Consider the following 110,315-nt stretch of genomic DNA (forward strand, 5'->3'; position numbering starts at 1 on the left):
CCCCAACCCCTCGCGCGGCCATCGGCCATCCTGCCAGCCCGGCGGTGCGGCTGCCAACGCATGTGATCGATATCCCCCGCGACGGCTGAGGTCACCGATGTGCAACGACTTGGCCGCGTCTTGGCAACATCGGTGTTGCCGCAGCTCAGGATGCGAATAAGCCGAACGCCTACACAGGCGGCTGCGGTATCCTCGCCTGCACGCGTCGCGTGAGAAGACCGGGGAGCCCAACATCCAGCAGTACATGATGCGCGTCAGCCGCAGCCTGCGCAGATACCGCTGGGTCGTGTTCGCGGGCTGGCTGCTGGCGCTGGTACCGGCGATCTACCTGGCGTTGACGCAGTCGGGCAACCTCACCGGCGGTGGTTTCGAGGTGGCCGGCTCCCAGTCGCTGCTGGTCCACGACCAGCTGCAGGATCAGTACCGCGACCTGGGGGCGTCGTCGCTGGCGCTGGTGGCCGCACCCCGCCCGGACGCCACCTACCAGGACATGAGCGACGCGGTCGCGGAGCTGCGCGGGATCGTCGGGCAGTTCCCCGGCGTGGCCGAGGCACCCAGTCCGCGGCAGCGGCCGCCGCAACCCGACCGGCCCTACGTGTTGTCGCTGCGGCTGGACGCCCACAACTCCGGCACCAGCGACGTCGCCAAACAGCTGCGCACCAGGATCGGCGTCCAGGGCGATCACCCGGGTCACACCGCCAACGGCCGGGTGCGGCTCTACGTCATCGGCCAGGGCGCGCTCAGCGCCGCGGCGGCGGCCAACACCAAGCACGACATCGCGGCCGCCGAACGCTGGAACCTGCCGATCATCCTGATCGTCCTGCTGGCGGTGTTCGGGTCCCTGGCGGCCGCCGCGATCCCGCTCGCCCTGGGTATCTGCACCGTCGTGGTCACCATGGGGTTGGTCTACCTGCTGTCCGACTACACGACCATGTCGGTGTTCGCGGCGCCGACGGTGTCGATGTTCGGCATCGCGCTGGCCGTCGACTATTCGCTGTTCATCCTGATGCGCTTCCGCGAGGAACTGCGCTCCGGCCGGCAGCCCCGCGAGGCCGTCGACGCCGCGATGGCCACCTCCGGGCTGGCCGTGGTGTTGTCCGGGCTGACCGTCATCGCCTCCATGACCGCCATCTACCTGATCAACACCCCGGCGCTGAAGTCGATGGCCACCGGGGCGATCCTGGCCGTGGCGGTGGCGATGCTGACCTCGACCACCCTGACACCGGCGGTGCTGGCGACGTTCGGCCGCGCGGCGGCGCGGCGGTCGGCGCTGCTGCGCTGGTCGCGCCAGCCGGACTGCACCCAGTCCCGGTTCTGGAACCGCTGGATCGGCGGGGTGATGCACCGCCCGTGGATCTCGGCGCTGGCCGCCTCAGCCCTGCTGCTGGTCATGGCGGTACCCGTCTCGTCGATGGTGCTGGGCAACAGCCTGCTGCGCCAGTTCGACTCCTCGCACGAGATCCGCGCCGGCGTGGCCGCGGCGGCCCAGGCGCTCGGCCCCGGCACGCTGGGCCCGATCCAGGTGCTCGTCACCTTCCCCGACGGCGGGGCGTCCGCACCCGAGCACAGCCAGCTGCTCGGCGCGATCCGGCAGCGGATGGCGCAGGCTCCCGACGTCACCTCGGTCTCGCCCCCGCAGTTCGCCGACGACAACGGCAGCGCCCTGCTGTCCGCGGTGCTCTCGGTCGACCCCGACGACCTGAGCGCCCGGCAGACCGTCGGCTGGCTGCGCGCGCAGCTGCCCAAGGTCCCCGGCGCGGGAACGGCCCGCGTCGACGTCGGCGGGCCGACCGCGCTGATCAAGGACTTCGACGACCGGGTGTCGCAGACCGAGCCGCTGGTGCTGCTCGTCGTCGCCCTCATCGCGTTCGCGATGCTGCTGCTGTCCATCCACTCGGTGTTCCTGGCGCTCAAGGGCGTGGTGATGACGCTGCTGTCGGTGGCGGCCGCCTACGGCAGCCTGGTGATGGTGTTCCAGTGGGGCTGGCTGTCCGACCTGGGGTTTCCCCGGATCGACTCGATCGACAGCACCGTGCCCCCGCTGGTGCTCGCGATGACCTTCGGGCTGTCGATGGACTACGAGATCTTTCTGCTCACCCGCATCCGGGAACGGTTCCTGCACACCGGGAACACCCGCGACGCCGTAGCGTGCGGCGTAAGCACCAGCGCCCGCACGATCACCAGCGCCGCCCTGATCATGATCGCGGTGTTCATCGGGTTCGCGTTCGCCGGCATGCCCCTAGTCGCCGAGATCGGCGTGGCCTGCGCGGTCGCGATCGCGGTGGACGCCACCGTGGTGCGGCTGGTCCTGGTGCCGGCGCTGATGGCGATGTTCGCGCAGTGGAACTGGTGGATCCCGCCCTGGCTGTCGCGGGTCCTGCCGTCGGTCGACTTCGACCGGCCGCTGCCCGAGGTCGACCTCGGCGACGTCGTGGTCATCCCCGACGACATCTCCGCCCTGGTCGCCCCCAGCGCCGACCTGCGGGTGGTGCTCAAGTCGGCCGCGAAGCTCAAGCACCTGGCTCCCGACGCGATCTGCGTGGCCGACCCCCTGGCGTTCACCGGCTGTGCCCGCAACGGCGCGAAAGCCGCCGGCGGGCGGGGACTGGGTCCGGGCCAGATCCCGCACCGGGTCGACCTCGGCGAGCAACGGGAGCTGGTCGCGGCGGGCCGCGCCGGCAACGGCGAGGCGAACCCCGCCGCCAAACCGGCCGGGGGCCGCGCCGCCCGCAACGGCATCGCCCGCGCGATCACCGGAAACGGCCGTCCGGTGCACCCGGTCACGCTGTGGCGGGGCCGGCTGTCGGTGGCCCTCGATGCGCTGCAGACCAGCGGGGACGTCAGCGAGGAGTCGCGGTTCGAGCGGCGCAGCCCGGTGGAGACCGCCAACGTCCAGCTGCCCACCGGGGACCGCCTGTTGGTCCCGACCGGCGCCGAGGCGCTGCGCCTCAAGGGCTACCTGATCATGTGCCGTAACACCAGCCGCGACTACGCCGAATTCGCGGATATGGTCGGCACGGTGGAACCTGAAACCGCCGCTCTCGTTCTGGGCACAATGGACAAGTACTACTGTTGTGGGTCATCGGGGCGGGAATGGATCGCCACCCAGTTGGTCCGTCGGCTCGCAGACCCACATCCTTGCGATTTCACCGAAGAGCAGTGGTCCGGACCGGACGCCAAGGCGGACTGGGACGAGGTGAGACACCGCTGCCTGTCGGTGGCCGTGGCGATGCTGGAGGAGGCGAGGTGACGTTGGCATCCGACCGACGCCCCGCGTCGCCGTCGCCGCGGTCCGGCGGCGAAATTCTGCCCGATCCCGACCAGCCCGTCGAATTCTGGTCGACCGCCGCCATCCGCTCGGCGCTGCAGGGCGGGGACATCGCGACCTGGAAGCGCATTGCGGCCGCCCTGAAACGCGACCCGTACGGGCGCACGGCCCGCCAGTTCGAGGAAGTCCTGGACGGCGCCCGGCCATACGGCGTCACAGCCATCACGGGCATCTCTCGGGCCCTGTGTGAGGTGCTGGAACGGGCCCGCGCCCATCTGGACGCCAACGAACGCGCCGAGGTGGCCCGCCATGTGCGGGTGCTGATCGACCGGTCCGGCCTGGCCGAACACGAGTTCGCCTCCCGCATCGGGGTGGACCCCGAAGACCTGGCCACCTACCTCGCCGGCGGCGCCAGCCCGTCGGCCTCGCTGATGATCCGGATGCGCCGGTTGTCGGACCGGTTCGTCAAGGTCAAGTCCGCGCGCGCCGCGGAATCCAACTGATCGCTCAGCGGGAGTTCACCGGCACCACGTCGGACACCAGCCACGCGCTGCCGCGCTTGACCAGCCCCACCCGCAACGCCGGCGCCGCGCGGCCGGGCGGCTGGCCGGGCGCGCTCTGGGTCACCCGCAGGATCACCGCCACGCTGGCCACCGCGGGGCCGATGGCCTCAACCCCGGCCGCCAGCGCGGTGGCCTGCGCCGTGACGTTCTGGCGGGCGAGTTCGGCGCTGGACTTGGTGTACTGCTCCTTGAACGCCCCCGACCGTTCCGGCACCGTCAGCGCCGCGGCCTTGTCGATGGAACTCGTCGGCGCCCGGGGTGAACGACGCCATCGCCTCGGCCATCCTCGTGGCGATCTGCACCACCTCGCGCGAGTCCCGGTCGAAGGCGCGGTCGGCCCGGGTCCAGTGCGTGTAGCCGGTCAGCACCGCCGCCGCCAGGGCGGCCGTGCACAGGAAGACCACGGCCAGCCGCAGCCCCGGCGCCTCGTCGTCGGTGCCGACGCTGACCGAGTCGCGGCGCAGCAGCCAGAAGTTGACGCCCACCCCCTCCACGATCAGCAGCACCAGCGCCGAGCACGCCGCCACCCACCACAGCGGCCAGGCGAGCACCACCCCGACCGCCAGCAGCGCGGCGATCGCGGCCAGCGGGGCCACGACGTCGAAGGCCAGCAGCCGCCAGACGTTCCTCATCGGATCGATTCCAGCTTGGAGATCATCAGCTTGCCGTCCACGTCGGAGACGTCGAGCCGCAGGTTCCAGTGCACCGTCTGCGGCTTGGCGCCGGCGTTCTCGCTGACCGACGTCGCGACCAGCAGCACCGAGTCCGTGCGGCTGGCAAACGCCGGCAACTTGGTGGTGACGGTGGATCTAGGGGGCCTCTCGGCGCCGGGCCGGGTGTCCAGGTCGCGGTGCAGCGTGTCGATCGCCACCGCCTCGATGCGGCCGCTGCTGCGCGACTGTAGCTTGGCCACCACCTGCCGGTAGGGCTGCACGGCCGCGTCGAAGTCGGCGTTGAGCTCCCCGACGGTCCCGTCGTGCAGCCGCTGCAGGCTGGCGTCGATGTTGCCGCTGTTCATGTTGATCAGCACGCCCGACCAGTCGGCGGCGGTCTGCATGACGCGGGTCAGGTAGGTGCGCTCGGCGACCGCGTCGCGGTGGCCGGACCAGACGAGGGCACCGAGCACGACGGCGGCCACCGACAGCGCGCCCAGAACAGCCGAGGCGACGCCGTAATGGGAGAAGATCCGGTCGTCGGCGGGCGCGGTGTCCGGCGGGGCGGAGTCGTCGGCCCCTTCGCGGGCCGGTGACTCGGTTTGCTCGCCGTCGGACATGGCCCGATCGTCGCACCCCCGCGCGGATGGAAGGATGGCAGGGTGACAGTTGAGGCCATCCGCTCGGGCATCGACCTGAGCCATGTCGACCCGAACACCCGCCCCCAGGACGACCTGTTCGGTCATGTCAACGGCCGCTGGCTGGCCGAAGCCGTCATCCCCGCCGACCGGGCGACCGACGGCGCGTTCCGCCAGTTGTTCGACCGCGCCGAGGAGCAGGTGCGCGACCTGATCATCGAGGCCAGCGGCAGCGGTGCCGAAGCGGGCACCGACCAGCAGCGCATCGGCGACCTCTACGCGAGCTTCCTCGACGAGGAGGCCGTCGAACGCCGGGGCCTGCAGCCGCTGCGCGACGAACTGGCGACGATCGACGGGGCCGCCGACCCGGCCGCGCTGGCCACGGCGCTGGGCGCCCTGCAGCGCACCGGGGTCGGCGGGGGTGTGGGGCTGTATGTGGACACCGACTCGAAGAACTCGGCCCGCTACCTGGTGCACCTCACGCAGTCGGGCATCGGGTTGCCCGACGAGTCGTACTTTCGCGAGGAGCGGCACGCCGCGGTGCTAGCCGCCTATCCGCGACACATCGCGCGGATGTTTTCGCTGGTGTTCGGCGGCGAACCCGACCACCACGCCGAGACCGCGGCCCGCATCGTGGCGCTGGAGACGAAAATGGCGGCCGCGCACTGGGATGTGGTCAAGCGCCGCGACGCCGACCTCACCTACAACCTGCGCACCTTCGCCGAGGTGCGCTCCGAAGGGGCCGGCTTCGACTGGGACGGCTGGGTCGGCGCGCTGGGCGCCGCCCCCGCGGCGGTCGCCGAAGTCGTGGTGCGCCAACCCGATTACCTCACCGCCTTCGCCGCCCTGTGGCAAAGCGAGGACTTCGAGGACTGGAAGCGCTGGGCGCGCTGGCGGGTGATCCGGGCGCGCGCCGCCTGGTTGACCGACGACGTCGTCGCCGCCGACTTCGACTTCTACGGGCGGCTGCTGACCGGCGCCGAGCAGATCCGCGACCGCTGGAAGCGGGGCGTCTCGCTGGTGGAGAGCCTGATGGGCGATGCCGTCGGAAAGCTCTACGTGCAAAGGCATTTCCCGCCCGACGCCAAGGCCCGCATCGACGCGCTGGTGGAGAACCTGGAGGCGGCCTATCGGGTCAGCATCAACGATCTGGAGTGGATGACGCCGCAGACCCGGGAGCGTGCGCTGGCCAAGCTGGCCAAGTTCACCGCCAAGGTCGGCTACCCGGCGAAGTGGCGCGACTACTCGGCGCTGGTGATCGACCGCGACGACCTGTACGGCAATTACCAGCGCGGGTATGCCGTCGACCACGACCGCGAGCTGGCCAAGCTCGGCGGGCCGGTCGACCGCGACGAGTGGTTCATGACGCCGCAGACCGTCAACGCCTACTACAACCCGGGGATGAACGAGATCGTCTTTCCCGCGGCGATCCTGCAGCCGCCGTTCTTCGACGCGCAGGCCGACGATGCGGCCAACTACGGCGGGATCGGCGCGGTGATCGGGCACGAGATCGGGCACGGCTTCGACGATCAGGGCGCCAAGTACGACGGCGACGGCAACCTGGTCGACTGGTGGACCGACGACGACCGCACCGAGTTCGGCGCCCGCACCAAGGCGTTGATCGAGCAGTACGAGGGGTACACGCCCCGGGCGCTGAGCAACGGCCACCACGTGAACGGCGCGTTCACCGTCGGGGAGAACATCGGCGACCTGGGCGGGCTGTCCATCGCGCTGCTGGCCTACGAGCTGTCGCTGGGCGGCAAACCCGCCCCCGTCATCGACGGCCTGACCGGCGTGCAGCGCGTGTTCTACGGCTGGGCCCAGGTGTGGCGCACCAAATCCCGTGACGCCGAGGCGATCCGGCGGCTGGCCGTCGACCCGCACTCGCCGCCGGAGTTCCGCTGCAACGGGGTCGTGCGCAACATCGACTCGTTCTACGCGGCGTTCGGCGTCGGCGAGGGCGACGCGCTGTTCCTGGAGCCGGCGCGGCGCGTCCGCATCTGGAACTGACCCCGGGCGAGGAGGCTAGTTCTGCCAGTCGTTGGAGCCGTCGTTCTTCTTGTAGGTGCCGACGGAGTTCTTCACGACGATCGGGTCGCCGGGGCCGAAGTTGTCGTAGAACCACTTCGCGTTGGAGGGGCTGATGTTGATGCAACCGTGGCTGACGTCGCGCTTGCCCTGGTCGCTCACCGACCACGGCGCGCTGTGCACATAGTCACCGACGTTGTCGAAGCGGACCGCGTCGGTCACCGTCACCTTGTAGCCATAGGCGGAGTTGACGGGCACCCCGTAGGTCGAGGAGTCCATCACCACCGACGCCTTCTTGTCCTGGACCCAGTAGGTGCCGTTGGGCGTCTGGTGACCTCCGGCGGCCATCCCCATCGACATCGGGAAGGTCTTCTCCACCACCCCGTTGCGGGTGATGGTCAGCTGGTGCGTGGCGTCGTCGGCCGTCGCCACCAGCGCGTCCCCGGTCATGAAGTTGGAGACGGTGCCGCCGGCGTCGACGGTCACTGCGGTGTGGGCCGGCCAGAAGCTCAGGGGGCGCCACCGCAGCTGCGTCGGGGTCATCCAGTAGAACTTGCCCGGCACCGCGGGAACCGACGAGACGTGCACCGCGTCCACGGCGGCGCCGGCGTCGTCGACGCGGCCGGGGAAGTTGATGATGATCGGCTGGGCCACCCCGACGGTCGAGCCCGTCGCCGGGACGAAGCTGGGCGGACCGAACGGCGCGACGCCGGTGAACGGCGCCGGGTTCTGCCCGGCCGCGGGACCCGTGTAGGCCTGCTGCGCCACGGGCGCCGGGGCCTGCGGCCCGGGCGCCAGCGGCCCGGGTGCGGGGTCGGCCGGGGGCACGCCCCACGGCGGCGGGGCGGGCGGGTCGACGGGGCCGGCCACCAGCCCCGGATCGCCGGGGGCCTGATCCGGATCGGCCATGGCGGGCCCCGCGGTCAGCACCAGCAGCGGCGCCACGACCACGGCCAGTCCGGCTGCCCTCGTCCAGCGCGACATGTGCATCCCTCCCGTCACCTTCCTGAAACAGTGTGGCACAACGCGGTGACCAGCTACCTTCCCCGCGGCCGCCGCGGAACCGGAAAATGGCCGCAAAACCCCACGCGAGCTGCGGACTTATGAATCGCGTGAGCTTGTCGGCGTGACGTCCAGCATCTTCCTGTTGGCGGCCACGCCGATCAGTGCGACGCCCATCAGGCCCGCCGACGCGGTCAGCATCAGGGCGACGCTGTGCTCGTACAACAGCCCGCCCGCCAGCGAACCCGCCATGATGCCCACCTGGAACGCCGTCACGTACAGGCCCGACGCGCCGTCGGGGTCGTCGGCCCCGTTGCGCATGGCCGCGGACTGCATCATCGGCGACACGGCGGTCGCCATGGCCCCCCACAGCACGATCGCGCCCGTACCGATCAGCACGGTCGCCGCATTGAGCCGGCCGCCGAACGCCAGCGCCGTCAGCACCGCGAACGCGGCCGTCAGCCCCGCCATGCAGCAGATGATGGCGCCCCGGGGGCGGCGGTCCAGTGGCCGTGCCACCAGCGGCATCGCCAGCAGGCCCGCGACGCCGTAGGCCGCCAGCAGCCAGGCCAGGTTCGGCCCGTGCACGCCGACGACATTGCGGATGATCACCACGATGAACGTGTAGGACACGAAGTGGCCGGTCACCGCGACCATCGCCAGCAGGCTCACCGTGATCAGCGCGCCGTTGCGGTGGTGCCGCGACCGCGGGCCGACGTGGGCGAGCTGGTCCTCGGTGAGCACCATCTCCGGCAGCACCAGCCGGGCCGCCACCGTGACGACGGCCGCCGCGACGGTGATGCACACGACCGCCAGGCGCCATCCCCACATCAGGCTCAGGGCGGCCGTGAGCGGGCTGCCGACGACCAGCGCCAGGCTGGTCCCGACGTAGATCGACGTCGTCGCCCGGCCGGCGTGGCTGGGCGGCACCAGCCGGGTCGCGATCGGGGCGATCACCGACCACAGCAGGCCGTGGGTGAGCGCGCACAGCACCCGCCCGGCGGCCAGTACCGCGAAGTTGGGCGCCAGCGCGGAGATCACCTGCGAGGCGGTCAGGCAGGTCAGGCTGAGCATCAGCGCCCGCCGGCGCGGCAGGTGCGCGGTCCAGCGCACGAGCGGGACCGTCGTCAGTGCGGCGACCAACGCGTACCAGGTCAGCAGTGTGCCCACCGCGACCAGGCTGACGTGCAGGTTGCGTGCGATCGCCGGGAGGGCGCCGACAGGCAGGATCTCGGCGGTGACGTAGGTGAAGGCGGCCGCGGCCAGCACGGCGAACTGCGCGGCGACCCGTGGCGTCCACGTTCGCGCGGCAACGGTGGCGGTTTCGGCAGTCATGGCAGTGATCGCTTCGGAGCGCGCAACCTTCTCGGGCGAGGTGCCCGCGAGATCACGCTGTCCCTACCGTACGCACCGCAACGACGGGTTCCCCCGCCTTTGCGTTTCAACACGCCTGCGTTATCAGGAACGTACCAAACGCGCGATCGCGGCCGATGCCTCGGCCAGTTTGTCCTCGGCGTCGTTGCCGCCCTCGGCCACGGCGCGGGTGACGCAGTGGTTGAGATGCTCGTCGAGCAGGTTCAGCGCCACCGAACGCAGGGCGCTGTTGACCGCGCTGATCTGGGTGAGGACGTCGATGCAGTACTTGTCCTCCTCGATCATGCGCGCGATGCCGCGCACCTGACCCTCGATACGCCGCAGCCGCTTGGCGTAGTTGTCTTTCTGCTGCGAGTACCCGTGCGCGGTCGTCATCGTTTTTCTCACCCCTGCCACTACGTGCCTGCCGTGGGACCGGCCCACGGCCCGAATTCTACCTCATACCCCATCGGGGTATGACCCGCGCATTTGCCGCGCGGCGGGCTCGCGCATACTTGCACGATGGCCACACCAACCGATTCGACGCCCGGCACGGACATCAAACCACGTAGTCGTGACGTCACCGACGGCCTCGAAAAGGCCGCAGCCCGTGGCATGTTACGGGCGGTCGGCATGGGCGACGAGGACTTCGCCAAGCCGCAGATCGGGGTCGCCTCGTCCTGGAACGAGATCACGCCCTGCAACCTGTCCCTGCAGCGCCTCGCCGTGGCGGTCAAGGAAGGGGTGTTCGCCGCGGGTGGCTACCCGCTGGAGTTCGGCACCATCTCGGTGTCCGACGGCATCTCGATGGGGCACGAGGGCATGCACTTCTCGCTGCCGTCGCGCGAGCTGATCGCCGACAGCGTCGAAACCGTGATGCAGGCCGAGCGGCTCGACGGCTCGGTGCTGCTCGCCGGGTGCGACAAGTCGCTGCCCGGGATGCTTATGGCCGCGGCGCGCCTGGACCTGGCGTCGGTGTTCCTCTACGCCGGCACCATCCTGCCGGGGGTGGCCAAGCTCTCCGACGGCAGCGAACACCAGGTCACGATCATCGACGCCTTCGAGGCGGTGGGCGCCTGCGCCCGCGGGTTGATGCCGCGGGAGGACGTCGACGCGATCGAGCGCGCGATCTGCCCCGGCGAGGGCGCCTGCGGCGGCATGTACACCGCCAACACGATGGCCAGCGCCGCCGAGGCGCTGGGCATGTCGCTGCCCGGCAGCGCGGCCCCGCCGGCCACTGACCGCCGCCGCGACGGGTTCGCCCGCCGCAGCGGCGAGGCCGTCGTCGGCCTGCTGCGCCGCGGCATCACCGCCCGCGACATCCTCACCAAGGAGGCGTTCGAGAACGCCATCGCGGTGGTGATGGCTTTCGGCGGTTCGACCAACGCGGTGCTGCACCTGTTGGCGATCGCCCACGAGGCCGGGGTCGCGTTGGCACTCGACGACTTCAACCGGATCGGGTCGAAGGTGCCGCACCTGGCCGACGTCAAGCCGTTCGGCCGCCACGTCATGTCCGACGTCGACCACATCGGGGGCATCCCGGTGGCGATGAAGGCGCTACTGGACGCGGGCCTGCTGCACGGCGACTGTCTGACCGTGACGGGCCGGACCGTTGCCGAGAACCTGGCCGCCATCGCCCCGCCGGACCCGGACGGCAAGGTGCTGCGCGCCCTGAGCCACCCGCTGCACCCGACCGGCGGCATCACGATCCTGCGCGGATCGCTGGCACCCGACGGCGCGGTGGTCAAGACCGCCGGCCTCGACTCCGACGTGTTCGAGGGCACCGCAAGGGTTTTCGACGGCGAGCGGGCGGCGCTGGACGCTCTCGAGGACGGCACCGTCACCAAGGGCGATGCCGTGGTGATCCGCTACGAGGGGCCCAAGGGCGGCCCGGGAATGCGCGAGATGCTCGCCATCACCGGCGCGATCAAGGGCGCCGGCCTGGGCAAGGACGTGCTGCTGCTCACCGACGGCCGGTTCTCCGGCGGGACGACGGGTTTCTGCGTCGGCCACATCGCGCCGGAGGCGGTCGACGGGGGGCCGATCGCGCTCCTGCGCGACGGCGACCGGATCCGACTCGACGCGGGCGCCCGCACGCTCGACGTGCTGGCCGACCCCGACGAGTTCGCAGCGCGGCGCGACGGCGTGACGCCGCCGGCACCGCGCTACACCTCCGGCGTACTGGCCAAATACGTCAGGCTGGTCGGCTCGGCCGCCGGCGGTGCGGTCTGCGGCTAGGCCCGCCCGATCGCCTTGTGACTCAACGGACCTCGTGGCTGTGCGCCGACCTCGAAGGTCCCGCGACGCGCGTCCGCGTGCGCAGGTAGGTGGCGGCCAGGCCCAGGCGGTCAGCGAACCAACGCGAACGCGAAGCCGTCCCAGTACTTGGCCCCGACCGTCTGGATCACCGCCGTGTCGAGGCGGGGGTGCTCACCCATCAGCTGCAATGCCTGGCGGGTCGCCCGCGCCGCGGCGTCCGCGCAGTGCGGGTCGAGGATCTTGCCCTCGCGAATCACGTTGTCCAACAGGACAACCGAGCCGGGACGGGCCAGCTTGACCGCCCACTCCAGGTAGGCGACGTTGTTCTCCTTGTCGGCGTCGATGAACACCAGGTCGAACGGGTCGCCGGTCAGCGTCGGCAGCGTGTCCAGCGCGGCTCCGACCAGCACCTCCACCCGGTCGGCGACGCCGGCGCGCTGCAGGTTGGCCCGCGCGACCTCGGCGTGCCGGGGCTCGTATTCCAGGGTGACCACCCGCCCCTGGGGGCCGGCACCGCGCGCCAGCCAGATGGCACTGAACCCGCCCAAGGTGCCGATCTCGAGGATCCGCCGGGCCCGCACCGCGCCGGCCAGCAGGCTCAGGAATTTGCCCTGCTGCGCGGAGACGGCGATGGGCGGCAGGCCGGCCGCGTTGCTGGCCTCCAGCGCCGCGGCGAGGGCCGGGTCATCGCCGACCATTGCGGCGTCGAGGAATTCGTCGACATCGTGGGGAGTGGGTTTCGGGCTCATGAGGTCAACGCTAGCCGGGCCGATTCCGTCGGGGCCGTTTCCCTATACCCTTATGGGGTATATAGTGGGACGTACGCAAGTTCATGACATCGAAGGGGTGATTCAGCATGGCAAACTACGAAGCGGGAACCCTGTTGACCTGCGGGCACGAGGGCTGCGGCTGCCGCGTCCGCATCGATGCTCCCTGCAACTGCTCGGGCGCCGGCGAGGCGTACCGCTGCACCTGCGGCGACGAAATGGTCCCCGTCAAGTAGATCCGGCACCGCCGGTCGTACGTTCGGGCCCCGGTGCCGGTCATCGCCCGAACGTGCGGCCGGCGAGTTCGACGGTGGCGGCCAGTCGCAGCTCGGCGGCCGACGCGCCCACCGCCACCGCATACTCCCCCGCACCGATGCGCCAGCTTCCGGCCGCACCGTCGTAGCGGGCAAGCAGGCGCGGGTCCACCTCCACGAACACCCGGCTGGTCGCGCCGGGGTCGAGTTCGACCCGGCGAAATCCCAGCAACCGCAGGCTCGGCTCGCCGGCGGCGGCGGTCAGATACAGCTGCGGGGTGTCGGCCCCGGCTCGCTCGCCCACGTTGACGACGTCGAAACCGGCGGTGATGCCGTCCCCGCCGCCGTCGACCACCAGGTCGCGGTACTCGAAATCGGTGTAGGACAGGCCGTGGCCGAACGCGAACATCGGGGTCTGGCCCGTCCGGGCGAACCAGCGGTAGCCGACGTCGGCGCCCTCGGTGTACTCGATGGTGGTGGGTGTCCCCCACCCGGCGCCGGGTCCGGGCAGCTGCGGGCGCGGTGTCTGGCCCAGCCCGGCCGGGAACGTGATCGGCAACCGCCCCGACGGATTGACCTGCCCGGCAAGGATTTCCGCGATGGCCCGGCCACCCGCCTGGCCCGGATACCAGGCCTGCACGATCGCGTTCACCGACTCCCGCCAGGGCATGGCCACCGGGTTGCCGGTCTGCAGCACCACCACGGTGTTCGGGTTGGCCGCCGACACGGCGGCGATCAGCGCGTCCTGCCCCCACGGCAGCGACAGGTCGGCGCCGTCGAAGCCCTCCCCCTCGGCGCGGACCGCGAACACGATCGCGACGTCGGCCCGCCGCGCAACCGGGACCGCCTCCGCGGGGCTGGCCCCGGGGTCGAACTCGATGCGCGCGGCAGGGAATTGGTTGCGGAGCTCCTCGAGCGGGCTCGACGGGTGCAGGTGGAGGTTGCGGATGCCGGCCATGAGGCCCGTTCCCCCGATCGGGATCACGCCCGCGTAGCCGCCCGGCGGGACGACGGCGCTCGACCCGTAACCGGCCGCCACACCCGCCTGCGCGTAGCCGCCGATCACGGCGATGACGGCGCCCGGCTCGGGCGCCAGGGGCAGCGCCCCGCGGTTGGCCAGCAGCACGATCCCCTGCCGCGCGATGCGCAGCGCGATCTCGTTGTGCGCGACCATATCCGGTGCGGGGGTCGCGGCCCGGTCGTCGATTCCGACGGCGAACATCGAACGCAGGATGCGCCGCACCATGTCGGACAGGCGGTCGCGGGGCAGCGCACCGGCGGCCAGCGCGGCCCGCAGCCGGTCGCCGAACGCCTCGGACTGCCAGAACAGGCCATCGAGTTGCGCACCGCTCTCCTGGTCCAGCCCGGCCAGCGCGCATTCCCAGCCCGGGGTGCCGCCCCAGTCGGACATGACCCAACCCCGGTATCCCCAGGCGTCTTTCAGCACGCGGTTGAGCAGCGTGTCGTTGGCGGCGGCGTACTCGCCGTTGACCTTGTTGTAGGCCGTCATCACCGCCCCCGGCTGCGAGCGCTCGATGGCGATCTCGAAGGCCAGCAGGTCGGACTCGCGGTGGGCGGCGGGATCGATGACCGCGTCGAGCCAGTGCCGGTTGGTCTCGTTGCAGTTCAGGCAGAAGTGCTTGACCGTCGAGATGACGCCCTGCTGCTGGATCCCGTTGACCGCCTCCGCGGCCATCGTCGCGGTCAGCAGCGGGTCCTCGGAAAAGTATTCGAAGTTGCGGCCGTTGCGCGGGTCGCGGGCGAGGTTCATCGCGCCGGCCAGCTGCACGTTGAACCCGCGGCTGCGCGCCTCGCGCCCGATCACCTCGCCGGACGCGCGGGCGAGCGCCGGGTCGAAACCGGCGGCCAGCGCCAGGCCCGCCGGCAGTGCGGTGGCGGTGTCGCCCGGACGGTAGCCGGGGTTGGTCACGCCGAGGCCGGCGTCGCTCATCAGCAGCGCCGGGACGCCGAGGCGGGGCACGCCCGGCACGTAACCGGCGCTCATCGGGACGCCCTGCGGGATGCGCTCGTCGCGCAGCGGCCACATCTCCCCGGCGCCCATCACGCCGACCAGCAGCGAGAACCGCTCGTCGTCGGTCATCTGGGCTTCGACCTCGCGGGCGCGCAGGTCCGGGTCGCTCACCGCACGCCCTCTTTGGCGTAGACGACGCGCAGCACGTGCCCCGCTTCGGGGCCCATCACCAGCTCGGCCAGGGCGCAGCTGGTCGCGACGAACTCCGGGCCGTGCGACGGCTGCGCCCCGCACAGGTGGTGGGCCACCTCGTGGAGCACCACCAGCTCGCGCAGCGCCCAGTCGGCGGTGTCGCGGTCGGGAACCGCGATGACCCCCGCGCCGTCGCGGCTCTCGTAGTGCGCCGCGGTGGCCGCCCGGCGCGCCCGCACGGACAGCGGCGCCACGTCCGGCCACTGCCGCCGCACCGCCGGTAACGCAAGCACCTCGTCAACGTAGCGCTGCACGGAGCCCACCGAGCCGAATCGGGCTTCCGGGGGAAGCGTCAACTGGGTGCCGAAGAACTCCACCGCCGGCGACCCGTGCTCGGCGGCACGGTCGAACAACGTGCGGACGAACTCCTCGGCGGCATATACCTTGGCGCGCTGGGAATCCCGCGGGGCACCCGCCGGCGTCACCGGCCCAGCGCGGTCCGCGCCCCGGGAAGCTCGGGGCTGTCCCCCAGCCGCGCCCGGCGCCCCGCGTGGTCACCGGCCCGCCGGGCCGCCGAGGAGTATCCGGCCGACGCGCTGGTGGCCCGCCACGTGCCGCGCGCCTTCGATGCGCTGCGGTAGTGATCGCGCAGCTCGATCTCCTTGTCCCGGAGCGCGACGGCGGTGCCCGGGGCGCGCCCGCGGTCCTCGGTGGCCTCCCGGCGGGCCTGTTCGCGGGCCTCGGCCAGGCGCTGGCCGACCCGGGCCCCGAAGGCCAGCTGGAAGTTGAGCCGGGCGGTGATGGTCGGGGTGGGCCGGTGCGCGCCCGAGGCCAGGTAGGCGTCCGAGGCCCGCACCATCTGGACGACCAGGCTGGCGTAGAGGGCATGCGTGGCGTCGATGTCCTCGGCGAAGCCGTACGCGTAGAGGAACGTCGAATTCGACGCCACGTCACAGCGCACGTCGTTGGCCGCCGCGATCCCCACGAACAGCTGCACGTAGGTCCGCAGGCCCCGGGTGCCTGCCGTCCCGATGGTGATGGTCCGCTGCGTCGGGGCCTGCGCCGGCGAGCGGTCGGCCGCGTGCGAGCGCGCCACCGCCAGGTCGATCGACGCGGCCGTCGCCAGCCGTTGCGCGGCGCCCATGAACGCCTCGGCCTCGTGCGGGTTGTCGGTGCCTTCGGCCTGGCGCAGCAGGGCGGCGATGCGGGCCAGCATCTTGTCGTCACTCATGGGCGCCACTCCTCCTCATCGCTACGCTCTGCATCGTCGCCGGCGCGACTCATGGGCGCCACTCCTTTTCATCGCTACGCTCTGCATCGTCGCCGGCGCGACTCATGGGCGCCGCTCCTTTTCATCGCTACGCTCTGCATCGTCGCCGGCGCGACTCATGGGCGCCAAACTACGGCAGCGGTATGACATTCCGCGTCCGGCCACTCACAGCCGCTGCAGAACCCAGGAGACCACGTCACCGAGGACGCTGTCGCGCTCCGGTTCGTTGAACACTTCGTGGTAGAGCCCCGGATAGACCTTCAACTCGACGTCGGCGGAGCCCGCACATTCGACCAGTCGCCGGCTGCCGGCGACGGGGATCAGCCGGTCGTCGGAACCGTGCACCACCAGCAGCGGCGCGGTCAGCGCGGGCGCTCGCTGCGGCATGGTCTCGCCGACCTGCACCAGCACCCGGCCGATCCCGGCCGGGACCTTTCCGTGGTACACCAGCGGGTCGTCCCGGTAGGCCGCCACCACCGCCGGGTCGCGCGAGATGGCCTCGACGTCGAGTTCCTGCACCGGCAGGCCGGGCACGAGGACGCCGAGCACCTTGGCGGCCAGCACCAGCAGCGGCGACAGCTGATCCTGGGCCGCGACTGCCGGACCCGACAGGACCATCAGGTCGTAGTCGTCCGGGCGTTCCACCCCGTAGGTGAACACGATCGCGCCGCCCATGCTGTGCCCGAGCACGACGCAGGCGAGGCCGGGGTGCTCCCGGGTCGCGATGCGGACCAGCGTGTCGAAGTCGCCGGTGTACTCGGACATGTCGCGCACCAGCACCCGCTTGCCGCCGGAGCGGCCGTGGCCGCGGTGGTCGAGGGCGTAGGTGGCCAGGCCGGCGTCGCCGAAACACTGCGCGACGTGGTCGTAGCGGCGGGCGTGCTCGCCGAGGCCGTGCGACAGCACGACCACCGCTCGGGGCGAAGCGTCCGGCGTCCACACGTCGTAGACGATGCGGACGCCCCCGACGCCGTCGAAATCTCGTTCGGTGCGGGTGGTAGCCATTACGGGCAGCGTAACGGCTCGGCGGGCAGACCTCTCGTCATCGCGCCGGTGCGCTGCGGGCGGCCGGTTCAGTCGGTGGGTGACGGTTCGATGGCGCGGAGCAGTCGCTGCAGGCGGGGCGCGTCGTCGCTGTGCGCATAGGCGTCGAGCCAGTCGGCGAGTTTGGCGATGAGCTCCGGCGGCAGGGACAGACCGCGCTGGGCAACGGTCTGCACCACGATGCCGATCGCGGTGTCCGACTCGCCGGGACCGACGATGGCATAGATGCGGGCGCGGTCGCCCTCGGCGAGCAGGGGGGCGATCGCATCGGCCAGTGCCCACGCGAGGTCGGATGCGTCCCAGTCGTTCATGGTCCTCGGGTGCGTTGTCGGGCAGTGGGCGTCCAGCAGGGACCACGCTAACCCGGACCCGGGTGCCGCTGAAGGGACCAAAGCCCCGAAAGCCATTGGCTTGCTTGTTTGTAACGCGGACTTCACGAACACCCGGCCCCGGCCGGGCCGCGCCCCCGGACCGCCGTTTAGGCTCGTGCGCGTGCGGTCGCTCACCGATTCCCCCCGCGTCACGCCCTCGCCCGGCAAGCCGCTGCTGCTGTTGGGGGCCTTCGACATCGCCGAGCTGGGCTGTGTGGCGGAGGAGTTCTTCGTCTCCGGAACGGCCTCGGCCTACCTTCCCACCGCTCCGCTGGGCCCGGACGGCCAATGGAGCGTAACCCCTAGTGAAACAGCCGATTACACGACCCGTGTGGTGGTCGTGACACCCGCCGACCGGGCGCGGTTCAACGGGACGGTCCTGGTCGAATGGCTCAACGTGAGCGGTGGCATCGACGCGCCGGCCGTGTGGATGATGGCGCACCGCGAAATAGCCCGCGCGGGCTACGGTTACGTCGCGGTGTCGGCCCAGCGGGTGGGGGTCGAGGGGGGCGGCGGCCTGCTGGGCGCGGACATGTCCCTGAAAAGCCAGGACCTTACCCGGTACGCGTCCCTGCACCACCCTGGCGACGCCTTCTCCTACGACATCTTCTCCCAAGTCGCCGGGCTCCTGGGCGGCGACGGCGACGACGATGTGCTGCGCGGGCTCGGCGCCCGGCACGTGATCGCCATCGGCGAGTCCCAGTCGGCCATGTTCCTGACGACCTATGTCAACGCCGTGGACCCGCTGGCCCGTGCCTACGACGGTTTCCTGGTGCACTCGCGCTTCGGGCCCGCCGCGCCGCTGGACGGCGGCTCGATCTTCGAGGACGCCGGCGGGTTGGCGGCGTCCCGGTTCCGCGCCGACCTGCGGGTCCCGCTCGTCGCCATCATCACCGAGACCGACCTGTTCGGCGGCGTCCGGCACGGCTACTACTTCGCGCGCCAGCCCGACAACGAACGGCTGCGGGTCTGGGAGATCCCCGGCGCCGCCCACGCCGACAACTACACGATCCAGGTGGCGCCGATCGATGACGGCAGCGCACCGCTCGACGACCTGGTGGCGGCCTACGCCCCGACCCGCACGCTGATGGGCCAGCAACTGGAGCACTACATCAACTTCGGGCCGCAACACCACTACGTCGCGCAGGCGGCGCTGGAAGCGTTGCACACCTGGGTGCGGACCGGCCGGCCCGCGGCGGCGGCCCCGCCCATCGAGGTGGTCGAAACCGACCCTCCCGCACCGGCTCTGGACGACAACGGGCTCGCGCGCGGCGGCGTCCGGACCCCCTGGGTGGACGTGCCCACCGCGCGGACCTCCGGCGTCGGCTCTCAGGAGAGCGTCATGGCCGCGCTCTTCGGTTCGGGTGAGCCCTTCGACGCCGCCACGCTGCGGCGGCTCTACCCGGGTGGGGCCGGCCAGTACCTCGAGAGTTTCACCGCGGCGCTCGACGGTGCGATCACCAAGGGGTTCGTCCTGGCCGCCGACCGCGACGAGATCCTGCGGTTGGCCGCCGCGACGTATCCGGGTTAGAACAGCCGGCTGTCCGGCGGCGGCCCCGGCACCGGGCGGACCAGGCCGGCGCCGGTGACCTGCGGCAGGTCCAGCGCAGACAGCAGCCCCGGGGCGGCCGCGCACACCGCGGGGATCGCGTTGACCATCCGGGAGGCGCCGGCGATGCGCGCGCCCAGGTCGTGGTCGTGGTCCTCGGCCATCTCGAACTCGCACCGCATGCTCGGGGAACCTTCGATCTCGACGCGGTAGAGACCGCGCCCGGAGGCCAGCCCGTAGCCCAGGTCCTTCGGGGGGATGGTGATGTGCGGCTGCGGCCAGTCGGGCGCGATGTCGTCGCGCATCCGGGTGACGTGGTCGAGGACGAAAGTCGGCCTGCCGGAGACGTATCCGGTCAGCGTCGAGCGCATCGCCGCGATCGTCCCGGCCGCGACGTGGCCGGTGGGGGTGTCGAAGGACTCGGTGGCGGCGACGCGTTCGTTGTCCTCCTCGACGGTGTCGATCGTGACGCCGAGCCCGGCGGCGAGCTGGTGCAGGACGGCGCCCCAGCCGAAGGTGAAGATGCCGGGCTGGGCCGCGAAGGCACGGTACTCCGGCGGCTTGCCGAACCCGAGGATCTCGTAGACAGCGGAGCGGTCCGGGTAGGTGGCGTAGTTGAAGATCTCGGTCACCCGGACCGACTCGATGGCCCTCGACACGCCGGTGAGCACCAGCGGCAGAACGTCATTGGCGAATCCCGAGTCGATGCCGGTGGTGAGGAACGACGCGCCGCCCTGCAGCGCCGCCTCCCGCAGCGGACCGGTGAACGCCTCGTCGACGGCGTCGGGGTACACCAGCGGCACCACCGAGCACGACACCACGTTCTTGCCGGCCCGCAGGATCGACACCATGTCCGCCACGGCCTCGAGCGGTCGCAGGTTGGCCCCGGCGGCGTAGACCACCACGTCGGCGTCGCCGGCGAGCATCGGCCCGGGGTCCCGGGTGGCGGTCACCCCGACCGGCGCGCCGCCGCACAGCTCACCCGCGTCGCGGCCCGCCTTGGCCTCGCTGTGCACGACGAGGTCGACCAATCGCAGCTGCGGGTGGTCGATGACACCCCGCAGGGCGATCACCCCCATCGAGCCCGGACCCCAGACACCCACGTTGTACACGGTCGTTCTCCTATTATTAGGAAGTAGTCACTTATAATTTGGCCGGATGCTAGAAAGCCACGCATGGATACGTCAACCGCCAAGTCACCGCCCACCGGGCGCGTGGTCGACGTGCTTGCCACGCTGGCGGATTCGCCCGACGGGCGGACGTCCGCCGGAATAGCGAAGATCTGCGGGATCAGCACCTCGACCTGTGCGCTCGTCCTCGCCGAGCTGGAACGGCGCGCCTGGGTGACGCGCCGGGAGGATCGCCGCTACACCCTGGGCAGCGGCCTGTTCGGGCTGGTGCACGGCCTGCGCAGGCAGTTCCCGTTGCTGGACCGCGGCCGTGCGGCGCTGACGCTCCTGCACGACACCCTCGGTGCGGGGTGCTCGATGTCGAAAATCGGCGAGAAGCACCTGATTATCGTCGACGCCGTCGGCCACGGCACCGACGGTGAGCACGCCGTCGGCCAGCGCTTCCCCATCGACCCACCGTTCGGTCTGGTAGCGATGGCCTGGCGGGACGACGCGTTCGTCCGGGCCTGGCTGCACCGGGTCATGCCGCGGCTCGGCCGCGCCGAAATAGACCAGCAGCAGCGGGTACTCGCCGACATCCGCGCCCGCGGCTACGGGGCGTGGCGCTTCGACGACGCCCACCAGTCACTGCACCACCGGCTGGCCGACGTGTTGGCGTCGCTGGAGCCGACGGCGCGGGTCACCCGGCAACTCACCACCCTGATGACGATGGTGACACTGCAATCGATCACCCACTCGCTGGAAACCGACTTGGCCGTAGCCGAATTCGTCGTTCTGCCGATCTTCGGGCAGCACGGCCAGCCGGAGTATCAGATCGAGATCCACCTCGGCCACCCCGTCGGCCTGACCCTGGACGCGCTCAACGACGCACTGCGCCAGGCGCAGCGACTGCTCAGCGCCGGGGGGCCCTGACCTAGAGTGGGCAGGACGGACGGGAGCCCACATGTCTCAATCGCAGGCCAAGCACGCGGCGCCGAACCCTGATCGGAACATCAAGGCGCTTCGGACCGTACGGTTCTGGCTGGCACCGCTGCTGATCACACTGGCGCTGATGTCGGCGCTGTGCGCGCTCTACCTCGGCGGCATCCTGAATCCGACGACCAACCTGCGGCACTTCCCCATCGCGGTGGTCAACGAGGACGCCGGCCCGACGGGCGCCAAGATCGCCGCCGGTCTAGGGCGTGTCTCCCAATTGGTTGTTTCCGACGCGGGAATGGATTACGGCGCAGGCCAATAGGACACCGCCGAGGTAGGTCAGGGCGTATTTGTCGTAGCGGGTCGCGATACCGCGCCATTGCTTGAGCCGGTTGTAGCCTCGTTCGACGGTGTTGCGCAGACCGTAGAGCTCGGCGTCGAACGCCGGTGGGCGACCCCCGGCCGATCCCTTGGCCTTGCGCCGGGCGATCTGGTCTTTGCGTTCGGGAATCGTGTGCTTGATTCTTCGGGAACGTAATTCGGTGCGCGTGCTCGGGTGTGAATACGCCTTGTCGGCGAGCAATCGGAAGTCGCCACCGGTCACACCGTGCTCAGCGCAGGCGTGGTCGTAGTCGTCGAGCAAAGGCAGCAACTGCGGATTGTCGCCGGCCTGGCCAGCGGTCAACCGGACCGCGACAACAGCTTCGCGCTGATCGGTCAGGGTGTGGATCTTGGTGGTCAGCCCGCCTCGCGAACGCCCAATTGCATGGTCGTCGGGTTCATCGGCGGATTTCTTGTAATTCGACAGGGCCCCCTTTTGCCAGCGTGTCCGACCGGGCACCCGCCGAATGTTGATGCGCCCGTACGTTCGTCGAATCCACCGACAACAGCTTCTCGATATCGCCGGCCATCTCGGCGTCGAACCCGAAGGCGTGCGCCACCTGAGCAAACATCACGTCATAGGTGCCATCCAGCGACCATCGGTGATGACGCTTCCACACCGTTTTCCATGGCCCGAAATCAGCGGGCAGGTCCCGCCACGGGCATCCCGTGCGAAACCGCCAGGCAATCCCCTCCAAAATCAACCGGTGATCACCAAACCTCCGGCCCCGCTTGCCCTCATGCGAAGGCATCAACGGCTCAACCACCGCCCAGAACTCGTCAGAAATCACACCAATCCGCGTCACCAGCCAATCCTGGCTGGTCAACAGTCGAAAAATTGGGAGACACGCCCTAGTCGCAGGGCTGGACAAGCAGAAGTTCGAGGTCCGGATCCTGTCCAAGCAGGAGGCCACCCAGCGGCTGGACCGGGCCCAGGTGTACGGCGAAGTTCTGATACCGCCGACCTTCTCCTCGAGCCTGCGCGAGTACGGCGCGAGCGCGATCACGCCCACCCACGCGACCCGGCCGGTGATCACCGTCTCGACCAACCCGCGGGCGGGCACGCTGGGCGCCAGCATCGCCAACCAGACCCTGACCATGGCGATGGGGGTCGTGGAAGGCCAAGTGGGCCAACAGCTTACGGCCGATGTCGCGGCCCAGGCCGAGGGAGCGCCGCTCTCCGGCGCCTCGGCGGTGGGCCTCGCGAGCCCCATCGACGTCAAGTCGGTGGTGTACCACCCGCTGCCCAATGGCACCGGAAACGGGTTGTCGGCCTTCTACTATTCGCTGTTGCTGCTGCTGGCCGGCTTCACCGGGAGCATCGTGGTCAACACCCTGGTGGACGCGCTGCTCGGCTACGTGCCGGCCGAGTTCGGGCCGGTGTATCGCTTCGCCGAGCAGGTCAAGATCTCGCGGCTCCAGACGCTGCTGATCAAGTGGGGCATCATGGTGCTGCTGGCACTGCTCACGTCGGCGGCGTATCTGGGGATCGCCCACGGGCTCGGTATGCCCATCGACCTCGGCTGGCAACTGTGGGCGTATGGAGCGTTCGCGATCGCCGCCGTGGGCATCACGTCGACGTCGCTGCTGTCGGTGCTCGGGACGATCGGCCTGCTGGTCGGCCTGTTGATCTTCGTGTTCCTGGGGCTGCCGTCGGCCGGCGCCACGGTCCCACTGGAGGCGGTGCCGCCGTTCTTCCGCTGGCTGGCCGGGTTCGAGCCGATGCACCAGGTGTTCCTGGGCACGCGCTCGCTGCTGTACCTCGGCGGCGACGGCGCAGCCGGGCTGTCCCAGGCGCTGTTGATGACCGCCGTCGGCCTGGGCATCGGCCTGTTGCTGGGCGGGATCGTCACCCACCTCTACGACCGCAAGGGTTTTCACCGGATCCACGGGGCGGCCGAGATGGCGATCGCCAGGGAACACCAGGCGCGGCAACGACCCCGTGCGGACAAGCACGCGGCCGCGCTAGCCACCGAAGACCAGGATGGCCCCGAAAGCCCAAGCGACCAAGCGTAATTCCTGCGCGACCCAACCGTCATGCGCGTGTGACTTAAGTTGACAGTGCGGCTGGTGTGACTGATGCTGTCAGTGCTGACCTAGATTCAGGGCCGAAAGGGCTACCGTGCTGACATCGACCGGCGGCCTGCGCCGACTGGCGGTCTTGGGCGCCGCCGCGGTCGCGTGCACCGTCGCGGCCGCGACCACGGGACAGCCCGTCGCGCACGCCGCCGACGGGCGCGACCAGCTGGCCAACGCGATCAACGCCACCAAGGGCACCTACCTGGTCTACAACTTCGGCGCCGGCCACCCCGCGCCGATGCTCAACGCCGCCGGCAACTGGTACGAGATGAACAACGGCGGGCACCTGATGATCATCAAGAACGCCTCCGCCCGGCTCACCCCGCACCTGCTGGTCGACACCCATCGGGGCGTCCAGGCATTGTGCGAACACAAACCGGGTGCCCGCGCCAGTGACGGATCGTGGGAGGCGTCCGAGCTGTACACGCCGCTGAACGCCTGGCAGCGCATGGGGCAGCCGACGATCGCGATCAACGCCAACTTCTTCGACATACGCTCTCAGCAGGCGGGGTCGTGGCGCCAGACCGGCTGCAGTTCACCGCTGGGTGCTTTCGTGGACAACACCCATGGGCTGGGCCGCGCCAACCAGCCGATCACCGGTAACGCGGCCTACCCCGGTAAGCCGGGCCTGTCGAACGGCGACGGGGTGTGGACCGCGCTGACGACGATGGTCCTGCCCGCCGGCGCTGCACCGTTTGTGGTACCACCCCGCAGCAAGCAGGATTACGACGCCGCTTCCCCGGTGGTCAACGATCTGCTCAACAAGAACGAGAGGTTCGTCGCGGTGTCCGGGCTCGGGCTGCTCGCCCCGGGAGACACCGGCCAGTTGCACGATCCCGGTCCCAGCGCGGCGCGGACCGCCCTTGCCTATGCGCGACAGAAGGACGAGATGTACGTCTTCGAGGGGGGCAACTACACACCGGACAACATGCAGGACCTGTTCCGCGGCCTGGGCAGCGATACGGCGATCCTGCTCGACGGCGGCGGGTCGTCGGCCATCGTGCTGCGCCGCGACACCGGGGGCATGTGGGCCGGTGCGGGATCGCCGCGGGGTTCCTGCGACACCCGGCAGGTGCTGTGCGACTCCCACGAACGGGCGTTGCCGAGCTGGCTGGCGTTCAATTAGCCGGCGCCGCGCTACACGTGCGGTGTCAGGTCCAGCGAGGTGACGGTCGTCATCCTGGTGACCAGCCAGCGCCCATCGATGCGCTTCATGAACACCCGGTAGGACAGGTACTTCAGCGCCGGGATGTTCTTGGTCAGCGGGCTGGTCGACGAGGTGTTGGTGTAGACGATGACGACGGCGTTGGGACCATCGAGCGATTCGACCGCCGCGCCGGTGACCTCGGTGCTGTTGGTCACCTTGGCCTGCTTGTTGGGAGCCACGATCGCGTCGACGAACTTGCGGTACTGGGCCTCGAAATCGCCGCTGAGGTAGCGCGACGCGCGATCGGCGAGGGTGTTCATGTTCTCCGGCGTGTAGGTCCACAGCGTGGTGATCGCGTTGGCCGCCGTCCGCGCCACCTCGATCTTGGTGGCGGCGGCCGCGCGGTCGGTCAGGTAGGGCTGCACCGCCGCCCCGGCGAACGCGGCGGACCCGACGAACAGCAGCGCCGCGACCGCGACGACCGCGGCGAGGCGCCTGCCGGCCGGGCGCCTGGTCCGGACGGGGCCGTCTTCGGGAACCGTCGCGTCCTCGGCGGCGGGCTCGGCGGACTCCTCGGCGGCGGGCTCGGCGGACTCCTCGGCGGCGGACTCGGCGGGCTCGTCGGGCTCGACAGCGTCCGCCTCGGCGGTCAGATCGCCTGAGCCAGGTTGCTGATCTTCCACTGATTTCCTTCCTGCGTCGCGGTTGCCGCCCACCGGTTCGTGTTCTCGATCACTTGCTTTTCGTCCGGGCTCTTGGAGGTCACCGCGGTGGCCACCATCACGTTGACGCTGCCGTCGTCGTTCCAGCGTTCCACGCCGGCGTCCAGCACGGTGCCGGTGGCCGGTTCGGCGCGGGCCACCTGCAAAAGAATGTTGTTTGCGTGCGTTTTGTACTGCTCGGCGAATTGCCCGGTCGCCTGGGCCAGTATCCGCGACACGTAGTCGTTGGCATGAAAGGGGTCGATGGAGGTGAACTGCGTCATGAAGCCGGTCACGTAGCCGAGCACCGCCCGTTCCCTGGACGCGGTGCGCTCGTGGCGTTCGTGGGAGACCAGCATCAGGGTGCACGCCGCGATGGCGGCCGCCGTCAGCAGCGCGGCGATCGCGGCGGCGACCGGCAGGCCCCAGGGCCGCGGCCCCGGCGCCGGTCTCCCGACCAGCAGCGGTGCCTCGCCGGGCTGAAACTTCTTGCGTGGGCTCATTTTTGGCCACCAGGCGGTTTGGGTTTGGTCAGCACGGTGAGGTCGTCGACGCGCCAGTCGTCCCCGCCCTTGGCTTTGGCGAAACTCACCCGCACGGTCGCGGTGATGTACCGCTCGTTGGGGCTCGCGCCGCGGCGGCCCTGCATGAAGAGCAGCATCGTCGCCCGATCCGGGCTCGCGGACTGGATCGAGCTGTCGGTCACCCAGTATTCGTTGATGACGGGGTGGCCCTTCTCCACGACCTCCTGCTGCTTGGCGAGCTTGTCCCGGTAGCCCTCGGTGGCCAGCGAACGGGCGCGCGCGAAGTCGTCGTGCAGCGACTTGGGGTCGTAGGTCAGCATCTGTGCGACGATCTTCGGCCCCTGGATCGCGAGCTGGGCGACGGTCCGATCGGTCGCGCGTTCGCGGGAGTACACCAGCGCATAGCCGGCCGCCGCTCCGGCCAGGCAGACCGCCGCCGCGGCGAGCACCACCACCGCAGTCCGCCGCCGCAGCGCGCGCCGATCCGTCTCGACCTGCCGCACTTCGGTGCGCAGCAACACGTCGGCGAATGTGCGGCGCCGGGCGTCCCACAGCGGCCACAGCCATCCCACCACCGAGGCCGCGTCGAGCAGGTGGGCCAGGTCCCGCAGCATCAGCCCCCACGCCGTCGGCGCACCGCCGTCCCGGCGTGCCACGGCGATCCCGCACACGCCTCGGCCCAGGCTCCAGCCGGTGACGGCCGGCAGCACCCACCGGTTGACCGCCGTCGCCAGGATCGCCAGCCCGCCGACCGACAGCCACAGCCACCACCACACGGGGTGGTCACGCACGGTGAAGGCCACCAGCGCCGACGTCGTCGTCACCGCGGCGCCCGGAACGACGTCCACCGCGATCGCGCACACGCGAATGTGCCACGGCGCCAACGGGTTCGCCGGAGACATCGCCGTGGTGGGAGTTTCCTCGACCACCACCGTCACTTGGTCACCTGGTCGAGCTTGGAGATCTTGTACTGGCCCTCGGCCAGCGCCATCCTCACCCGCAGCCGGTAGCCGGTCTCGTTCTGCGCCTGGTCGGTGGCGACCTTGACGCGCATGGCGACCAGCACGTCGACCGAGCCGTCGTTGTTGTTGCGCTCGACGGCCGCCCGCATGTCCGAGACCTGCACGTGGACGTTGGCGGCCTGATACGCCTGCACCAGCATGCTGGTGTACAGCAGGGCCTGCGACCGGAACGCGTCGGTGCCGCAGTCGATGATCTTCTGCCCGCTCGCCGCCATGGTGTTGGGGTCCGGCGCCTGCGTCGCCGACACGCACTCCACCGCCGCCTTGAGCGCGGCCGCGTCCTCGCGGGCGGTGGCCAGGGCCTCCCGGTGGGAGCGCAACGCGAAATAGCCACCGGCCCCGACGGCGCCGGCACACACGAGCAGCACCGCGACGATGCCGGCCACCCAGCGCCGGCCCAGCCGCGACGGGCCGCGCGGCACCTGGGCATCGGCGGGCGCCGCCGGGTCCTCGGGGGCGTCCTGATCGGCCACGGAAGCCTCGGAGTCCGGGAGAGCCCCGGATTCCGGGGCGTCGTCGGTCATGTCCTGGGTGCGCGACGAATCGTCCGCGTCGGTGGGGTTCAGCCGGCTGGTGCCAGCATCTCCTTCCATCCGTCGTCTCCTGTTTTGGTCGAGTTTTCGACGGAATACTTGACTCCGTCGGGCCCTAGCAGTTCACCGCTCTGGGGACTGTAGACGGCCGTGGGTGGCCCGTCCGGAGTGTAGACGCACGGGTTGGGTTGCTGCCCATTGCACTCGACGGTACCGGTGCCCGGCCGCGTCAGCGGGTCGCTGGTGGGCGGCGGCGTGCCCGCCACCCGGTCCGAGGGCGCCGGGTTGAGCCCCGTGTTGATCGACGGGGCCTGGATCACCTGGCCCGGCTTGACCGGCTGGTCGCAGCGGGCCGAGGGTGCGGGGCAGGTCAGGATCTGGTTGGGATCGCCGTACCAGGGGTTGGTTCCGGCGGGGACGTAGGGCTTGGGGTCACGGCACTCCCGCGGCGTCGCGGCCCGCTTGCCCGGGACGTCGACACAGGGCATGTTGCGCGACCCGCGCACGCTGTTGGCCGGCGTGTCCATCGGGATCTTGCAGTACGTGCCCGACGGCAGCGGCTGCAGGCTGGTGTCGGCCGGAGACCGCCACTGCGAGGCCGGGATGAAGCCGCTCAGGCACGGGGGTGGCTGGTTGATCGACAACGCCAGGTCCAGGTCGGCAAGGTTGGGGTTCGGCGCGGCCACCGCCTGCGCGATCGAGGCGCCCTGCGGCAGGAACACCAACACCTGCTCCACGCCGGCGTGGTAGCGCTTGAGCAGGTCGAAGACGACCTCGAGGTTGGCCAGCGTCTGCGGCAGCGAATCCCGGACGTCGCTGAAGACCTCGTTGACCTGGTCGGCGGTCGGCGCCGCCTGGCGCAACACGCTGCGCACGCTCTGATCCTGCTGGGCGGTCTGCGCGGCCAGCTTGTTCAGGTTGTGCGCCCAGCGCTCGATGGCGTCCCCGGACTTGACCTGGCTGTCGATCAGCGGCCCGGAGTTCTGGATGATGTCATTGACATCGGTGACATTGGTCTTGAAGTCCCCGACGATCGCCTGGGTGGAGTCGACCAGCCGTTGCAGGGCCGGGCCCAGGCCCCCGACCGACTGCGCCGTCTCGTCGAGCAGCTGGCTGATCTTGTCCTTGGGCAGCGCGGCCAGGCCCTTGTAGGCGGTGTCCAACGCCGGCCCGATCGCGGCCGGCACCGTGCCCCTGGTGATCGTCTGCCCGGGCGAGAGGAACTTGCCGGGATGTCCGGTCGACACGAGGTCCAGGTACTGCTCGCCGACCGCCGACACCGAGTGCACGTTGGCGACGGCGTCGACCGGGATCTTGTAGCGACTGTCGATGCTCATCGTCGCGTGGGCGCCCCGCTCGGTGGGCTCGACGTCGGTGACCTTGCCGATCGTGATGCCGCGATAGGTCACGTTGGCCGTAGGGTACAACCCGCCCGAGGCGGGCAGGTCGGCTTGCAGCGTGTACCTACCGATGCCGACCAGGCTCGGGATCTGCAGGTAGTAGACGCCCAGCACCAGCAGGGAGATCACCGTCATGATCCCGAATGCGACCAGTTGACGTTTGACGAAGGGGGTCAGCAATTCCGGTCCCCCCTCTCCACCAGAGGCCCACCCGGCGCGTCGTTCGGGTTCGGGGTGTAGCGCACGTCGGGGATCATCGTCTCCGGGTCGCGGCCGAACGACTGCTCGAGAGCACGCAGCGATCCCGACAGTCCGGTGCCGGTGAGGAACGCGTTGTCGATGGCGCTGTAGGTCAGGTCCAGCGTCAGCGAAATGTTGAGGTAGTCCCCGCGAAATATCTTCGGCACCGTGTCGATGTCGAACGGCAGGGTCAGCATCAGCTTCAGCGCGCCGATCAGGTACGGCGAGGCCCGTCCCAGCTCCTTGAGCGGGCACTGCAGCGCCTGCAGGTCCTGGTGCAGCGGCCCGCGCGCCTCCGACAGGTACTGGTTGGCGGACTGGCTGAGCCGTCCCACCGCGTCGGTGGCGTTGATCAGCAGGTTCTTGGTGTCGGCGAAGTGCTTGAGCAGCGGCGGGACGTCGGTCAGCACCCGGTCGAGGACGTCGGCGCGCCCGCCCGCGTAGGCCAGCAGCCGGTTCGTCGAATCGATCGCGTGGGTGATGTCGTGACGCTGTTCGTCGAGCTGGGTGGTGAAGGTGTCCAATTTGCCCAGGAACGAGCGGATCTGGTCACCGCGCCCGTTGAGGATGTTGTAGACCTCGTTCTGCAGCACCTCCAGGTTGGGGATGCCGCCCCCGCGCAGGATCAGCGCAAGGCTGGCCAGCGTCTGCTCGGTGGTGGGAAACGCCGACGAGTGCTTGAGCGGGATGGTGTCGCCGTCCTCGAGCAGCTGCGGCGACGGGTTGTGCGGTGCCGCCAACTCCACGTGCTGGGAGCCCAGCAGGGAGGTCTGCCCGATCTTGGCGGTGGCGTTCTTGGGCAGCTTGACGCTCTTGTCGATGCCGAGCGTCAGCGTGGCCACCCAGTTCTTCAGCTGGATCGCCCGGATGGACCCGACGTAGACGTCGGCGACCATCACCTTGCTGTTGCCGTTGATGGCCAGCGTGTCGGGCATCTGCACGTAGACGGTGTAGGAGTTCGCCCCCGTGCCCGGCCCGCCCGGGATCGCGACGTTGGCGATCCCCTTCCAGCCACAGGAGCTGAGCACCAGCGCGGCCACGCTCAGCGCGAGGGCCTGCCAGCAGCGGTGCCGGATCGCGCGTCCCGCGCTCATCACGGCCCTCACCGGCCCATCCCCGCGTCAAGAGGCGACGGTGTCGGAGCGACGGGTCCCGGAATCACGCCGGGGCCCGGCGGCGGAGGCGGAATCGGCACCTGCGGCGCGTTCAGTCCTATCGGGGGCAAGATCGGGTTCTCGTCGTAGGCGTTCGGCGGCCCCGGCGGGGTCTGCAGGTCGGACTGGACCGGCGCGATGTCGGGCCCGCCCATGAGTTCGGCCAGCGAGTCCGGGGTCAACAGCCCGGCGGTGACCGGTCCCACCTGTTGCCCCTGCATCCCGGGGGCCACGATCCAGCCCGGCTGGGTGTTGCGGTGCGAGGTCGGCGTATCGGGCACCCAGATGCCCGGGACGGTGGTGTCCTTGTATCCGTTGGGCGGCTGCAGCCGCGGCTCGGAGTAGGCGACCTCCTTGGGCAGCGCCTCGGCGGTGCTGAACAGGTTCAACCCGAACGGTGGGTAGTTGAACTTGATCGCGTCCAGGATCGGCGCCAGGTACTCCGCGCACAGCTCGGCCGACTCCTGATAGCCCAGCCGGCTGCCGGCCTGGATCGAACTGCAGATGAACTGCATCGGGTTGGCGAAGTTGGCGATCGCGGTGATGGCGACGACCGATCCGTGCGACGGGTGATAGACCTGGTTGACGTTCGACACTGCGGTCGGACCGACGTGCAGGAAGGTCTCCAGCCCGTTGAGGGACTCCGGTTGCAGCAGCGTGTTCGTGACGGTCTCCAGGTTGTCGATGTCCTTGGTGAGCACCTGCCGGTTCTGCTTCAGGTAAGGGCGCACCGTGGACAGCAGGCCGTCGAACTGCTGCACCGCGTTGGCCAGGGCGCCGTCGGAGCTCGCGAGCCGGGTGGTGACGTCCGCCAGGTTCTGGTTGAGCGCGACGAACTGCTGGTCGTCGGCGTGCAGCGCGTTGACGAACAGCGCCAGGCTGCGCACCACCGCGAAGAAGTCTCCGCGCCCCTCGTTGAGCGCGGTCAACGCCTGAGACAGGCTGTTGAGCGTGGTGTTGAGCTGCTTGCCCTTGCCGGCCAGCCCGTCGGCATAGGCCGTGATGACCTCGCCGAACGGCCCGGTCGGTTGCTCCTTGGTGGGGCCCAGCTTGGACACGATGTTGGTGATGCTGTCGCGCAGTTCATCCCATTCCACCGGCACCTGGGTGCGGTTCTCGGGGATCACCGCGTTGTCGGCCAGCACCGGACCGCCCTTGTAGGCGGGCTCCAGCTGGAGCGCCCGCGAGGCCACCAGGGTCGGGTTGAGGATCACCGCCGAGGCGTTGGCCGGAACCTTGTACTTGTTCTCGTAGTGGAAGGTCACCTTCATCTTGTCGCCGGCCGGCTCGATCTTGTCGATCGATCCCACCCGCAGGCCCATGATCTGGACCTTGTCGCCGGGATAGAGGGCGTTGGCGTCGGGAAAATAGGCCACCACGGTGTTGTTGGTCAGCTTCTGGTACAGCCGGAAGCCGACGTACCCCGCGGCCAGGGCCAGCATCACCACCAGCGACCCGATGACGACCGACGCCCGCGACAGCTTGGGCAGTCTCAGATTGCGGATGTCAAAGATGGTGCTCAATTCTGGCTCCCCCCTCCCGCCGCACCGCTGCCGCCGGTGCCGCCGGGGTTGATGAACGGCGCCGGGAGTTGCTCGCCGGGCCCGGGCGGGGCCGGCGGCCCGGGCGGGAGGCCCGGGGCGAACGTCGACGGCGGCGGCGTCGGGCCGGCCGGCGCGAGGTTCTCGGTGCGCGCGCCCGGCGGTGCCTGTGTCGGGAGCGGCACCGGGGTGCCCGGCACGTCCGGCGGCGGGTCACCGGGGCGTCCGGCGATGGGGATACCCGGCGTGGGCGGCAAGCCGTCGGGGTTCGGCGGCGACGTCAGCACGTCGACCGGGGCCGGGAAGCCCGGGCCACCGAACGGGCCGGTGGTCGCGCCGGCGCAAGGCAGCGGGTTGTCGGGCCGGGGCAGCCCGTCAGCGGCCGGGGTGTAGGAACACGGCGAACCGGGCGGGACGGCCGGCCCCGGATGCTCGGGGGTGCCCTCGAGCACCGGGGGAGCCGGTGGTGGAGCGCCGTTGGGGAAGCGGGTGCCGTTGGGGTCGGGGAACCGGTAGGCCGGCAGCCCGGCGCTGCGCCAGAAGTCCTCCGGGTCGATGCCGCGCTTCTTGAACGCTGCGTCGACCCAGGGCTGAACGATCTGGTACAGGGCCAGATTGTGCAGGACCACCTTGAAGAACGGTCCCGACGCGATGGCCTCGTTCAGCGAGGGCAGGAACTGGCCGACCTCGGTGAACCCCTTGGCGATGTCGTCTTTGCGCTGCACCAAAAGGCCGCTGATCTGGTGGAGCTGTTCGAGCACGTGGTTGAGGTTGGGGTTGTCATTGACCAGCCCCTTGACCTGCTCGGAGAAGGCCGCGATATTGCCCAGCAGCGCGTTGATGGCCTGGCCCCGTTCGTTGAAGGCCGCCAGCAGCGTCTTGGTGTTCACCAACAGCCGGTCGACCTGCTCGCTGCGGTCGCCCAGCACGCTGGCCACCTGGTTGGCCTGGGCCAGCAGGTGCTTGATCTGGTCGTCGCGCTTGCCGATGGTGTCGGAGAACTTCGCGACGCCGTCCAGGGCGGCGCTCAGGTGCGGGTAGGTCTGGTCGATGGTCTGCGACAGCACGTGCAGCGACGTCTTGACCGTGTCGATGTCCCAGCCGGAGGCGGCCTTGGTGACGTCGAAGAACGCGTCGTAGATCTGGTAGGGGGTGGTGCTCTGGCCGATTGGCAGGGTGGACCCGGGCCGCAGCCGCTCCGAACCCCGCGTCTCGATTTCCATGATCTTTTTGCCGAGGATCGTGTCGGTCTTGACGGCCAGCCGGCTCTCGGTGCCGATGGTGTTGGTCCCGATCGAGAACTTCATCAAGATGTGGTCGCCGTCGATCTTCAGGCCCTCCACCTTGCCGACGTCCATGCCCGCGATGCGGACCTTGTCGCCGGCGCTGATGCCCCCGGTATCGGTGAACTGCCCGTAGTAGCTGGGCCTGGCGAACAGCATCGGGACGCTGGTGAAGCTTTGGCCCACGCCGAGGACGAGCAGCATGACCAGGATGCCCATGAGTCCGATCCGGGGCCGGTTGGCGGGTTCGAGGCTTCTCATTGCGGGGTGCACCTACCCGTCGGCTGCTGGAAGAGCCGGACCGTGCGGACCGGACCGCCGGGCTGCAGCCCGTTGAGCTTGAGCGAGATGTCGCACGCGTAGTAGTTCACGAAGTCCCCGTAGGAGCCGATGGCCCGTCCGATCATGTTCAGGGCCGTCGGCAGCTTGTGCAGGTAGTCGTTCAGTTGCTCGTGCTGGTCGAGCAGCGGCTGCTGGATCGCGTCCAGGTTGTTGAGAGTCTTGTGCAACAGGGCACGGTCCTCGGCCAGCAGGTCGGCCACTGTTCCGGCGGCGTTGCTGATGTGCGCGGTCCCGCCGGCCAGCTGCTGGCGGTGGTCGTTGAGCCCGGTGATCAGCACCTCGAGGTTGTTGATCGTCTGGTCGAATTGCTGGCGGTGCCGGACCGTCGTGTCCAGCACGATGTTGAGGTTCTTGACCACCTCGCCGATCGCCTGGTCGCGCTCGCCGAGCTGCGACGTCAGCTGCGCGGTGTGGTCGAGGATGTCGTTGATGGTGCCGCCCTGGCCCTGGAACACCGTGATCAGCGTGGTGGCGATGGTGTTGACCTTCTCCGGGTCCAGCGCCCGGAACAGCGGTTTGAACCCGCCGATCAGCGCGTCGAGGTCCAGCGCCGGCGACGTGCGCGACAGCGGGATGAACCCGCCGGGCGGCAGGACCTTCTCGGCGCCCTCGCCTGAGCCGCGTTTGAGCTCCAGGTAGCGGTCACCGATCAGGTTCAGGTAGCGGATCTGTGCGGTCGTGGACTGATACAGCGGGATCCCGCGGTCGACGGCGAAGTCCACCCGCGCCCGCTTGCCACCGTCGATCAGATGAACCGAGCTGACCTTGCCGACCTCCACCCCGGACGCCCGGACGAACTGGCCGGCGCGCAGCCCGCTGACGTTGCTGAACTCCGCCGAATACCCGTTGGTTCGGTCGAAGCGCATCTGGCCGAACACCACGACGATCATCACGGTGAACAGCAGCAGCACCAACGAGAAGATGCCGAGTCGGACGAGGGTACCGGTGATTTTCATGGGTTGATCGTGTTATCCCCTACCTGACGGCCCCAGACGAACTCGATCGCGTACGGCGAACCGGTGTCGAGGTGGTTGTACGGCGCGATGCTGTTGCCGGTGTCCATGACCAGCTCGGGCGCCGGCCACAGGTCGCGGGTGATCTGCTGCCAGCAGCCAGGGGCGCCGCCCGGCCCGCCGTGAGCGTTCACCCGCGGCAGGTTCTCCGGGTACATGTAGGGGTTGGGCGCGCCGCCGACCACACCGGCGAGCCCGGCCAGCCCCATCGTCAGGACGGACGAGGCGACCAGCGACAGCGGGTTGAGCACCAGCCCCAGCCCGGACAACGCCTCGGTGTGGGTGTTTTGCGAGTAGCCGTTACCGCCGAGGAATGCGGCGGCCTTGGGCTCCATGTCGTGGTAGTTGCGCAACGTGCAGTAGATCTCGGGGCTGTAGGTGTCGAGCAGCTGCGCGGTGGGCACCAGGTCTTTGGCCCCACGCGCCAGATACGGCCCGCCCTTGTCGAACAACTCCGCGCCGGTGTTGCCCAACCCCGCCGCCGACAGCAACGCCTGATCCAGATCCTTCTGCTGGGCGTTGAGCGTGCGCGAGGTGACCACGGCGTTGCTCAAGAAATCGAACAGATCCGGCGAGGCGTTGGCATAGGTGTCGCCCAGATCCGCCAACCCCTGCACGTCGGCGCGGATCTGGGGCATCTGCGGGTTGACGTCGTCGAGCACCGCGTTGGCGTTGACGATCGACTGCCCGAACTTCTCGCCCAGCCCCGAGAGCGCCTGCGCGGCCGCACTCAGCGTCAGGTTCACCTTCACCGGATCCACCCGCTCGGCCAGCGAGGTGATCGTCTGGAACAACGTGTTGATCTCGGTCGTCACACCGCGCGCGTCGATCACCGTCGACGGCGTGATCCGTTGCCGCGAAGGATTTTTCGGCGTCGTCAACGACACGTACTTGCCGCCGAACACCGTGGTCGCCTCGATGTTGGCGGTCACGTTGGCCGGAATCAGATGCAGATACCGCGGATAGACGGCCAAGGTGAACTTCGCCGCCGGTTTGCCGTCGCGCTGCGTCTCGGCGATGTCGGCCACCCGGCCGATCTCCACCCCGTTGTAGGTCACCTTCGACCCCGGATCCATCACCAGCCCCGCCCGCGAGGCCAGCATCGTCAACTTCGTCTTCGGCGTGAAATCACCGCGGAACTGCCCGTACACCAACGCGCCGGCCACTGCGGCCACGAGCAGCACCGCCAACCCGGCCAGCTTGTAGGGCGGCGTGTGCGGTTTGTTTATCTGGGCGGGCATGGCAGCTACACCGTCAGCGCGAAGTTCGGGTTGACGCCGTAGAGCGCCAGCGCGGCCGACAACACGACAACCTGCACCGAGACCAGCGAGAAGCGCATCGACCGGCCGACGGCCTCGCCGACGCCGACCGGTCCGCCGCCGGCCTCATACCCGTAGAAGCAGTGGGTGATCATCACGACGCCCGTGATGATGATGGCCTCCAGGAACGACCAGAACACGTCGTCGGGGCGCAGGAACGTGCGGAAGTAATGCTCGTAGGTGCCGTGCGACTGCCCGTAGAACATCGTGGTGGTGATCTGGGGGGACAAAAACGCCATGATCATCGCCATCGAGTACAGCGGGATGATCACGACCAGACCGGCCATTATCCGGGTGCTGGCCAAAAACGAGATCGACTTGATGCCCATCACTTCCAGGGCGTCGATCTCCTCGCTGATGCGCATTGCGCCCAACTCGGCGGTCGCCCCGGCGCCGACGGTGGCTGCCATCGCGATGCCGGTCACCACCGGGGCGGCGATGCGCACGTTGATCAGCGCGGCGAAGAACCCGGTGAACGCCTCGACGCCGATGTTGCCCAGTGAGGCGAACCCCTGGATGGCGACCAGCGAGCTACCCGAGAGCGTCACGAACCCGACGATCGCCACGGTGCCGCCGACCACGGCCATCGCACCGGTGCCCATGCCGATCTGGGCGATCAGCCGCAACGTCTCCTTGCGGTAGTTGCGCAGCGCGTGCGGCATGTGCGCGACGGCCTGGGCCCCGAACCAGCCCATCTGCCCGATGTCGTCGACCGCGCGCCCGGCGGCCCCGCCGTAGCGGTTGAGGTTCTCCACCGCCCGCGGGAAGCGGGAGCGCAGCACAGCAGATGTCGACATGTCAGTGTCCCGTCCCGAACCGCACACCGATGGTGGTCAGCACCACGTTCACCGCATACAACGCGACCACGCACAGCACCACCGTCTCGTTCACCGCGGTGCCCAGGCCCTTGGAGCCGCCGCGCACGGTCAGCCCCCGGTAGCAGCCGACCAGCCCGGCGATCAGGCCGAACGTGGCGGCCTTGGTCGTCGCGATGACCACCTCGGGCAAGCCGGTGATGGTGGTCAGCGTGGCCAGATACGCGCCGCCGGAGACGTTCTGCAGGTAGACCCCGAACAGGTATCCGCCGACCAGGCCGACGGTGATCACCAGCCCGTTGAGCAGCGTGGCGACCAGGGTCGCGGCGATCACCCGGGGCACCACCAGGCGGTGGATCGGGTCGATGCCGAGCACCTCCATCGCGTCGATCTCCTCGCGGATGGTGCGGGCCCCCAGGTCGGCGCAGATCGCCGTCGACCCCGCGCCGGCGACCACCAGCACCGTGGTCAGCGGGCCCAGCTGGGTGACCGCGCCGATCGCCGCGCCGGCCCCGGACAGGTCGGCCGCGCCGAACTGGGCCAGCAGGACGTTGAGGGTGAAGATCAGCAGCACGGTCAGCGGGATCGACACCATGATCGTCGGCAGGAACGCCACCCGCATGATGAACCAGCACTGCAGGACGAACTCGCGCCACTGGAACGGCCAGCGGAACAACGCCTTTCCGGTCAGCACGCACATCCGGAAGAACCCGCCGATCACCGTCAGCGGTGTCTGCATCTGGTCGCGGAGGTAGCCGACCAGGTAGGTGTCGCGCCGGCTCGTCGAAGTTGACGTCACCACGAGCCCCTCACGCCGGTCCCGCCTGTCCGGCGAGAACCCCGCGGATCGTGTTGCACGCCCCCTCCTTGCCGCCCGACGTGTGTGACCTTCGCCCAGCTACTCGCCAGTAGTAACCGGGACCACAGGAATGTACCTGATGGCCATGTACGTGTGAACCGCATCTGCACAATTAACCCTTCGTTGACGGTGGGCAAACGTTACAGTTTCCGTCAGTCTCCCTCTTCGCTAATGGAATCCGTTGTCGTGGAACGTGTTCGAGAAGTCTCCAGGGTTCCGTAGCGAACCCGCAGTTCGGTCTTGAGCACCTTGCCGGCCGGATTGCGCGGCAAGGCGTCGACGATCTCGAGCGCCTTGGGGTGCTTGTAGCGCGCCAGCCGTTCGGTCAGGAACTCGTCCAGCTCGTCGAGCCGCAGGTGCTCACCGGTGACGGCCGCGACCGCGATCGGCACCTCGCCCCACTTCTCGTGGGCGCGCCCGATCACGGCGACCTCGACGATGCGCTCGTGGCCGGCCAGGACGTTCTCGACCTCGGCGCAGTAGATGTTCTCGCCACCGGAGATGATCATGTCCTTCTTGCGGTCGACGACCCAGACGTAACCGTCGGAGTCCATGCGGACGAGGTCCCCGGAATGGAACCAGCCGCCCGCGAACGCCTCGGCCGTGGCCTCCGGGTTGTTCCAGTAGCCGCTCATCAGCGTCGGTGCGCGGTAGACGATCTCGCCGACCTCGCCGACGGGAACGTCGTTCATGTCCTCGTCGACGACGCGGGCGGTGACCGTTGGGATCACCTTGCCGACCGAGCCGCGCTTGCGGATCGCGTCCTCGCCCAGCAGCATGCACGTCACCGGCGACATCTCGGTCTGGCCGAACGCGGCCAGGATCTGGGCCCCCGGAAAGGTCGCCGACATCTCCCGCAGCAGCGCGTCCGGCGCCGGCGCGGCGCCCCACGAGATCGCCCGCAACCTCAGGTCGCGGGGGCGCGCCCGCTGCTCGGCGCAGACGGCCTGCCACTGCGCCGGGACCAGGAAGATGCCGGTGACCCGCTCGGCTTCCAGCACGTCGAGCAGCTGCCCGGGCTCGAAGGCGCCGAGCGGGTAGATCACCGTGGGCGTGCCCAGCAGCATCCCGGTCAGCATGTTGCCGATTCCGGCGATGTGGAAGAACGGGACACCGATGAACCCGACGTCGTCGTTGATGCTGGCGCCCGCGGTGTACAGCCCGGTAATCGTCTGCCCGGTCAGGTTGGCGTGGGTCAGCACGGCGCCTTTGGGGCGGCCGGTGGTCCCGGAGGTGTAGATGATCAGCGCGGGCGACTCGTTCGGGACGTCCACCGGCGGGTGGGCGTCGCCGGTCTCGCCGACGAGGTCCTCGTAGGCCAGCACGTCGCCGTCGGGAGGCCCCTCGGCGGGGCCGCCCGCGACCACGACCGTCGCCAGCAGTGGCTGAACGGCGCGGACCCCGGTGGCCACCGCGGCGAGCACCGGCTCGGTGATGACCACCCGCGCTTCGCAGTCCTCGACCAGGAAGGCGATCTCGGACGGGGTGAGGCGGAAGTTCAGCGGGACGGCGATGGCCCCGAGCATGTTCGCCGCGAGCACCGCCTCGACGAACTCGGTGCGGTTGAGCATCAGGATCATGACCCGGTCGCCGAAGCCGACGCCGCGGCGGCTCAGCGCATCGGCCAGCGCCGAGACGCGGCGGTGCAGTTCCTCCCACGTCACCGTCCTGCCGAGGAACCTCAGCGCGGTCGCGTTCGGCTGCATCAGCGCGTGTCGCTCGAGCTGGTTGACCCAGTTCTGCCGGCGGGCCCGGTAGGGCTGTTCGTGCGCCAGTTCCTGGGCCTGTGCGGTCTGTGTCCGGTGGCCGACTAATTGCGCGGTCAACTAAACGCCTTCCCCTCACTCGCGCACCGCTTGCGCCAGTTTGATATTTGATTAAACATGGTGTTGTGTAGGTCACATTATGGCCTCGACGGTCCCGTGACAAGCCCCTGAAAGCCCTGGCAGCCCCCGTGAACGCACCGATGTCGGCCCGGCCGAGGAGACGACGGCCGCTGCGCCGGTCGCAGCTGTCCGACGAGGTGGCGGACCATCTGCGGGCGGCGATCATGTCGGGAAAGCTGCGCCCGGGCACGTTCATCCGCCTCGACGAGACCGCGGCCGAACTCGGGGTCAGCGTCACCCCGGTGCGCGAGGCGCTGCTCAAGCTGCGCGGCGAGGGCATGGTGCAGCTGGAACCGCACCGCGGCCACGTCGTCCTGCCGCTGACCCGCCAGGACATCCAGGACATCTTCTGGCTGCAGGAGACCATCGCCAAGCAGCTGGCGGCAGCGGCCACCGCCCGCATCACCGATGCCCAGATCGATGAGCTCGAGCGCACCAACGACGCGCTGTCGGCGGCCGTGGGAACCGCCGACGCCAAGACCATCGCCGACCTCGAGTTCGCGTTTCACCGCGTCTTCAACCAGGCCGCCGGCCGGATCAAGCTGGCCTGGTTCCTGTGGAACGCCGCGCGCTACATGCCGGCGCTGGTGTATGCGGGCGACCCGGAGTGGGGCGCGGCCGCGGTGCACAACCACCGGCAGCTGATCGCCGCGCTGCGCCACCGCGACGCCACGGCCGTCACCGAGCACACCGTCTGGCAGTTCACCGACGCGGCGGACCGCCTCACCGAGATACTGGACCGCGCCGGAATCTTCGACTGAGGGCCGCTCACCCGGCGAGTTGTTCGGCGCGCTGCTTGAGGTTGTCGGCGAGATGGTCGAGGACCTGGTGCAGCAACTGCTTGACCATGGGCGCGGGGATCGGCATCGAGGTCTCGACGTCCATGTCCACCGTGAGCAGGCTCGACGCCCCGGTCTCCACCACGCTGAACAGCTGCTCCTGCTTGGAGAAGAGGTCGCCCTGCTGCAGCACGGTCTGGATCTGGTTTTCCCCCGGGTAGTAAACGGCCTGGATGAACGTGCTCTCCATGCCCTGCACCTCGGTGTCGAGGCGCAGCTGGCTGGGGCGCCCGTCGTCGTAGCGGGCGAGCACCCACAGGCCCCGGATCCCCTCGTTCCACTCCGGGTACCGCTCGAAATCGCCGACGATGCCCATGATGGCCGCGGCGGCGGCGCTGACTTCGACGGTTTTGCTCAGAACTGGCATGGGCGAAGCATATCTATTGGCCCACACGGGCCGTCGACAGCAGCGCGCGGATCGGGTCGGGGATCGGCACCGGCTTGCGGGTGCCCCGGTCGACGTAGACGTGCACCCAGTGGCCCAGCGCGGTGATCGGGCGGGCGTCTCCTGGACCGCTGCCCGGCCGGAACACGCCGAGCCGGTAGGTGACGCTGCTGTTGCCGAGCCGTGTCACCGCCACGCCCACCACGAGACTGTCCGGGAAGGCCAGTTCGGACAGGTAGCGGCAGCCCGACTCGGCGACGATGCCCAGGGCGGGCGTGGTGAGCGGATCGAGGCCGGTGCCGGTGTTGATCCACGCGTTGATCGCGGTGTCGAAAAGCTGGTAGTAGACCGCGTTGTTGAGGTGGCCGAACATGTCGTTGTCGGCCCACCGCGTGCCCACCGGCCACAACACCGGGAAATCGTCGCTGGTGAGACCCTCCGGTGCCCGCGGAATAGCCATGGCTGTATTCCAGCACGCCTACCTCGGGTGCAGGGGCGCGACCGGTTCGGCCTGCGACTCGTCGAGTCGGTGGGCGTCGATGTAGTCCCACACGATCTGGTAGCCGAGACCGGGCGCCGACGGCACGTCGACGTATCCGTCGGGGCCGAGCGGGTCGCAGGGCGCCTTCAGGTAGGGCGGCGTGGTGTCGTAGCGAACGCCCGGCCCCAGCAGGCCGCGCTCGTAGTATTCGCACACGTCCTCGCTGGTGGCGGCCAGCACCTGCAGGTTGCCGAAGCCGCTCATGTGGATCTCGCAGCGCAGGCCGAAGGCCTCGCACATGCCGGCGGCCTTCATCACCCCGGTGATGCCGCCGCGCAGGACGTCGATGCGGCTGATGTCGGACGCGCGCCGGCCGATCCAGTCCGCCCGCGTGTAGATCCCGCCCTCGGCGATCTCCGGTGAGCAGAGCGGGATCTCGAGGTCGCGGGCCAGCCGCACGTAGGAGGCGACCCGGTGCTCGGGCATCGGGTGTTCGTACCAGTAGAAGCCCAGCCGTTGCAGCTCGCGCCCGACGCGCAGCGCGTCGGCGTAGGTGTGGTAGGCGCCCCACGGGTCGAACATCAGCACCATCTCGTCGCCGACCGCGGCCCGCACGGCCCGGCACACCTCGACGTCGGCGTCGACGTACGACGGCCGGGGCAGGGCGAATTCGCCGGTGACGGGATTCCAGGAATGGTAGGGGTGGATCTTGTAGGCGCGGTATCCCTGCTTCTGGCACTCGGCGGCGTGGGCGGCGTAGTCGTCGGGGGTCCCGAGGTTGTTGAAGCTGCTGGCGTAGGCCTTGACCCGCTCGCGGGCGCCGCCCAGCAGCTTGTGCACGGGCAGCCCGGTCACCCGCCCGGCCAGGTCCCACAGGGCCAGATCGATGACGCTGCAAACATTTTCGGGGAGCTTCGCCGCCCACAGTTGCCGCCAGATCTCGGCCCGGTCGAACGGGTCCTGCCCGGCCAGCAGGGGACCCAGGAACTGCGTGATCAGCGCCCGGTCCCCGGCGAGCAGGCCGTCCTGGTCGCCGTGGAAGTGGCCGCCGAAGTAGTGGCCCTGCGCGCCGTCGTCGGTGCGCAGCGTGGTCACGGTCTGCACCACGCGGTGGTCGGTGAGCAACTGGCCGAACGCGATTCGGTCGACGAACGTCTCGAACGGCACCACGTCCACGCCGGTGATCTTCATGACCGCCGATTGTGGCGCCGGACGCGCGGCCGGGGTAGAGGCTTAGGTCCTAGGCGGGTATCGGTCGGCCGGGGCCGGGGGCCCCGTGCAGCGCGGTGGACAGGGAGTGGCCCTGCAGCGCGAACAGCAGCTCGGACCCAACCCAGTCGGGCAGCAGCGAGTCGAAGCCGTGGCAGGCGCGCGGGAACACGTGCAGCTCGGCCGAGACCCCGGCGCGCAGCAGCGCCAGCGCGTAGTCGACGGCCTCGTCGCGGAACGGGTCGATCTCGGCGCAGGTGATCAACGCCGGCGCCAGACCGCCGAACCGGCCGCGGCGGGCGGGCACGGCGTCCGCCGATCCGGGGGCCGGGCCCAGGTAGTGGCGCCACATCAGCTCGGCGGCCTCGCCGTCGAAGGCCGGGCTGGTCGTGAACTCGGTCTTGGAGGCCGTCGGCCGATCGTCCAGCACGGGCTGGTGCAGCAGCTGGAACGCGACCGCCGGCAGCGACCCGTCGGCCGCGCCGTGCGCCAGGCAGGCGGCCAGGGTGGCACCGGCGCTGCTGCCGGCGACCGCCAGCCGCGCGGCGTCGACGCCGAGTTCGAACCCCTCGCGGGCAACCCAGCGCAGCACCGCGGCCGCGTCCTCGAGCGCGGCCGGATACGGGTGCTCGGGGGCCAGCCGGTAGTCCACCGACACCACCGTGCAGCTGGCGCGCCGGGCAAGCTCCAGGCACTGGCGATGGTCGGTGTCCAAGTTCCCCAGCGCGAATCCGCCGGCGTGGCAGTAGACGACCGCCGGCGCCGGCGCCGGGCCGCCGCGGTAGATCCGTACCGGCACCGGCCCGGTCTCCGCCGGCACCTCGTCGTCGACGACGTCGACGTTGCGCGCGTCCGTCAGCTCGGCCGCCAACAGGCGCCGCTGGTTGAACGGCTCGCGGATGAGTTCAATTGCGGCGGAGGAGAAATCGGTACGCGTGGTGGCGACGGCGCGCAGCGCGGGGTCCAGCCGGTCGGCGCCGTCGAGCTCACTCACGGCCCGACCGGCCGAAGTCGCCGGGTTGGAGTCTGCGGGTCATGCCCCAGAAGCTACGCCCCCGCGCCGGCGATGCCCACCGACAGGCCCGGCTCAGCGGATCTGCAGGCATTGGCCGCCGTCGACGACGAGCTCCGAGCCGGTGATGAACGCCGCCGCGTCGGAGACCAGAAACGCGACGGCGTCGGCGATTTCGGCGGGGCGGCCGAGCCGGCCGAACATCGCCGTCGCGGCCAGCCGGGTCTGGGTGGCCGCGTCGAGCATCGGCGTCGCCACCGGCCCGGGGAACACGGCGTTGACCCGGATGCCTGACGGGCCCAGCTCGGCCGCGGCGGTCTGGGTCAGCCCCCGCAGCGCCCACTTGGCCGAACCGTAGGCGGCGTGCCGCGGGAACGGGCGGATCGCGCCCGTGCTGCAGATGTTGACGACCGACGGTTGCGGCGCGGCGCGCAGCCGCGGCAGGGCGGCCCGGATCCCCAGGAACGCCCCCAGACAGTTGACGCGCCAAGAGTTTTCGAACCCCTCGGGGGTTTCCTGGTCGAGCGCGGCCCGGTGCAGCACGCCGGCGCTGTTGACCAGCGCGCTCAGCGCGCCGAAGCGCTCGGCGACACGGTCGACGGCGGCCCGCCACTGCTCCGGTGAGGTGACGTCGAGTTCGAGCGCGAGCACCGCGTCGTCGCCCAGCCCGTCCACGGCGGCCAGAAGTTCGCCGATGCGCCGGTCGCAGGCGGCCACCGAAAACCCCTCGGCGCGCAGCCGCCGGGCGATGGCCCAGCCCTGCCCGCCGGCTGCGCCGGTCACCAGCGCAACCGGACGGTTCGTGTCGTCGCTCACTTTCCCGTGACCTCCCGAGCCTCCCGGAGGTACTCCGCCGCACCCCTGCGCAGCGCCTGCGATTCGGCGGCCAGCGTGATCATCTGGAATCCCAGCTCTGCCATGGCCCGCCCGGCCCGGCCGTCCCCGGCGTGGATACCGGTGACCAGGCCCGCGTCCGCGGCGGTGCGGTGCGCGCGCACGATCGCGTCGAGCACCTGCGGCTGTCGGGTCGCCCCGACCGGGTCGGCGCCCAGGGAGATCGCCAGATCGGCTGGACCGACGTAGATTCCGGTGAGGCCGTCGACGGCGCAGATCCGGTCGAGGTCGGACAGCGCCGCGGCGGTCTTGATCATCGCGAACACGCTCACCCGCGACTCGTGCGCCCTCGGGTCGAGGCCCAGCCCGGCGCGCAGCGGGCCGAAGCTGCGCACGCCGGCCGGTGGATAGCGGGTTGCGGCCACGGCCGCGGCGGCCTGCTCGGCCGACTCGATCATCGCGATGACGACGGCGTCGGCGCCGGCGTCGAGCACCCGCCCGATCGGCGCGGCGCCGGCGTCGGGCAGCCGGACCACCGTGCCGATCGGCACCTGTTCGACGTTCCGCAGCGCGCCGGCGATGTCGGCGTCGTCGAGGTAGCCGTGTTGCGCGTCGAATCCGACGTAATCGTAACCGGCGCGGGCGAATTCGACCGGTCCGAGCCACGTCGGGCCGGTGAGCCAGCCGCCCCAGGCCGGGCCGCCGCAGCTCAGTGCCCGTTGCAGGTTGCTGTCCGGCGTGCTCATTCCGCGACCGCGATCTTGATGCGCGCCGGGTCGGGAAGGCAGGCCAGGTCGAATGCGGCCTGGACGTCGTCGACGCCGAAGGTGTGGGTGAGGTAGGCGCCCAACAGCCCGGGATGATCGGCGGCGAACACCCCGGCCGTGTTCAGCATCCGCCGCCGGTCCAGTGTCACACCGGATTTCAGCGTCAGGTTGTTGCGCAGCATGGTGCGCATGCTGATCGGGTAGGCGTCGTCGTCGGCGACGCCGAAGTAGAACACCGTGGCGCCTGGTGCCGCGGCGGCGACGGCGTGGTTCAGGGTGGCCACCTGGTGTCCGACGGCCTCGATCACCACGTCGGCGCGGTCGCCGGCGGCCAGCCGGCCGACCCACCGGTCACTGGTGGCGCGCACCGCGTCGTCGACCCCGAATTCGGTTGCGACGCCGCGCCGGTCGACCGGGTCGACACCGGTGACGCGTCGCGCCCCGGCGACCTTGGCGACGTAGGAGAACAGCAGCCCGATCGAGCCCTGGCCGATGACGGCGACGTGGCGGCCGGCCAGGTCCGGCAGTTGTTCGCAGGCGTACAGAACGCAGGCCAGCGGTTGCAGCCCGACGGCCTGCGCGGGGGTGAGAGACGGGTCGTAGGGCGCCAGCCCGTCGCCGTCGCTGATCACGCGTTCCATCATGCCGTCGAACCCGGAGGCCCAGCCCACCACGCGGTCACCGGCCCGGTGGTCGCGGTGGCGGCTGGCGATCACCTCGCCGGCCACTTCGTGGAGCGGGAAGCCGTCCTTCTCCGCCGCGCCCGGGCCGTCGTCGCCGGGAATCCGGCCCCGCACCCCGCGGAACGCCGGCAGGTCGCTGCCGCAGACCCCGGCGGCCAGGAACCGCAGCAGCACTTGGCCTTCCGCCAGCCCCTCGGGCGTTTTGGCGGGGATCGACGTCCGTTCGAAGGCGTAGGGGGCCACGATCCGGTAGGACCACACGTCAGACCTCCACCGGGATCTTGTTCCATCCCCATTGGAAGCTGGACGGCAGCCGGGTGGCGTCCTCGTCCCGGATCGCGTAGTCGGGCACCCGGCGCAGCCATTCGGTCACCAGCACGTCGATTTCCAGCCTGGCCAGGTGGTAGCCGACGCAGAAGTGCTGTCCGCGGCCGAAGGCCAGGGAACGCTTCACGGGCCGGTTCCAGACGAACTCGTCAGGGTCGGGGTACTCCCGTTCGTCGCGGGCGGCCGAGGCCAGCAGGGTGATGATGCGCTGGCCCGGCTCGAGGGTGTGGCCGTGCAGGCCGAAGGGTTTGCGCACCGTGCGCGCGAACCACTGTGCGGGCGCGCAGAACCGGATCATCTCCTCGCACACGAGCGGGACGTTGGTGGCCGGATCGGCGCGCACGGCGGCCAGTTGGTCGGGCCGCCGGCGCAGCTCCCACAGTCCGTGGGCGACGATCTTGGGCACCGTTTCGGTCCCGCCGATGAAGATGCACAGCATCTGGGTCGCGACCTCGACGTCGGACAGGGCGCTGCCGTCGGGCAGCCGGTAGCCGAGCAGCCCGTCGACGACCGGCAGCGCGCCCGTCGAGCGGCCGGCTCGGCGGGCCTCGACGACCGGCACCAGGAACTCCAGGTAATTGGGCCGCGCCTCGGCGGTGTCCACCCCGACGCCGGGCTCGGCCAGGCTGCCCGCGTTGACCGCGGCCAGCACCTGCGGCGCGAGATCAGTTGGGATTCCCAGTAATTCGCATACCATCGACGCCGCAACGATGCCGCCGTAGTCCTGGGTCAGGTCGAACGAGCCCCGCGGCAGCAGTAGGTCGAGCCGTTCGCCGGCCAGCGCGCGGATCCGGTCCGCCAGTGCGGCGACGGGCCTGGGGCGCAACGGCTGTGAGTGCGCGCGGCGGATCTCGCCGTACAGGCCGGCGTCGAAGACCGCGTGAAACGGCAACGGGTGCAACGGCGGATCCGCGACCGGCCCGCTGTTGTGCTCGGCCAGCACCGACGCCGCGGGCAGCGTGCCCTCCGAGGCTACGAAGGTGCCGTCGTTGACCTCCAGCACCCGCCAGATGTCCTCGAAGCGGGACAGGGCGTAGGTGTCCCACTGCGGCATGTAGTACAGCGGATGCTCGTCGCGCAGGATCCGGTAGTACGGCAACGGGTTTGCCATCACCTCGGCGTCGAACGGGTCGTAGGCGAAGGCGGGCCGTCGCATCACTGCAGCGGCGAGGGCGGTAGGGCCTGCAGGATCGAGTCCTCCCAGCCGTCGCGCAGCGCCGGGGCCAGGCTCATCCAGGTGACGATCTCGGCCGGTGGGCTCTCCTTCCAGGAGGGGTAGTGGTTGGCGAAGCACTCCCAGCCGCCGTCCAGGGCCCAGTAGTGGATCACCTCGTTGTAGCGGAAGGTGGTGGTGAACGAGCCCAGCCAGCGCTTGCCGGTGCGCTCCGACCACGGCACGTAGAGCCGCTCCAGCTCGCGGATGTAGTCGTCCTGGCGGCCGGGTTTGGTCTGCATGATCTCCTGAATTACCAGCGGCGCGGTGAATCCGGCGTCGCGCAGCTGGGCCAGCGTCTTGTTGCTGGGACCCGGGTACATGATCCGGCCCTCGCCCGAGGCGCCGGTGTCGGCCAGGAACCCCGACCACGTGCCCGCCGCGGCCTCGTGGCTGCCGCCGCGCGCCTGGGCGGCCCCGATCCGGGAGTAGTCGGCGAAGCCGTCGATCTCCCAGATGACCGTCACCTGCGGCCAGTGGCCGTTGTAGGGGGTGGTCTCCCAGAGCCCGAACAGCCGGGCCCCCAGCTCGTGCATCATCGGCTGGTAGGTGTCGGTGAAGACCTCGGTGAAACCGTCGCCGCGCCCGGAGCCCAGGGCGATGGTCTGGTGCAGGTAGAGCAGCGTATGGCCGTAGTACTTCTTCATCGCTCGGGCCGGACCAGCAGTGGTTCGGTCAAACCGACCGTGTCGCAAGGGATTCCGGCAGCCAACAGGGCATGGCCCTTGAACGTCCGGGCCGCCGCGCTGAGCACGTGCGGGGCCCGGCTCATCGCTCGGTCCACGTTCAGCGGCCACCCGTCACCCCACAGCGCAACCTCGGTCAGCCGGCCGTCCAGGGACGCCAGCACCCGGTCCCGCACGCGCGGGTCGGCGCGGAACGCCGCGGCGCTGACGGCCAGGCTCTCATCGGCGATCTCGGTCTCGTACCACCCGGACCGGCAATCCGACACCCGGGCGCCGAGGATCCGCAGTGCGCGGGTGTCGCAGTTGTGCGGCAGCCGCACGGTTACCTCCCATCCGGCCATCACGCGGTCGTAGAGCCAGCCCCCGGCCGATTGGACGACGTCGGCGGCGCCGGCCGCGACGACGTCGAGCCGGTAGCGCAGCGAGGCGGTGGTCCGTGCGGGGGTGACCCGGCCGCTCGCGCGCACGTCGAACGTTGAAGTGACCATCAATCCATTCCTCACCGCCACACGCCGGGAGGGGCTGACGTGTCGGCGCTTGCGTTGGGATGCGACTCACCCGACAGCGTGACACTTTGGCATAAATTTGTAAAGGTCTGGCCGGGCGGGTCACGAGCCGCGGCGCGCCTCGAGTTCGGCAAGGATCTCGTCGGTGTGCTGGCCCAGTTGCGGTGCGCCAGAACGCGGTGCCCACGGCGTGCCGTGGAAGTCCGCCGGCGTGGCCACCATCGCCACGCCGGCCGCGCCGTCGGGCACGTCGACGATGCCGCCGGCGGCGTGGAACTGCTCGTCGGCGACGACGTCCTCGAGCGTGTTGACCGGTGACCAGAAGAAGTCCGGTTCGGCGGCGAAGGCCCGCGCCCATTCCTCGAGCGGGCGGGTCGCGAAGATCTCGTCGAGCGCGGCGATCAGCGGCACCGCATTCCGGGCGCGGGCGCGAGCGTCCTCGAATCGCGGGTCGGTCAACCACTCCGGGCGGCCCACGGCGCGGCACAGCGCGGGCCAGTGCCGGTCGGCCTCGAGTCCGACGATCCAGAACCGGCGCCCGTCCCCGGCGGTGTAGTTGTTCATGCACGGGTTGCCCATCGATTCGCGCTGCCCGATGGCGATCTGCTGGCCGGTCAACAGGTAGGTGTTCAGGTCGAAGCTCACGGTGTAGGCGCCCTGCCGGTACAGGGAGGTGCTCACCAGTTGGCCGGTTCCGGTGCGTTCGCGGGCGATCAGGGCAGCACAGATGGCCGCGGTCAGGGTCATCCCGGCCGAGTGGTCGCCCATGCCGCCCCGCTGGAACGGCGGCGTGTCGCCGGGCCGGGTGAGCAGGTGCGCCAGCCCGGCGCGGGACCAGAACGCGGCCACGTCGTAGGCGGCCCGGTCGGCGCCGGGCCCGGTCTCGCCGTAGCCGGTGATCAGGCCGTAAACCAGCCGGGGGTGGCGGGCCGACACCGACTCGTAGTCCAGGCCCAGCCGACCCAGGGCGGCGGAGCGCACGTTGGTCACGAAAACGTCGGCGCCGGCAAGTAACTCGAAGGCGGTGTCGCGGCCCGCCGCGGTGGTCAGGTCCAGCACGATGCTGCGCTTGGAGCGGTTGTCCATCTCGAACGGGGGGTTGACCCCGAGGTCGCAGCCCAGCATCCGGCCGAACATGCGGCCCGGGTCGCCGGCCGGCGGCTCGATCTTGACGACGTCGGCGCCCCAGTCGGCCAGGATGGCCCCGGCGGCCGGGCCGGCCACCCAGACCCCGAGTTCGACGACTTTGATGCCCTCCACCGGTCCCGCCATGGGTAAGTTCCTACTCCGCGGTGCCGGTGGGTGCCGGTGGCGGGTCCCCGGCGACACGTGTCGGGGACCCGCCGCGCTGCCTCAGGAGACCGGCACCTGGGGCGCGTTCGCCGCCACCGGGATGACGCCCGGCGCCGCCGGGCTCGGTACCACGGGGTTGGGCACCACAGGGTTGGGCGCCAGGGGGCTCAAGCCCGGCGCCTGCAGCGGGCTCGGAGCCGCGGGGCTCAACCCCGGCACCTGCAGCGGGCTCGGAGCCGCGGGGCTCAACCCCGGCACCTGCAGCGGGCTCGGAGCCGCGGGGCTCAACCCCGGCACCTGCAGCGGGCTCGGAGCCGCGGGGCTCAACCCCGGCAGCTGCAACGGCAGCGGCATGCCCGAGTTGCCGCCCAACCCCCCTAGCACGGAGGGCATCTGGCCGTTGGCCAGCGACGTCATGACACCCGGGCATTCCGCCTGTATCGCCATGCTGGCGACGGCCCCGACCATCTCTGGCGGCAGGCCCGGCTTGCCCGAAAGCTGCGACGCGATCGTGGCCAATTGGGCGCCGGGCTGCACCAACATCGGGCACAGCGACTGCCCGATCCCGGCGAGGGTGTCGTTGAAGGAACCGCCGCCCGTCCCGGCGCCGCCGAGCACGCTGGTGATGGGGTCGGTAGGCGGGTCGGCATGCGCGGGCGCCAGCGACATCGCGCCGGCGGCGGCGACGCCCGCCGTCACCGCGAGCGGGCGCAGCGCCGCGAATGCGGCCGGGCGGACCCAGGAGGCGCGGCGCACCAACTGCTCGACCCAGGGGGGATACATCATCAGTGCGGTCATTCGTCGCTCCTCAGCGGTCTTGGAAAGTGCATCAGCACCAATCCATTTCACTTTGGTAACACTGATCGCCTTACGTCACGTTTGCAACACGATCGGGTCAAGGGTTGTGATCTGAGCGTTTCCTTACCGTTGTCACAACGGCGGCCGTGCGACGCTGCGCGGTTCGCTACCGGCCGCCCGAGCGCCGGTATGGCAGGAGTGGCCACTACGGACGGCACGGGCCGGCTTCGCCGGCAGCGGCGACCGACGGGCCGGACTGTGGGTTTAATAAGAGATATCCGCCGAAACTCTCATTGCCCCAAGGAGCGCCATGACCCTGGTCGCCGGACGTGGCCCGCTCAGCAGCGACCCGGCCGGGCGGTTTTGGCCCCCGCTGCCCGGCGAGGTGTTCGGCGAGATGGTTTACGTCGAGCCGCACCCGCGGCGGGTGCAGGCCTTCCGCGCCGGGCGCCCGGTGCTCGACACCGAACGGGCGCTGCTGGTGCACCGCCGGGGCCGCCCGCTCAGTTACGCCTTCCCGGCCGACGAGGCGGCCGCGCTGCCGACCGAGCCCGAGCCGGCGGCGCCGGGCTTCGTCCACGTCCCTTGGGACGCGGTCGACACCTGGCTGGAGGAGGGCCGCGAACTCGTGCACTACCCGCCGAACCCGTACCACCGCGTGGACTGCCGCCCGACGAAGCGCCGCCTGCGCGTCGCGGTGCACGGCGCCGTGCTGGTCGACACCGACGACACGGTGGTCGTGTTCGAGACGGCGCTCGCGCCGCGGCTCTACGTCGATCCCGCCCTGGTCGACACCGCCGCGCTGCGGCGCTCACAGACCTCGAGTTACTGCAACTACAAAGGCTTCGCGACATACTGGTCCGCCGTCGTGGGCGGGCGGGTCGTCGACGACATCGCCTGGAGCTACCCGGACCCGCCCCCGGAAAGCCTGCCCATCAAGGGCTTTCTCAGCTTCGACGAGACGCGCGTCGAGTTGCTGGCCGAGCTGCCGGCCACCTAGCCGCGAAAGTGCAACCGGCAAAGCATATCCCGAGTGGCGCCGTCGGGAGTAGCACTCTCGCGGGCGTCACGAGTAGCGGGGACGCCCGAGCCCCAGCGCGTGCTGGGCGATCATGTTGCGGAACACCTCGAGGGTGCCGCCGTAGATGCCCAGCGGCAGGGACAGCCGGAAAAGGTGTTCGGCCGCACCGTCACTCGCCGCGCCCGTTGCCTCGGTGGGCAACGCCGACGCCGGCCCCAGCATGTCCATCAGGTCCGGGGCGATGTCGCGCATCGTCTGCGCGATCGCGACGCGGCCAAACATCCCGGGCGTGGACAGCGCGGCCTCCATGCGCGCGATGTCGCGCCCCAGCCGGTATCTCACCGACTCGTCGTCGCACCGCGCCACCAGCCCCGCCACGGTGTCGACAACCTCGGCCATGATGTCGCCGTGCGCCGACATCGCCGCGACGTACTGCAGGCCATGGTCTTCCCGGTCGACGATGCCGTGCTCGGAGTCCAGCGCCGCGCGCATCACGGTCCAGCCGGCGTTGACCTCGCCGATGCGGCAGAGGTCGTCGACGCGGACGTCGCTGTAGTAGACGATGTTGGTGCGGTCGCCGTCGACGGTCCGCAGGGGCCGGATCTCGATACCGGCCGAGTCCAGCGGCACCAGGAACATGGTCAGGTTCTTGTGCTTGGGCCCCTGCGGGTCGGTGTTGGTCAGCAGGAAGACGTAGCGGGCGTTCTGCGCGTTGGAGGTGAACATCTTGGCGCCGTTGATGATCCAGCCGGCGCCGTCGCGCACCGCCCGCGTCTTGCAGGCGGCGACGTCGGAGCCGCCCTCGGGCTCGGTGTAGCCCAGACACAGCCGGATCTCGCCGGACAGCACCCCCGGCAGCACCGCCTCGCACAGCTGCGGCGCGCCGAATTGCTGCACCAGCCGCGCGACGACGGACGTCGTGCCCCAGTGGTACCACGGCGTATGGGCCCGGGCGATCTCCAGCTGAAAGATCCGGCGGCGGACCGGGCTGAACCCGCCCTCGGACTCGAGCCGCCAGTCCGCGGCCAGGTAGCCGGCTTCGCCCAGCGCCAGATGGACTCGTTCGTCGAAGTTTTCGCCGAACTCCAGCTGTCGATGAAGCACCTCGCCGGTGACGTGCTTGGCGATGAAGGCGCGCAGCTCGTCGAGGAACACCTGGTCGTCGGCCGACAGTTCGACCCGGGAGAAGTCCATCAGCGCGCTTCGATGACGAGTTTCCCGAAGCGCTCGATGCTTTCCAGCACGTGCGCCAGGCTGTCGCCGGGCAGGCCGACCTGCACCCAGTTCACCCCGAGTGCGGCCAGCTTTTCCAGGCCGGAAAGGTAAGTATCGGAATCGAATTCGTCACCGCCGGGGCGCCCGCCCGCGGAGTTGGTGAACGTGATGTCCAGAGCCGCGAAGTCCCTGCCCGCCTCGTCGCAGCGCCGGCGCAGGTCGTCGATGCCGGCGACGAGGCGGTCCTGCGAGTCGATCGAGGCGGTGCCCGCCGTCTGCGCCAGCATCGCCGGCGCCGGGAACGGGCACCACCCGTCCCCGTACTGCACGGCGCGCCGGCGCGCCGACGCGGTGTTGCCGCCGACCCAGATCGGCGGGTGCGGCCGGCTGACCGGGCGGGGGTGCGCGGTGATGCCTCGCGCGGTGAAATGCCTTCCCTCGAAGGACAAGTCGTCGGTGGTCCACACGGCGCGGATCACCTGCAACGCCTCCTCGAACAGCGCGGTGCGCTCGGCGTAATCGACCCCGAGCGCCGCGAACTCCCGCTTGAGATACCCCACCCCGACCGCCAGCGTGAACCGGCCGTTGGACAGCAGGTCCAGCGTCGCGCCGGACTTGGCCACCACGAACGGGTTTCGGTACGGCAGCACCACGATGTTGGGAATCAGCCGAAGCGTCGTCGTCGTGGCCGCCGCGAAACCCAGCGCGACAAAAGGATCCAGGGCGTCGTGACCGCCGGCCTCCAGCCACCGCTGCGACGGCGCGGGATGGTCGGTGAAGCCGAACCCGTGGAACCCGGCCGCCTCGGCCGCCGCCGCGAACGACGCGATGCCCTCCCCCGTAACCAGTTCCGGGTTGTAGGGATGGGTGTGCATCGGGTGGGTGAAGGCGAAGCGCATCGATCCGCCCGTCAGAACCGGGAGCGCGCGTCGATCGAGGTGTCGCTGGTGCGCAGCGGCCGGATCAGGGCCTCCTGGGCGAACGAGGCCAGCAGCTCGCCCTCCTGCGTGTGCACGGTGCCGCGCACGTACGACATTCCCGAACCCACCTGGGTGCTCTCGTGGGTGTAGAGCAGCCAGCCGTCCCAGCGAACCGGCTCGTGAAAGGCGACCGAGATGGTCATCGGGGCGGTGGACACCGTCAGGTGCGCCTGGCTGGTGCCGATGCCCGGGTGCGCGCGCATGGTGGTCGAAATGCCCAAATGCCCGGTGAAGTAAGCGATCAACGCCTTGGCCAGGTCGTCGCGGGTGGGAATGGGGTCGTAGCGCAGCCACGCATACAGCTCGGGCGGGCCGACCTCGTCGGGGCTGTTGACGTCGACGACGTCGACCAGCCGCAGCTCCCGCCCGACCATGGGCATCTCGGATGCGTGCGAATCGGCCGGGGCGGCCACGTCCGGCCGCGGCAGGTGGTGGCGGATGACGTCGGCGGTGGGCACGTCGGCCAGCACCGTGATGCTCAGGCAGCGCCGGCCGTTCTGGTGCACGGCGACGACCGCGGTGGCGGTGGACCGGCCCTCGGACACGACGTCGAGCACGAATTCGACCGGCGGTCCGACGGTGACGGCGCGGGAGAACACCGCGTGCGCCGAGCGCACCGACTTGTCGGGGAATCGTTTGGCCACCGCGACGATCGCCTGGGCGAGCACCTGGGTGCCCTCCACGACCTGCCGCTCGTCGCCGCCGGCGATCCCGGTGTCGCCGAAGAACCGGTCCTGCCCGTCGGCCCGCACGTCGAACAGGTCCAGCAGGCCCTGCACCGTCCACTCGGCCTGCCCGGATTCCCCGGAGACCTTACTCAAGTCCGCTCCATCTCTCGCGCTGCCAGCTCACGGCTCAGCGTGACACTTTGCGCAAGATTTGTAAAGGTTGGCTAACGACCGCGCGGGAGCGATGGCGCGCGGACTCGCTCACATTGACACCGGCACCCGCGGTGCCTGACACTTTCTCGGTGTTTTGTAAAGACGCGGGCCGATGATCCCGGAGCCCCTGGCCAACGGGTTCTGCTTCGGCGAGGGCCCGCGCTGGTTCGAGGGCCTGCTGTGGTTCTCCGACATGCTGGGCGAGGCCGTGCACACCGCGACGATGGCCGGTTCGCTGACCACGCTGCCCCTACCCGGCCGCTGCCCCTCGGGGCTGGGGTTCCGCCCGGACGGGTCGCTGCTGATCGTCTCGGCCGAGGACAAGCAGGTGCTGCGCTACGACGGCGACACCGTGACACCCGTCGCCGACCTCGCCGCCCTGGCACCGGCCAACCTCGGTGACATGGTCGTCGACGCCGACGGGCGCGCCTACATCGGATCCCAGGCGTCCCACGGCGGCGTCATCATCCGGCTCGACCCCGACGACACCGCGACCGTCGTCGCCGAGGACCTCGACTTCCCCAACGGCATGGTGATCACGCCGGACCGCGAGCTCGTCGTCGCCGAGTCGACCGCCCGGCGGCTGACCGCGTTCGTGATCGGCGAGGACGGCTTCCTGACCAGCCGCCGCGTCTTCGCCGACGGCCTCGACGGCCCGCCCGACGGCATCGCGCTGGACGCCGGGGGCGGGGTGTGGACCGCGATGACGCTGGCCCACCAGTTCGAGCGCGTCGTCGAGGGCGGCGAGGTGACCGACCGCATCGACATGGGCGAGCGCGTCGCGATCGCCTGCGCCCTGGGCGGCCCCCGGCGCCGCACGCTGTTCCTGCTGTCGAGCACCGATGCCTACCCCCAGCACCTGGTGGGCACCCGGCTCTCCCGCCTGGACGCCGTGACGGTCGAGACGCCCGGCGCCGGCCTGCCGTGACATCCGAGAGGCGCACATGACCGACTCCTACTACGAGCTGATCGACGACGCCGACGCCCACGGCGAGAGGTTCAGGGCCACCGACCTGACGCGCGGCACCTGGTCGGCGGCCATCCAGCACGGCGGGCCGGTCTCGGCGCTGCTGGTGCGGGCCATGGAGCGGTGCGAACACCGCGACGACACCCGGCTGAGCCGGGTCGTGATCGACCTGCTGGGCGGGGTGCCCGCCGACGGCGACCTGTGGGTCGGCGCGCAACTGCAGCGGGCCGGCAAGCAGATCGAACTCGTCGGCGCCGAGATGCTGGCGCCGGGCCCCGACGGCGAACCCCGCGCGGTCGCGCGCGCCACCGGGTGGCGGTTCCAGGGCCAGGACACCACGGCCGTGGCACACGCCGCGGCTCCCCCGCCGCGCCCGCGGTCCGAGGCCCGCGACCGCAACCTCAAGGCCAAGGACTGGGACCGCAACTACGTGCACAGCCTCGACTGGCTGTGGCTGACCGAACCGATGAGCGGGGGCCCGGGCGAATCCTGGATCCGCCCGCAAGTGGACCTCGTCAAGGGCGAGGCCATGACGCCGCTGGAGCGGCTGTTCGCGGTGGCCGACTGCGCCAACGGCATCGGCAGCAAGCTGAACATCCGCAAGTGGACGTTCCTGAACACCGATCTGGCCGTGCACGTGTTCCGCGTCCCCGAGGGCGAGTGGATCGGCTTCCGCGCCGAGACCAGCTACGGCCCCGACGGCGTCGGGACGACGATCGGGACGCTGTTCGACGAGCGGGGCGCGGTCGGCGCCATCCAACAATCCGTGCTGGTGCGCCGCCGTCCCGGCGCAACTTCGTAGAGTCGAGATATGAGCCAGCCGGCGGCGGTCACGGACACCGACACCTCGACGCGCCAGCGGATCCTGGCGGCCACCGCCGAGGTGTTGGGCCGCAACGGCAAGACCAAGCTGAGCCTGTCCGAGGTCGCCGCCCAGGCCGGGGTGTCGCGTCCGACGCTGTACCGCTGGTTCGCCTCCAAAGAGGAACTGCTGTCGGCGTTTTCGCGCTACGAGCGCCAGACCTTCGAGAGCGGCCTGGTCCGGGCCACCGCCGGGCTCAAGGGCCTCGACAAGCTCGACGCGGTCCTGCGCTTCATCGTCGAGTACCAGCATTCGTACTCGGGGGTGCGCATGATCGACGTCGAACCCGAGCACACCATCGCCCAGTTCGCCACCGCCATCCCGGAGATGCGCGAGGGCCTGCAGCGGCACCTGCCCGGGCCCAACGCAGCGGTGAAGGCGGCGACCGTGATCCGCATCGCCATCTCGCACTACATCGTGCGCAGCGACGACGCCGACCAGTTCCTGGCGCAGTTGCGCCACGCCGTCGGGATCAAGCCGCAGGGCTGACCCCGGTCCCATCCCCCGCGAGCGTGCGTGTTTGCACGCCGACACGCCGGGTTGGGCGTACAACTGCGCACGCTCGCGGACCGAGATCTGATCAGTCGAAGAGCACCGCGGCGTTGAGGTAGCCGGTCGGGTCCAGCGCGGCCTTGACCGCGCGCATCGCGGCGATGTCGGCGGGTTCGCGCGACATGCCCAGGTAGGGCCGCTTGCGGCTGCCGACGCCATGCTCGGAGCTGACGTTGCCGCCGCACCCGGCGATCAGGTCCATCATCGGCCCGTACACCGCCTGCTCCCGCTCGGCCGGGCAGCGCAGCACGTTGAGGTGCAGGTTGCCCTCGCCGACGTGGCCGAACAGCAGCGGCAGCGCATCGGGCACGTGCGCACCCAGCAGCGCGACCGCGTCGCGGGCGAACCCGGCGATCGCCGACAGCGGCAGCGACACGTCGAACTTCAGCGGCGGCCCGTACACGCCGAGCACCTCGGCCAGCGATTCGCGCACCTGCCACAACCGTTGCTGCGCAGCAACATCCACGCCCACCGCGGGCTCCCCGCACAGCCGCACGGCGTCGAGCAGGTCGGCCAGCCGCTCGGTCTGGTCGTGGTCGGAGGCCAGTTCCACCAGCAGCATCCAGTCGCCGTCCACCGGCGCCGCGACCCCGAGGTGCTCGCGGACCAGCGCGCCCGCCCGGCCATCGATCAGCTCCAGCGCCGCGATCCCGTCGACGTCGCGGAACGTGCGACCCGCCTCGACGAGCGCCGCCAGGTCGGCGAACCCGCAGACCGCGGTCACCCGGTGCGACGGCAACGGGTGCAGCCGCAGGTCCAGCGCGGTGATGACGCCGAGGGTGCCCTCGGCGCCGACGAACAGCGCCGGCAGGTCGTAGCCGGTGTTGTCGCTGCGCACCAGGCTGTGCCGGCGCAGCAGCGAACCGTCGGGCAGCGCGACCTGCAGGCCGAGCACCTGCTCGCCCATGTTGCCGTAGCGCACCGTGCGCAGGCCGCCGGCGTTGGTCGAGGCCATGCCGCCGACGGTGGCCGTGTCCCGGGCGGCCAGGTCCACCCCGAACAGCAGGCCCGCCGCGGCGGCCGCGCGCTGCACGGCGGACAGCGTGGCCCCGGCGCCGGCCTGCACGCGGCGTTCGACGGTGTCGACGTCGCCGAGCGCACCCAGCCGCTCGGTGGACAACAGCACGTCGTCGTGCTCGGGCACGGTGCCGGCCACCAGGGAGGTGCGACCGCCCTGCACGGTGACGTGGGCCCCGGCGTCGCGGCACACCCGCAGCACCGCGGCGACCTCCTCGGCCGAACCCGGCCGCACCAGCGCGCCGGCCCGCCCGCGGTAGCGGCCGGTGTGGTCGACGGCGCGACCGGCAAGGACGTCGGGATCGGTGACGACGTGGCTCGCACCGACGATCGACTCCAGGGCGTGCAGCATGCTCGCGGTTATAGCACCGCCGCGCTCAGAACTGTTTGTGCGGCACGTCGGTCACCAGGCCGCCGTCCATGACGAACTCGCTGCCCGTCGCATACGACGACTCGTCGCTGGCCAGGAACAGGATGAACGTCGAGACCTCCCGCGACTCGGCCGGGCGGCCGAGGGGAATAGTCACCATGTCCTCGGGCAGGTGGGCGGTCATCGGGGTGCGGATGAAGCCGGGGTGCACGGAGTTGACCCGGATGTTGTGCGGCGCCAGTTCCAGCGCAGCGGACTTCGCCAGGCCGCGCACCCCCCACTTGGACGCCACGTAGGGGTGCACCATGGGCGCTCCGCGCAGCCCCTCGATCGAGGACACGTTGATGATCGAGCCGCCCCCGGCCTCGATCATCGGCTCGACGGCCGCCCGCATGCCCAGGAAGGTGCCGGTGAGGTTGACGTCGATCACCTTCTGCCACTTGGCCAGATCGAAACTCTTGAGCGGCCCGAGCGCCACGGTCCCGGCGTTGTTGACCAGCACGTTGAGCTTGCCGAATTCGCCGATGGCGGTCGCGACGGCGGCGTCCCATTGGTCGGGCTGGGTGACGTCGAGGTGGACGTAGCGCACGGCGTCACCGATCTCGTCGGCCACGGCCTTGCCCTCGTCGTCGAGGATGTCGCCGATCACCACCTTGGCGCCCTCGGCCGCGAGCAGGCGCGCGTGTTCGGCGCCCATCCCGCGGGCGCCACCGCTGATGAGCGCTACTTTTCCGTCAACCCGTCCCACTGCTGGGCTCCCTTCGGTTTAGGTGGCCACCAGCCCGGCGGGCGCATAGAGGCCTTTTCCTGTGATGAACGGCAGGTCGAGCGTGGTCCGGATGCCCGGCGGCGCCGCGATCACCGCCGGGATGGCGTTGACGACCCGGCCGGCGGCGCCGGCGATCGCGGCGTGGTTGTGGTCGCCCTTGCGGCTGCTCGGCACGATGTCCACGGCGTAGGACGGCTCACCGGTGATCTCGACGCGGTAGGAGCCGTCGCCGGAGGCGGGCTGGGGCAGATCGGGCCGCAGGTCGGGGCGCAACCGGGTGATGTGCTCGATGACGATGGCGGGGTGGCCCTTGACCATGCCTCGGATCTCGAACTGCAGCACCGCCAGCGTGCCCTTGGCCACGTGACCGACCGCGATGTCGAAGTCCTCGGGCGCGGGCTCGCGCTGGTAGGACTCGACGATCTCGTCGACCTCGATGCCCAGCCCGGCCGCCAGCTGCCGGATCGCCGTACCCCAGGCGATGCTGAGCACGCCCGGTTGCAGCAGCATCGGGATCTCGTCGAGCGGGCGGCCGAAGCCCATGTAGTGCATGACTTCCGCGCCGTCGTAACTGGCGTAGTCGTGGATCTCCATGCAGCGCACCTGCTCGATGCGCCGGCAGGTCCCGGCCAGGGCCAGCGGAATCAGGTCGTTGGCGAACCCCGGGTCGACCCCGCTGATGAAGATGCTCGAGTTCCCTTGCTGGGCAGCGTCTTCGACGCGCGCGATGTACTTGTCGGGCATCACGCCCCACGGGTACTGCAGCAACCCCGGCGACGACCCGACGACGTTGACCCCGGCGGCCAGGACCCGCATGACGTCGGCCATCGCCTCCGGCAACCGGGTGTCGCCCATCGCGCAGTAGACGACGCACTCGGGCCCGGTGGCCAGCACGGCGTCCAGGTCGGAGACGGCCGTGACGCCGGTGACGACCTCGTCGTCCAGCGCGACCCCGCACAGCGCGCCGGCGTCCTTGCCCACCTTCTCCGGCGACGAGACGCACAGCCCGGTCAACTCGAACTGCGGGTTGGCGATCACTTCGGCCAGGGCCAGCCGGCCGACATTCCCGGTCCCGACGTGGGCGACGCGGATCGCCATGGGCGGCCTCCGTCCCGAGGTGAACGTTGGAAAGCGTTTCTAGACACTAGTCCATTATTTTTGAATGGCCTACCACCGCCGGCGCCGGCGCGCAGAGGGGAGACCGCGATGACGCAACGCGAGGACATCTGGTTCGATTCCGGCGGCGACCGGATCAGCGCGTGGCTCTACCGGCCCGCCACCGGCGGCCCCGCGCCGCTGCTGGTGATGGCACACGGCCTGGGGGCGGTGCGCACCATGCGGATGGACGCCTACGCCGAACGGTTCAGCGCGGCCGGCTACGCCTGCCTGGTGTTCGACTACCGCAACTTCGGCGACAGCGAGGGGCGGCCCCGCCAGGTGCTCGACGTCGGCATGCAGCTTGCGGACTGGGCGGCGGCCGTCGCCTACGCCCGCACCCTCGACGGGATCGACCAACAGCGAATCGCTTTGTGGGGCACCTCTTTCGGTGGAGGCCATGTGATCGCCTCGGCGGCCCGGCTGCCGGGCATCGCCGCCGCCGTGGCGCAGTGCCCCTTCACCGACGGCCTGGCCTCGGCGCGCACGATCGCCAACCCGCTGGCCACCGCGCGCATCTTCGCGCTCGCGTTGCGCGACGTCGTGGCGAGCCGGCTGGGCAGGCCACCGGTCATGGTCGCCACCGCGGGCCGCCCCGGCGAGGCGGCGTTGCTGAACACACCCGACGCGTACGAGGGGTACCTGAGACTGGTCCCCGACGGCGCTCGGCTGACCAACGAGGTGGCCGCCCGGATCGCGTTGCAGGTCATGACCTACCGGCCGGGACGCGCCGCGGCGACGATCGGCTGCCCGATCCTGTTCTGCGTGTGCGAGTTCGACTCGGTGGCGCCCGCGGGTGCCACGTTGCGCTACGCGGCCAGGGCCCCACGCGGCGAGATCAAGACCTACCCCGAGGGCCATTTCGACATCTACGTCGGCGCCGCGTTCGAGCGCGTCGTCGCCGACCAGATCGCCTTCCTCGACGAGCATTTGCAGGCGTCCGGCGATTGAATTCGGGGACGGTCCGCGGGGCCCTCGGTCAGAGCCGAGTCCGCTGCTCAATGTCTTCGGTGAACTCGGCGAGCACCGCCTCTGTCAGCGAGGGCCGGATCTCGGCTATGGCCGCAAGATAGTCCTCGGTACGGGCCGACTCACCACGGCGGAATTCGATCTCCCGCTCGAACCCGGATTGCGCACCCTTGCGTGCAGCGAACTCGATATCGGCCGGGGTAAACATCTCGCTGGCCCTGACCAGCTCGCCGATATCGACCGAGCCGGCGGCCGGACCGAGATATCTGGCCCAGATCGCCGCCCGCGCCGTCGCGTCCGGGGGTCCGATCGGGATGATGTAGTCGAATCGTCCGGGCCGCAAAAACGCCGAGTCCAGCGAGCGCACCGAGTTCGTCGCGCAGATCAGTAGCCGCTCGTCGCGCTGGCGAAACGCCGGGATCAGTTTGAGCAGCTCGTTGGTGATGCCGTGCGCGGGATCGCAACGCTCACCCGAGCGCGATCCGGCGATCTCCTCGACTTCGTCGATGAACACCACCACGGCTTCCAGTTCCATCAGCGTCACGAAGGCCTCTCGCAGCGCGCTCGCCAGCGCAACATCCGGTGCGGCCAGACGCGAGGGGAGGAGTTCGACGAACGGCCAGCCGAGCCGACCCGCAACGGCCTTGGCGAAGCTGGTTTTGCCGGTTCCCGGGGGGCCGAACAAGATGACCGCCTTCGGCGGTGAGACGCCGTATTTTTCGGCGATATTCGGCTCGCTCAGCGGCAGCACGATCCGCCGCTCAACGATCTGTTTCTCCGATTCCATCCCGCCCATCGCGTTCCACAGGCCGCGGGGCATCGCCTGCGCGCCGAGTTGGGCCAGCAGGCCCGCGTCCGAGGAGCCGACGGTGTCGATCTTTTCGAAAAACGACAAATCGGTCCGCTCCCGATAGCCACAGTTGCGCAGCGCCGCCGCGCCGGTCGCCTCTGTTTGCAGCAGTGCACCCACGCGCCGGATGCCCAGGGCGCGCAGGCGCAGCTCGAGCTCGCCCAGCAGCGCGCTGCCAACACCGCGGTTGCGCCACCGGGCGTTGAGGCCGACGAGCAGAATCCATGCCCGTTCCCCCCGGGCCTCGGCGACCGCTATGCCCACCAACTCGTCGCCGACGACGGCGACCACGGCGGGCTGTCCCGATTTGGCCGCCGACACCATCTCCGAGACCGGAAAGGCCGGCGCCGGGTCACCGGGATGTCGGCTCTGATCCCACACCAGGATCGCCTGATCGAGGTCGTCGTCGTGAAAGTCGCGCAACCGCCACGGGGGCACCGGGTTCACCTCCCTGCCACGGGAACGCGTTTCCGGCATTTTTCTCATCGCTCCGTGCGCCCCGTAACAGATATCTTCGCATACCCCGGGGGGCATAGTCACGCCCCTGACGCACACCCTTTTATTGCTGCCGCATCGGAGGTACCGTCGTGGGGAGTTGTCCCCGATCGGAGTCTGGCTTTCGCAGACCCGTCCTATCAGGAGGAGGGGCGATGGCTGTCGATGTTGGCTCTGTGGCGCCGCTGCAAGCCCGCCGGCCTTTTCCGGCCCGGTTGGGCCCCAAGGGCAACTTGGTGTACAAGCTTGTCGCCACCACCGATCACAAGACCATCGGGATCATGTACGTGGTGACCTGCTATGTGATGTTCTTCATCGGCGGGCTGATGGCGCTGTTGATGCGCACCGAACTCGCAGCGCCGGGTCTGCAGTTCCTGTCGAACGAGCAGTACAACCAGCTGTTCACCATGCACGGCACCGTCATGCTGTTGCTGTATGCCACGCCGATCGTGTTCGGGTTCGCCAACCTGGTGTTGCCGCTGCAGATCGGTGCACCCGATGTCGCGTTCCCGCGACTGAACGCATTCTCCTACTGGTTGTTTTTGTTCGGCGCCCTGATCGCCCTCGCGGGCTTCATCACCCCGGGCGGTGCCGCCGACTTCGGTTGGACCGCTTACACACCGCTATCGGATGCCATCCACTCGCCCGGCACCGGCTCCGACCTGTGGATCACGGGACTGATCGTGGCGGGCTTGGGCACGATCCTGGGCGCGGTCAACATGATCACGACGGTGGTGTGTTTGCGCGCGCCGGGGATGACGATGTTTCGGATGCCGATCTTCACCTGGAACATCCTGGTGACGTCGATTCTGGTGTTGCTGGCGTTCCCGATCCTGACCGCCGCGCTGTTCGGGCTGGCCGCCGATCGCCACCTGGGTGCGCACGTGTTCGACCCGGCCAACGGCGGAGTCCTGTTGTGGCAGCACCTGTTTTGGTTCTTCGGCCACCCCGAGGTCTATATCGTGGCGCTGCCGTTCTTCGGTATCGTCACGGAGATCATTCCGGTGTTCAGCCGCAAACCGGTCTTCGGTTACACCACGCTGGTGTATGCGACCCTCGCCATCGGGGGGTTGTCGATGGCGGTGTGGGCGCACCACATGTTCGCCACCGGCGCGGTGCTGTTGCCGTTCTTCGCCGTCACCTCGTATTTGATCGCGATCCCCACCGGGATCAAGTTCTTCAACTGGACCGGCACCATGTGGAAGGGCCAACTCACTTTTGAGACGCCGATGCTGTTCTCGGTCGGGTTTCTGGTGACCTTTCTGCTGGGCGGTTTGTCGGGCGTGCTGCTGGCCAGCCCGCCGCTGGACTTCCATGTGACCGACTCCTACTTCGTGGTGGCGCACTTTCACTACACGCTGTTCGGCACGATCGTGTTCTCCACCTTCGCCGGTGTCTACTTCTGGTTCCCGAAGATGACCGGCCGGCTGCTCGACGAGCGGCTGGGCAAGCTGCATTTCTGGTTGACGTTGATCGGGTTCAACACCACGTTCCTGGTGCAGCACTGGCTGGGCAACATGGGGATGCCGCGCCGCTACGCCGACTACCTGTCCACCGATGGGTTCCAGCCACTCAACGTGGTCTCGACGGTCGGTGCGTCGATTCTGGGCGTATCGATGCTGCCGTTCATCTGGAACGTGTTCCGCAGCTGGCGCTACGGCGAGCCGGTCACCGTCGACGACCCGTGGGGGTACGGCAACTCGCTGGAGTGGGCAACCAGCTGCCCGCCGCCGCGGCACAACTTCACCGAGCTGCCCCGGATCCGTTCGGAGCGCCCGGCATTCGAACTGCACCACCCGCACATGGTGGCGCGCATGCGCGCCGAATCTCACGTCGGCCGCCACCGCGAAGTGGTCAGCGACGTGGACACCGCAACGGGACTGCGCCGATAGCCCTTGGTAACCGGTCGTCTGCGCGACGCGCGGCACACCATGAATGGACGAACTCCGGGGAATACACCCGGTGAGGTAGCCGTTACGCACTGCATCGCCGCTGACACGAAAGGTTCACCATGACAACTGCTATCGACGCGGCCCCGCACGTGGCGAGCATGCCCCGCATCGGCGATCCCGCTCCCGCGTTCAGCGCCGTCACTACCCAGGGGCAGATCAGCTTCCCCGCCGACTATGCCGGTAAGTGGGTCATCTTCTTCTCTCACCCCGCTGACTTCACCCCAGTGTGCACCAGTGAATTCGTCACCTTCGCCTCGATGCAAAACCAATTCGCCGCGTACAACACCGAGCTGGTCGGGTTGTCGGTCGACGGGCTCGCCAGCCACATCGCCTGGTTGCGCACGATCAAGGACAAGATCACCTTCCGAGGCATGCACGACGTGGACGTCACCTTTCCGCTCATCGAAGACGTGTCGATGGAGATCGCGCAGAAATACGGGATGATCATGCCCGGCGAAGACTCCACCAAAGCGGTGCGCGCGGTTTTCGTCATCGACCCCAAGGGCGTGATCCGGGCCATCGTCTACTATCCGCTGAGCCTCGGCCGCAACTTCGATGAACTATTACGCGTCGTCAAGGCCCTACAGACGGCCGACAGATTCGACGTCGCGACCCCCGCCGACTGGCGCCCGGGCGACCCTGTCATCGTCCCCACGGCGAGCACCTGCGGTACCGCCGAGCAGCGGATGGACGGCCAAGTCGACGGCGTCGACTGCCAGGACTGGTTCTTTTGCACCAGACAGATCAGCGCCGACGACGTCGAGGCCGCGATCCGGGTTCACCCCGCCGGTCTGCCCCACGACTCGGCGGGATGAGCGGTCCTGCCCCTCACGTCCCGCACCGGCGACGGCGAATCGGTACCCACCGCACGCGAGCCCTGCGGCAGATGCGCGGATCGCGGTTTATTCTTTTCTGGTGTCCGACGGCCGGGCAGGGGGAATGCCGGGTAGATGTCGCTTCTGATAGCCGCGCCCGATGCGCTCGCGTCGACGACCGCCGATGTGGAACGTATCGGCGCGGCGATCAACGCGGCCGGCGCTCGGGCGGCCGTCCCGACGACGAGCATGGTCGCGGCGGCCGAGGACGAGGTGTCGGCCGCGATCGCCCGGCTGTTCGGCGCCTACGCCGAGCAGAGCCAGGCCCTGCTGGCGCAGGCGGCGGACTTCCATAGTCGCTTCGCCCAGGCGCTTGCCGCCGCGGGCAACTCCTACGCCGAGGCCGAGTCGGTGGATGCGACCCTGCTGGGCCGGTCCGCGCTTGCCGCAGGCACGCCGACCGGCACCGTCACCTTCGCGTCCACGCTGCCGTCGTTGCCGGTGACGGCGCTGATCATGGGTGGAGCGCACAACCCGGGCCCGGTGCAGTACTACATCGACGAGGTCAACACCGCTTACATCCAGCCGCTGATCAGCGGGGCCAACCCGAAGGGCGTGTTCACCCCCGAGCAGTTCTGGCCGATCACCCCCGAACTCGGCAATACCCTCACGTTCGGCCAGTCCGTCACCCAGGGCGTCACCCTGCTCAACACCGCGATCGACAACCAGATCGCGCTGGGCAACAACGCCCTGGTGCTCGGCTACTCCGAAAGCGCCGCGGTCGCCACCAACGAGATCAACGCGCTGCTGACCCTGCCCACCGCCGCGCAACCGGGCGCGAGCCAGCTCGCGTTCCTGCTGCTGGGGGACCCCAACAACCCCGTCGGTGGCATCCTGGAGCGGTTCACCGGGTTCTACGTCCCGCTGCTCGACGTGCCCTTCAACGGGGCCACTCCCCAATCTCCTTGGCACACTTCGATTTACACGATCCAATACGACGGCATCGCCGACTTCCCGCAGTACCCGCTGAACTTGGTGTCGGACCTCAACGCCGCCATGGGCCTGTCCCTGCACGCCGACTATCCATTGCTGACGGCCGACCAGGTCGCCAATGCCGTCCCCTTGCCGACATCGGGAGGCAATACCGACTACTACATGATCCTGAGCCAGAACCTGCCGCTGCTGGGCCCGATCCGCGACTACGTCCCCTACGTGGGCAATGCGCTCGCCGACCTGGTCCAGCCCGATCTGCGGGTGCTGGTCGACCTCGGCTACGCCGACTACGGGCCGGGCGGCAACTACGCGAACGTCCCGACCCCGGCCGGGCTGTTCGAAATTCCCAACCCGTTCACCGTCATCCCGGACCTGGGCACCGGCGCCGTGCAGGGGGTGCAGGCGGCGATGGTGGACCTGGGCTACCTGCCGCCGTCCGCGTTGCCGACCACCTACCCGTACGCGCCGGCGCTGAGTCCGCACCTGAACGTCTTCCTCGGCCAGCCGAGCACGACGCTGCTGTCGACGATCACCGGCGCCGTCGGGCCCGTCCTGCACCTGATCCCGCCCGTGACCGACCTACCCCAGCTATAAGACGGCGCCCTCACGGCCCAGCGGCGACGTCTGGCGGATCGTCTCGTCACGGATCAGCCCCCGCAGCAGCGCGGTGCTGAACTCGGCGGCGATCTCCTTGGCGCTGCGCCGGCCGCTGGGCCGCAGCCAGCGGTAGCTGCCCAGCGTCATGCCGATGTAGCCCAGCGCCACCACGTGCGAGTCGCACTCGTAGAACTCACCGCTGGCGATCCCGCGGTCGATGAGGCCGTGCACGTGCTCGTAGACCTGCGCTTCCTTCTCGCGCACCTCGGCGACCTGTTCGGCGGTGAACCACTCGGCGATGTAGGGCGCTTCCTGGAAGTAGACGGCGGCGCGCTCGGGGTTGTCGGCGATCCCGCCGAGCAGCCGCACGGTGTACTGGTAGAACGCCTCGCGCGCCGTCCACGACGGGTCGTCATGCACGGCGGCCAGCGTGCCCTCGGCGGCCTGGCGGTAGATGTCGAACAGGATCAGCGACTTGCTGGCGTAGTAGTGGTAGACGGTCGCCTTGTTCAGGCCGATCACATCGGCCACGTCGTCCATCCGGGTGCCGTGATAGCCGCGGGCGGCGAACAACTTGGTGGCTACGGCCAGCAACTCCTCGCGGCGGGAAATCCCGTTCTCGGATGGCATCTGCACTCGCTATCGTCCGTTGCCGGGGCCGGGCACGACCCCGGACCAGGCTAGCCAATCAACTGGTTGGACAGTTTAGGCGGGTGTTGCGGCGAGGTGGATGGGACTAGACTCACTGTCGAACCAGTCGTTACCGACTACAGGGGTGGCCCAATGGATCCGAGCCCGGACTACGACGCGAGCGACGAGATCGAGTTCTTCCTGCGTTATGTGCCGTGGGGTCTGCGCGGGGTCGTCGACGGCAACGGCTACCCGCCACCGGCCTATCCGCCCGTCTAGGGGACCGCGTACAGCTCCTTTACAGCGCCTTGAGTTCCTCGGCGACCTCGGTCACCGACTTCTTCGCGTCGCCGAACAGCATGGTCGTTCCCTCGCCGTAGAACAGCGGATTGTCGATGCCCGCGAAACCGGAGTTCATCGACCGCTTCAGCACGATCACCGACTTGGCCTTGTCCACGTTGAGGATCGGCATGCCGTAGATCGGGCTGGACTGATCGTTGCGGGCCGCCGGGTTGGTGACGTCGTTGGCCCCGATGACGATCGCGACGTCGGTGCGGGCGAACTCGTCGTTGATGTCGTCCATGTCCTTCATCGCGTCGTAGTCGACCTCGGCCTCGGCCAACAGCACGTTCATGTGCCCGGGCATGCGGCCGGCCACCGGGTGGATGGCGTACTTGACCGTCACACCCTTGTCTTCCAGCAGCGCCGCCATGTCCTTGACCGCGTGCTGGGCCTGCGCCACGGCCAGGCCGTAGCCCGGCACCACGATCACCTGGTTGGCGTAGGCCATCTGGATCGCCGCGTCGGCCGCCGAGGTGGCCTTGACGACCTTGTCGCCGGCGTCGCCGCCGCCGGGGGCCACCCCGCCGCCGCCGAACCCGCCCGCCACGATCGCGGGAATGGAGCGGTTCATCGCCTTGGCCATCAGGTTGGTCAGGATCGAACCGGACGCGCCGACGATCATGCCGGCCACGATCATCGCGGTGTTGTTCAGCGCCAGCCCCGCCGCGGCGGCCGACAGGCCGGTCATGGCGTTCAGCAGGGAGATGACCACCGGCATGTCGGCGCCACCGATGGGCAGCACCACCATCAGGCCCAGCACCCCGGCGGCGGCCAGCAGGCCGATCATCCACCACAGCGACACACCGCCGCTGCCGGGATGGGCGTGCAGGCCGATGACCACCGCGGCGGCCACGGCCGCGGACAGCAGCAGCAGGTTGATCGGCTGCTGGATCCGGCCGAAGCCGATCGGCTTGCCGGAGATGATCTCCTGCAGCTTGCCGAACGCGATGATCGAGCCCCAGAAGGAGATCGAGCCGATGATCGCGGCGAACAGCGAGGCCACCACGATGTGCACCGTCGGCGACTCACCGTGCTGGAACGCCGAGAAGCCGCGGGTCTCCATGAACTCCGACAGCGCGATCAGCGCGACGGTGCCACCGCCGACGCCGTTGAAGAACGCCACCAGCTGCGGCATCGCCGTCATCTTGGTCAGCCGCGCCGGCGGCACGCCGAGCACCACACCGACGACCAGGCCGGCGATGATCAGCGGCCACTGCGTGGTGCCGCGGATCATGACCAGCGTCGCCGCCACCGCGAGGGTCATGCCGACCGCCGCGATCAGGTTGCCGCGCACCGCGGTCTTGGGGCCGGTCAGGCCCATCAAGCCATAGATGAACAGCGAGAACGAGACGATGTAAAGGACGGTGATCAGGTAGTTCATTTGCCCGCAGGCTCCTCAGTTTTAGCCGGGGCGGGCTTCTTCTTGCCCTTGAACATGCCCAGCATCCGGTCGGTGACGATGAAGCCGCCGATGACGTTCAGCGTCCCGAAAACCACCGCCACGAACAGGATCACCTGCAGGGCGATCGACGGGTGCTCGACCTTGCCGAACACCACCAGCGCGCCCAGCACCACGATCCCGTGGATGGCGTTGGTCCCCGACATCAGCGGCGTGTGCAGCGTGTTGGGGACCTTGGAGATCACCGCGAACCCGACGAAGCCGGACAACACCAGGATCGCCAGGTTCTGCAACAGCTCGTCGTACATCAGGAGTCCTCTCCGGTGCGGGTCACGCAGGCCGCCGCGACGATCTCGTCGCCGAAGTCGGGGGCCAGCTTGCCGTCTTTGACCAGCAGGTCCAGCAGTGCGGTGATGTTCTTGCTGTACAGCTCGCTGGCGTGCTCGGGCATGGTGGCCGGCAGGTTCAGCGGCGCGGCGATGGTGACGTCGTGCTTGACGACGGTCTGTCCGGGCTCGGTCAGCTCGCAGTTGCCGCCGGTCTCCCCGGCCAGGTCCACCACGACGCTGCCCGGCTTCATGCCCTGCACGGCCGCGGCGGTCACCAGCCGCGGCGCGGGCCGGCCCGGGACCAGGGCGGTGGTGATCACGACGTCGAAGCCGGTGATGGCCTCTTCGAGGGCCTTCTGCTGCTGGGCGCGTTCCTCCTCGGTGAGCTCGCGGGCGTAGCCGCCCTCCCCGGCCGCGTCGATGCCGAGGTCGAGCCACTGGGCGCCCACGGAGCGCACCTGGTCGGCCACCTCGGGGCGGACGTCGTACCCGGTGGTGCGCGCGCCCAGACGCTTGGCGGTCGCCAGCGCCTGCAGCCCGGCCACGCCGACCCCGAGCACCAGCACGGTGGCCGGCTTCACGGTGCCCGCGGCCGTGGTCAGCATCGGGAAGAACCGGGTCGACTCCCAGGCCGCGACCAGCACGGCCTTGTAGCCGGACACGTTGGCCTGCGAGGACAGCGCGTCCATCGCCTGGGCGCGCGAGATGCGCGGGATGGCCTCCAGCGCGTAGGCCTGCACCCCGGCGCTCTTCAGCGCGCCGATCGAGTTGTCGGCGTTGCGGGGCGCCAGGAAGCCGATCAGCGTCTGGCCGCTGCGCAGCTTGGCGACCTCGGCGGCGGTCGGCGGGGCCACCTTGACCACGACGTCGGCGGCCCACGCGTCGCCGATGCTCGCCCCGGCCTCGGTGTAGAGGGCGTCGGGCAGCAGTGCCTTCTCGCCGGCGCCGGATTCGACGACGACGTTGACACCGCTTTTCACCAGCGGCGCGACCGCCTTGGGGACCAGCGCGACCCTGCGCTCGCCGGCCCCGGACTCGGCGACCACACCGACCCTGATCGGCGCTGCCTGCGAATCTGTCATGACGCGTACATCTACTTTCCCGTGCTTTCTGCCGGTGGATGGTTCCACCGATGGATATGGCGCCGGCTCGGCCGCGCGCTTGGCTACCATAACGCGCGCCGCATTCACCACCGACCCGTAATCAGCCGGACAGACTAACCCGGCAACCGATCGGCTGTCTCCGACGATGCTTCGCCATCGGGCGGCGATTCGGTAGCTAACGCTGTGTTGTGGGGCCACAAGACGGCGTTGTGTTGCGACAACGCGTGTCCACCAGCCCGCACCGTCACCACATGGGGATGTCCTGGCCGTGTTCGGCGGCCGGGCGCGGCCCGAACCAGCGCCGCTCGGACTCGCCGATCGGCACGTCGTTGATGCTGGCCTCGCGCCGCGCCATCAGCCCCGACGGGCCGAATTCCCACAGTTCGTTGCCGTAGCTGCGGTACCACTGGCCGTCGCGGTCACGGCATTCGTACTGGAACCGCACCGCGATGCGGTTGTCGTGGAAATCCCACAGGCTCTTGCGCAGCGCGTAGTCGAGTTCGCGCTGCCACTTGCGCGTCAGGAACGCCACGATGTCGGCGCGGCCGACGACGTACTCGCCGCGGTTGCGCCACCGCGAGTCCGGCGTGTAGGCGCGGCTGACGCACTCGGGGTCGCAGGTGTTCCAGGCGTCCTCGGCGGCCTGCACCTTCTGCATCGCGGTCTCGCGGGTGAACGGGGGGAACGGTGGCAGCGTCTCGGTCATGGCAATATCGTGCGCCCCCGCGGGTGCCCTATCGTGACGGCATGGACTTCGCGATGTCGGCCAAAGCAAGCGACTACCACCAGCGGTTGACCGAGTTCATGACCGAGCATGTCTTCCCGGCCGAGGCCGCCTACGACGAATACCGCCTGGCGGCCGGCCCCGACGACCACACCGTCCCACCGGTCGTCGAGGAACTCAAGGCCAAGGCCAAAGAGCGCGGCCTGTGGAACCTGTTCCTGCCCGCCGAGTCGGGCCTGACCAACCTGGAGTACGCGCCGCTGGCCGAGCTCACCGGCTGGAGCCTGGAGCTCGCGCCCGAGGCGCTCAACTGCGCGGCACCCGACACCGGCAACATGGAGACGCTGCACCTGTTCGCCACCGAGGAGCAGCGCAAGCAGTGGCTGGAGCCGCTGCTGGCCGGCGAGATCCGCAGCGCCTTCTCGATGACCGAGCCGGCGGTCGCCAGCAGCGACGCCCGCAACATCGAGACCTCCATCGTGCGCGACGGCGGCGACTACGTCATCAACGGCCGCAAGTGGTGGACGTCGGGGGCCTCGGACCCGCGCTGCAAGATCCTCATCGTCATGGGCCGCACCAACCCCGACGCGGCGAGCCACCAGCAGCAGTCGATGGTGCTGGTGCCGATCGACACGCCGGGGGTGACCGTGGTCCGCTCGACGACGGTCTTCGGTTACCAGGACCAGCCCGGGCACTGCGAGATCGTCTACGACAACGTCCGGGTGCCCGTCACCAACCTGCTCGGCGAGGAGGGCGGCGGCTTCGCGATCGCCCAGGCCCGGCTGGGGCCGGGCCGCATCCACCACTGCATGCGCGCACTCGGCGGCGCCGAGCGGGCGCTGGCCCTCATGGTCGACCGGGTGCAGAACCGGGTGGCGTTCGGCCGCCCGCTGGCCGAGCAGGGCGTGGTGCGCGAGGCCGTCGCCAAGTCGCGCAACGAGATCGACCAGGCCCGGCTGCTGTGCGAGAAGGCGGCGTGGACGATCGACCAGCACGGCAACAAGGCCGCGCACACGCTGGTCTCGCAGATCAAGGCGGTGGCCCCGCAGGTGGCCTGCAATGTGATCGACCGCGCCATCCAGGTGCACGGCGCCGCCGGCGTCAGCGAGGACACGGTGCTGGCCCGTTCGTACGGCTGGCACCGCGCCATGCGCCTGTTCGACGGGCCCGACGAGGTGCACATGCGGACCATCGCGCGCGCCGAACTGGGTGCGGCGAAGTCCCCGCTCGCCACGGCGGTCACATCGCGTGGCTGAGGCGCCCCGGGAACTGTCGGGGGCGTGGAACTTTCGCGACGTCTCCGACGCCGTGTCCGCGCTGCGGCCCGGGCGGCTGTTCCGCTCCGGCGAGCTCAGCCGGCTCGACGACGAGGGCCGCGCCACGATCCGACGGCTGGGGATCACCGACGTCGCCGACCTGCGTTCGGCGCGGGAGGTGGCCCGCCGTGGACCGGGCCGGGTGCCCGACGGCGTCGACATCCACCTGCTGCCGGTCCCCGACCTCGCCGATGACGACCCCGCCAACGGCTCCGCCGGGCAGGCGCCGCACGAGCACGCGTTCCAGCGTCTGCTGGAACGCGAGACGGGCCTGTCGGTCGACGAGGCCGCGGCCCGCTACATGATCGACGAGTACCGCCAGTTCCCCACGCGCAACGGGACCCAGCGCGCGCTGCACCGCGTCGTCACCCTGCTGGCCGCCGGCCGCCCGGTGCTCACGCATTGTTTCGCGGGCAAGGACCGCACCGGCTTCGTGGTGGCGACGGTGCTGGCGGCGCTCGGCGTCGACCGCGACGTCATCGTCGCGGATTTCCTGCGCAGCAACGACGCCATCCCCCAGCTTCGGGCCGAGATCTCGGAGATGATCCGCCAGCGGGCCGAGGCCGAGGTCACCCCGGAGGTGGAGACCTTCGCCGAGGCCCGGCTGTCGGACGGGGTGCTGGGCGTGCGGGAGGAGTACCTGGCCGCCGCGTGGCAGACCATCGACGGCGAGTTCGGGTCGCTGCAGGCGTACCTGCACGACGCGGGCATCACCGCGCCCGACGTGGACCGGTTGCGCACCGCGCTGTTCGGCTGACCGGCGCCGGAAGCCCCGCCCCGCAACGGTTCTCGCGGCCGGCGCAGCGGCCGGAAAATTCCTGTGCAAAAGCCGCACAAAGAGATGCTCGTGGCTCTAGGCTGACCGTGCCGAGTGATGCGCCGACCGGGCGACCGGCGTCGTGAGCGCCGCCGGCGACGCAACTAAAAAAATCCTGGTCGTGAAGGGAATGCCCGATGACGAGCATGCTTGTGCAGCCCCAGTTGATGGCGACGGCCGCGTCCGACGCGGCGGGAATCGGTGCGGCCATCGAACAGGCCCGCGCCGCGGCCGCGGCCCAGACGACCGGGCTTGTCGCGGCCGCCGAAGACGAGGTTTCCGCCGCCACCGCAGCGCTTTTCGGCTCCTACGGCGAGCAGTACCAGGCGATGATGACGCAGGCGAGCGCGTTCCACGAGCAGTTCGTGGCGGCGCTGAGCGGCGCGGGAAACGTTTACGCGCAGGCCGAGGCGAGTATCGCCGGCACGCTGGGCCTCAGCTCCGCGGCGACCGCCACCTCGTCGTTCGGCACGCCCTATACGCCTACCCCGAACAGCATCTCCGTCATCGGCCAGTTGATCATGACCGGCAGCGGCACGGCGACCCCGTCACTGACCTACATGAACAACGTCGCCGACCGCTACCTGACCGAATTCACCGGCTACGTCAGCAACCAGCCCGTGTCCACGCCTGAGGGGTTGTATCCGTTCACTGGGGTCAAGGACCTAACGCTGAACATCTCACTGGCCCGCGGCATCACCCAGTTGGATAACGCCATCAAAGCGGCACTCCCCGTTTCTAACACCAACAGCGCCTTGTCGATTCTGGGGTACTCGCAGAGTTCGACCCTCGCGTCGATGGCGATGCCTATCCTGCGCGACATGGGCTACACGTCCAGCCAGCTCAACTTCACCCTGCTGGGGGACCCGAGCGCCCCCAACGGCGGACTGCTCGCCCGCTTCCCCGACCTGAGCCTGCCGAGCCTGGGGATCACGTTCGGCAACTCGACGCCCAGCGACCTGTTCAACACCACCATCTACTCGCTGGAATACGACGGGTTCGCCGACTTCCCGCAGTACCCGATCGACTTCCTCGCCGACCTCAACGCGCTGGCCGGCATCGTCTTCGTGCACGGCACCTACCCGACCCTCTCGGCGACCCAGATCGCGTCGGGCTTCCTGCTGCCGGGCTCCGCGCAGCTGAACACCCCCGGCGGCAGCAGCCTGACCAACTACGTCATGATCCCCACCCAGAACCTGCCGCTGCTGGACCCGCTGCGCGCGATCCCGGTGATCGGCAACCCGCTGGCCGACCTGGTCCAGCCCGACCTGCGCTACCTGATCAACTGGGGCTACGGCAACCCTGAGTACGGTTACTCGACGGGCCTGGCCAACGTGCAGACACCGTTCGGGTTCCTGCCACCGCTGAGCGCGACCACCGCCCTGGGGCCGCTGCTGGTCAGCGGCGCCCAGCAGGGCATGGGCGCGTTCGGGGCCGACATCTCGGCCATGCTGCCCACGTCGCTGCCCGCGATGGCGCTGCCCAACCTGTCGGTGCCGGACATCGCGGGCACGCTGGCCGGGGGCGCGTCGTCGGGGACGACCGCGCTGGCGCTGCCCAGCGTGTCCTCCATCCCGGCCACGCTCACCAACCTCATCGGCGGCATCGAGAACGCCAACAACGCCATCGTGGGGGGCTTCACCACCGACTTCTCCACCGCCTACGCCACCCTGCTCCCGACAGCCGACATCGCCACAGCCGTGGTGGTGTCCCTGCCGTCCTACGACCTCAACCTGTTCCTCAACGGGATCTCGCAAGCCATCAACGGCAACCCGATGGGCCTGGTCAACGCGATCGGCGACCCGATCGCCGCCGACACCGGACTGGTCACGCTGGCAGGCGGTTTCGAGCTGATCAACTTCGAGAATGCCTTGCAGACGATCCTGCTCGGGACGCCGAACCCCGGTCCGTACTGATAAGTCCCGCCCCGAAAAATTCAACCGCCGGCAGCCGTCCGGTCGTAGAAGGGTGACCCGATGCCGTTTGTCTTAGCGCAGCCGCAGACGATCGCGACGGCGGTCGCCGACGTCTCCGGGATCGGATCGGCGATCGGCGCCGCCAACGCCGAAACGGCCGGGTGGACGACCGGCCTGCAGGCCGCGGCCGCCGACGAGGTGTCCGCGGCCACCGCGAACCTGTTCAGTGCGTTCGGCCAGGAATACCAGGCGCTGCTGCGGCAGGCCCAGAGTTTCCACGACGAGTTCGCCCGGGCGCTGACCGGCACCGCAACCGCCTACGCGGCAACCGAATCCGCTGCGACCAGCACCCTCGGGTCGTTCGGCGCGACGGCCCAGGCCCAATTCGCGGCGCTCACCGGCGGCGCCACGGCGGCCGGCACCGCGGGCGCGACGCAGCTCGCCAGCACCACACCGGTGCAGACGGCGCTGATCCTGGGCGCCAGCGGCGTCCCGATCCCCGACGCCAAGTACATCGCCACCGCGTACGGCAACTACGTCTCCCGCAACTTCACCACGAGCAACATCCAGGGCCTGTTCACCCCCGAGGGCCTCTACCCGATCACCGGGATCAAGGACCTGACCCTGAACATCTCGGTGGACCGGGGCCTGACGATCCTCAACAACGCGCTCACCGGGCCCAACGCGCCGACCCAGCCCGTCACCGTCTTCGGCTACTCGCAGGGCGCCATCCTGGCCGCGCTGGAGCTGCCGAATCTCGTTGCCGCCCATGTGCCGACGTCCAATGTGAGCTTCGTGCTCGTCGGCAACGAGATGACCCCCAACGGCGGCATGCTCGCCCGCTTTCCCGGCCTCGACCTGCCCAGTCTCGGCATCCCCTTCTATGGCGGGATGGCCTCCAACACCGGGTACTCGATCTACAACTACACGCTGGAATACGACGGCTTCGCCGACTTCCCGCAGTACCCGATCGACATCCTGGCCGACCTCAACGCCTTCGCGGGCATCGCGTTCGTGCACGGCACGTATCTGACGATCCCGGCGAGCCAGATCTCGCAGGCCATCACCCTTCCGGTGTCACCGGGCTACGACGGCGGCTCGCACTACTACATGATCCCCACCCAGAACCTGCCGCTGCTGGAGCCGCTGCGCTTGATCCCGGGGATCGGCAACCCGCTGGCCGACCTGCTGCAACCGGATTTGAGGTATCTGGTCAACTGGGGCTACGGCGACCCCAACTACGGCTACTCGACCGGCTACGCCAACGTCACCACGCCGTTCGGGGTGTTACCGCCGCTCAACGCCACCCTGGCCCTGGGCCCCGACCTGCTCAGCGGCGCCTACCAGGGAATCCTGGCCGCCGGAAGCGATTTGAGCGCGCAGGGGCTGCCGTCGCTGAGCCTGTCGGCGCCGGCGCTGGCGAGCCTGGGCGGCGCACCGCCGGCCGCGCCGACGGGCATCTCGCTGACGTCGGCGCTCGACGGCGCGATCTCGGGCCTAGAAAACGCCAACACCGGATTCGCGAACGCCCTCGCCGCCGACGTCTCGACCGCCTACGCGACGCTGCTGCCGACCGCCGACATCGCGACGGCCCTGGTCGTCACGCTGCCGTCCTACGACGCCAACCTGTTCCTCAACGGGATCACGCAGGCGATCAACGGCCAGCCACTCCAGGGCCTCGCCAACGCGATCGGCCAGCCCATCGCCGCCGATGTCGGCCTGGGCACGCTCGCCGGCGGTGTCGAGTTCCTCACCCTCGCCAGCGCGCTCGACACCATCCTGACCGGGACGCCGCACCCATCGCCGTAGCCGGGCCGTTCCAGATCCTTTGGACCTTAAGCTTTTTCAGCTTCGACGCCGAAGCAAGTTCGGTGTGGGTGGTGCCTGGGATTGGAAGGGGTCGTGCCACCACCAGTCGGCGCGTTCGCCGCTGGGCCCGGGATAGGGCGCCACGGCGGGCGGGGCAACGGTGAGCCCGGGCGCAGCTCTTGCCCGTCGCTGTCGGTGACGGCGAGCGCGTCGGCGGATCCGGTGCTGGCTATCTCGCCACGGCGGTGCAGCCGGAGGTGGTACGGGCAGAGCAGCACGAGTTTGCTGACAAGTCGTTAAACTACCTGCTTCGTTCAGGTTGCGGCCCGAGCCCGTTTGACTCCTGACGTGCATACCAAACTGGTACCATCCATGAAGTGAGCATACAAATTGCAGTCCGCTTACCCGACGAGATCATCGCCTTCATCGATGACGAAGTCCGGGGACAACATGCCCGCAGCCGTGCGGCTGTCGTGCTCCGGGCGCTGGAACGGGAACGCCGTCGTCGTCTCGCCGAACGCGACGCGGAAATCCTCGCGGCCAACATGTCAGCGTCGAGTGATTTGGATGCGCTGGCCGGCCACGCTGCTCGTACTTCCCTCGACGTCGACTGATGCGACCCATCCACATCGCCCGGCTTGACAAAGCTCGACCCGTCCTGATTCTCACCCGCGAGGTCGTGCGTCCGCATCTCACCAACGTCACCGTCGCCCCAATCACGACAACCGTCCGAGGGTTGGCCACCGAAGTCCCAGTAGGCACGGTGAACGGGCTGAATCAACCGTCTGTCGTCAGTTGCGACAACGTCCAAACGATCCCGGTGTCTGAACTTGGTCGTCAAATCGGGTATTTTCTCGCGTCGCAGGAGCCAGCCCTGGCAGACGCCATCGGTAACGCGTTCGACCTCGATTGGGTTGTGTCATAAGCCAGCAAGGGCATCGCGCACCTCCGGCCTCGATCCAGGTGTTGGAGATGCCGGCAGGGCGGTGTGGCGATCCGTCATAGGGCGCTCGATCTTGATCGGGCGCAGTGATTGCGCCCCCATAGGGCATGCCATCTGGACACCACGCCCTTGAAATCGGTGACCCACTGGACTACCCCCTACTTTCGTAGACACTTGAATTATGCTGTCGCAGCCATTTCATCGGCAATTGTTTGAGTGAATTGTGCTCCATTTCACAGGGGGTTGCATTTCCGATATTGCTGTGCGGGCGCTTTCGATTGTAGTAGACCTCGATATATTCGAAGACCGCCTGTCTCACCGCGCGTAGAGTCGGCCAGGTGTGCAAATGGATGGGTTTCTTCTTGATGGTCGCGTTGAACGATTCTGCCATGGCATTGTCATAACATTAACCGATGTGGCCGACCGATGGAATGATGCCGTTCGCCGACGCGAGAGTGTGGAAGTCGATACTCGTGAATTGACAGCCGCGATCGGAATGGATCACGACATCCCCGATTCCTGGCCGCTGTCGCTCAATCGCCATCCTCAACGCGTCGGTGACCAACGTCGTGCGCATATGATTATCCACCGACCAACCGACGATCTTTTGTGAATAGCCGTCGATAATCGCGGCCAAATACGCCCAGCCACCCCATGTCCGAATGTACGTAATGTCGGTGAACCACAATTGGTTCGGCCCGTCTGGCACGAACTCGCGCCCGACGAGGTCGACCAGACCATCGCTGTTGGCCTCGTCCTGGATCGTGGTGGCCCGGTACGGACGCGGATGCACGCAGGTCAGGCCAGCGGCGCGGGCGAGGCGGCGGACCCGCCTGGGTGAATGGCGCCGGCCCAGCTTGGCCAGCTCGGCGACGAGCCGATCGACACCCAGGCGGCCCCGGTAATCCTCGTGGATCTTTTTGATCATATCGGTCAATTCCGCGTCTTCTTTTTCTCGATCCGACCGGTCGCGTTTCAGCCACGCATAGAAACCGCTGCGGGACACATCGAGCACCTCACACATCAAGGAAGCGGGAATCCTAGCTTTGCGTGGTTTGCGTCGTTCTTCCTCATCCAAGTCGCGGATGAAAGAGAACTTCACATGCTGTCCTTCGCAAACCACGCCGCCGCTTTTTTTAGGATTTCCCGTTCCATCTTCAAACGACGGTTTTCCTCTTCCAATTCCTTCAGTCGTGCACGCTCGTCGATCTCGAGTGGCTTTTCCTTGAACTCGCCGCGTTTCTTCGCCGCCTTCACCCAGTTCCCCAATGTTCCGTCACCGATTCCGAGATCCCGGGCAACTTCGGCTATCGGCTTGCCCGACTTGATCACCAACTCTACGGCCTCGGCCTTAAACTCAGGGGTGAACTTCCGCCGCGTCGAACCCATAACAGTTTTCTCCTTGTAGACAGTCATTCCACTTCGATGACTGTCTACGGAAGCGGTCGTCCTCCAATCAGGTTGCCTTGCATTTCGATCATCGCGGACAAGAGGCTGCGTGTCCGTCGGGTTCACGGCCGGTGCCCCTGCGGTTTGGGCCGAGCACATGCCCGAGCTTGAGAGCGATTACGGTATGATTTTTATACATGCCTGAGTTCGAGTTTGATCCTGCCAAAAGCGCGGCAAACCTGAGCAAGCATGGCATTGACTTCGATGCGGCGCAGTCCATCTGGCGGGATCCGCACCGCATCGAGGTGCCGGCACGCACGACGGATGAGCCCAGGTGGATGGTGATAGGCCAAATTGATGGCCGATGCTGGTCAGCCGTCGTGACCTACCGAGACGACTACGTCCGAATCATTTCCGTGCGCCGTTCACGGGAAGGAGAGGTAGCGATTTATGAAAGCTAGCGAGTTCGACGAGCGCTTCGACGATGGCCAGGACATGGCGACCGCCCTCGATGTCGCACGGGCACGGCGACCCGGAGAGGAGCACCGGCGTGTGAACGTCGACTTTCCGGTCTGGATGATCGCCGAACTCGACCGCGAAGCCACTCGGCTCGGAGTCACCCGTCAATCACTGATCAAGGTCTGGATCGCCGAAAAGCTTGACCACGGTGGTCACACCGCGGCCTGACCGTTGCTGGATAGCGCGGGTCCGATGCTCAGGGATCTGCTGAAGTCTTGCGCTTGTAACCGCAGATTGGTCTCACTCAGGCGAGTCACCTCCGGTATCGCAAACAACACCTCACATCATCACCGCGGTTTCTACCAGTCCATTTGTCGGTGTCCACGACGCGGAAGCGACCAAGCAATCTCACCCTGGTCAGGTCAGTGGGCCGCCGTCTTCCCAGTGCCAGAGGTGGTTGGCGTGCAGCCGCGGGTGGGCCCACAGCCCGGGACCGCGCAGCCGGGGCGGCAGTGTTCCAGGGCGCGGCGCGGCCGCGCGCTGATGGTGCGGGTCGTTCGGCCCGCGCCGATGACCTCCCCGGCACGTTCGAACCACACCTCACACGTGGCATCACCCCTCAGGTATTGGCTTACGGCCTCGGTCAGCGCTGGGCCCAGGTGCAGCCCGGCCACCCGCTTTTCCACGTCGACGTGGACGACCACGGTGGTGTGCTGCCCGTGCGGGCGCCGGGCCGCCTCGACATCCCAGCCGGTCTCCACCAGACACAGAAACGCCTCCAGGGTGCCCGGCATCGGCGGGCGGCCCTCGGGCGTGTTTTTCCGGTGTCGCGGTCGCGTTTCCACTCGGTGATCAGCGCCTCCCGATGGGCGGCCAGTGCGGCGTCGAGCTTCGCCGCCTCGGGATACTCGAGCTTGATCCGCCAGCAGCTGAACCGCTCGTCGGAGATTTTGGTGACCGAAGGCTGCGAACGCGGGTCGGGGTCGGGTCGCGGTTCGAGCGTGACCGCGGTTGAATCCCAACGGCGGGCTCTGGGAACGCCTTGCGCCGCTGAGCTTCCCGAGCCTGGGGCTGACGTTCTACGGGTCGACGCCGGCGAACTCCTTCCCGACCACCATCTACACCTTCGAGTACGACGGCGCCGCCGACTTCCCACCCCGAATCTGCCGCTGCTGGAACCACTCCGGGCGATACCGGTGGTGGGCAACCCGCCGGCGGACCTGCTGCAGCCGGACCTCGAGGTGCTCGTCAACCTGGGCTACGGCGACCCCGCCTACGGCTACTCGACCTCGCCGGCCAACGTGCCCACGCCCTTCGGGCTGCTGCCGCCGGTGCACCCGCAGACCGTGCTGGCCGACCTGGCAGTCGGGACCCGGCAGGGCGTCGGCGCCTTCGCCGTCGGCTATGCGATCGCCGCCGACATCGGACTGGCGGCCTTCCTGGGCGGACTGGAAGTCCGGGTGCTGTTGTCCGCGGCCAGTCGATCGCCGGTTACTTCACCGGCCTCGCGTCCTGACGCGGGGCGCCTACGGCTCGAGCACCAGCTTGCCCAGCACCCCGCCGTCGGCCAGGCACTGCAGCGCCGCCTGCGCCTCCGACAACGGATACCGTTGCGGGGGAGGCGGTTTCAGGCCCAGGTAGACCAGCTGCCCCAGCCCCCAGGAGAACAACGCCGCCGAGCCGGGCACCTTGTTGAGGTACTCGCCCCACGCCACCCCCACCACGCTGACGTTGCGCAGCAGCAGCCGGTTCACCTTGACGGTCGGGATGCTGCCCGCGGCGAACCCGATGACCAGCAGCTTGCCGTCGATGGCCAGCACGCGCACCGCGTCGTCGAACGCCGGACCGCCGATGGGATCCACGACGATGTCCACGCCGCGGCCGCCGGTGTACTTGCGCACCTCGTCAGCCCAGTCGCCGGACAGCGGCAGCACCAGGTCGGCGCCCAGCGAGGAGACGTAGTCGGTGGCCGCCGTGCGGTGCAACACGGCCAGCACCTTCTTCGCGCCCATCGCCCGGGCCACCTGGATCGCCGCGGTCCCCACCCCACCGGCCGCGCCGAGCACCAGCACCGTGTCACCCGGACGCATCGCCGCCCGGCGGGCCAGGGCGAAATACATGGTGTTGTAGTTCACCAACAGCGACACCGCCTCGGCGTCGTCGAGCTCGGCGGGGCTGCGCATGACGTTGGGCACCGGCACGGCGACCTGTTCGGCGTAGGCACCTAGGATGCCGAACGCCGAAACCCGTTCGCCCACTTTGAAGCCCGAGCCCGCCGGCGCCGAGTGCACCACCCCGGCGGCCTCCATGCCGGGTACGAACGGCGGCGGCAGCTTCAGCTGGTACTCGCCCTTGCTCAGCAGCAGGTCCGGAAAGCACACCCCGGCGGCCCGCACGTCGACGATGACGTGGCCGGGATCCTCGGCGAGGTCGTCGATGTCGGTGTAGGCGATACCGGCCGGGCCCGACAGGCGCTGGACGACGCAGGCTTTCATCGCCTTGGACCTACAGCTTGAATTCCGCCTTTTTGGCCGCCGACAGGTCGGTGATCTCACCCCAGTGCGCGGCGATGTCCTGCACCGACGGCGGCTTGTCGAAGTTGGCGCCCTCGTTGCCGAACAGCGCCACCCGCTGCACCTTGCCGCCACCGACGATGAAAACCGATGCGGTGTCGGCGCATTCCTCGGTGCACAGGTAGGCCACCACCGGCGCCACGTACTCCGGGGTGAGCTTCTCCAGCACCTCCTTGGGCATGATGTCCTCGGTCATGCGGGTGGCCGCGATCGGGGCGACGGCGTTGGTGCGGATGTTGTACTTGGCCCCTTCCTGGGCCAGCGTGTTGATCATGCCGACCAGGCCGAGCTTGGCCGCGCCGTAGTTGGTCTGACCGAAATTGCCGAACAGCCCACTGGTGGAGGTGGCGACGACCACGCGCCCATAGCTCTGCTCACGGAAGTGCGGCCACGCGGCGCGCAGCACGTTGTACCCGCCGTAGAGGTGCACCTTCAGCACGGCGTCCCAGTTCTCGAACGTCATCTTGTGGAACGTGCCGTCGCGCAGGATCCCGGCGTTGCTCACCACCCCGTGCACGGCACCGAACTCGTCGATCGCGGTCTTGATGATATTGGCCGCGCCCGCGGGGTCGGCGACGCTGTCGTAGTTGGCCGCCGCCCGGCCCCCCGCCTCGCGGATCTCGTTGACGACCTGGTCGGCCATGCTGTGGCCGGCACCCGTGCCGTCGCGCGCACCGCCGAGGTCGTTCACGACGACGCTGGCCCCCTCCTTGGCGAGGGTGAGCGCGTACTCGCGCCCGAGGCCTCCGCCCGCTCCGGTGACGACGATGACGCGATCCTGCACTCCTGGCATCAGGTTCCTTTCGAGGGGTTGGTACGGACTAGAACGTCGGTCTCAGAACAGCTTTCGGGCCAGTTTGAAGGCCCAGTTGCTGTAGGGCGGGTAGATGAAGCTCGACATGTCGGGCCGGGTCGGCTTGGTCAGCACCGACTTGCGGTGGCTGAACTCCTCGAACCCGAATTTGCCGTGGTAGGCGCCCATCCCCGACGTGCCGACCCCGCCGAACGGCAGCTTGGCCGTAGACACCTGGAAGGCCAGGTGGTTGACGAGCATGCCACCCGCCGGCACCTCCTTGATCACCCGCTCCCGGGTCGCCCGCGACTTGGTGAACAGGTAGGCGGCCAGCGGTTTGGGCCGCGCGTTGACGAAACGTATTGCGTCGTCCAGGTTCTGAACGGTGACGACCGGCAGGATCGGCCCGAAGATCTCGTTGCACATCAGCGGCCCGTCCAGATCGGGGTCGACCACCACCGTCGGCTGGATGCGCAGGGTCGACTCGTCGCAGTCGCCGCCGACGGTGACCCTGCCGTCCTTGCCGGACAGGTAGCCCTTGAGCCGGTCGAACTGGCGCCGGTTGACGATGCGCATCCCCGCCCGGTCCTGGGACCGGAACTTCGTGATGGCCGCGCCGATCTTGTCGACCAGCTCGTCACGGATCTTGACGTCGGCCAGCACATAGTCGGGCGCCACGCAGGTCTGCCCGGCGTTGAGCAGCTTCATCCAGGCGATCCGCTTGGCCGCGACGTCGATGTCGGCGTCGGCGGCCACGATCACCGGGCTCTTGCCGCCGAGCTCCAGGGTGACCGGGGTCAGGTGGGGTGCAGCCCCCTCGTAGACCTTGCGGCCGATCTCGGTACCGCCGGTGAACATCACCCGGTCCAGGCCCTGGGCGATCAGCTCCTGACTCACCGAGCCGTCGCCCTCCACGACCGCGACCGCATCGCGGTCCAGGTAGCGCGGCACCAGCTCGGCCATCAGATGCGAGGACGCGGGCGCCAGCTCGGACGGCTTGAGGATGACGGTGTTGCCCGCCGCGATCGCCCCGACCGCGGGGCCCAGCGTCAGGTAGAACGGGTAGTTCCAGGCCCCGATGATCAGCACGGTCCCGAACGGCTCGTATTCGATCCAGCCGCGGCCCGGCAGCTGCGGCACCTCGAGCAGCACGTATTTGCGGCGCGTCCACTTCCGCAGGTTCTTGGCCGCGAACTTGGCCTCGCCCGCGGTCGTCGCGATATCGGCGATGTAGGCCTCGAACTTGTTGCGGTCCAGATCCTCGGCGAGCGCGGCGGCCAGCGCGGCCTCGTTCTCCTCCATCAGCTTCTGCAGCTGCACCAGCTGACGCTGGCGCCACTCGATGTCGCGGGTGCGCCCGGTGGCGAAGGTCTTGCGCAGCCGGTCCACCGTCGCGGCGACGCCGACCGGCGCGGAGCCCGGGTCTCCGTTCGTGGATGCGGGTGACTTCGGCGCAACCGATTCGGTGGTCATCGTTGTCCTTCCTGAGCGAAGGCGCCGCCAGGGTGGGCGGGCCGCTCAATCGGTGATAACCGCGATCCTAACCATCCGGTTGGGAGAGCAGTAGGAAGGATCCGAAGCGCCGGCCGGCTACAGACGCTCGGCGGTCACGAAGTCGGAGAACGCGCCCTTGTCGTCGGCGAACGGCACGCCCTCGATCCAGCGGTTCAGGCGGCGCATCTCGTCGGTGGCGGCCTGCGACTGGGCCCGCCAGCCGTGGTCGTTGAGCCAGTCGGCCACGTGGGCGCGGTCGTCGTCGCGGTACATCAGTTCCCCGACGTCGATGGTCTCTTCCAGGCCGATCTCGTCGGCCACCTTCTTGAACCGCTCCCGCATCTTCTGGCGCCGCTCCTCGGCGTGGGCGGGCGCGGTCTCGGCGGACACCCGGCTGCCGGGCGCGCTGAGCTCGCTGATCTGGGCGAACAACCGGTCTTGGGCGTCGGCGGGCAGGTACATCAGCAGCCCCTCGGCTAGCCACGCGGTCGGCGCCGCCAGGTCGAAGCCCGCCGCGCGCAGCGCGGCCGGCCAGTCCTGGCGCAGGTCGATGGCCACCTCGCGGCGGTCGGCCGTCGGCGTGACACCGTTCTCGGCCAGCGTCGCGGACTTGAAGTCCAGCACTTGCGGCTGGTCGATCTCGTAGACCGTCGTCCCGGCCGGCCAGTCCAGCCGGTAGGCGCGCGAGTCCAGCCCCGACGCCAGGATGACCACCTGCCGGATGCCGGCGGCCATCGCGTCGTTGAAGAACGCGTCGAAGAAGTGTGTGCGCACCGCCTGGTAGCTGCGCATGTGGTGCAGGTGGGCCGCGGAGTCGGCGTCGATCGCCTCGACCTTGGCCACGATGGCCGGGTCGAGCATCTTTTCCCAGAGCACGTTCGCGCCGGAGTTGCCGACCAGCAACTTGGCGTAGGGGTCGCGGATCAGCGCGTCGGGCCGCTCGGTCTCGACGGCCCGGGCGGCGGCCACCATCACCGCGGTGGAGCCGACGCTGGTCTTGATGTCCCACGTGTCGTCGTGGGTGCGCAGTGAACTCATCGGGTGTTCCTCTGTTCGACGTGTTTGACGGTCACTCGGATGAAGCGCCGAGGCACGCGCGCAGCAACGTGCTGCTGACGGCCTCGTCGGCCAGGTCGTCGGGTACCGGGCGGCCCAGCCGGGCCATCTCCTCGCGGTTGTTCACCTCGTCCACCTGCCAGCCGCGGTCGCGCAGCCACTGCGTGGGATCCGAACGCTCGGGCTCGTGGTAGGTGAGCGCCTGGACGTTGACGTCCAGGCCGAGACGCTCCCGCATCCGCTGCCACCGCTGGGTGTTGCCGCGCGAGTTGATCCTGAACACCTCGACCGCCACCTGGCTGCCCGGCGCGCTCAGGGCGGTGAACCTCTCGAACAGCAGGTCCTGGGCGTCGGCCGGCAGGTAGGGCAGCAGGCCTTCGGCGAGCCATGCGGTCGGGCGGCCGGGATCGAAGCCCGCCAGGGTGAGCGCCGCCGGCCAGTCGTCGCGCAGATCCACCGGAACGGGGCGCCGCCGGGCCGCGGGAACGGCGTCGTGCGATTCCAGGATTTCGCTCTTGTACTCCAGGACCTTGGGCTGGTCGATCTCGTAGACCGTGGTGTCGGCGGGCCAGTCCAAACGGTAGGCCCGCGAGTCCAGTCCGGCCGCCAGGATCACCACCTGGCGGATCCCGGCGCGCATGGCCCCGCCGAAGTACTCGTCGAAGTAGTGACTGCGTACCGCCTGGTAGTCGACGCCGAGCCGGTGCACGCGCTGCCCGTGCTCGTCACCGTCGAGCCACGCCAGTTCTGGGTCGGCGAGCCGGGCCCACGGCGCACCGGCCGAGGACACCAGGATCGCGGCGAACTGATCGCGGATCAGGGGGTCGGGCCCGGCGGTTTCCACAGCCCGGGAGGCGGCGACGCCCAATGCGGTCGCGCCGACAAGTTCGGTGATGGTCCAGGAATCACCCGCGGTCCGTCGCGACGCGGGCTCCGACGAGGAACCTACAGAGGAGGAATCGTCGACATCGGTCATTGCCATTCGATGATACTCGAATAAGTTAGGCAAGCTATACGCTTGTGTGCGATGTCACTGCCGGGCAGGCGTCAGCCCGCCGGACGCCGGAGCGCGCCTTCCAGCAGCCGCCGCAGCGTCTCGATGACGGCCTGCATCTCCTGGTGGCTGCGCAGATAACCGGCATAGAACCCCGTGCCGCACAGCAGCAGCAACAAGGCCTCGACCAATGCCGGGGCCCCGATCTCGACGCCGATCTCGCCGCGGTCCATCGCATCCCCGACCGCCCGAATCAGAAATTCCCGGGTCATTCGAACGGCGTCATTTTCCGCGGCATTCAGTTCGGGATGGCGTTGCGCTTCGAGCACATTGGTGACGAGAAATGCCGACGCGGCGGGATTGTCCATATCCGCCTGCCGGGCCACGGTGAGAAATGCGCCCAGCCGCCCGAGCAGCGTGCCCTCCCGGCGCGCCCGTTCGATGCCGGCGCCGACGACGTCGTGGTTGGTTTGCCGGACGACCTCCCGGTAGAGGTCTTGCTTGCTGGAAAAGTAGTGGTTGATGGCCGGTCTGGTCAGGTCGGCGCGTACGGCGATCTCCTGGAAGGTCGCTCCGTCGAACCCGCGTTCGCTGAACACCTGGCGGGCGGCACGCACGATGCGCCTGCGCGTCTGGTCCGCCCGGGCCGCCGGGGGGCGGCCCGGGCGACGACCCACCGCCGGCGACATCAGTAAAGTGTGCCACCCCGGTGATGCGGCATTAAAGCATTCGGCGGAATGGTACCGAACTTTCCGGCTTCGTAGTCGCGCAGCGCCTCGATCAATTCCGCGCGCGAGTTCATCACAAATGGCCCGTAATGGAATACCGGCTCGCGGATGGGCCGTCCGCCCAGGAGCAACACGTCAATTCCCGCCGGGCGCCGGTTCGTCGGGGCGCCGACGGTGATGCGGTCGCCGGGACCCAGCACGGCCAGCTGGCCCTGGTGGATCGGATGTTCGAGCGGTCCGGCATACCCGCTGCCGGACAAGACGTACAGCAGCGCGTTGAAGTCGCGCCGCCACGGGATGTTGAGCCGGGCGCCGTTCTCGATCGTCGCGTGGGCCAACGTGATCGGCGTGTGGGTGACGCCGGGGCCACGGTGGCCGTCGATCTCACCGGCGATGACGCGGACCAGCGCGCCCCCGTCGCCAGAGGCCAGCAACGCCACGTCGCCGCCCTCGATCGCCTGGTACCGCGGCGGCGCGAATTTGTCCTTCCTCGGCAGGTTCACCCAGAGTTGGATGCCGTGGAAGAGGCCGCCACGCTCGACCAGTTCGGCGGGCGGGGTCTCGATGTGCAGGATGCCCGCACCGGCGGTCATCCACTGCGTGGCCCCGTCGGTGATCAGGCCGCCACCGCCGTACGAATCCTGATGGGCCATCTTTCCGTCGAGCATGTAGGTGACGGTTTCGAAGCCGCGGTGCGGGTGCCAGTCGGTGCCGCGCGGTTCGCCCGGCCGGTAGTCCACCTCGCCCATCTGGTCCATATGCACGAACGGGTCGAGGGCGGCGGCGCCGACTCCGGCGAACGCCCGGACGACGGGGAACCCCTCCCCCTCGTAGCCGCGCCGGCCGGTGTGGACCGACCGGATGGGGCGTTCGGTGTCGGCGGGTCCGGCCGGGCCGAGCCGGGGCAGTGCGAGTGGGTCTGCGGTGACGGGCGGCATGTGTTCCTCCAGTTCTAGAGCTACCCGTATAACCGGACTGCGGTCCGATTATTCCGCGAAAGTCGGCCGGGCCGACGCCCGGTTCGCCGTGTGACCTGCACCGCATCGCTGTGCGCAGCGAAACTTTTATAGTGCAATAGTTGCTGGGGCGAAGGATCCTCGTGAGGCGCCCGTCCTGAGACGCTCGAATGGTGAAGGGCCGACGGCGGAGAGGGTGACGGCAAATGGCGCAGGAAAAGACGACCGCCGATTCGGCGCGGGGGTCGCGGGTCTTGTCCCACGCGGCCGGGCGGGCCGCCGGCTGGCTGCGAGCAAATCGCCTCGGGCTGTTCTGCATCGCGCTCGTGGTGGGCGTGGGCGCCGGGATCGGCGCCGTGGGGTTCCGCTATCTGATCTTCAGCTTCACCTGGCTGGCGACCGGGCACGACGAGTTCGGCCAGCAGGGCTGGGTGGGCAGCGACCACCTGCCGTGGCTGGGGGTCGGGTTCTTCGTCGTCATCCCCGTGCTCGGCGGACTGCTGTACGGCCCGCTGATCTCCCGCTTCGCCCGGGAGGCGCGGGGCCACGGGGTGCCCGAGGTCATGATCGCGGTGGCGGACAACGGCGGCCGGATCAGGCCGCAGGTGACGGTGGTCAAGGCGCTGGCCTCGGCGCTGTGCATCGGCTCGGGCGGCTCGGTCGGCCGGGAAGGCCCGATCGTGCAGATCGGCGCCGCCCTGGCGTCCAGCGCGGGCCAGTGGGTCCGGATGCCGGAGAACCGGCTGCGGGTGCTGGTGGCCTGCGGCGCCGCCGGCGGCATCTCGGCGACCTTCAACGCCCCCATCACCGGCGTCTTCTTCGCCGTCGAGCTGATCCTGCGGGAGCTTTCGGTCGAGGCGATCTTCACGATCATGCTCTCGGCGATGGTCGCCGACGTCATCGCCCGGGTATTCTTCGGCGCGGCCCCGTTCCTGACCCGGCTGCCCGAGGGCATCGAGCTCAACCACATCGCCAACTACCTTCTCGTGGCGCTGCTGGCGGTGATCGCGGGGCTGCTCGGCGTGCTCTTCAAAAACGTCCTCTACAAGGCCGAGGACCTGTGCGATCGGATCTGGGGGCCCCGCCCGGACTGGGCGCGCCCGGCCGTCGGCGGCGTCGTGCTGGGAGTACTGCTGCTGGCCGTGCCCCAGCTGTACGGCGTCGGCTACCCCGTGATGTACGACGCCTTCGCCGGCCATTACGCGCTGTGGTTCCTCGTCATCCTCGCGGCGGGCAAGATGCTGGCCTGCGGGCTGACCATCGGCATCGGCGGTTCGGGCGGCGTGTTCGCGCCCTCGCTGTTCATCGGGGCCACCTCCGGCATGGCCTTCGGGATGGTGGTGCACCAGCTCATCGGCCCGGCCGTCGGCAACCCCGCAATTTACGCGATCGTCGGCATGGGCGCGGTGTTCGCCTCGGCCGCGCGGGCCCCACTCACCGCGCTGGCCAGCACGGTGGAGATGACCGGGGACTTCACGCTGACGCTGCCGGTCATGCTGGCCGTGGCCGTCGGCACCACGGTGTCGCGCATGCTGTCCTACGGCACCATCTACACCACCAAGCTGCTGCGCCGCGGCATCGACATCGACCGACCGACCCCGACCCACGCGTTCGCCCACCTGACCGCCGCCGACGCCATGCACCCGTTCACCGTTCCGCTGGACCTGGGCCGCACGGCGGCCGCCGACCAGGACTGGACGGCGCAGCTGGGACCGGTCACCCGCGTCCGCCAGCCGCAGGCGCTGTTCGCCAACGACAGCCTGGCCCAGGCGTTGCGGCAGCTGGTCCTCTACGGCCGCGACGGACTGCCCGTCATCGACACCGAGGAGCGGCGCGTCCAGGGCTGGCTGACCAACCAGGACGTGCTGCGCGCGGTGGCGGCACACCTTGCCGCGTCCTATCCCGACATCGCGGCCAGCCACCAGGCGGCCGAGTGGGCTGACCCGAAAGCCTTTGCGGCCGAACACGATCCGCGTAGCCAGTTGCCCGGTTACCGCATCGTCGAGCACACGCTGGGCCCGGACTCGGCCGCCGTCGGCCGACGCATCGGCGAACTCGACTGGCCGCCCGGGCACTACCCGGTGTCCGTCATCCACCAGCGCCAGCTGATGGCCGCGGACGTGGCCGTCCGGCTCGACCCGGGCGACCGGGTCAACATCCTCGTACCCACCAACGGTGCGCGCGAGCACGATTCGGCGGTCAAGTCCGACAACCGGGCCTGACCGCCGGACGCGGCGTTCCTGTCAGCCGCGCGCGCTGCTCGCGGCGTCCCGCTCGCTCGAGGCACCCTCGTGCGCCAGCTTGCCGCCGGCGCTCTCGAGGTGCGCCCGGACGAACCACTGGAACTTCTCCAGCGGGGCGGCGTGGCCGATCAGCATGTCCTGGGTGACCGGGTCGAGTTCCTCGGTCTCGTCAATCGCCTTGCGCAGATCCTCGATCACGCCCGTGTAGACCAGATCCAGCGCGGCCAGGTGGGATTGCACGCAGTCGCGCCCCACCGAGTAGTCGTCCCAGGTGCGGTCGTTGACGATCGCGCCGGGGGTGCCCATGGGCGAGGCCCCCAGCGCGGCGATGCGCTCGGCCACCTCGTCGGCGTAGCCCCGCACCGCCTCGACTTGCGGGTCGATCATCTCGTGCACCCCGATGAAGTTGGGGCCCACCACATTCCAATGAATGTGCTTGAGCGTGAGGTGCAGATCGTTGTAGGTGCTCAGCTGCTTCTGCAGCACTTCGGCCAGCCGCGCCCCTTGCTTGTCGGTCAATCCGGGAATTGTGAACTGTGTCATGCGATTTCTCCCCTGCGTTCGGACACGGTCACGTTCCCCAGTCGGGTACCCGTCCCCGCGCTCGGGTAACCGGCGCGCTACAGGCCGCTGATGTGCTGCACGGGCAACCGCGCCCCGCGGCGGGGTTCGCGGGCCAGCCCGCTGGCGTACAGCAGTTGCACCACCCGGTGGCGGTGGGGCCGCATCGGCTCCAGCAACTCGACCATCGCCGCGTCGTCGACCGGGCGGCCCAGCAGCGTCCAGCCGATCATTTTCGACAGGTGGTAGTCGCCCACCGACAGGGCGTCGGCGTCCCCGAACGCCCGCTGCGCGGCCTCGGCGGCGGTCCACACCCCGACCCCCGGCAGCGAGGTCAGCGCCTCGCGCGCCTGCGCCGGCGGGCGCGACACCAGCCGCTCCAGCGAGTCCGCCCGGCGCGCGCAGGACACCACCGTCTGCGCGCGCCGGGGGTCGACGTTGGCGCGATGGAACTCCCACGACGCGATGCCGCGCCACACCCCGGGCGACGGCGGGACCCGCATGCCCACCGGCGCCGGCCCCGGGGCCGGCGTGCCGTACCGCGACACCAGCAGGCGCCACGACCGGAACGCGTCGGCGCCCGGTACTCGTTGCTCGATGACGGCCGGGATCAAGGCCTCCAGAACCTGGCCGGTGCGGCCCAGGCGCAGGTGCGGGACGCGCCGGTGGGCGGCGGCCACCGTCGGATCGGTCGGCACGAAGTCCGATGCGTCGTCGTCGGCGCCCAGCATCGCGGGCAGCAGCTCGACGAACTGCGGCGCGCCGGCGCCCCACGCCGCGCAGTGCACGGCGTCGGGCGACAGGCGCGCGATCCGGGCGGCGACGGGGCCGGCGGGTAGCAGGCTGGTCCGCCAGACCGCGCCGTCGCCCGCGACCTGGTAGCACGGGTCGCCCAGGCCCCGCCGCAGCGGGGCCAGGGTGGTCCGGAAGTCGACCGGTCCCGGGATGGCGACGGTGCGCTCGCAGTGCACCCCGTTCCCTCCGATCCCGGCAACGCCGGCTCGATTGACCGTCGGCCGCCTCCCAGGACAGTATTGCGACGTGACGACGCCGTTCGACGACCCGCAGGGAGAGCTGGCCTGGATGTTCTTCCAGTGCACCAGCGAAGGCGGCGACCTGGACGAGGGCTTTTCGCTGCTCAGCGACGACTTCACCTTCTGGACCCTGTATACGCGCACCTCCTGCGACAAGGAGACGTTCCGGCGGTCCGTCGAACGGCGCAAACACAACCTCGAAGTCACCGTCGACCTGGTGCGCTGCGTCAACGAGGGCGACACGGTGGTCGTTGAGGCGACGGCCACCGGAACAACCACCGACGGCGCAGCCTACGACAGCCCGTTCGTATGCATCGTCGACACCCGCGAAGGGCTGATCGTCTCGATGCGCCTGTACGGCGACACCCGGGCGCAGGCCGCGGCGCTGCCCGGGTGGGCCCCCTACTGAGCGGACACGCTGATGTCGGCCTTGTCGGGGTAGAACGCGACGTGCCCGGCGATCGCCGCGACCGCGGGGTAGGGCTGCTCGTAGGTCCAGATCGCGTCGTCGACGGTGTCCCCGGCGCCGGTGGTCACGCTGTAGTAGCTGGCCTCACCCTTGAACGGGCAGTAGGTGCTCGTGTCGGTGCGGGTCAGCCGTTCGGCGACCACGTCGTCCATCGGAACGTAATGCACGACGGGCAAAGTGGCCTCGCGCAGCTGCAGCGCGGCGGTGGTGTCCGCGATCAGCTCGCCGTTGACGCGCACCTGTACCCGTCCCGGTGTCGGCTCGATGGTGATCGGGTGCCCGGCGCTGGGTTCCTTGATCTCCGGGTGGCTCATGGTTGTTACCTCCTCAGACGCGGGTGACCGGTGCAACACCGGAGCGCCCTGAAGGCTTCCCGCCCTGGGCGCCCTTCACGCCTTGGCGGCACGCATGGCGGCCCAGAACCGGGCGGCCTCCCGGATCGACTCCTCGACCGGGCGCGGCTGCCAGCCCAATTCGCGCCTGGCCTTGCCGCTGTCGACGGGGGCCTCGGCGCGCATCATGCGCACCGAGGCGAGGCTGAGCTGGGCATCCTTGCCGCTGCGCCGGGCCCGCAGACTGCCCAGCGCGGCCATCGCGTAGAGCACTGGCACCGAGATCGCGCGTCGCGGCGGCGGCACACCGGCCTCCTCGGCGGCGATGCGCACGACGTCGTTCAGCGCGATCATCTTCTCCGAGACCAGGTAGCGCTCGCCGACGCGCCCGCGCTCGGCGGCCAGGATCATCGCCCGGGCGGCGTCGTCGACACCGACGACCTCGAGCGCGATGCCGTTCATCAGGAAGGGCAACTTGCCGAAGACGGCGCCGGCGATGAACGCGCCGTGCGGGGTGCCGCCCCAGTCGCCGCTGCCGTAGGTCGTGGAGACGCACATCGCCACCGCGGGCAGCCCGGCCTCGGCCACGTAGCGCATCACCAGGTTTTCGGCCTGCACCCGCGACTGCACATAGGGCGTCATACCCCGCGAAGCGATGACGTCGTCCTCGGTGGCCACGTGCCCGTGCCGCCGGCCCACCGTCGCGTAGGTGCTGGTGAAGACGAACCTGCGCAGGCCGGCTTCGGCCGCGACGTCGAGGACGTTGCGCAAGCCTTCGACGTTGGTGTGGAACAGCGGCGAGGGATCGCGCAGCCACGCGCGGGTGTCGACGACGCAGTAGTAGACGTCGTCGACGCCGTCCATCGCCTGCTGCAGCGTCGCGGTGTCGAACACGTCGCCGTGAAAGCGGGTGAGCTCGAGGTCGTCGATGGCGCGGGTGTTGGCGTTCGGGCGCACCATCGCCCGGACCTGCGCGCCGTCGTCGACGAGCCGGCGCGTCACGTGCGAGCCCAGAAAACCGTTGGCGCCGATCACCAGCTTGGGCTTGGCGCTCACCGGGCCCCTCCGTTCTGCTGCATCCACCGCGCGGCGTCCTCGTCGAGGGTGCCCAGGGCCTGGGCCGTGCGGCACCACTTCATCCCGGCCTTCAGGAAGCGCAGCGGGTTGTAGATGTCCTCCTGCCGGCACCACTGGCCGTCGCCGGCGTAAGTGACGATGGAGATGTTGGTGGCGCTGATGACGGTCCCGTCGCCGGGGTCGCGCATCGGGTTGTCCAGCTCGCAGATGACCCGGCCGGTGGACTCGTCGAGGACCGACCACAGCGACGGGAATGCGACCATGTGGCTGCCCGGGAAGGTCGTCATCGTGCGCTGGATCCAGGTGCGGACCTCGTCGCGGCCGTGCATGGTGCCCATCGCGTGCTCGATGTAGTCCACGTCCGGCGTGTACTGCTCGACCCAGGCGTCCCAGTCCCGCGTCTCGGCGGCCCGGGCGACTGTCTCCTCGAACTTCTCGAAGGCGGCCGACAGCTCGTCGCGGGAGAATTCGCGCGTGGTCACGAGGGCTCCTTCGCACCGTTACACGTCATCGCCGGAGTGTAGCCTGGGCAACGTCTTCGGTTCCCGAGGAGGAAAGCTATGACAACGCGCAAGGCTATCCTCGCCGGCGGCTGCTTCTGGGGCATGCAGGACCTGATCCGCAAGCAGCCCGGCGTCGTCTCCACCCGCGTCGGCTACACCGGCGGCGACGTCCCCAACGCGACCTATCGCCACCACGGCACCCACGCCGAGGCGATCGAGATCGTCTACGACCCCGCGGTCACCGACTACCGCACGATGCTGGAGTTCTTCTTCCAGATCCACGACCCCACAACGAAGAACCGTCAGGGCAACGACCTGGGCCCCAGCTACCGCTCGGCCATCTTCTACCTCGACGACGAGCAGAAGCGGATCGCGCTGGAGACCATCGCCGACGTCGACGCGTCGGGCCTGTGGCCGGGCAAGGTCGTGACCGAGGTCAGCCCGGCCGGCGACTTCTGGGAGGCCGAGCCCGAGCACCAGGACTACCTGCAGCGCTACCCCCACGGGTATACCTGCCACTACGTGCGTCCCGGCTGGAAGCTGCCGCGCCGGGCCACCGCCGACCAGTAGGGCTCAGCGCCGGCGGACCACCACCCGACCGCCGTCCTTCGGCGTGAACGCGACACCGCGCGAGTGCCAGCGCTCGCCGGGCGCCGTCGTCGTCTCGATGGTGAAGTGGCGCAACACCGTTCGCAACACTACGTCCATCTCCATGTTGGCGAACGCGGCCCCCACGCACCGGCGGGTACCGCCCCCGAACGGGATCCAGGCGGCCGCCGGCGGCTTGTTGCCCAGGTATCGTTGCGGGTCGAAGCGATCCGGGTCGGGGAAGACCTCGGGATTGCCGTGGATCTGCGAAATGCAGACCAGGATCGAATTGCCTTGCGGGATGACCCATTCCCCGAGTTGGTAGGTCGGCGAACAGACGTGGCGGGCGGCGAAGTCGATGACCGTGCGGACCCGCTGCACCTCGAGTATCGCGGCCTGCCGCAGCTCGTGGCCGCCGTCGTCGACCTCGGCGACCAGCGCGCGCAGCACGTCGGGGTGCCGGCTCAACCGCTCGAAGGCCCAGCCCAGCGTGGCCGCGGTCGTCTCGTGCCCGGCGGCCAGCAGCGTCAACAGCTCGTCGGCGATGTCCTTGCGCGACATGACCGATCCGTCGTCGTAGGTGCTGCGCAGCATCAGCGCGAGCACGTCGGTGCGCTCCGCGAAGTCGGGATCCGCGCGCGCGGCGTCGATCAGCTTGTCGATGATGACGTCGTAGCGGCGGCGCCACGCCCGCAGCCGACCCCAGGGGCTGAAGCGCCCATAGGTCCGCCGGGGTTTCGGCAGGGCGGCCAACCGCGAGCCCAGCGTCACCCACGGCGGGATGAGCCGGCGCAACTCGTCGAGTTCGGCGCCCTCGGCGCCGAACACCGCACGCAGGATGGCGTTGAGGGTGATCCGCATCATCGAGGGCAGCGTCGCGAACGGCACGCCTTCGGGCCAGTCCGCGATCTCGCGCAGCGCCTCTTCCTCGATGATGCTCTCGTAGTTCTTCATGCTCTTGCCGTGGAACGGCGGGGCCAGGAGCCGCCGCCGCTGCCGGTGGTCCTCGCCTTCCAGGCCGAACACCGAGCCGGAGCCGAACAGCCGGCTCAGGTTGGGCCGGATGTTGCCGAGCACCTCGGGGCTGGTGGTGAAGACCTGCTTGGCCAACTGCGGGTCGCCGACCACGACCTGCTGACCGTAGAGCGGGATCGCGACCGTGAAGACCCGGCCGTACCGGCGCGCGAGGCGGCTCATCATCGACCGCCGGGCCGTGGCGAACGCGAGGGCCTGCAGCATCGGTGGCAGGCGCGTGGCCGGAGGCATCCGTACCGCCGGGGGCGCGTCGGTGACGACTTGGCTCATTTCGGTGATCTCCCAACACCTGTCGCCCCTCGCCGGGGCGGTACCGCCATGTACCGCAGGTCTTCCCCGGTACGGTACTTTGGGTACCACTTTCTGACAAGGGTGTCGCGATCACGAAAGGGGCACCGGCGGTGACCTCAGCGATGACGGCGGCCGCCGACGACGCGGTCGGCGACCCGCCGGGCAAGGCCGATCCGTTCCGGCTCCGGCTGCTCGAGGGCCTCGCCACCTCGATCGACGAGCGCGGTTACCGCGCCAGCACCGTCGCCGACATCGTCCGCAACGCCCGCACGTCCAAACGCACCTTCTACGACCGGTTCGCCAGCAAGGAAGCGTGCTTCCTGGAACTGCTGCAGGCCGACAACGAGAAGCTGGGACACGGCATCGCCGCGGCGGTCGACCCCGAAGCCGACTGGTCCGTGCAGATCCGGCAGGCCGTCGAGGCCTACGCCGGACACATCGAGGCCCGGCCCGCCCTCACGTTGAGCTGGATCCGTGAGCTGCCCTCGCTCGGTGCGATCGCCCGGCCCGCACAGCGCCGCGGGATTCAGCTGCTGTCCGACCTGCTGATCGATTTAAGCGCCAGCCCGGGGTTCCGCCGCGCCGGCCTGCCACCGCTGACCGGATCGCTGGCCGTGATCCTGCTGGGCGGGTTGCGCGAACTGACCGCCCTGGCGATGGAGGACGGGAAGGCTGCGCGCGACATCGTCGAACCGGCCGTCGACGCGTCCATAGCCCTGCTCGGCCCGCGCGGTTAGGCTCGGCGCACACCCCTTCATCCCCTGGAGGCCCGCGATGCGGCTATCGACCCGGAATCAGCTCAAAGGCACCATCACCGAGGTCAACCTCGGCAGCGTGATGGCGATCGTGAAGGTGAAGCTCGACGGCGGCGAGCAGGTCGTCACGTCCTCGATCACCAAGGACGCGGCGGCCGAGCTCGGCCTCGCGGTCGGTCAGCCCGCGACCGTGTTCATCAAGTCCACCGAGGTCATGATCGGCGTCGAGTAGCGCCCGAGCGCCGTCGCGACACATAAACCACGCGCACGACACGCCGAAAAGCGCCACCGTAGTTTATGTCTCGCGGTCGCCGCGAAGAAACGTGCACAGCCGGTCCAGGACCAGCCAGGGCGCCTGCTCGACGATCCGGTGGCCGACGTCGGCGACATGGATCACCACGCCGCCGGGCAGATCAACAAACCGGTGTTCGACGCCGTCCAGCGCGGGCATCGTGACCATGCCTGGTGACCGGGCCGGTTACGCCAGGAACCGCTCGACATACGGCGCGAAGCGCGCGCGCAGATCCCGCTCGCTCAGCCCGAACATCTCCGCCGAGGTCTCCACATTGCCCAGCCGGCCCCGGCGGTGCCCGCCGAGGTAGCCGGTGATCGCTGTGCGCGCCTGTTCGGTGAACGGCTCGCCGGCCAGGGCGTAGACCCGCTCGGCGACGCCGAGTTCGTCGGCGATGAAGTCGTCGAAGCGGACGTCGATCGAGCGTTGCGGGCCGATGGTGTCGCGGTCTCGGACCAGCGCGGTCAGCATCCCCTCGAGCCGGTCGACCCATGACGCCGCGATCCGCTCGACCGGCACCGACGTGCGGTGCATCCGCGCGGAATAGGTGATCATCGCGATCATCGACAGCGCCACCGGCACCGGGTCGCGGTGGGTGAACACCACGATGCTGTCACCGAACACCCGGTCCAGCACCGGCACCTGCTCGAGGTGCTGGGGCGACTTGAGCAGCCAGCGCCGTCCGCCGCGCAGGAACTGCATCGCCTTGAGCTGGGTGGCCAGATACCGGTAGTGCGGCGTCTGGTCGTGGACCCGGTAGTACTCGCGCCAGCGCGGCACCTCGGCGAGCGTCTCGAAGAGCATCGTCGAGAAGTCGTTGGCCAGCAACTGGATCTCTTCGTGGACGTGGTCGGTGGTCATTTCGTGCATCAGCGCGAGATGCGGCATCACGGTGTTGATCACCCCGACCGCGACGTCCATCCGGGCGCGCCGCGGGTCCGGCTCGGTTCCCTGCTCGGACGGCAGGGGAAAGGGTTCGACGCTCTCCCAGTACGGCATCGTGCGGAAGGTGGGCGCCGCCGCCAGCAGGTTGTGCAGGTGGGTGGTGCCGGTGCGGGGCAGCCCGGCGATCACCACCGGCGATTGCAGCGCGAGGCCGTCGATCTCGGGGTGCCGGCGCAGCAGGTCGGCCAGCAGCAACCGGTTCTTGAGCAACTGCAGCAGCTGCCCGTAGAAGTTGACGACGCCCGCCTCGTGCAGGCCGTCGATCTCCCGCAGCGCCGCGAGGTAGACGGCCAGCCGCTCGCGGTAGTCGTCGGGGCCGAAGTCGTGAAGGCCGGTGTCGGCGCTGGCCCGGGCGTGCAGCGCGTCGGCGTCCAACGGGCACAGCGGCGCCATCGAGGACATCATGTCGAGGATCTGCCGGGCTTCTTCACCGAAGCGCGGCTGGGCGAGGTCGTCGAGACGGACTTGGCTCACGGCGACTTATGTTACGTTGAGTTTCGTAATGGCAGTGGATTTTGGGCGCCCCCGTGACCCCCGCATCGACGGTGCGGTGCTGCGCGCGACCGTCGAACTGCTCGCCGAAACCGGATACTCTGGGCTGTCCATCGCCGCGATCGCCCAACGGGCCGGAACCAGCAAGCCCGCGATCTACCGGCGCTGGCCGGGCAAGGCACACCTGGTGCACGAGGCGGTGTTTCCGCTCGGCGCCGCCACCGCGATCCCCGACACCGGGTCGCTGCGGCACGACCTGCGCGAAATGGTTCGCCGCACAGTGGCTTTCCTGTTGACCCCGGCAGCCCGCGCGGCGCTGCCGGGTCTGATCGGCGAGATGGCGGCCGACCCGACGCTGCATTCGGCGCTGCTGGAGCGGTTCGCCGACGTCATCGCCGGTGGTCTCGCCGGCTGGCTGGCGGGCGCCGCGACCGCGGGCCTCGTGCGGGCCGACCTCACCGCCGCGGAGCTGGCCGAGGCGATCACCGGTATCGCACTGTTGGGCCTGCTCACCCGCTCCCGTGAACTCGGGGACGCGTGGATCGATCGCACCACCGAGTTGCTTCTGAAAGGAATCAGCGCATGACGCACGAGTCGACCGCGGCGTGGCGGGAGTTGCTGGAAACCCTCGGCGGGCTGGGCCGTTCGTTCCTGGAGGGCGACCGCGCGGTGAGCGACGACCGGCACGTCGCCGACGGCTACCGCATGCTCGCCACCACATTGGGCGTGGCGTTCGACACCTACCTGTTCGCCGAGCCCGGCCGGCCGCAGTTCGTCGCGGTCAACACCCCGTTCCGCCGCGACCGCCGCTGGGGCGGGGACAACACCGACGCCTACTACTTCCTGTGCCCGGTCGATCCGACACGGCGCTACCTCGTCAGCGGCAACAGGGGCGACAGCGTGTACTTCTCGCTGACCGCCTACAACGAACCCGCACCCGGTGCGTGGTCGGACCGCGTCGTGGCCATCGTCCGCGACAGCGACCTCGACATCGACGCCGGCGGCAACTTCTCGTTCGAAATCGGCCCCACCCCGGACGCCGCCGTGCTGATGACCCGCGACTACCAGGCCGACCCGCTGACCGGCCGCCCCGTCGACTGGCGGATCGAGGCCCTCGACGATCCGGCCCCGATCCGGCACGGCGACGCGGAAACCGCTGCGTCGCTGCGGTCCGCCGCTGCGTGGCTGCGCACCATGTTCGCGATCGTCCCGCTGGCCGTCGGGACCCGCGCCGATGACGAACACGCGCTCGGGCACCGAACCGCCCACGCCGCCAACGAATTCGCCGACCCCTACCAGGTTCCCGACGCCAACTTCGGCTGGTCGGCGCGCGACGCCTGCTACTCCTACGGCAGCTTCGTGCTCGCCGACGACGAGGCGCTGGTCATCACCCACCGGCCACCGTCGTGCCGGTTCTGGAACCTGGTGGTGTGGAACCAGTTCATGGCCACCTATGGGGCCGCGGAGGGCCCCGACGCGCGCTGCTCGATCAACGGCCACAGCGCCATGCCCAACGGCGACGGGTCGGTGACGATCGTGTTGTCCCGCGCGCGGACTGCCCACCCGAATTCGCTGACCACGCTCGGCTATCCGCGCGGCAACCTCGCCTTCCGCTGGTTTCTGTCCGACGAGGTGCCGGCCCGCCCGCAGGTGCGGCTCGTCAAGGCCGCCGACGCGCCGACGGCGGTGCGTTAGGCGGCTCGGACGAGCTCGATGGCGCGCCCCAGCGTGTCGAGCCTGGCCTCGAGCGTGTCGCCGGCGGGATAGAGCCGCACGGTGTGCACCCCGGCGTCGCGCCAGACCGCCAGCCGCGCGCGCACCATCTCCTCGGTTCCGACCAACGTGGTGCCCAGCACCATCTCGTCGGTCACCAGCGCCGCGGCGCCCTCGCGATCGCCGCGCTGCCAGCGCTCCCGCACCTCGGCGGCGACGTCGGCCCAGCCCTGCCGGCTGTAGGCCCGGTTGTAGAAGTTCGTGCTCGCCGACCCCATGCCGCCGAGACTGAACGCGAGTTCGGCCTTCCGGCCGGCGATCATGCCGCGCAGTTCGTCCTCGTCCGCGGCGAAGCCGGCGTCGGCGCCCTGACAGATGTCGAGGTCGGCGCGGGTGCGCCCGGCGGCGGCCAAACCCGCGTCGAGGTGGGCGAAATAGGCGCCGGACGCACCTTCCGGGACGAAGCTGGTGCCCAGCCAGCCGTCGGCGACCCTTCCCGTCAACCGCAGCATCGCCGGGGACAGCGCGGCCAGGTAGACCGGGATGGCGTGTTCGGCCCGCGCCGACAACCGCATCGGCACCGCCTCCCCGCCGGGGCGCGGGATCTGGAACTCGTTGCCCGCGTGCGATATCTTGCCGCCGGCGAACGCCTGCCGCACCGTGTCGACCGTCGTCGCGGTCCGCATCAGCCCACGCCGTGCTCGGCCAGCCGCTTGATCGCCGACAGCGTCTTGTCGATCGCGGCCTCGAACTCCCGGAGCCGTACGAAGACGATCTTCTGCTCCTTGTCGGGCATCGCGTCGATGGCCACCGACAACCCCGACCGCCCCGGCCCCATCTGCATCCAGTAGTTCAGAGCGGGCCGCCGTCGCGGGGGTGAGCCGGAAGCGCCAGGTGGCTGCGGGGTTGTCGGGTTCTACTACCGCCCAAGCGAATTCGCGGTGCTGGTCGCAGGCAGCGATCTGGGAGGTGGTGTCCCATCGTCCGAACGCGTGGTGCTCGTTGTTCCCGACGAAGCGGGCGTCCGCCCACTCCACCGACTGCAGCTCGTTGCTCAACGTCGGCATCAGCTTAATGTCGGAGACCAGGCTCCACACGCGGGCCGGGTCGGCGACGCTTCCACCGTCGGCCTGTCCGCATAGCTCGCGCCGGTCCATTCCACGCCGGCCACTGTCCACCGCAGGGCACCGGATGTGGACCAGCCAAACCGAATCGAGACCAGTGGACGCAGCCGCGACGCCTGGTCACGCCGCGACGAGAGCCTGCTCGGCCGGCTTGTCGGCCCCAGCCCTCCCCAGCACCGCGTCCGGCAGAGTCAGCCTGACGATCTTGCGGACGACGGTCCCGAACTGGCGCAGCAGCGGACCCCGGTTGTACGGGATGCCGTAGCGCTCGCAGATCTTCTGCACCTCAGGCGCGATCTCGGGGTAGCGGCGGGCCGGCAGGTCCGGGAACAGGTGGTGCTCGATCTGATGCGACAGGTTGCCGGACAGCAGGTGGAAGATAGTGCCGCCGGTCAGGTTCGCCGAACCGAGGACCTGCCGGAAGTACCACATGCCGCGGGACTCGTCCCTGGTCTCCTCGACGCTGAATTCCTGTGTGCCGTCAGGGAAGTGGCCGCAGAAGATGATCATGTACGACCACACGTTGCGCATCAGGTTGGCCGAGAGGTTGCCGGCGAAGACGAACGGTGCGAACGGCCCGGCCAGCAACGGGAAGGCGACGTAATCCTTGAGCGTCTGGCGGCGGGTCTTCTTCCAGATCTCGCGGAGTACCTCGCGCTTGTCGGCAAGCCGGATCTCGCCGGCGCGGATGCGCTCGGTTTCCAGCTCGTGCAGGGCGACGCCGTACTGGAACAACACCATGAGCAGGAACGCGTACAGCGGATTGCCCAGGAAGTAAGGCTCCCACGGCTGGTCCTCGCTCATCCGCAGGATGCCGTAGCCGATGTCGCGGTCCATGCCCACGATGTTGGTGTAGGTGTGGTGCATGTAGTTGTGCGAGTGCCGCCACTGGTCGGCGGGGCAGGCGGTGTCCCACTCGAAGGAGCGGCCGGAGATCGCCGGGTCGCGCATCCAGTCGTACTGGCCGTGCATGACGTTGTGGCCGATCTCCATGTTGTCGAGGATCTTCGACAGGCCCAGCATCGCGGTGCCGACCAGCCAGGCCGGGGGCAGGAACAGCAGGGCCCGCCCGCCGGCCTCTAGCGCCCGCTGGGCCTTGATGACGCGACGGATGTAGTCGGCGTCCTTTTGGCCCAGGTCGGCAAGGACGCGGTCTCGCAGCGCGTCGAGTTCGCGGCCGAAGGCTTCGGCCTGATCCGGGGTCAGCGTGATCTTGTTCTGTGGCATGGTTTTCCCTCCGGGATCTAGAGCGCGATGTCGACGTCGCCGACCGGGACGGACACGCAGATCTGGACGTCGTCGTCGGGGACGGTCGAGACCGCGCCGGTGACCAGGTTGCGCACGGTGCCGGCGCTCTTGCGCCGCGTGCAGGTGTGGCAGATGCCCATCCGGCATCCGCTGGCCGGGGCCAGCCCGGCCGACTCGGCTTGCTCGAGCAGCGGCCGGCCGTCGTCGAAGACGTCGATGGCACTGTCGGAGAAAGTGATTCGCCCGCCCGACGGTGTCGTCGGCGCATCGAGTGCGGGCGGCACAAAGCTCTCGGTGTAGACGTTGTCGCAGTGCTCGCGGACCGTCTCGACCAGGGCCGCCGGGCCGCACACGAACACCGCATCCGGTGCCGGCATGGCTGCCGCGAGGTGTTCCGGTCCGCAGCGGCCGACGAGGTCGCCACCGCCCGCGCGGGTGTAGCCGTGCAGCACCCGCACGCCGGGGAGCGGCGCGGCCAGCTCGTCGCGATAGCACGCATCCACGGGGGTGCGCGCGTAGTGGACGAACGCGACCTCGGCGCCGGGCGTGTCCGGGTGGCCCTCGGCGACCAGGGTGCGCAGCATCGCCATGACCGGCGTGATGCCGCTGCCGCCGGAGACGAACAGGATCCGTCGCGGTCGCCGGGCCGGCAGGACGAAGTCGCCCCCGACCCCGGACAAGCCGACCACCATGCCGCGGCGGGCACGGTGGTAGAGATAGTTGGACACCAGCCCGCCGTCGTGGCGACCGACCGTCAACTCGAGAGTGGCCGCACCTTCGGCGTTGGCCGGTGAATAGCAGCGGGTGTGCCGGCGGCCGTCTATCTCGACGGTGAGGTTGACGTACTGACCGGCCTTGACGGCATGGGCGGTGGTGAAGGTTTCGTTCGGGGCGAGCGTGAGGGTGACGCTGCGCGGAGTCGTCCGCCGGACGTCGACGACCCTGGCGCGGGCTTCCCCCCGCGTCCAGGTCGGATCCACCAACTCGGTGTACCGGTCGACGCCGTGCGGACCGGTGAGCAGGTCGAGCAGATCGGAACCCAGAACTCGCTTCCGGAACGCCCGGGCGAGGGTCCCACCGGAGGTGTGCGTAGTTTGAGTGAACATGTGTACACGGTGCTACCGCCCGGTCCAGGTAGTCAAGGCTTTCCCGCAGCTCTGTGTTAGGGTTCACACAGTGAACAGCCGTACGCCTGGCTCACGGCCGCGGGGTTCCGGACGCGAACGCTCCCGCGACAGCCCGTCGCGCGAGGAGCGCAAGCAGGCCACCAGGCGCGCCATCATCGACGCGGCGCTCAAGTTGCTGGGAGACCGCAGCTTCTCCAGCCTGAGCCTGCGCGAGGTCACCCGCGAGGCCGGGATCGTGCCGGCGGCGTTCTACCGTCACTTCGAGTCGATGGAGGCGCTCGGCCTGGTGCTGATCGACGAGTCGTTCCGTTCGCTGCGCGACACGCTGCGCGCGGCGCGCGCCGGCAGGTTCGACCCCAACCGGGTGATCGAGTCGTCCGTCGAGATCCTGATCGGCAGCGTCGCCGAGCGCCGCGAACACTGGCGCCTGATCGGCCGCGAGCGCAACAGCGGGCTGAGCGTGCTGCGCTACGCCATCCGCACCGAGATCCGCCTGATCACCTCGGAGCTGGCCACCGACCTGGCCCGCTTCCCGGGGCTCAACGCCTGGAGCACCGAGGATCTCAACGTGCTGGCCACCTTGTTCGTCAACGCGATGATCGCCATCGCCGAGGCAATCGAGGACGCGCAGAGCGCCGAGGCGCTGGAAGAGATCCGGCGCATCGCCGTCAAACAGCTCAGGATGATCGCCGTCGGCATCGCCGGCTGGCGGAGCAGCCCCTGACTCGGCTCACCGCTCGCGGGTGAGGTCCGGAGCGGCGTTCTCGTCGACGACCTCGTAGAACGACTCGCCGTCCTCGGGGGCGCCGTAGATCTGGCCCCGATGGGCCCGCCCTAGAGGTTCGTCGGCCACCGGCCCCGTCGCACCCTCGGGCACGTCGGGCGCTCCTGTGCCAGCCGCCGGTCGAGGGACTCGCCCTCGCGTGCTTCGCGTGCCGTCACACCGAAGCGGTCCGCCTCGCTCCAGCCCTCCGGCGGATCGACGACGATGTCGCCGTCGTCGTTGTGCACCTCGTCGGAATCGGTGCCCTCGCGCGGGTTCAGCGTTCCCCCGGGTCCGCCCTCCTCGGGGAGGTCCGCGGGGTTGAGCAATTGCTCGAAGCCATCAAACTGATCCGCCGGCTGTGGAGCGGTTCGCGGATCTCTCTCGCGGGCAAATACTTTCAGAAGAACTCATTGAAGATCTACGATCTGCCGCCGACACACCCCCGCCGATCTTCGTGGCGGCCGGCGGCCCCAAGAGCGCGACCCGGGCTGGCCGCTACGGCGACGGGTGGATCGGCCAGGACCGCGGCGTCGCCAACCCCCGGCTGATCGCCGCATTCGCCGGGGGTACGCGGGCCGCCGGTCGCGACCCCGCCAACCTGGGCAAGCGCGCCGAGATGTTCGCCGTCGTCGGGGACAAGGACCAGGCTGCCCGGAACGCGGTCCTGTGGCGGTTCACCGCCGGCGCCGTCGACCAGCCCAACCTCCTCGACCAGGGGCTCGCCGATTGGACCGTCGGCATCGACCCGGCACCCCACATCGCCGCCGTACAAAGGTTCTCGACGCCGGCGCCGTCCCGTTCCTGCACTTCCCCAGGAAGATTCGGTCACCGCCATCGACTTCTATTCCTCCCGCGTCGTGCCCGAGCTGCACTGAGATCGCTCGTTCGAGGTGCACACCCCCGGGTATCCGCGCCCGGACGGAGGACCGGCCCGGTGATGCCGCGGCGGGGAGGATCGCATGGTCGCAGAAGTCGAACTGGTACGCGTGCCGCAGACTGAGTCGCAGTGCGCCGTCGCGCCGGAGGTTCCCACGGTCGCCGGTCGCTACGCTGGATTGCATGTCGGATGAACGACGTGGGGAATCCGATGTCCCAGAGTGCATCGTCCCGGACTCCAAACACGAGCTGGCCGTGCGGATGGCCGAATTGGCCCGCACGCTTGCCGTCACCCGCCCGGTCGAGCACACCCTGAAAGGAGGTGACCGGCTCCGCACTGCAGATGATTCCGGGGGCCGATGCTGTGGGCGTGCTGCTGGTGGCCAAGGGCGGGGCCTTCGAATCCGTGGCCGGCACCCACGACGTGGTGGCCGAGCTCGACAAGCTGCAGATCACCTTCGGCGAGGGGCCCTGCGACGAGGCCGCCCTGCACGAAACGATTGTGCGCAGCGACGATCTGGGCGCCGAGACGCGCTGGCCGCGGTTCGCGCCGGGCGCCGTCCAGCAGGGGGTGCTGCGCGCCCTGTCGTTCAAGCTGTACACCTCGGATCGGACCGCGGGGGCGCTGAACGTGTTCGGCTTCACCGCCGGTGCGTGGGAGCCCGAGGCCGAGACCGTCGGCTCGGTGCTGGCCGCGCACGCCGCCGCGGCGATCCTGGCCGGGCGGCACGCGCAGCAGATGCAGACCGCGCTGTCCACCAGGGACCGCATCGGCCAGGCCAAGGGCATCATCATGGAGCGCTACGGCGTCGACGACATCCGCGCCTTCCAGATGCTGCGGCGACTGTCCCAGGAGCAACAGATGAAGCTGGCCGCCATCGCCCAGCGCGTCATAGAGACCCGCGGCGAGCGCCACTGAGGCCGGGTGGCGGCGCCGCCCCCCCGCGGCATCGCCGGCTCTAGGATGGTGGGACTCCATCAACGATGCCGGTGCGGCGCTGCACCGGGGAACGGCTGGCGACGGTGTGGGACTTCGAAACGGACCCGGAATACCAGGCGAAGCTCGACTGGGTCGAAAAGTTCATGGCCGACGAACTCGAACCGCTGGACCTTGTCGCCCTCGATCCCTACGACAAGAAGAACCCCGAGACGATGGCGGTCCTGCGGCCGTTGCAGCAGCAGGTCAAGAACCAGGGGCTATGGGCCGCCCACCTGCGGCCCGAACTCGGCGGTCAGGGCTTCGGCCAGGTCAAGCTCGCGCTGCTCAACGAGATCCTCGGGCGCTCGCGGTGGGCGCCGTCGGTGTTCGGCTGCCAGGCGCCCGACTCCGGTAATGCCGAGATCCTGGCGCTGTTCGGCACCGACGAGCAGAAGGCCCGCTACCTGCAGCCCCTGCTCGACGGCGAGATCACGTCCTGCTATTCGATGACCGAACCGCAGGGCGGTTCGGATCCCGGCCAGTTCGTCACCGCGGCCACCCGCGACGGTGACGACTGGGTGATCAACGGGGAGAAGTGGTTTTCCACCAACGCCAAGCACGCGTCGTTCTTCATCGTCATGGCCGTCACCAATCCCGAGTCGCGCACCTACGACAAGATGTCGCTGTTCATCGTCCCCGCCGAGACACCGGGCATCGAGATCGTGCGCAACGTCGGCGTGGGCGCCGAATCGTCCAGGCGAGCCAGCCACGGCTACGTCCGCTACCACGACGTCCGGGTGCCGGCCGATCATGTGCTGGGCGGCGAGGGCCAGGCCTTCATGATCGCGCAGACCCGGCTGGGCGGCGGCCGAATCCACCACGCAATGCGCACGATCGCGTTGGCGCGCAGCGCATTCGACATGATGTGCGAGCGCGCGGTGTCCCGCAAGACGCGGCACGGCCGGCTCGCCGACTTCCAGATGACCCAGGAGAAGATCGCCGACAGCTGGATCCAGATCGAGCAGTTCCGGCTGCTGGTGCTGCGCACGGCCTGGCTGATCGACAAGCATCACGACTACCAGAAGGTGCGCCGCGACATAGCCGCCGTCAAGGTCGCCATGCCGCAGGTGCTGCACGACGTCGCCCAGCGGGCCCTGCACCTGCACGGCGCGCTCGGCGTCTCCGACGAGATGCCGTTCGTCAAGATGCTGGTGGCCGCCGAGTCACTGGGCATCGCCGACGGTGCCACCGAGTTGCACAAGATGACGGTCGCCCGCCGCACGCTGCGCGAATACCAGCCGGTTACAACGCCTTTCCCGTCCGCGCACATACCGACCCGGCGCGCCGAGGCACAGGCCCGCCTGGCCGAACGCCTGGAGCACTCGATCGCCGAGTTCTGAGGGTTTGGCCGGCCGCGTTCGTGTGGTCCGCTCGCCGAGATCGACGTTTTGCAGGCCGCCTCTTGCACTTTGTCTGCGAAACGTCGATTTGGGTGACCAGCTGCCGGGGTGATTATGTAGCGCGGGCAGTCAGGAGATGTAGCGGACGATGCTCTCGGCCACGCACGCCGGCTTGGGTGCGCCCTCGATCTCGACGGTGGTCGACACCGTCGCCTGCGCGGCGCCGTCGCCGAGGTCGTCGACGCTGACCAGTGAGCTCTGCGCGCGCACCCGGGAACCCACCGGGACCGGGGCGGGAAAGCGAACTTTGTTGAGGCCGTAGTTGATTGCGAGCTTGATGCCCTTGACCGTGTACATCTGGTGCTGCAGCCGCGGCAGCAGCGCCAGGGTCATGAACCCGTGGGCGATGGTGGTGCCGAATGGCCCGGCGGCCGCGCGCTCGGGGTCGACGTGGATCCACTGGTGATCGCCGGTCGCGTCGGCGAACAAGTTGACGTCTTCCTGGGTGATCGTCACCCAGTCGCTCTGCCCGATGGTCTCACCCGTCGCGGCGGTGAGTTCGGCTACTGATTCGAAGATGCGCATGCGGTGTTCTCCTTGGGCTCCGGGTGGTAACAATAGCGCCGGATCGGGGCACGTTTGTCCGGGGGTCGTGGGGGTGGTCGCCGGGGAACGGCGCATGGCATCCGGCGCGACTTCGCGCCGCAGCAGCCCGATCCGGTTTGCCGGAAGCCGTCGCGGGAACCCAGGAGCGAACAGCGAAAGGACTCGCACATGCCTGAATTTAAGGTTCACAAGGCCGAATCCGACGTCGAGCCCGAAACCCACGAGTCGCGCCCGCGCGCTGGCCGCGGCGACGAGGACGGCACGTACGTCGGCCAGACCAGCCCCGACGACTCGATCGACGTCGGCGAGACCGGAGCCGAAGCCCGCGCCAACGAGAAGTAGCCGGTGCAAGATGGGGCGGTGCGGCTGCTGCTCATCGCCGATACCCACCTCCCGCGGCGCGGGCACGACCTGCCCGCCCGGGTGTGGGACGAGGTCGACGCGGCCGACGTCGTCGTCCACGCCGGCGACTGGACGAGCGTCGAGCTGCTCGACGAGCTGCAGAACCGGGCCGCCCGGCTGCTGGCGTGCTGGGGCAACAACGACGGACCGCGGTTGCGCGCGCGGCTGCCTGAGCGTGCCGACGCGGTGCTCGACGGCCTGCATGTCACGGTGGTCCACGAGACGGGCGCCGCGGCCGGGCGGGAGGCCCGGATGTCGCGGCTCTACCCCGACAGCAACCTGCTGGTGTTCGGCCACAGCCACATCCCCTGGGACACCACGACGACCACCGGCCTGCGGCTGCTCAACCCCGGCTCGCCGACCGACCGCCGCCGGCAACCCCACTGCACGTACATGACCGCGACCGTGACCGGCGGCGCCCTGACCAGCGTCGACCTCCACAAGCTTGAAAGATAGCTTCCCTAAAGAGGTATTATCGGAGGGGTGACAACCCGTTCCGCCCTCGCCGCCGACGTGACCCGTGCCGTCGGCCGGTTCCGCCGCCACCTGCGGCGCTCCGCCGGGACCGGCTACGCCCCCGGGCAACTGCCGGAGTCCCAGGCCGAACTGCTGCGGCTGATCGCCAGGAGGCCGGGGATCTCGGTCAACGAGGCCGCCGCCGAACTCGGCCTGGTGCCCAACACCGCCTCCACCCTGGTGTCGAAGCTGGTCGGTGCGGGGTTGCTGGACCGCCACGTCGATCCCCGCGACCGGCGCGTCGGCCGGCTGCATCTGGCCGAACCGGCCC

The 110,315-nt window shown here is 69.5% G+C and carries 108 protein-coding genes and 11 pseudogenes (1 of these 119 only partly in view); 43 read left to right on the top strand and 76 right to left on the bottom strand.

Annotated features, from left to right (window positions below; all coding sequences use genetic code 11):
- Positions 1-244: 244 nt before the first annotated feature.
- Positions 245-3,250 carry an MMPL family transporter gene (locus AB8998_RS27810; protein ID WP_369741119.1) on the top strand — a complete coding sequence of 1,002 codons (3,006 nt, stop codon included), beginning with the start codon at positions 245-247 and terminating at the stop codon, positions 3,248-3,250.
- Positions 3,247-3,771 (top strand): XRE family transcriptional regulator, encoded by a 525-nt coding sequence (locus tag AB8998_RS27815; protein ID WP_369741120.1) that lies wholly within the window; start codon positions 3,247-3,249, stop codon positions 3,769-3,771. Before AB8998_RS27810 ends, AB8998_RS27815 begins: the two co-directional genes overlap by 4 nt.
- A gap of 4 nt (positions 3,772-3,775) precedes the next feature.
- Here AB8998_RS27815 and AB8998_RS27820 read toward each other — a convergent pair.
- Together AB8998_RS27820 and AB8998_RS27825 are read right to left on the bottom strand one after the other, a co-directional pair.
- Positions 3,776-4,463: pseudogene (locus tag AB8998_RS27820) on the bottom strand (hypothetical protein).
- Entirely contained in the window at positions 4,460-5,104 is a 645-nt protein-coding gene (locus tag AB8998_RS27825; RefSeq protein ID WP_369741121.1) for a hypothetical protein, read from the bottom strand. Before AB8998_RS27825 ends, AB8998_RS27820 begins: the two are co-directional and overlap by 4 nt.
- 42 nt (positions 5,105-5,146) lie before the next feature.
- Here AB8998_RS27825 and AB8998_RS27830 point away from each other — a divergent pair, with 42 nt between their 5' ends.
- Positions 5,147-7,132, top strand: a complete 1,986-nt coding sequence (locus tag AB8998_RS27830) for a M13 family metallopeptidase (protein ID WP_369741122.1) — start codon at positions 5,147-5,149, stop codon at positions 7,130-7,132.
- Positions 7,133-7,147: 15 nt separating this feature from the next.
- On the opposite strand, the gene AB8998_RS27835 is transcribed toward AB8998_RS27830, so the two are convergent.
- From AB8998_RS27835 to ricR, 3 genes are all read right to left on the bottom strand, one after another.
- A complete protein-coding gene (locus tag AB8998_RS27835) occupies positions 7,148-8,134 on the bottom strand; it encodes a L,D-transpeptidase (RefSeq protein ID WP_369741123.1) in 987 nt (328 codons plus the stop codon).
- Between the two features lie 117 nt (positions 8,135-8,251).
- Positions 8,252-9,487, bottom strand: a complete 1,236-nt coding sequence (locus AB8998_RS27840) for an MFS transporter (RefSeq protein ID WP_369741124.1) — start codon at positions 9,485-9,487, stop codon at positions 8,252-8,254.
- Between the two features lie 123 nt (positions 9,488-9,610).
- Positions 9,611-9,901 carry a copper-sensing transcriptional repressor RicR gene (gene ricR / locus AB8998_RS27845; protein ID WP_369741125.1) on the bottom strand — a complete coding sequence of 97 codons (291 nt, stop codon included), beginning with the start codon at positions 9,899-9,901 and terminating at the stop codon, positions 9,611-9,613.
- 126 nt (positions 9,902-10,027) lie between these two features.
- Here ricR and ilvD point away from each other — a divergent pair, with 126 nt between their 5' ends.
- Positions 10,028-11,743, top strand: coding sequence for a dihydroxy-acid dehydratase (gene ilvD, locus AB8998_RS27850; RefSeq protein ID WP_369741126.1), 1,716 nt, complete (start codon positions 10,028-10,030; stop codon positions 11,741-11,743).
- Between the two features lie 110 nt (positions 11,744-11,853).
- Here ilvD and AB8998_RS27855 read toward each other — a convergent pair whose 3' ends face one another.
- Positions 11,854-12,513 carry an O-methyltransferase gene (locus AB8998_RS27855; protein WP_369741127.1) on the bottom strand — a complete coding sequence of 220 codons (660 nt, stop codon included), beginning with the start codon at positions 12,511-12,513 and terminating at the stop codon, positions 11,854-11,856.
- Between the two features lie 107 nt (positions 12,514-12,620).
- On the opposite strand from AB8998_RS27855, the gene mymT reads away from it, so the two are divergent.
- Positions 12,621-12,767 carry a copper-binding metallothionein MymT gene (gene mymT, locus AB8998_RS27860; RefSeq protein WP_369741128.1) on the top strand — a complete coding sequence of 49 codons (147 nt, stop codon included), beginning with the start codon at positions 12,621-12,623 and terminating at the stop codon, positions 12,765-12,767.
- A 40-nt stretch (positions 12,768-12,807) separates the two neighbouring features.
- Here mymT and AB8998_RS27865 read toward each other — a convergent pair whose 3' ends face one another.
- The 5 genes from AB8998_RS27865 to AB8998_RS27885 all read right to left on the bottom strand — a co-directional run bounded on the left by AB8998_RS27865 (position 12,808) and on the right by AB8998_RS27885 (position 17,574).
- Positions 12,808-14,928 (bottom strand): beta-glucosidase, encoded by a 2,121-nt coding sequence (locus tag AB8998_RS27865; RefSeq protein ID WP_369741129.1) that lies wholly within the window; start codon positions 14,926-14,928, stop codon positions 12,808-12,810.
- On the bottom strand, positions 14,925-15,434 hold the full coding sequence (locus AB8998_RS27870; RefSeq protein WP_369741130.1) for a TIGR04338 family metallohydrolase: 510 nt from the start codon (positions 15,432-15,434) through the stop codon (positions 14,925-14,927). The genes AB8998_RS27865 and AB8998_RS27870 overlap by 4 nt, the downstream gene beginning before the upstream one ends.
- Complete coding sequence (locus AB8998_RS27875; protein ID WP_369741131.1) at positions 15,431-16,180, bottom strand: DUF2786 domain-containing protein; 750 nt, start codon at positions 16,178-16,180, stop codon at positions 15,431-15,433. The genes AB8998_RS27870 and AB8998_RS27875 overlap by 4 nt, the downstream gene beginning before the upstream one ends.
- Before the next feature lie 204 nt (positions 16,181-16,384).
- A complete protein-coding gene (locus AB8998_RS27880; RefSeq protein ID WP_369741132.1) occupies positions 16,385-17,224 on the bottom strand; it encodes an alpha/beta hydrolase in 840 nt (279 codons plus the stop codon).
- Between the two features lie 68 nt (positions 17,225-17,292).
- The gene (locus tag AB8998_RS27885; RefSeq protein ID WP_369741133.1) at positions 17,293-17,574 is read right to left on the bottom strand and encodes a hypothetical protein; all 282 of its coding nucleotides are present in this window, start codon (positions 17,572-17,574) and stop codon (positions 17,293-17,295) included.
- A gap of 181 nt (positions 17,575-17,755) precedes the next feature.
- Between AB8998_RS27885 and AB8998_RS27890 the strand changes: the two genes are divergently transcribed.
- Positions 17,756-19,165 carry an alpha/beta hydrolase domain-containing protein gene (locus AB8998_RS27890; protein ID WP_369741134.1) on the top strand — a complete coding sequence of 470 codons (1,410 nt, stop codon included), beginning with the start codon at positions 17,756-17,758 and terminating at the stop codon, positions 19,163-19,165.
- Here AB8998_RS27890 and AB8998_RS27895 read toward each other — a convergent pair.
- A complete protein-coding gene (locus AB8998_RS27895; RefSeq protein WP_369741135.1) occupies positions 19,162-20,295 on the bottom strand; it encodes an NAD(P)H-dependent amine dehydrogenase family protein in 1,134 nt (377 codons plus the stop codon). The two genes, AB8998_RS27890 and AB8998_RS27895, sit on opposite strands and share 4 nt — an antisense overlap.
- Before the next feature lie 63 nt (positions 20,296-20,358).
- Between AB8998_RS27895 and AB8998_RS27900 the strand changes: the two genes are divergently transcribed.
- Positions 20,359-21,225 carry a MarR family transcriptional regulator gene (locus AB8998_RS27900; protein WP_369741136.1) on the top strand — a complete coding sequence of 289 codons (867 nt, stop codon included), beginning with the start codon at positions 20,359-20,361 and terminating at the stop codon, positions 21,223-21,225.
- Positions 21,226-21,256: 31 nt separating this feature from the next.
- A pseudogene (locus tag AB8998_RS27905) lies at positions 21,257-21,490 on the top strand (hypothetical protein); the annotation flags it as partial.
- On the opposite strand, the pseudogene AB8998_RS27910 reads toward AB8998_RS27905, so the two are convergent.
- Positions 21,488-22,415, bottom strand: a pseudogene (locus tag AB8998_RS27910) (IS5 family transposase). The pseudogenes AB8998_RS27905 and AB8998_RS27910 overlap by 3 nt on opposite strands.
- A gap of 46 nt (positions 22,416-22,461) precedes the next feature.
- On the opposite strand from AB8998_RS27910, the pseudogene AB8998_RS27915 reads away from it, so the two are divergent.
- Positions 22,462-23,625: pseudogene (locus tag AB8998_RS27915) on the top strand (DUF3533 domain-containing protein); the annotation flags it as partial.
- Between the two features lie 106 nt (positions 23,626-23,731).
- Positions 23,732-24,814 (top strand): phosphodiester glycosidase family protein, encoded by a 1,083-nt coding sequence (locus AB8998_RS27920; protein ID WP_369741137.1) that lies wholly within the window; start codon positions 23,732-23,734, stop codon positions 24,812-24,814.
- Between the two features lie 11 nt (positions 24,815-24,825).
- Here AB8998_RS27920 and AB8998_RS27925 read toward each other — a convergent pair whose 3' ends face one another.
- From AB8998_RS27925 to fadD5, 13 genes are all read right to left on the bottom strand, one after another.
- Positions 24,826-25,518, bottom strand: coding sequence for a hypothetical protein (locus tag AB8998_RS27925; RefSeq protein ID WP_369741138.1), 693 nt, complete (start codon positions 25,516-25,518; stop codon positions 24,826-24,828).
- Positions 25,485-26,039 (bottom strand): mammalian cell entry protein, encoded by a 555-nt coding sequence (locus AB8998_RS27930; protein ID WP_369741139.1) that lies wholly within the window; start codon positions 26,037-26,039, stop codon positions 25,485-25,487. The genes AB8998_RS27925 and AB8998_RS27930 overlap by 34 nt, the downstream gene beginning before the upstream one ends.
- Positions 26,036-26,998 (bottom strand): RDD family protein, encoded by a 963-nt coding sequence (locus AB8998_RS27935; protein WP_369741140.1) that lies wholly within the window; start codon positions 26,996-26,998, stop codon positions 26,036-26,038. Before AB8998_RS27935 ends, AB8998_RS27930 begins: the two co-directional genes overlap by 4 nt.
- On the bottom strand, positions 26,995-27,675 hold the full coding sequence (locus AB8998_RS27940) for an Mce protein (protein ID WP_369741141.1): 681 nt from the start codon (positions 27,673-27,675) through the stop codon (positions 26,995-26,997). Before AB8998_RS27940 ends, AB8998_RS27935 begins: the two co-directional genes overlap by 4 nt.
- Entirely contained in the window at positions 27,645-29,195 is a 1,551-nt protein-coding gene (locus tag AB8998_RS27945) for a virulence factor Mce family protein (RefSeq protein ID WP_369741142.1), read from the bottom strand. Before AB8998_RS27945 ends, AB8998_RS27940 begins: the two co-directional genes overlap by 31 nt.
- Positions 29,189-30,349 (bottom strand): virulence factor Mce family protein, encoded by a 1,161-nt coding sequence (locus AB8998_RS27950; RefSeq protein WP_369741143.1) that lies wholly within the window; start codon positions 30,347-30,349, stop codon positions 29,189-29,191. The genes AB8998_RS27945 and AB8998_RS27950 overlap by 7 nt, the downstream gene beginning before the upstream one ends.
- An 8-nt stretch (positions 30,350-30,357) precedes the next feature.
- Positions 30,358-31,932 carry a virulence factor Mce family protein gene (locus AB8998_RS27955; protein ID WP_369741144.1) on the bottom strand — a complete coding sequence of 525 codons (1,575 nt, stop codon included), beginning with the start codon at positions 31,930-31,932 and terminating at the stop codon, positions 30,358-30,360.
- Positions 31,929-33,494: a virulence factor Mce family protein gene (locus AB8998_RS27960; protein WP_369741145.1), complete on the bottom strand. Its 1,566-nt coding sequence runs from the start codon at positions 33,492-33,494 to the stop codon at positions 31,929-31,931. Before AB8998_RS27960 ends, AB8998_RS27955 begins: the two co-directional genes overlap by 4 nt.
- A complete protein-coding gene (locus tag AB8998_RS27965) occupies positions 33,491-34,531 on the bottom strand; it encodes a virulence factor Mce family protein (RefSeq protein ID WP_369741146.1) in 1,041 nt (346 codons plus the stop codon). The genes AB8998_RS27960 and AB8998_RS27965 overlap by 4 nt, the downstream gene beginning before the upstream one ends.
- Positions 34,528-35,829, bottom strand: coding sequence for an MCE family protein (locus AB8998_RS27970; protein WP_369741147.1), 1,302 nt, complete (start codon positions 35,827-35,829; stop codon positions 34,528-34,530). The genes AB8998_RS27965 and AB8998_RS27970 overlap by 4 nt, the downstream gene beginning before the upstream one ends.
- Before the next feature lie 5 nt (positions 35,830-35,834).
- Positions 35,835-36,704, bottom strand: a complete 870-nt coding sequence (locus AB8998_RS27975) for an MlaE family ABC transporter permease (protein ID WP_369741148.1) — start codon at positions 36,702-36,704, stop codon at positions 35,835-35,837.
- A 1-nt stretch (position 36,705) separates the two neighbouring features.
- Positions 36,706-37,461, bottom strand: coding sequence for an MlaE family ABC transporter permease (locus tag AB8998_RS27980; protein ID WP_369741801.1), 756 nt, complete (start codon positions 37,459-37,461; stop codon positions 36,706-36,708).
- Positions 37,462-37,733: 272 nt separating this feature from the next.
- A complete protein-coding gene (gene fadD5 / locus AB8998_RS27985) occupies positions 37,734-39,407 on the bottom strand; it encodes a fatty-acid--CoA ligase FadD5 (protein WP_369741149.1) in 1,674 nt (557 codons plus the stop codon).
- Positions 39,408-39,547: 140 nt separating this feature from the next.
- Here fadD5 and AB8998_RS27990 point away from each other — a divergent pair, with 140 nt between their 5' ends.
- Positions 39,548-40,228 carry a GntR family transcriptional regulator gene (locus tag AB8998_RS27990; RefSeq protein ID WP_369741802.1) on the top strand — a complete coding sequence of 227 codons (681 nt, stop codon included), beginning with the start codon at positions 39,548-39,550 and terminating at the stop codon, positions 40,226-40,228.
- Between the two features lie 7 nt (positions 40,229-40,235).
- Here AB8998_RS27990 and AB8998_RS27995 read toward each other — a convergent pair whose 3' ends face one another.
- The 12 genes from AB8998_RS27995 to AB8998_RS28050 form a co-directional block, all read right to left on the bottom strand.
- Positions 40,236-40,673, bottom strand: a complete 438-nt coding sequence (locus AB8998_RS27995) for an SRPBCC family protein (protein WP_369741150.1) — start codon at positions 40,671-40,673, stop codon at positions 40,236-40,238.
- A gap of 13 nt (positions 40,674-40,686) precedes the next feature.
- Positions 40,687-41,151 (bottom strand): acyl-CoA thioesterase, encoded by a 465-nt coding sequence (locus AB8998_RS28000; RefSeq protein WP_369741151.1) that lies wholly within the window; start codon positions 41,149-41,151, stop codon positions 40,687-40,689.
- An 18-nt stretch (positions 41,152-41,169) separates the two neighbouring features.
- Entirely contained in the window at positions 41,170-42,363 is a 1,194-nt protein-coding gene (locus AB8998_RS28005) for an enolase C-terminal domain-like protein (protein WP_369741152.1), read from the bottom strand.
- A 49-nt stretch (positions 42,364-42,412) separates the two neighbouring features.
- Positions 42,413-43,375, bottom strand: coding sequence for an alpha/beta hydrolase (locus AB8998_RS28010; RefSeq protein WP_369741153.1), 963 nt, complete (start codon positions 43,373-43,375; stop codon positions 42,413-42,415).
- A 93-nt stretch (positions 43,376-43,468) separates the two neighbouring features.
- A complete protein-coding gene (locus tag AB8998_RS28015; RefSeq protein ID WP_369741154.1) occupies positions 43,469-44,209 on the bottom strand; it encodes an SDR family NAD(P)-dependent oxidoreductase in 741 nt (246 codons plus the stop codon).
- The gene (locus AB8998_RS28020) at positions 44,206-44,973 is read right to left on the bottom strand and encodes an HpcH/HpaI aldolase family protein (RefSeq protein ID WP_369741155.1); all 768 of its coding nucleotides are present in this window, start codon (positions 44,971-44,973) and stop codon (positions 44,206-44,208) included. The genes AB8998_RS28015 and AB8998_RS28020 overlap by 4 nt, the downstream gene beginning before the upstream one ends.
- Positions 44,970-45,938 (bottom strand): zinc-binding dehydrogenase, encoded by a 969-nt coding sequence (locus AB8998_RS28025; RefSeq protein WP_369741156.1) that lies wholly within the window; start codon positions 45,936-45,938, stop codon positions 44,970-44,972. Before AB8998_RS28025 ends, AB8998_RS28020 begins: the two co-directional genes overlap by 4 nt.
- Position 45,939: 1 nt before the next feature.
- The gene (locus AB8998_RS28030; RefSeq protein WP_369741157.1) at positions 45,940-47,160 is read right to left on the bottom strand and encodes a cytochrome P450; all 1,221 of its coding nucleotides are present in this window, start codon (positions 47,158-47,160) and stop codon (positions 45,940-45,942) included.
- The gene (locus tag AB8998_RS28035; protein WP_369741158.1) at positions 47,160-47,864 is read right to left on the bottom strand and encodes an NIPSNAP family protein; all 705 of its coding nucleotides are present in this window, start codon (positions 47,862-47,864) and stop codon (positions 47,160-47,162) included. The genes AB8998_RS28030 and AB8998_RS28035 overlap by 1 nt, the downstream gene beginning before the upstream one ends.
- Positions 47,861-48,391 (bottom strand): hypothetical protein, encoded by a 531-nt coding sequence (locus AB8998_RS28040; protein WP_369741159.1) that lies wholly within the window; start codon positions 48,389-48,391, stop codon positions 47,861-47,863. Before AB8998_RS28040 ends, AB8998_RS28035 begins: the two co-directional genes overlap by 4 nt.
- 120 nt (positions 48,392-48,511) lie before the next feature.
- Complete coding sequence (locus tag AB8998_RS28045; protein ID WP_369741160.1) at positions 48,512-49,681, bottom strand: CaiB/BaiF CoA transferase family protein; 1,170 nt, start codon at positions 49,679-49,681, stop codon at positions 48,512-48,514.
- Positions 49,682-49,762: 81 nt separating this feature from the next.
- Entirely contained in the window at positions 49,763-50,500 is a 738-nt protein-coding gene (locus AB8998_RS28050; RefSeq protein ID WP_369741161.1) for a hypothetical protein, read from the bottom strand.
- Positions 50,501-50,810: 310 nt separating this feature from the next.
- Between AB8998_RS28050 and AB8998_RS28055 the strand changes: the two genes are divergently transcribed.
- Positions 50,811-51,500: a DUF427 domain-containing protein gene (locus AB8998_RS28055; RefSeq protein WP_369741162.1), complete on the top strand. Its 690-nt coding sequence runs from the start codon at positions 50,811-50,813 to the stop codon at positions 51,498-51,500.
- Positions 51,501-51,566: 66 nt separating this feature from the next.
- Here the strand turns inward: AB8998_RS28055 and AB8998_RS28060 are convergent, their stop codons facing one another.
- Genes AB8998_RS28060 through AB8998_RS28070 form a run of 3 tightly spaced genes read right to left on the bottom strand, consistent with a single transcriptional unit; the run spans position 51,567 to position 54,537 of the window.
- The gene (locus tag AB8998_RS28060; protein ID WP_369741163.1) at positions 51,567-52,715 is read right to left on the bottom strand and encodes an acyl-CoA dehydrogenase family protein; all 1,149 of its coding nucleotides are present in this window, start codon (positions 52,713-52,715) and stop codon (positions 51,567-51,569) included.
- Positions 52,715-53,635 carry an LLM class F420-dependent oxidoreductase gene (locus tag AB8998_RS28065; protein WP_369741164.1) on the bottom strand — a complete coding sequence of 307 codons (921 nt, stop codon included), beginning with the start codon at positions 53,633-53,635 and terminating at the stop codon, positions 52,715-52,717. Before AB8998_RS28065 ends, AB8998_RS28060 begins: the two co-directional genes overlap by 1 nt.
- An 11-nt stretch (positions 53,636-53,646) precedes the next feature.
- Complete coding sequence (locus AB8998_RS28070; protein ID WP_369741165.1) at positions 53,647-54,537, bottom strand: acyl-CoA thioesterase; 891 nt, start codon at positions 54,535-54,537, stop codon at positions 53,647-53,649.
- 172 nt (positions 54,538-54,709) lie between these two features.
- Here AB8998_RS28070 and AB8998_RS28075 point away from each other — a divergent pair, with 172 nt between their 5' ends.
- From AB8998_RS28075 to AB8998_RS28085, 3 genes are read left to right on the top strand one after another with little or no spacing between them, the layout of a single operon-like run.
- A complete protein-coding gene (locus AB8998_RS28075; RefSeq protein ID WP_369741166.1) occupies positions 54,710-55,525 on the top strand; it encodes an SMP-30/gluconolactonase/LRE family protein in 816 nt (271 codons plus the stop codon).
- 16 nt (positions 55,526-55,541) lie between these two features.
- Complete coding sequence (locus tag AB8998_RS28080; protein WP_369741167.1) at positions 55,542-56,366, top strand: thioesterase family protein; 825 nt, start codon at positions 55,542-55,544, stop codon at positions 56,364-56,366.
- Between the two features lie 9 nt (positions 56,367-56,375).
- A complete protein-coding gene (locus tag AB8998_RS28085) occupies positions 56,376-56,915 on the top strand; it encodes a TetR/AcrR family transcriptional regulator (RefSeq protein WP_369741168.1) in 540 nt (179 codons plus the stop codon).
- Between the two features lie 91 nt (positions 56,916-57,006).
- Here AB8998_RS28085 and AB8998_RS28090 read toward each other — a convergent pair whose 3' ends face one another.
- The 3 genes from AB8998_RS28090 to AB8998_RS28100 are packed head-to-tail and all read right to left on the bottom strand — an operon-like array spanning position 57,007 to position 60,232.
- Entirely contained in the window at positions 57,007-58,347 is a 1,341-nt protein-coding gene (locus tag AB8998_RS28090; protein WP_369741169.1) for an FAD-binding oxidoreductase, read from the bottom strand.
- Between the two features lie 25 nt (positions 58,348-58,372).
- Entirely contained in the window at positions 58,373-59,113 is a 741-nt protein-coding gene (locus tag AB8998_RS28095; RefSeq protein WP_369741170.1) for a glucose 1-dehydrogenase, read from the bottom strand.
- Positions 59,114-59,131: 18 nt separating this feature from the next.
- Entirely contained in the window at positions 59,132-60,232 is a 1,101-nt protein-coding gene (locus AB8998_RS28100) for an NAD(P)H-dependent amine dehydrogenase family protein (protein WP_369741171.1), read from the bottom strand.
- A gap of 108 nt (positions 60,233-60,340) precedes the next feature.
- Here AB8998_RS28100 and AB8998_RS28105 point away from each other — a divergent pair, with 108 nt between their 5' ends.
- Positions 60,341-61,240 (top strand): alpha/beta hydrolase, encoded by a 900-nt coding sequence (locus AB8998_RS28105; RefSeq protein WP_369741172.1) that lies wholly within the window; start codon positions 60,341-60,343, stop codon positions 61,238-61,240.
- A gap of 28 nt (positions 61,241-61,268) precedes the next feature.
- Here the strand turns inward: AB8998_RS28105 and AB8998_RS28110 are convergent, their stop codons facing one another.
- A complete protein-coding gene (locus tag AB8998_RS28110; RefSeq protein ID WP_369741173.1) occupies positions 61,269-62,546 on the bottom strand; it encodes an ATP-binding protein in 1,278 nt (425 codons plus the stop codon).
- 212 nt (positions 62,547-62,758) lie between these two features.
- On the opposite strand from AB8998_RS28110, the gene ctaD reads away from it, so the two are divergent.
- From ctaD to AB8998_RS28125, 3 genes are all read left to right on the top strand, one after another.
- Positions 62,759-64,495, top strand: a complete 1,737-nt coding sequence (gene ctaD / locus AB8998_RS28115) for an aa3-type cytochrome oxidase subunit I (protein ID WP_369741174.1) — start codon at positions 62,759-62,761, stop codon at positions 64,493-64,495.
- Positions 64,496-64,614: 119 nt separating this feature from the next.
- Positions 64,615-65,370, top strand: coding sequence for a peroxiredoxin (locus AB8998_RS28120; RefSeq protein ID WP_369741175.1), 756 nt, complete (start codon positions 64,615-64,617; stop codon positions 65,368-65,370).
- A 135-nt stretch (positions 65,371-65,505) separates the two neighbouring features.
- A complete protein-coding gene (locus AB8998_RS28125; protein WP_369741176.1) occupies positions 65,506-66,957 on the top strand; it encodes a PE family protein in 1,452 nt (483 codons plus the stop codon).
- Here AB8998_RS28125 and AB8998_RS28130 read toward each other — a convergent pair.
- A complete protein-coding gene (locus AB8998_RS28130; protein WP_369741177.1) occupies positions 66,952-67,590 on the bottom strand; it encodes a TetR/AcrR family transcriptional regulator in 639 nt (212 codons plus the stop codon). The genes AB8998_RS28125 and AB8998_RS28130 overlap by 6 nt on opposite strands.
- A 153-nt stretch (positions 67,591-67,743) precedes the next feature.
- Between AB8998_RS28130 and AB8998_RS28135 the strand changes: the two genes are divergently transcribed.
- Positions 67,744-67,869: a hypothetical protein gene (locus AB8998_RS28135; protein WP_090350544.1), complete on the top strand. Its 126-nt coding sequence runs from the start codon at positions 67,744-67,746 to the stop codon at positions 67,867-67,869.
- 19 nt (positions 67,870-67,888) lie between these two features.
- Here AB8998_RS28135 and AB8998_RS28140 read toward each other — a convergent pair whose 3' ends face one another.
- The 4 genes from AB8998_RS28140 to AB8998_RS28155 all read right to left on the bottom strand — a co-directional run bounded on the left by AB8998_RS28140 (position 67,889) and on the right by AB8998_RS28155 (position 71,469).
- Positions 67,889-69,313, bottom strand: a complete 1,425-nt coding sequence (locus AB8998_RS28140; protein ID WP_369741178.1) for an NAD(P)(+) transhydrogenase (Re/Si-specific) subunit beta — start codon at positions 69,311-69,313, stop codon at positions 67,889-67,891.
- Positions 69,310-69,639, bottom strand: a complete 330-nt coding sequence (locus tag AB8998_RS28145; RefSeq protein WP_369741179.1) for an NAD(P) transhydrogenase subunit alpha part 2 — start codon at positions 69,637-69,639, stop codon at positions 69,310-69,312. Before AB8998_RS28145 ends, AB8998_RS28140 begins: the two co-directional genes overlap by 4 nt.
- The gene (locus AB8998_RS28150) at positions 69,639-70,742 is read right to left on the bottom strand and encodes a Re/Si-specific NAD(P)(+) transhydrogenase subunit alpha (RefSeq protein ID WP_369741180.1); all 1,104 of its coding nucleotides are present in this window, start codon (positions 70,740-70,742) and stop codon (positions 69,639-69,641) included. Before AB8998_RS28150 ends, AB8998_RS28145 begins: the two co-directional genes overlap by 1 nt.
- 265 nt (positions 70,743-71,007) lie before the next feature.
- Positions 71,008-71,469 carry a DUF1348 family protein gene (locus AB8998_RS28155; protein ID WP_369741181.1) on the bottom strand — a complete coding sequence of 154 codons (462 nt, stop codon included), beginning with the start codon at positions 71,467-71,469 and terminating at the stop codon, positions 71,008-71,010.
- A 53-nt stretch (positions 71,470-71,522) separates the two neighbouring features.
- Between AB8998_RS28155 and AB8998_RS28160 the strand changes: the two genes are divergently transcribed.
- The 4 genes from AB8998_RS28160 (at position 71,523) to AB8998_RS28175 (ending at position 77,345) form a co-directional block, all read left to right on the top strand.
- A complete protein-coding gene (locus AB8998_RS28160; protein ID WP_369741803.1) occupies positions 71,523-72,743 on the top strand; it encodes an acyl-CoA dehydrogenase family protein in 1,221 nt (406 codons plus the stop codon).
- The gene (locus AB8998_RS28165; protein WP_369741182.1) at positions 72,736-73,560 is read left to right on the top strand and encodes a tyrosine-protein phosphatase; all 825 of its coding nucleotides are present in this window, start codon (positions 72,736-72,738) and stop codon (positions 73,558-73,560) included. The genes AB8998_RS28160 and AB8998_RS28165 overlap by 8 nt, the downstream gene beginning before the upstream one ends.
- A 197-nt stretch (positions 73,561-73,757) precedes the next feature.
- Positions 73,758-75,536: a PE family protein gene (locus AB8998_RS28170; RefSeq protein ID WP_369741183.1), complete on the top strand. Its 1,779-nt coding sequence runs from the start codon at positions 73,758-73,760 to the stop codon at positions 75,534-75,536.
- Between the two features lie 60 nt (positions 75,537-75,596).
- Positions 75,597-77,345, top strand: coding sequence for a PE family protein (locus tag AB8998_RS28175; protein ID WP_369741184.1), 1,749 nt, complete (start codon positions 75,597-75,599; stop codon positions 77,343-77,345).
- A 36-nt stretch (positions 77,346-77,381) separates the two neighbouring features.
- Here AB8998_RS28175 and AB8998_RS28180 read toward each other — a convergent pair.
- Positions 77,382-77,635: pseudogene (locus AB8998_RS28180) on the bottom strand (hypothetical protein); the annotation flags it as partial.
- An 87-nt stretch (positions 77,636-77,722) separates the two neighbouring features.
- Between AB8998_RS28180 and AB8998_RS28185 the strand changes: the two are divergent.
- Entirely contained in the window at positions 77,723-77,959 is a 237-nt protein-coding gene (locus AB8998_RS28185) for a YlcI/YnfO family protein (RefSeq protein WP_369741185.1), read from the top strand.
- Positions 77,959-78,270 (top strand): type II toxin-antitoxin system PemK/MazF family toxin, encoded by a 312-nt coding sequence (locus tag AB8998_RS28190; RefSeq protein WP_369741186.1) that lies wholly within the window; start codon positions 77,959-77,961, stop codon positions 78,268-78,270. The genes AB8998_RS28185 and AB8998_RS28190 overlap by 1 nt, the downstream gene beginning before the upstream one ends.
- Before the next feature lie 169 nt (positions 78,271-78,439).
- Here AB8998_RS28190 and AB8998_RS28195 read toward each other — a convergent pair whose 3' ends face one another.
- Genes AB8998_RS28195 through AB8998_RS28205 form a run of 3 tightly spaced genes read right to left on the bottom strand, consistent with a single transcriptional unit; the run spans position 78,440 to position 79,677 of the window.
- On the bottom strand, positions 78,440-78,679 hold the full coding sequence (locus AB8998_RS28195; RefSeq protein ID WP_420492648.1) for an integrase core domain-containing protein: 240 nt from the start codon (positions 78,677-78,679) through the stop codon (positions 78,440-78,442).
- A gap of 15 nt (positions 78,680-78,694) precedes the next feature.
- Positions 78,695-79,390 carry an IS3 family transposase gene (locus AB8998_RS28200; RefSeq protein ID WP_369741187.1) on the bottom strand — a complete coding sequence of 232 codons (696 nt, stop codon included), beginning with the start codon at positions 79,388-79,390 and terminating at the stop codon, positions 78,695-78,697.
- Complete coding sequence (locus AB8998_RS28205; protein WP_475582084.1) at positions 79,387-79,677, bottom strand: transposase; 291 nt, start codon at positions 79,675-79,677, stop codon at positions 79,387-79,389. Before AB8998_RS28205 ends, AB8998_RS28200 begins: the two co-directional genes overlap by 4 nt.
- Before the next feature lie 197 nt (positions 79,678-79,874).
- Here AB8998_RS28205 and AB8998_RS28210 point away from each other — a divergent pair, with 197 nt between their 5' ends.
- Entirely contained in the window at positions 79,875-80,138 is a 264-nt protein-coding gene (locus AB8998_RS28210) for a BrnT family toxin (RefSeq protein WP_369741189.1), read from the top strand.
- Complete coding sequence (brnA, locus tag AB8998_RS28215) at positions 80,128-80,364, top strand: type II toxin-antitoxin system BrnA family antitoxin (RefSeq protein WP_369741190.1); 237 nt, start codon at positions 80,128-80,130, stop codon at positions 80,362-80,364. The genes AB8998_RS28210 and brnA overlap by 11 nt, the downstream gene beginning before the upstream one ends.
- A gap of 201 nt (positions 80,365-80,565) precedes the next feature.
- Here the strand turns inward: brnA and AB8998_RS28220 are convergent.
- Positions 80,566-81,148: pseudogene (locus AB8998_RS28220) on the bottom strand (DUF222 domain-containing protein); the annotation flags it as partial.
- Between AB8998_RS28220 and AB8998_RS28225 the strand changes: the two are divergent.
- Positions 81,148-81,533: pseudogene (locus AB8998_RS28225) on the top strand (PE-PPE domain-containing protein); the annotation flags it as partial. The pseudogenes AB8998_RS28220 and AB8998_RS28225 sit on opposite strands and share 1 nt — an antisense overlap.
- A gap of 129 nt (positions 81,534-81,662) precedes the next feature.
- Here the strand turns inward: AB8998_RS28225 and AB8998_RS28230 are convergent.
- The 7 genes from AB8998_RS28230 to AB8998_RS28260 all read right to left on the bottom strand — a co-directional run bounded on the left by AB8998_RS28230 (position 81,663) and on the right by AB8998_RS28260 (position 88,712).
- Entirely contained in the window at positions 81,663-82,631 is a 969-nt protein-coding gene (locus tag AB8998_RS28230) for an NADPH:quinone oxidoreductase family protein (protein WP_369741191.1), read from the bottom strand.
- 10 nt (positions 82,632-82,641) lie between these two features.
- Positions 82,642-83,502 (bottom strand): SDR family oxidoreductase, encoded by an 861-nt coding sequence (locus AB8998_RS28235; protein WP_369741192.1) that lies wholly within the window; start codon positions 83,500-83,502, stop codon positions 82,642-82,644.
- A 42-nt stretch (positions 83,503-83,544) separates the two neighbouring features.
- Positions 83,545-84,975 carry an aldehyde dehydrogenase family protein gene (locus AB8998_RS28240; protein WP_369741193.1) on the bottom strand — a complete coding sequence of 477 codons (1,431 nt, stop codon included), beginning with the start codon at positions 84,973-84,975 and terminating at the stop codon, positions 83,545-83,547.
- 117 nt (positions 84,976-85,092) lie between these two features.
- Complete coding sequence (locus tag AB8998_RS28245; protein WP_369741804.1) at positions 85,093-86,025, bottom strand: class I SAM-dependent methyltransferase; 933 nt, start codon at positions 86,023-86,025, stop codon at positions 85,093-85,095.
- 40 nt (positions 86,026-86,065) lie between these two features.
- Positions 86,066-87,028 (bottom strand): class I SAM-dependent methyltransferase, encoded by a 963-nt coding sequence (locus tag AB8998_RS28250; protein WP_369741194.1) that lies wholly within the window; start codon positions 87,026-87,028, stop codon positions 86,066-86,068.
- A 71-nt stretch (positions 87,029-87,099) separates the two neighbouring features.
- Positions 87,100-87,735 carry a TetR/AcrR family transcriptional regulator gene (locus tag AB8998_RS28255; protein ID WP_369741195.1) on the bottom strand — a complete coding sequence of 212 codons (636 nt, stop codon included), beginning with the start codon at positions 87,733-87,735 and terminating at the stop codon, positions 87,100-87,102.
- Entirely contained in the window at positions 87,735-88,712 is a 978-nt protein-coding gene (locus AB8998_RS28260) for a pirin family protein (protein ID WP_369741196.1), read from the bottom strand. Before AB8998_RS28260 ends, AB8998_RS28255 begins: the two co-directional genes overlap by 1 nt.
- 224 nt (positions 88,713-88,936) lie before the next feature.
- On the opposite strand from AB8998_RS28260, the gene AB8998_RS28265 reads away from it, so the two are divergent.
- A complete protein-coding gene (locus AB8998_RS28265; RefSeq protein WP_369741197.1) occupies positions 88,937-90,952 on the top strand; it encodes a chloride channel protein in 2,016 nt (671 codons plus the stop codon).
- 21 nt (positions 90,953-90,973) lie between these two features.
- Here the strand turns inward: AB8998_RS28265 and AB8998_RS28270 are convergent, their stop codons facing one another.
- Complete coding sequence (locus AB8998_RS28270) at positions 90,974-91,516, bottom strand: Dps family protein (protein ID WP_369741198.1); 543 nt, start codon at positions 91,514-91,516, stop codon at positions 90,974-90,976.
- Between the two features lie 77 nt (positions 91,517-91,593).
- A complete protein-coding gene (locus AB8998_RS28275) occupies positions 91,594-92,505 on the bottom strand; it encodes a DNA-3-methyladenine glycosylase family protein (RefSeq protein WP_369741199.1) in 912 nt (303 codons plus the stop codon).
- A gap of 70 nt (positions 92,506-92,575) precedes the next feature.
- Here AB8998_RS28275 and AB8998_RS28280 point away from each other — a divergent pair, with 70 nt between their 5' ends.
- The gene (locus AB8998_RS28280; protein ID WP_369741200.1) at positions 92,576-92,977 is read left to right on the top strand and encodes a nuclear transport factor 2 family protein; all 402 of its coding nucleotides are present in this window, start codon (positions 92,576-92,578) and stop codon (positions 92,975-92,977) included.
- Here AB8998_RS28280 and AB8998_RS28285 read toward each other — a convergent pair.
- From AB8998_RS28285 to AB8998_RS28295, 3 genes are all read right to left on the bottom strand, one after another.
- A complete protein-coding gene (locus AB8998_RS28285; RefSeq protein WP_369741201.1) occupies positions 92,971-93,351 on the bottom strand; it encodes a DUF427 domain-containing protein in 381 nt (126 codons plus the stop codon). The two genes, AB8998_RS28280 and AB8998_RS28285, sit on opposite strands and share 7 nt — an antisense overlap.
- A gap of 75 nt (positions 93,352-93,426) precedes the next feature.
- Positions 93,427-94,425: an NAD-dependent epimerase/dehydratase family protein gene (locus AB8998_RS28290; RefSeq protein ID WP_369741202.1), complete on the bottom strand. Its 999-nt coding sequence runs from the start codon at positions 94,423-94,425 to the stop codon at positions 93,427-93,429.
- Complete coding sequence (locus tag AB8998_RS28295) at positions 94,422-94,928, bottom strand: nuclear transport factor 2 family protein (RefSeq protein ID WP_369741203.1); 507 nt, start codon at positions 94,926-94,928, stop codon at positions 94,422-94,424. Before AB8998_RS28295 ends, AB8998_RS28290 begins: the two co-directional genes overlap by 4 nt.
- A gap of 78 nt (positions 94,929-95,006) precedes the next feature.
- Here AB8998_RS28295 and msrA point away from each other — a divergent pair, with 78 nt between their 5' ends.
- Positions 95,007-95,519 (top strand): peptide-methionine (S)-S-oxide reductase MsrA, encoded by a 513-nt coding sequence (gene msrA / locus AB8998_RS28300; RefSeq protein WP_369741204.1) that lies wholly within the window; start codon positions 95,007-95,009, stop codon positions 95,517-95,519.
- A gap of 3 nt (positions 95,520-95,522) precedes the next feature.
- On the opposite strand, the gene AB8998_RS28305 is transcribed toward msrA, so the two are convergent.
- A complete protein-coding gene (locus tag AB8998_RS28305) occupies positions 95,523-96,842 on the bottom strand; it encodes a cytochrome P450 (RefSeq protein WP_369741205.1) in 1,320 nt (439 codons plus the stop codon).
- A gap of 143 nt (positions 96,843-96,985) precedes the next feature.
- Here AB8998_RS28305 and AB8998_RS28310 point away from each other — a divergent pair, with 143 nt between their 5' ends.
- The gene (locus AB8998_RS28310) at positions 96,986-97,600 is read left to right on the top strand and encodes a TetR/AcrR family transcriptional regulator (protein ID WP_369741805.1); all 615 of its coding nucleotides are present in this window, start codon (positions 96,986-96,988) and stop codon (positions 97,598-97,600) included.
- 37 nt (positions 97,601-97,637) lie between these two features.
- Positions 97,638-97,850, top strand: a complete 213-nt coding sequence (locus AB8998_RS28315; RefSeq protein ID WP_369741206.1) for a TOBE domain-containing protein — start codon at positions 97,638-97,640, stop codon at positions 97,848-97,850.
- Between the two features lie 63 nt (positions 97,851-97,913).
- On the opposite strand, the gene AB8998_RS28320 is transcribed toward AB8998_RS28315, so the two are convergent.
- On the bottom strand, positions 97,914-98,078 hold the full coding sequence (locus AB8998_RS28320; protein WP_369741840.1) for a hypothetical protein: 165 nt from the start codon (positions 98,076-98,078) through the stop codon (positions 97,914-97,916).
- A gap of 18 nt (positions 98,079-98,096) precedes the next feature.
- A complete protein-coding gene (locus AB8998_RS28325) occupies positions 98,097-99,260 on the bottom strand; it encodes a sulfotransferase family protein (RefSeq protein WP_369741806.1) in 1,164 nt (387 codons plus the stop codon).
- A 97-nt stretch (positions 99,261-99,357) separates the two neighbouring features.
- Between AB8998_RS28325 and AB8998_RS28330 the strand changes: the two genes are divergently transcribed.
- Together AB8998_RS28330 and AB8998_RS28335 are read left to right on the top strand one after the other, a co-directional pair.
- Positions 99,358-99,933: a TetR/AcrR family transcriptional regulator gene (locus AB8998_RS28330; protein WP_369741207.1), complete on the top strand. Its 576-nt coding sequence runs from the start codon at positions 99,358-99,360 to the stop codon at positions 99,931-99,933.
- Positions 99,930-101,042 carry a hypothetical protein gene (locus AB8998_RS28335; protein ID WP_369741208.1) on the top strand — a complete coding sequence of 371 codons (1,113 nt, stop codon included), beginning with the start codon at positions 99,930-99,932 and terminating at the stop codon, positions 101,040-101,042. The genes AB8998_RS28330 and AB8998_RS28335 overlap by 4 nt, the downstream gene beginning before the upstream one ends.
- On the opposite strand, the pseudogene AB8998_RS28340 reads toward AB8998_RS28335, so the two are convergent.
- From AB8998_RS28340 to AB8998_RS28360, 4 genes and pseudogenes are all read right to left on the bottom strand, one after another.
- Positions 101,039-101,755 (bottom strand): annotated as a pseudogene (locus AB8998_RS28340) (LLM class flavin-dependent oxidoreductase); the annotation flags it as partial. The gene AB8998_RS28335 and the pseudogene AB8998_RS28340 sit on opposite strands and share 4 nt — an antisense overlap.
- Positions 101,746-101,904: a hypothetical protein gene (locus AB8998_RS28345; RefSeq protein WP_369741841.1), complete on the bottom strand. Its 159-nt coding sequence runs from the start codon at positions 101,902-101,904 to the stop codon at positions 101,746-101,748. The pseudogene AB8998_RS28340 and the gene AB8998_RS28345, both read right to left, overlap by 10 nt.
- Positions 101,905-102,304: 400 nt before the next feature.
- Positions 102,305-103,411, bottom strand: coding sequence for a fatty acid desaturase family protein (locus AB8998_RS28355; RefSeq protein ID WP_369741209.1), 1,107 nt, complete (start codon positions 103,409-103,411; stop codon positions 102,305-102,307).
- Positions 103,412-103,428: 17 nt separating this feature from the next.
- The gene (locus AB8998_RS28360) at positions 103,429-104,538 is read right to left on the bottom strand and encodes a ferredoxin reductase (protein WP_369741210.1); all 1,110 of its coding nucleotides are present in this window, start codon (positions 104,536-104,538) and stop codon (positions 103,429-103,431) included.
- A 70-nt stretch (positions 104,539-104,608) separates the two neighbouring features.
- Here AB8998_RS28360 and AB8998_RS28365 point away from each other — a divergent pair, with 70 nt between their 5' ends.
- Positions 104,609-105,283 carry a TetR family transcriptional regulator gene (locus AB8998_RS28365; RefSeq protein WP_369741211.1) on the top strand — a complete coding sequence of 225 codons (675 nt, stop codon included), beginning with the start codon at positions 104,609-104,611 and terminating at the stop codon, positions 105,281-105,283.
- Positions 105,284-105,289: 6 nt separating this feature from the next.
- Here AB8998_RS28365 and AB8998_RS28370 read toward each other — a convergent pair.
- A pseudogene (locus AB8998_RS28370) lies at positions 105,290-105,651 on the bottom strand (hypothetical protein).
- Here AB8998_RS28370 and AB8998_RS28375 point away from each other — a divergent pair.
- The 3 genes and pseudogenes from AB8998_RS28375 to AB8998_RS28385 form a co-directional block, all read left to right on the top strand.
- A pseudogene (locus AB8998_RS28375) lies at positions 105,574-106,200 on the top strand (LLM class flavin-dependent oxidoreductase); the annotation flags it as partial. The pseudogenes AB8998_RS28370 and AB8998_RS28375 sit on opposite strands and share 78 nt — an antisense overlap.
- A gap of 262 nt (positions 106,201-106,462) precedes the next feature.
- Positions 106,463-107,120 (top strand): annotated as a pseudogene (locus AB8998_RS28380) (GAF and ANTAR domain-containing protein).
- A 65-nt stretch (positions 107,121-107,185) separates the two neighbouring features.
- Entirely contained in the window at positions 107,186-108,520 is a 1,335-nt protein-coding gene (locus tag AB8998_RS28385) for an acyl-CoA dehydrogenase family protein (protein ID WP_369741212.1), read from the top strand.
- Positions 108,521-108,649: 129 nt separating this feature from the next.
- Here the strand turns inward: AB8998_RS28385 and AB8998_RS28390 are convergent, their stop codons facing one another.
- A complete protein-coding gene (locus AB8998_RS28390; protein WP_369741213.1) occupies positions 108,650-109,105 on the bottom strand; it encodes a MaoC family dehydratase in 456 nt (151 codons plus the stop codon).
- Between the two features lie 189 nt (positions 109,106-109,294).
- Here AB8998_RS28390 and AB8998_RS28395 point away from each other — a divergent pair, with 189 nt between their 5' ends.
- The 3 genes in view from AB8998_RS28395 to AB8998_RS28405 are tightly spaced (at most 18 nt apart) and all read left to right on the top strand, a layout consistent with a single transcriptional unit that may run on beyond the window.
- The gene (locus AB8998_RS28395) at positions 109,295-109,468 is read left to right on the top strand and encodes a hypothetical protein (protein WP_369741214.1); all 174 of its coding nucleotides are present in this window, start codon (positions 109,295-109,297) and stop codon (positions 109,466-109,468) included.
- Between the two features lie 18 nt (positions 109,469-109,486).
- On the top strand, positions 109,487-109,984 hold the full coding sequence (locus tag AB8998_RS28400; RefSeq protein WP_369741807.1) for a metallophosphoesterase family protein: 498 nt from the start codon (positions 109,487-109,489) through the stop codon (positions 109,982-109,984).
- Between the two features lie 18 nt (positions 109,985-110,002).
- Positions 110,003-110,315: the 5' portion of a MarR family winged helix-turn-helix transcriptional regulator gene (locus AB8998_RS28405; protein WP_369741808.1), read on the top strand. Its footprint extends 149 nt past the window's final position; only the first 313 of its 462 coding nucleotides appear in the window; its start codon is at positions 110,003-110,005; its stop codon lies off the right edge, out of view.

It is taken from the genome of Mycobacterium sp. HUMS_12744610 (genome assembly GCF_041206865.1).
GTDB lineage: Bacteria > Actinomycetota > Actinomycetes > Mycobacteriales > Mycobacteriaceae > Mycobacterium > Mycobacterium servetii.

Bases quoted from the DNA above. Each gene is read 5' to 3' on its own strand.
- AB8998_RS27810 (WP_369741119.1), top strand. From the start codon at position 245: ATGATGCGCGTCAGCCGCAGCCTGCGCAGATACCGCTGGGTCGTGTTC.
- AB8998_RS27825 (WP_369741121.1), bottom strand. From the start codon at position 5,104: ATGTCCGACGGCGAGCAAACCGAGTCACCGGCCCGCGAAGGGGCCGAC.
- AB8998_RS27835 (WP_369741123.1), bottom strand. From the start codon at position 8,134: ATGTCGCGCTGGACGAGGGCAGCCGGACTGGCCGTGGTCGTGGCGCCG.
- AB8998_RS27840 (WP_369741124.1), bottom strand. From the start codon at position 9,487: ATGACTGCCGAAACCGCCACCGTTGCCGCGCGAACGTGGACGCCACGG.
- ricR (WP_369741125.1), bottom strand. From the start codon at position 9,901: ATGACGACCGCGCACGGGTACTCGCAGCAGAAAGACAACTACGCCAAG.
- ilvD (WP_369741126.1), top strand. From the start codon at position 10,028: ATGGCCACACCAACCGATTCGACGCCCGGCACGGACATCAAACCACGT.
- AB8998_RS27855 (WP_369741127.1), bottom strand. From the start codon at position 12,513: ATGAGCCCGAAACCCACTCCCCACGATGTCGACGAATTCCTCGACGCC.
- mymT (WP_369741128.1), top strand. From the start codon at position 12,621: ATGGCAAACTACGAAGCGGGAACCCTGTTGACCTGCGGGCACGAGGGC.
- AB8998_RS27875 (WP_369741131.1), bottom strand. From the start codon at position 16,180: ATGAGTGACGACAAGATGCTGGCCCGCATCGCCGCCCTGCTGCGCCAG.
- AB8998_RS27880 (WP_369741132.1), bottom strand. From the start codon at position 17,224: ATGGCTACCACCCGCACCGAACGAGATTTCGACGGCGTCGGGGGCGTC.
- AB8998_RS27885 (WP_369741133.1), bottom strand. From the start codon at position 17,574: ATGAACGACTGGGACGCATCCGACCTCGCGTGGGCACTGGCCGATGCG.
- AB8998_RS27900 (WP_369741136.1), top strand. From the start codon at position 20,359: ATGGATACGTCAACCGCCAAGTCACCGCCCACCGGGCGCGTGGTCGAC.
- AB8998_RS27930 (WP_369741139.1), bottom strand. From the start codon at position 26,039: ATGAGCCCACGCAAGAAGTTTCAGCCCGGCGAGGCACCGCTGCTGGTC.
- AB8998_RS27940 (WP_369741141.1), bottom strand. From the start codon at position 27,675: ATGGAAGGAGATGCTGGCACCAGCCGGCTGAACCCCACCGACGCGGAC.
- AB8998_RS27950 (WP_369741143.1), bottom strand. From the start codon at position 30,349: ATGAGCGCGGGACGCGCGATCCGGCACCGCTGCTGGCAGGCCCTCGCG.
- AB8998_RS27960 (WP_369741145.1), bottom strand. From the start codon at position 33,494: ATGAGAAGCCTCGAACCCGCCAACCGGCCCCGGATCGGACTCATGGGC.
- AB8998_RS27965 (WP_369741146.1), bottom strand. From the start codon at position 34,531: ATGAAAATCACCGGTACCCTCGTCCGACTCGGCATCTTCTCGTTGGTG.
- AB8998_RS27970 (WP_369741147.1), bottom strand. From the start codon at position 35,829: ATGCCCGCCCAGATAAACAAACCGCACACGCCGCCCTACAAGCTGGCC.
- AB8998_RS27975 (WP_369741148.1), bottom strand. From the start codon at position 36,704: ATGTCGACATCTGCTGTGCTGCGCTCCCGCTTCCCGCGGGCGGTGGAG.
- AB8998_RS27980 (WP_369741801.1), bottom strand. From the start codon at position 37,461: ATGCAGACACCGCTGACGGTGATCGGCGGGTTCTTCCGGATGTGCGTG.
- AB8998_RS27990 (WP_369741802.1), top strand. From the start codon at position 39,548: ATGTCGGCCCGGCCGAGGAGACGACGGCCGCTGCGCCGGTCGCAGCTG.
- AB8998_RS27995 (WP_369741150.1), bottom strand. From the start codon at position 40,673: ATGCCAGTTCTGAGCAAAACCGTCGAAGTCAGCGCCGCCGCCGCGGCC.
- AB8998_RS28000 (WP_369741151.1), bottom strand. From the start codon at position 41,151: ATGGCTATTCCGCGGGCACCGGAGGGTCTCACCAGCGACGATTTCCCG.
- AB8998_RS28005 (WP_369741152.1), bottom strand. From the start codon at position 42,363: ATGAAGATCACCGGCGTGGACGTGGTGCCGTTCGAGACGTTCGTCGAC.
- AB8998_RS28020 (WP_369741155.1), bottom strand. From the start codon at position 44,973: ATGAGCACGCCGGACAGCAACCTGCAACGGGCACTGAGCTGCGGCGGC.
- AB8998_RS28030 (WP_369741157.1), bottom strand. From the start codon at position 47,160: ATGCGACGGCCCGCCTTCGCCTACGACCCGTTCGACGCCGAGGTGATG.
- AB8998_RS28035 (WP_369741158.1), bottom strand. From the start codon at position 47,864: ATGAAGAAGTACTACGGCCATACGCTGCTCTACCTGCACCAGACCATC.
- AB8998_RS28040 (WP_369741159.1), bottom strand. From the start codon at position 48,391: ATGGTCACTTCAACGTTCGACGTGCGCGCGAGCGGCCGGGTCACCCCC.
- AB8998_RS28045 (WP_369741160.1), bottom strand. From the start codon at position 49,681: ATGGCGGGACCGGTGGAGGGCATCAAAGTCGTCGAACTCGGGGTCTGG.
- AB8998_RS28050 (WP_369741161.1), bottom strand. From the start codon at position 50,500: ATGACCGCACTGATGATGTATCCCCCCTGGGTCGAGCAGTTGGTGCGC.
- AB8998_RS28055 (WP_369741162.1), top strand. From the start codon at position 50,811: ATGACCCTGGTCGCCGGACGTGGCCCGCTCAGCAGCGACCCGGCCGGG.
- AB8998_RS28060 (WP_369741163.1), bottom strand. From the start codon at position 52,715: ATGGACTTCTCCCGGGTCGAACTGTCGGCCGACGACCAGGTGTTCCTC.
- AB8998_RS28065 (WP_369741164.1), bottom strand. From the start codon at position 53,635: ATGCGCTTCGCCTTCACCCACCCGATGCACACCCATCCCTACAACCCG.
- AB8998_RS28075 (WP_369741166.1), top strand. From the start codon at position 54,710: ATGATCCCGGAGCCCCTGGCCAACGGGTTCTGCTTCGGCGAGGGCCCG.
- AB8998_RS28080 (WP_369741167.1), top strand. From the start codon at position 55,542: ATGACCGACTCCTACTACGAGCTGATCGACGACGCCGACGCCCACGGC.
- AB8998_RS28085 (WP_369741168.1), top strand. From the start codon at position 56,376: ATGAGCCAGCCGGCGGCGGTCACGGACACCGACACCTCGACGCGCCAG.
- AB8998_RS28090 (WP_369741169.1), bottom strand. From the start codon at position 58,347: ATGCTGCACGCCCTGGAGTCGATCGTCGGTGCGAGCCACGTCGTCACC.
- AB8998_RS28100 (WP_369741171.1), bottom strand. From the start codon at position 60,232: ATGGCGATCCGCGTCGCCCACGTCGGGACCGGGAATGTCGGCCGGCTG.
- AB8998_RS28105 (WP_369741172.1), top strand. From the start codon at position 60,341: ATGACGCAACGCGAGGACATCTGGTTCGATTCCGGCGGCGACCGGATC.
- ctaD (WP_369741174.1), top strand. From the start codon at position 62,759: ATGGCTGTCGATGTTGGCTCTGTGGCGCCGCTGCAAGCCCGCCGGCCT.
- AB8998_RS28120 (WP_369741175.1), top strand. From the start codon at position 64,615: ATGACAACTGCTATCGACGCGGCCCCGCACGTGGCGAGCATGCCCCGC.
- AB8998_RS28125 (WP_369741176.1), top strand. From the start codon at position 65,506: ATGTCGCTTCTGATAGCCGCGCCCGATGCGCTCGCGTCGACGACCGCC.
- AB8998_RS28130 (WP_369741177.1), bottom strand. From the start codon at position 67,590: ATGCCATCCGAGAACGGGATTTCCCGCCGCGAGGAGTTGCTGGCCGTA.
- AB8998_RS28135 (WP_090350544.1), top strand. From the start codon at position 67,744: ATGGATCCGAGCCCGGACTACGACGCGAGCGACGAGATCGAGTTCTTC.
- AB8998_RS28140 (WP_369741178.1), bottom strand. From the start codon at position 69,313: ATGAACTACCTGATCACCGTCCTTTACATCGTCTCGTTCTCGCTGTTC.
- AB8998_RS28145 (WP_369741179.1), bottom strand. From the start codon at position 69,639: ATGTACGACGAGCTGTTGCAGAACCTGGCGATCCTGGTGTTGTCCGGC.
- AB8998_RS28150 (WP_369741180.1), bottom strand. From the start codon at position 70,742: ATGACAGATTCGCAGGCAGCGCCGATCAGGGTCGGTGTGGTCGCCGAG.
- AB8998_RS28155 (WP_369741181.1), bottom strand. From the start codon at position 71,469: ATGACCGAGACGCTGCCACCGTTCCCCCCGTTCACCCGCGAGACCGCG.
- AB8998_RS28160 (WP_369741803.1), top strand. From the start codon at position 71,523: ATGTCGGCCAAAGCAAGCGACTACCACCAGCGGTTGACCGAGTTCATG.
- AB8998_RS28170 (WP_369741183.1), top strand. From the start codon at position 73,758: ATGACGAGCATGCTTGTGCAGCCCCAGTTGATGGCGACGGCCGCGTCC.
- AB8998_RS28175 (WP_369741184.1), top strand. From the start codon at position 75,597: ATGCCGTTTGTCTTAGCGCAGCCGCAGACGATCGCGACGGCGGTCGCC.
- AB8998_RS28190 (WP_369741186.1), top strand. From the start codon at position 77,959: ATGCGACCCATCCACATCGCCCGGCTTGACAAAGCTCGACCCGTCCTG.
- AB8998_RS28195 (WP_420492648.1), bottom strand. From the start codon at position 78,679: ATGGCAGAATCGTTCAACGCGACCATCAAGAAGAAACCCATCCATTTG.
- AB8998_RS28205 (WP_475582084.1), bottom strand. From the start codon at position 79,677: ATGGGTTCGACGCGGCGGAAGTTCACCCCTGAGTTTAAGGCCGAGGCC.
- AB8998_RS28210 (WP_369741189.1), top strand. From the start codon at position 79,875: ATGCCTGAGTTCGAGTTTGATCCTGCCAAAAGCGCGGCAAACCTGAGC.
- brnA (WP_369741190.1), top strand. From the start codon at position 80,128: ATGAAAGCTAGCGAGTTCGACGAGCGCTTCGACGATGGCCAGGACATG.
- AB8998_RS28230 (WP_369741191.1), bottom strand. From the start codon at position 82,631: ATGAAAGCCTGCGTCGTCCAGCGCCTGTCGGGCCCGGCCGGTATCGCC.
- AB8998_RS28235 (WP_369741192.1), bottom strand. From the start codon at position 83,502: ATGCCAGGAGTGCAGGATCGCGTCATCGTCGTCACCGGAGCGGGCGGA.
- AB8998_RS28240 (WP_369741193.1), bottom strand. From the start codon at position 84,975: ATGACCACCGAATCGGTTGCGCCGAAGTCACCCGCATCCACGAACGGA.
- AB8998_RS28250 (WP_369741194.1), bottom strand. From the start codon at position 87,028: ATGACCGATGTCGACGATTCCTCCTCTGTAGGTTCCTCGTCGGAGCCC.
- AB8998_RS28255 (WP_369741195.1), bottom strand. From the start codon at position 87,735: ATGTCGCCGGCGGTGGGTCGTCGCCCGGGCCGCCCCCCGGCGGCCCGG.
- AB8998_RS28260 (WP_369741196.1), bottom strand. From the start codon at position 88,712: ATGCCGCCCGTCACCGCAGACCCACTCGCACTGCCCCGGCTCGGCCCG.
- AB8998_RS28265 (WP_369741197.1), top strand. From the start codon at position 88,937: ATGGCGCAGGAAAAGACGACCGCCGATTCGGCGCGGGGGTCGCGGGTC.
- AB8998_RS28270 (WP_369741198.1), bottom strand. From the start codon at position 91,516: ATGACACAGTTCACAATTCCCGGATTGACCGACAAGCAAGGGGCGCGG.
- AB8998_RS28285 (WP_369741201.1), bottom strand. From the start codon at position 93,351: ATGAGCCACCCGGAGATCAAGGAACCCAGCGCCGGGCACCCGATCACC.
- msrA (WP_369741204.1), top strand. From the start codon at position 95,007: ATGACAACGCGCAAGGCTATCCTCGCCGGCGGCTGCTTCTGGGGCATG.
- AB8998_RS28305 (WP_369741205.1), bottom strand. From the start codon at position 96,842: ATGAGCCAAGTCGTCACCGACGCGCCCCCGGCGGTACGGATGCCTCCG.
- AB8998_RS28310 (WP_369741805.1), top strand. From the start codon at position 96,986: ATGACGGCGGCCGCCGACGACGCGGTCGGCGACCCGCCGGGCAAGGCC.
- AB8998_RS28315 (WP_369741206.1), top strand. From the start codon at position 97,638: ATGCGGCTATCGACCCGGAATCAGCTCAAAGGCACCATCACCGAGGTC.
- AB8998_RS28320 (WP_369741840.1), bottom strand. From the start codon at position 98,078: ATGGTCACGATGCCCGCGCTGGACGGCGTCGAACACCGGTTTGTTGAT.
- AB8998_RS28325 (WP_369741806.1), bottom strand. From the start codon at position 99,260: ATGATGTCCTCGATGGCGCCGCTGTGCCCGTTGGACGCCGACGCGCTG.
- AB8998_RS28330 (WP_369741207.1), top strand. From the start codon at position 99,358: ATGGCAGTGGATTTTGGGCGCCCCCGTGACCCCCGCATCGACGGTGCG.
- AB8998_RS28335 (WP_369741208.1), top strand. From the start codon at position 99,930: ATGACGCACGAGTCGACCGCGGCGTGGCGGGAGTTGCTGGAAACCCTC.
- AB8998_RS28345 (WP_369741841.1), bottom strand. From the start codon at position 101,904: ATGCAGATGGGGCCGGGGCGGTCGGGGTTGTCGGTGGCCATCGACGCG.
- AB8998_RS28355 (WP_369741209.1), bottom strand. From the start codon at position 103,411: ATGCCACAGAACAAGATCACGCTGACCCCGGATCAGGCCGAAGCCTTC.
- AB8998_RS28360 (WP_369741210.1), bottom strand. From the start codon at position 104,538: ATGTTCACTCAAACTACGCACACCTCCGGTGGGACCCTCGCCCGGGCG.
- AB8998_RS28385 (WP_369741212.1), top strand. From the start codon at position 107,186: ATGCCGGTGCGGCGCTGCACCGGGGAACGGCTGGCGACGGTGTGGGAC.
- AB8998_RS28390 (WP_369741213.1), bottom strand. From the start codon at position 109,105: ATGCGCATCTTCGAATCAGTAGCCGAACTCACCGCCGCGACGGGTGAG.
- AB8998_RS28395 (WP_369741214.1), top strand. From the start codon at position 109,295: ATGCCTGAATTTAAGGTTCACAAGGCCGAATCCGACGTCGAGCCCGAA.